The 110,156-nt window shown below is 69.4% G+C and carries 110 protein-coding genes, 2 tRNA genes, 1 other RNA gene, 2 pseudogenes and 1 riboswitch (1 of these 116 running past the window's edge); of the genes and pseudogenes, 50 read left to right on the top strand and 65 right to left on the bottom strand.

Annotation, left to right across the window (positions count from 1 at the left end; translation table 11 throughout):
* The 6 genes in view from ACT6XY_RS01235 to ACT6XY_RS01210 are tightly spaced (at most 22 nt apart) and all read left to right on the top strand, a layout consistent with a single transcriptional unit that may run on beyond the window.
* Positions 1-89, top strand: the end of a protein-coding gene (locus ACT6XY_RS01235; protein WP_444746522.1) for a branched-chain amino acid ABC transporter permease. Its footprint begins 883 nt before the window's first position; the window shows 89 of its 972 coding nt (coding positions 884-972); its start codon lies off the left edge, out of view; its stop codon occupies positions 87-89.
* Positions 86-841, top strand: a complete 756-nt coding sequence (locus tag ACT6XY_RS01230) for an ABC transporter ATP-binding protein (RefSeq protein ID WP_444746521.1) — start codon at positions 86-88, stop codon at positions 839-841. Before ACT6XY_RS01235 ends, ACT6XY_RS01230 begins: the two co-directional genes overlap by 4 nt.
* Complete coding sequence (locus tag ACT6XY_RS01225; RefSeq protein ID WP_444746520.1) at positions 838-1,356, top strand: MarR family winged helix-turn-helix transcriptional regulator; 519 nt, start codon at positions 838-840, stop codon at positions 1,354-1,356. Before ACT6XY_RS01230 ends, ACT6XY_RS01225 begins: the two co-directional genes overlap by 4 nt.
* A gap of 22 nt (positions 1,357-1,378) precedes the next feature.
* Positions 1,379-2,080 (top strand): ABC transporter ATP-binding protein, encoded by a 702-nt coding sequence (locus ACT6XY_RS01220; protein ID WP_444746519.1) that lies wholly within the window; start codon positions 1,379-1,381, stop codon positions 2,078-2,080.
* 12 nt (positions 2,081-2,092) lie between these two features.
* Entirely contained in the window at positions 2,093-3,175 is a 1,083-nt protein-coding gene (locus ACT6XY_RS01215; protein WP_444746518.1) for a D-TA family PLP-dependent enzyme, read from the top strand.
* 10 nt (positions 3,176-3,185) lie between these two features.
* The gene (locus ACT6XY_RS01210; RefSeq protein WP_444746517.1) at positions 3,186-3,647 is read left to right on the top strand and encodes a RidA family protein; all 462 of its coding nucleotides are present in this window, start codon (positions 3,186-3,188) and stop codon (positions 3,645-3,647) included.
* 298 nt (positions 3,648-3,945) lie between these two features.
* On the opposite strand, the gene ACT6XY_RS01205 is transcribed toward ACT6XY_RS01210, so the two are convergent.
* From ACT6XY_RS01205 to ACT6XY_RS01185, 5 genes are read right to left on the bottom strand one after another with little or no spacing between them, the layout of a single operon-like run.
* Positions 3,946-4,392: a RidA family protein gene (locus ACT6XY_RS01205; protein WP_444746516.1), complete on the bottom strand. Its 447-nt coding sequence runs from the start codon at positions 4,390-4,392 to the stop codon at positions 3,946-3,948.
* A 19-nt stretch (positions 4,393-4,411) separates the two neighbouring features.
* A complete protein-coding gene (locus ACT6XY_RS01200) occupies positions 4,412-6,094 on the bottom strand; it encodes an AMP-binding protein (protein ID WP_444746515.1) in 1,683 nt (560 codons plus the stop codon).
* A gap of 9 nt (positions 6,095-6,103) precedes the next feature.
* Positions 6,104-7,297 carry an acyl-CoA dehydrogenase family protein gene (locus ACT6XY_RS01195; protein WP_444746514.1) on the bottom strand — a complete coding sequence of 398 codons (1,194 nt, stop codon included), beginning with the start codon at positions 7,295-7,297 and terminating at the stop codon, positions 6,104-6,106.
* 1 nt (position 7,298) lies between these two features.
* Positions 7,299-8,141, bottom strand: coding sequence for an enoyl-CoA hydratase family protein (locus ACT6XY_RS01190; protein ID WP_444746513.1), 843 nt, complete (start codon positions 8,139-8,141; stop codon positions 7,299-7,301).
* Between the two features lie 11 nt (positions 8,142-8,152).
* Entirely contained in the window at positions 8,153-8,935 is a 783-nt protein-coding gene (locus tag ACT6XY_RS01185) for an SDR family NAD(P)-dependent oxidoreductase (protein WP_444746512.1), read from the bottom strand.
* A gap of 136 nt (positions 8,936-9,071) precedes the next feature.
* Here ACT6XY_RS01185 and ACT6XY_RS01180 point away from each other — a divergent pair, with 136 nt between their 5' ends.
* The gene (locus ACT6XY_RS01180) at positions 9,072-11,405 is read left to right on the top strand and encodes a bifunctional salicylyl-CoA 5-hydroxylase/oxidoreductase (RefSeq protein WP_444746511.1); all 2,334 of its coding nucleotides are present in this window, start codon (positions 9,072-9,074) and stop codon (positions 11,403-11,405) included.
* A gap of 27 nt (positions 11,406-11,432) precedes the next feature.
* Here ACT6XY_RS01180 and ACT6XY_RS01175 read toward each other — a convergent pair whose 3' ends face one another.
* The 7 genes from ACT6XY_RS01175 to ACT6XY_RS01145 form a co-directional block, all read right to left on the bottom strand.
* Positions 11,433-12,233 (bottom strand): SDR family NAD(P)-dependent oxidoreductase, encoded by an 801-nt coding sequence (locus ACT6XY_RS01175; RefSeq protein ID WP_444746510.1) that lies wholly within the window; start codon positions 12,231-12,233, stop codon positions 11,433-11,435.
* Positions 12,234-12,255: 22 nt separating this feature from the next.
* Complete coding sequence (locus tag ACT6XY_RS01170; RefSeq protein WP_444746509.1) at positions 12,256-13,572, bottom strand: nicotinate phosphoribosyltransferase; 1,317 nt, start codon at positions 13,570-13,572, stop codon at positions 12,256-12,258.
* Positions 13,573-13,881: 309 nt separating this feature from the next.
* The gene (locus ACT6XY_RS01165) at positions 13,882-15,504 is read right to left on the bottom strand and encodes an ABC transporter ATP-binding protein (protein WP_444746508.1); all 1,623 of its coding nucleotides are present in this window, start codon (positions 15,502-15,504) and stop codon (positions 13,882-13,884) included.
* A 2-nt stretch (positions 15,505-15,506) separates the two neighbouring features.
* A complete protein-coding gene (locus ACT6XY_RS01160; protein ID WP_444746507.1) occupies positions 15,507-16,337 on the bottom strand; it encodes an ABC transporter permease in 831 nt (276 codons plus the stop codon).
* A 3-nt stretch (positions 16,338-16,340) separates the two neighbouring features.
* Positions 16,341-17,318 (bottom strand): ABC transporter permease, encoded by a 978-nt coding sequence (locus ACT6XY_RS01155; protein ID WP_444746506.1) that lies wholly within the window; start codon positions 17,316-17,318, stop codon positions 16,341-16,343.
* Positions 17,319-17,543: 225 nt separating this feature from the next.
* Positions 17,544-19,145 (bottom strand): ABC transporter substrate-binding protein, encoded by a 1,602-nt coding sequence (locus tag ACT6XY_RS01150; RefSeq protein WP_444746505.1) that lies wholly within the window; start codon positions 19,143-19,145, stop codon positions 17,544-17,546.
* Between the two features lie 94 nt (positions 19,146-19,239).
* Complete coding sequence (locus ACT6XY_RS01145) at positions 19,240-20,088, bottom strand: VOC family protein (protein WP_444746504.1); 849 nt, start codon at positions 20,086-20,088, stop codon at positions 19,240-19,242.
* A 336-nt stretch (positions 20,089-20,424) separates the two neighbouring features.
* On the opposite strand from ACT6XY_RS01145, the gene ACT6XY_RS01140 reads away from it, so the two are divergent.
* Genes ACT6XY_RS01140 through ACT6XY_RS01130 form a run of 3 tightly spaced genes read left to right on the top strand, consistent with a single transcriptional unit; the run spans position 20,425 to position 22,588 of the window.
* Positions 20,425-21,753 carry an NAD(P)/FAD-dependent oxidoreductase gene (locus tag ACT6XY_RS01140; protein WP_444746503.1) on the top strand — a complete coding sequence of 443 codons (1,329 nt, stop codon included), beginning with the start codon at positions 20,425-20,427 and terminating at the stop codon, positions 21,751-21,753.
* Between the two features lie 3 nt (positions 21,754-21,756).
* Entirely contained in the window at positions 21,757-22,269 is a 513-nt protein-coding gene (locus ACT6XY_RS01135; RefSeq protein WP_444746502.1) for a cupin domain-containing protein, read from the top strand.
* A 4-nt stretch (positions 22,270-22,273) separates the two neighbouring features.
* On the top strand, positions 22,274-22,588 hold the full coding sequence (locus ACT6XY_RS01130; protein WP_444746501.1) for an NIPSNAP family protein: 315 nt from the start codon (positions 22,274-22,276) through the stop codon (positions 22,586-22,588).
* A 407-nt stretch (positions 22,589-22,995) separates the two neighbouring features.
* Here the strand turns inward: ACT6XY_RS01130 and ACT6XY_RS01125 are convergent, their stop codons facing one another.
* The 10 genes from ACT6XY_RS01125 to ACT6XY_RS01080 all read right to left on the bottom strand — a co-directional run bounded on the left by ACT6XY_RS01125 (position 22,996) and on the right by ACT6XY_RS01080 (position 34,430).
* Complete coding sequence (locus ACT6XY_RS01125) at positions 22,996-23,976, bottom strand: aldo/keto reductase (RefSeq protein WP_444746500.1); 981 nt, start codon at positions 23,974-23,976, stop codon at positions 22,996-22,998.
* Positions 23,977-24,063: 87 nt separating this feature from the next.
* Positions 24,064-25,341 carry a DUF3422 family protein gene (locus ACT6XY_RS01120; RefSeq protein WP_444746499.1) on the bottom strand — a complete coding sequence of 426 codons (1,278 nt, stop codon included), beginning with the start codon at positions 25,339-25,341 and terminating at the stop codon, positions 24,064-24,066.
* Positions 25,342-25,421: 80 nt separating this feature from the next.
* Complete coding sequence (locus ACT6XY_RS01115) at positions 25,422-27,053, bottom strand: alkaline phosphatase family protein (RefSeq protein ID WP_444746498.1); 1,632 nt, start codon at positions 27,051-27,053, stop codon at positions 25,422-25,424.
* A gap of 244 nt (positions 27,054-27,297) precedes the next feature.
* Entirely contained in the window at positions 27,298-28,254 is a 957-nt protein-coding gene (locus ACT6XY_RS01110) for a Bug family tripartite tricarboxylate transporter substrate binding protein (protein ID WP_444746497.1), read from the bottom strand.
* Between the two features lie 159 nt (positions 28,255-28,413).
* Entirely contained in the window at positions 28,414-30,060 is a 1,647-nt protein-coding gene (locus tag ACT6XY_RS01105; protein WP_444746496.1) for a thiamine pyrophosphate-dependent enzyme, read from the bottom strand.
* 28 nt (positions 30,061-30,088) lie between these two features.
* The gene (hemF, locus tag ACT6XY_RS01100; RefSeq protein WP_444746495.1) at positions 30,089-31,003 is read right to left on the bottom strand and encodes an oxygen-dependent coproporphyrinogen oxidase; all 915 of its coding nucleotides are present in this window, start codon (positions 31,001-31,003) and stop codon (positions 30,089-30,091) included.
* A gap of 42 nt (positions 31,004-31,045) precedes the next feature.
* Complete coding sequence (locus ACT6XY_RS01095) at positions 31,046-31,462, bottom strand: DUF3574 domain-containing protein (protein WP_444746494.1); 417 nt, start codon at positions 31,460-31,462, stop codon at positions 31,046-31,048.
* Between the two features lie 5 nt (positions 31,463-31,467).
* Positions 31,468-31,872 carry a response regulator gene (locus tag ACT6XY_RS01090; RefSeq protein WP_444746493.1) on the bottom strand — a complete coding sequence of 135 codons (405 nt, stop codon included), beginning with the start codon at positions 31,870-31,872 and terminating at the stop codon, positions 31,468-31,470.
* On the bottom strand, positions 31,835-34,051 hold the full coding sequence (locus ACT6XY_RS01085) for a sensor histidine kinase (protein ID WP_444746492.1): 2,217 nt from the start codon (positions 34,049-34,051) through the stop codon (positions 31,835-31,837). Before ACT6XY_RS01085 ends, ACT6XY_RS01090 begins: the two co-directional genes overlap by 38 nt.
* A 79-nt stretch (positions 34,052-34,130) precedes the next feature.
* Positions 34,131-34,430: an ArsR/SmtB family transcription factor gene (locus ACT6XY_RS01080; protein WP_444746535.1), complete on the bottom strand. Its 300-nt coding sequence runs from the start codon at positions 34,428-34,430 to the stop codon at positions 34,131-34,133.
* A gap of 326 nt (positions 34,431-34,756) precedes the next feature.
* Here ACT6XY_RS01080 and ACT6XY_RS01075 point away from each other — a divergent pair, with 326 nt between their 5' ends.
* On the top strand, positions 34,757-35,161 hold the full coding sequence (locus ACT6XY_RS01075; RefSeq protein WP_444746491.1) for a c-type cytochrome: 405 nt from the start codon (positions 34,757-34,759) through the stop codon (positions 35,159-35,161).
* Positions 35,162-35,186: 25 nt separating this feature from the next.
* On the opposite strand, the gene ACT6XY_RS01070 is transcribed toward ACT6XY_RS01075, so the two are convergent.
* Genes ACT6XY_RS01070 through ACT6XY_RS01060 form a run of 3 tightly spaced genes read right to left on the bottom strand, consistent with a single transcriptional unit; the run spans position 35,187 to position 37,433 of the window.
* Positions 35,187-36,212, bottom strand: a complete 1,026-nt coding sequence (locus ACT6XY_RS01070; RefSeq protein ID WP_444746534.1) for an amino acid ABC transporter substrate-binding protein — start codon at positions 36,210-36,212, stop codon at positions 35,187-35,189.
* 57 nt (positions 36,213-36,269) lie between these two features.
* Positions 36,270-36,890, bottom strand: coding sequence for a L,D-transpeptidase (locus tag ACT6XY_RS01065; protein WP_444746490.1), 621 nt, complete (start codon positions 36,888-36,890; stop codon positions 36,270-36,272).
* A gap of 30 nt (positions 36,891-36,920) precedes the next feature.
* Positions 36,921-37,433, bottom strand: a complete 513-nt coding sequence (locus tag ACT6XY_RS01060; RefSeq protein WP_444746489.1) for a hypothetical protein — start codon at positions 37,431-37,433, stop codon at positions 36,921-36,923.
* 366 nt (positions 37,434-37,799) lie between these two features.
* Here ACT6XY_RS01060 and ACT6XY_RS01055 point away from each other — a divergent pair, with 366 nt between their 5' ends.
* The 3 genes from ACT6XY_RS01055 to ACT6XY_RS01045 all read left to right on the top strand — a co-directional run bounded on the left by ACT6XY_RS01055 (position 37,800) and on the right by ACT6XY_RS01045 (position 39,267).
* A complete protein-coding gene (locus ACT6XY_RS01055; protein WP_444746488.1) occupies positions 37,800-38,225 on the top strand; it encodes a hypothetical protein in 426 nt (141 codons plus the stop codon).
* A 183-nt stretch (positions 38,226-38,408) separates the two neighbouring features.
* Positions 38,409-38,852: a response regulator gene (locus tag ACT6XY_RS01050; RefSeq protein WP_444746487.1), complete on the top strand. Its 444-nt coding sequence runs from the start codon at positions 38,409-38,411 to the stop codon at positions 38,850-38,852.
* A 64-nt stretch (positions 38,853-38,916) separates the two neighbouring features.
* Entirely contained in the window at positions 38,917-39,267 is a 351-nt protein-coding gene (locus tag ACT6XY_RS01045) for a hypothetical protein (protein ID WP_444746486.1), read from the top strand.
* A 7-nt stretch (positions 39,268-39,274) separates the two neighbouring features.
* Here the strand turns inward: ACT6XY_RS01045 and ACT6XY_RS01040 are convergent, their stop codons facing one another.
* On the bottom strand, positions 39,275-39,601 hold the full coding sequence (locus ACT6XY_RS01040) for a hypothetical protein (protein WP_444746485.1): 327 nt from the start codon (positions 39,599-39,601) through the stop codon (positions 39,275-39,277).
* Between the two features lie 332 nt (positions 39,602-39,933).
* Between ACT6XY_RS01040 and ACT6XY_RS01035 the strand changes: the two are divergent.
* Positions 39,934-40,305 (top strand): annotated as a pseudogene (locus ACT6XY_RS01035) (type II 3-dehydroquinate dehydratase); the annotation flags it as partial.
* On the opposite strand, the gene ACT6XY_RS01030 reads toward ACT6XY_RS01035, so the two are convergent.
* Positions 40,278-40,351, bottom strand: a tRNA-Gln gene (locus ACT6XY_RS01030). The pseudogene ACT6XY_RS01035 and the gene ACT6XY_RS01030 overlap by 28 nt on opposite strands.
* A 217-nt stretch (positions 40,352-40,568) precedes the next feature.
* On the opposite strand from ACT6XY_RS01030, the gene ACT6XY_RS01025 reads away from it, so the two are divergent.
* The 5 genes from ACT6XY_RS01025 (at position 40,569) to ACT6XY_RS01005 (ending at position 46,702) form a co-directional block, all read left to right on the top strand.
* Entirely contained in the window at positions 40,569-42,194 is a 1,626-nt protein-coding gene (locus ACT6XY_RS01025; RefSeq protein ID WP_444746484.1) for a long-chain-fatty-acid--CoA ligase, read from the top strand.
* 90 nt (positions 42,195-42,284) lie between these two features.
* On the top strand, positions 42,285-43,646 hold the full coding sequence (locus ACT6XY_RS01020) for a DUF898 family protein (protein WP_444746483.1): 1,362 nt from the start codon (positions 42,285-42,287) through the stop codon (positions 43,644-43,646).
* Positions 43,646-44,749 (top strand): M48 family metallopeptidase, encoded by a 1,104-nt coding sequence (locus ACT6XY_RS01015; protein WP_444746482.1) that lies wholly within the window; start codon positions 43,646-43,648, stop codon positions 44,747-44,749. Before ACT6XY_RS01020 ends, ACT6XY_RS01015 begins: the two co-directional genes overlap by 1 nt.
* A gap of 15 nt (positions 44,750-44,764) precedes the next feature.
* Positions 44,765-45,547 carry a DUF1499 domain-containing protein gene (locus tag ACT6XY_RS01010; RefSeq protein ID WP_444746481.1) on the top strand — a complete coding sequence of 261 codons (783 nt, stop codon included), beginning with the start codon at positions 44,765-44,767 and terminating at the stop codon, positions 45,545-45,547.
* Positions 45,548-45,556: 9 nt separating this feature from the next.
* A complete protein-coding gene (locus ACT6XY_RS01005) occupies positions 45,557-46,702 on the top strand; it encodes a M20 family metallopeptidase (RefSeq protein WP_444746533.1) in 1,146 nt (381 codons plus the stop codon).
* A gap of 265 nt (positions 46,703-46,967) precedes the next feature.
* On the opposite strand, the gene ACT6XY_RS01000 is transcribed toward ACT6XY_RS01005, so the two are convergent.
* The 3 genes from ACT6XY_RS01000 to ACT6XY_RS00990 form a co-directional block, all read right to left on the bottom strand.
* Positions 46,968-47,180, bottom strand: a complete 213-nt coding sequence (locus tag ACT6XY_RS01000; RefSeq protein WP_444746480.1) for a hypothetical protein — start codon at positions 47,178-47,180, stop codon at positions 46,968-46,970.
* A 78-nt stretch (positions 47,181-47,258) separates the two neighbouring features.
* Positions 47,259-47,579: a hypothetical protein gene (locus tag ACT6XY_RS00995; RefSeq protein WP_444746479.1), complete on the bottom strand. Its 321-nt coding sequence runs from the start codon at positions 47,577-47,579 to the stop codon at positions 47,259-47,261.
* A gap of 304 nt (positions 47,580-47,883) precedes the next feature.
* A tRNA-Pro gene (locus tag ACT6XY_RS00990) sits at positions 47,884-47,960 on the bottom strand.
* A gap of 122 nt (positions 47,961-48,082) precedes the next feature.
* Here ACT6XY_RS00990 and ACT6XY_RS00985 point away from each other — a divergent pair.
* Positions 48,083-48,925 carry a patatin-like phospholipase family protein gene (locus ACT6XY_RS00985; protein ID WP_444746478.1) on the top strand — a complete coding sequence of 281 codons (843 nt, stop codon included), beginning with the start codon at positions 48,083-48,085 and terminating at the stop codon, positions 48,923-48,925.
* Positions 48,926-48,931: 6 nt separating this feature from the next.
* Here ACT6XY_RS00985 and ACT6XY_RS00980 read toward each other — a convergent pair whose 3' ends face one another.
* Positions 48,932-49,636, bottom strand: a complete 705-nt coding sequence (locus tag ACT6XY_RS00980; protein WP_444746477.1) for an HAD family hydrolase — start codon at positions 49,634-49,636, stop codon at positions 48,932-48,934.
* A 130-nt stretch (positions 49,637-49,766) separates the two neighbouring features.
* On the opposite strand from ACT6XY_RS00980, the gene thrC reads away from it, so the two are divergent.
* A complete protein-coding gene (gene thrC, locus ACT6XY_RS00975; protein WP_444746476.1) occupies positions 49,767-51,179 on the top strand; it encodes a threonine synthase in 1,413 nt (470 codons plus the stop codon).
* A 4-nt stretch (positions 51,180-51,183) separates the two neighbouring features.
* On the opposite strand, the gene ACT6XY_RS00970 is transcribed toward thrC, so the two are convergent.
* From ACT6XY_RS00970 to nth, 7 genes are all read right to left on the bottom strand, one after another.
* Complete coding sequence (locus ACT6XY_RS00970; RefSeq protein ID WP_444746475.1) at positions 51,184-51,888, bottom strand: ABC transporter ATP-binding protein; 705 nt, start codon at positions 51,886-51,888, stop codon at positions 51,184-51,186.
* Positions 51,888-52,610, bottom strand: a complete 723-nt coding sequence (locus ACT6XY_RS00965) for an ABC transporter ATP-binding protein (protein ID WP_444746474.1) — start codon at positions 52,608-52,610, stop codon at positions 51,888-51,890. The genes ACT6XY_RS00970 and ACT6XY_RS00965 overlap by 1 nt, the downstream gene beginning before the upstream one ends.
* The gene (locus ACT6XY_RS00960; protein WP_444746473.1) at positions 52,607-53,623 is read right to left on the bottom strand and encodes a branched-chain amino acid ABC transporter permease; all 1,017 of its coding nucleotides are present in this window, start codon (positions 53,621-53,623) and stop codon (positions 52,607-52,609) included. Before ACT6XY_RS00960 ends, ACT6XY_RS00965 begins: the two co-directional genes overlap by 4 nt.
* Complete coding sequence (locus ACT6XY_RS00955; RefSeq protein ID WP_444746472.1) at positions 53,620-54,489, bottom strand: branched-chain amino acid ABC transporter permease; 870 nt, start codon at positions 54,487-54,489, stop codon at positions 53,620-53,622. The genes ACT6XY_RS00960 and ACT6XY_RS00955 overlap by 4 nt, the downstream gene beginning before the upstream one ends.
* Positions 54,490-54,588: 99 nt before the next feature.
* Entirely contained in the window at positions 54,589-54,828 is a 240-nt protein-coding gene (locus tag ACT6XY_RS00950) for a hypothetical protein (protein ID WP_444746471.1), read from the bottom strand.
* A gap of 23 nt (positions 54,829-54,851) precedes the next feature.
* Positions 54,852-56,081 carry an ABC transporter substrate-binding protein gene (locus tag ACT6XY_RS00945; RefSeq protein WP_444746470.1) on the bottom strand — a complete coding sequence of 410 codons (1,230 nt, stop codon included), beginning with the start codon at positions 56,079-56,081 and terminating at the stop codon, positions 54,852-54,854.
* Between the two features lie 115 nt (positions 56,082-56,196).
* Positions 56,197-57,003 (bottom strand): endonuclease III, encoded by an 807-nt coding sequence (nth, locus tag ACT6XY_RS00940; RefSeq protein WP_444746532.1) that lies wholly within the window; start codon positions 57,001-57,003, stop codon positions 56,197-56,199.
* Between the two features lie 13 nt (positions 57,004-57,016).
* On the opposite strand from nth, the gene ACT6XY_RS00935 reads away from it, so the two are divergent.
* From ACT6XY_RS00935 to ACT6XY_RS00920, 4 genes are all read left to right on the top strand, one after another.
* A complete protein-coding gene (locus ACT6XY_RS00935; RefSeq protein WP_444746469.1) occupies positions 57,017-57,523 on the top strand; it encodes a DUF2244 domain-containing protein in 507 nt (168 codons plus the stop codon).
* A gap of 19 nt (positions 57,524-57,542) precedes the next feature.
* Positions 57,543-58,007, top strand: a complete 465-nt coding sequence (locus tag ACT6XY_RS00930; RefSeq protein WP_444746468.1) for a YbaK/EbsC family protein — start codon at positions 57,543-57,545, stop codon at positions 58,005-58,007.
* 81 nt (positions 58,008-58,088) lie between these two features.
* Complete coding sequence (locus ACT6XY_RS00925) at positions 58,089-58,976, top strand: methylated-DNA--[protein]-cysteine S-methyltransferase (RefSeq protein ID WP_444746467.1); 888 nt, start codon at positions 58,089-58,091, stop codon at positions 58,974-58,976.
* 225 nt (positions 58,977-59,201) lie between these two features.
* The gene (locus ACT6XY_RS00920) at positions 59,202-60,527 is read left to right on the top strand and encodes an MATE family efflux transporter (RefSeq protein WP_444746466.1); all 1,326 of its coding nucleotides are present in this window, start codon (positions 59,202-59,204) and stop codon (positions 60,525-60,527) included.
* Here the strand turns inward: ACT6XY_RS00920 and ACT6XY_RS00915 are convergent.
* The gene (locus tag ACT6XY_RS00915) at positions 60,520-61,593 is read right to left on the bottom strand and encodes a quinone-dependent dihydroorotate dehydrogenase (RefSeq protein ID WP_444746531.1); all 1,074 of its coding nucleotides are present in this window, start codon (positions 61,591-61,593) and stop codon (positions 60,520-60,522) included. The two genes, ACT6XY_RS00920 and ACT6XY_RS00915, sit on opposite strands and share 8 nt — an antisense overlap.
* 152 nt (positions 61,594-61,745) lie before the next feature.
* Positions 61,746-62,972 (bottom strand): O-succinylhomoserine sulfhydrylase, encoded by a 1,227-nt coding sequence (locus ACT6XY_RS00910; protein WP_444746465.1) that lies wholly within the window; start codon positions 62,970-62,972, stop codon positions 61,746-61,748.
* Positions 62,973-63,055: 83 nt separating this feature from the next.
* Positions 63,056-63,134: riboswitch (SAM riboswitch) on the bottom strand.
* Positions 63,135-63,213: 79 nt separating this feature from the next.
* Here ACT6XY_RS00910 and ACT6XY_RS00905 point away from each other — a divergent pair.
* On the top strand, positions 63,214-64,308 hold the full coding sequence (locus tag ACT6XY_RS00905; RefSeq protein ID WP_444746464.1) for a 2'-deoxycytidine 5'-triphosphate deaminase: 1,095 nt from the start codon (positions 63,214-63,216) through the stop codon (positions 64,306-64,308).
* A gap of 195 nt (positions 64,309-64,503) precedes the next feature.
* Here the strand turns inward: ACT6XY_RS00905 and ACT6XY_RS00900 are convergent, their stop codons facing one another.
* Positions 64,504-65,679: a M20 aminoacylase family protein gene (locus tag ACT6XY_RS00900; protein ID WP_444746463.1), complete on the bottom strand. Its 1,176-nt coding sequence runs from the start codon at positions 65,677-65,679 to the stop codon at positions 64,504-64,506.
* Between the two features lie 97 nt (positions 65,680-65,776).
* Positions 65,777-66,694, bottom strand: a complete 918-nt coding sequence (locus tag ACT6XY_RS00895; RefSeq protein ID WP_444746462.1) for a LysR family transcriptional regulator — start codon at positions 66,692-66,694, stop codon at positions 65,777-65,779.
* Positions 66,695-66,812: 118 nt separating this feature from the next.
* Between ACT6XY_RS00895 and ACT6XY_RS00890 the strand changes: the two genes are divergently transcribed.
* From ACT6XY_RS00890 to ACT6XY_RS00880, 3 genes are read left to right on the top strand one after another with little or no spacing between them, the layout of a single operon-like run.
* Positions 66,813-67,367, top strand: coding sequence for a carboxymuconolactone decarboxylase family protein (locus ACT6XY_RS00890; protein ID WP_444746461.1), 555 nt, complete (start codon positions 66,813-66,815; stop codon positions 67,365-67,367).
* 58 nt (positions 67,368-67,425) lie between these two features.
* A complete protein-coding gene (locus ACT6XY_RS00885; protein WP_444746460.1) occupies positions 67,426-68,088 on the top strand; it encodes a peroxiredoxin-like family protein in 663 nt (220 codons plus the stop codon).
* Positions 68,089-68,124: 36 nt separating this feature from the next.
* Positions 68,125-69,078 carry a DMT family transporter gene (locus ACT6XY_RS00880; protein ID WP_444746459.1) on the top strand — a complete coding sequence of 318 codons (954 nt, stop codon included), beginning with the start codon at positions 68,125-68,127 and terminating at the stop codon, positions 69,076-69,078.
* Here ACT6XY_RS00880 and ACT6XY_RS00875 read toward each other — a convergent pair.
* Genes ACT6XY_RS00875 through trmB form a run of 3 tightly spaced genes read right to left on the bottom strand, consistent with a single transcriptional unit; the run spans position 69,075 to position 71,546 of the window.
* On the bottom strand, positions 69,075-69,848 hold the full coding sequence (locus tag ACT6XY_RS00875) for an ABC transporter ATP-binding protein (protein ID WP_444746458.1): 774 nt from the start codon (positions 69,846-69,848) through the stop codon (positions 69,075-69,077). The genes ACT6XY_RS00880 and ACT6XY_RS00875 overlap by 4 nt on opposite strands.
* Positions 69,845-70,822 carry a FecCD family ABC transporter permease gene (locus ACT6XY_RS00870; protein ID WP_444746457.1) on the bottom strand — a complete coding sequence of 326 codons (978 nt, stop codon included), beginning with the start codon at positions 70,820-70,822 and terminating at the stop codon, positions 69,845-69,847. The genes ACT6XY_RS00875 and ACT6XY_RS00870 overlap by 4 nt, the downstream gene beginning before the upstream one ends.
* A 16-nt stretch (positions 70,823-70,838) precedes the next feature.
* Entirely contained in the window at positions 70,839-71,546 is a 708-nt protein-coding gene (gene trmB / locus ACT6XY_RS00865) for a tRNA (guanosine(46)-N7)-methyltransferase TrmB (RefSeq protein ID WP_444746456.1), read from the bottom strand.
* Positions 71,547-71,761: 215 nt separating this feature from the next.
* Between trmB and ACT6XY_RS00860 the strand changes: the two genes are divergently transcribed.
* Complete coding sequence (locus tag ACT6XY_RS00860; RefSeq protein WP_444746455.1) at positions 71,762-72,307, top strand: hypothetical protein; 546 nt, start codon at positions 71,762-71,764, stop codon at positions 72,305-72,307.
* A gap of 63 nt (positions 72,308-72,370) precedes the next feature.
* Here ACT6XY_RS00860 and metK read toward each other — a convergent pair whose 3' ends face one another.
* The 7 genes from metK to miaB all read right to left on the bottom strand — a co-directional run bounded on the left by metK (position 72,371) and on the right by miaB (position 80,549).
* Entirely contained in the window at positions 72,371-73,636 is a 1,266-nt protein-coding gene (gene metK, locus ACT6XY_RS00855; RefSeq protein ID WP_444746454.1) for a methionine adenosyltransferase, read from the bottom strand.
* 258 nt (positions 73,637-73,894) lie between these two features.
* Entirely contained in the window at positions 73,895-74,314 is a 420-nt protein-coding gene (locus tag ACT6XY_RS00850) for a helix-turn-helix domain-containing protein (RefSeq protein WP_106747199.1), read from the bottom strand.
* A 217-nt stretch (positions 74,315-74,531) separates the two neighbouring features.
* Positions 74,532-76,145, bottom strand: a complete 1,614-nt coding sequence (gene lnt, locus ACT6XY_RS00845) for an apolipoprotein N-acyltransferase (RefSeq protein WP_444746453.1) — start codon at positions 76,143-76,145, stop codon at positions 74,532-74,534.
* 105 nt (positions 76,146-76,250) lie between these two features.
* A complete protein-coding gene (locus tag ACT6XY_RS00840) occupies positions 76,251-77,393 on the bottom strand; it encodes a hemolysin family protein (protein WP_444746452.1) in 1,143 nt (380 codons plus the stop codon).
* A gap of 130 nt (positions 77,394-77,523) precedes the next feature.
* On the bottom strand, positions 77,524-78,039 hold the full coding sequence (gene ybeY / locus ACT6XY_RS00835) for an rRNA maturation RNase YbeY (RefSeq protein ID WP_444746451.1): 516 nt from the start codon (positions 78,037-78,039) through the stop codon (positions 77,524-77,526).
* A complete protein-coding gene (locus ACT6XY_RS00830) occupies positions 78,036-79,070 on the bottom strand; it encodes a PhoH family protein (RefSeq protein WP_444746530.1) in 1,035 nt (344 codons plus the stop codon). Before ACT6XY_RS00830 ends, ybeY begins: the two co-directional genes overlap by 4 nt.
* 81 nt (positions 79,071-79,151) lie before the next feature.
* A complete protein-coding gene (miaB, locus tag ACT6XY_RS00825) occupies positions 79,152-80,549 on the bottom strand; it encodes a tRNA (N6-isopentenyl adenosine(37)-C2)-methylthiotransferase MiaB (protein ID WP_444746450.1) in 1,398 nt (465 codons plus the stop codon).
* A 330-nt stretch (positions 80,550-80,879) separates the two neighbouring features.
* Here miaB and ACT6XY_RS00820 point away from each other — a divergent pair, with 330 nt between their 5' ends.
* Together ACT6XY_RS00820 and ACT6XY_RS00815 are read left to right on the top strand one after the other, a co-directional pair.
* On the top strand, positions 80,880-82,577 hold the full coding sequence (locus ACT6XY_RS00820) for a methyl-accepting chemotaxis protein (protein ID WP_444746449.1): 1,698 nt from the start codon (positions 80,880-80,882) through the stop codon (positions 82,575-82,577).
* Between the two features lie 148 nt (positions 82,578-82,725).
* Positions 82,726-83,097 carry a DUF2147 domain-containing protein gene (locus tag ACT6XY_RS00815; protein ID WP_444746448.1) on the top strand — a complete coding sequence of 124 codons (372 nt, stop codon included), beginning with the start codon at positions 82,726-82,728 and terminating at the stop codon, positions 83,095-83,097.
* A gap of 324 nt (positions 83,098-83,421) precedes the next feature.
* Here ACT6XY_RS00815 and ACT6XY_RS00810 read toward each other — a convergent pair whose 3' ends face one another.
* On the bottom strand, positions 83,422-83,682 hold the full coding sequence (locus ACT6XY_RS00810; protein ID WP_444746447.1) for an exodeoxyribonuclease VII small subunit: 261 nt from the start codon (positions 83,680-83,682) through the stop codon (positions 83,422-83,424).
* A gap of 26 nt (positions 83,683-83,708) precedes the next feature.
* A complete protein-coding gene (locus ACT6XY_RS00805) occupies positions 83,709-84,638 on the bottom strand; it encodes a histone deacetylase family protein (RefSeq protein WP_444746446.1) in 930 nt (309 codons plus the stop codon).
* A gap of 219 nt (positions 84,639-84,857) precedes the next feature.
* Here ACT6XY_RS00805 and ACT6XY_RS00800 point away from each other — a divergent pair, with 219 nt between their 5' ends.
* The 3 genes from ACT6XY_RS00800 (at position 84,858) to ACT6XY_RS00790 (ending at position 87,678) form a co-directional block, all read left to right on the top strand.
* Positions 84,858-85,676 (top strand): DUF1194 domain-containing protein, encoded by an 819-nt coding sequence (locus tag ACT6XY_RS00800; RefSeq protein WP_444746445.1) that lies wholly within the window; start codon positions 84,858-84,860, stop codon positions 85,674-85,676.
* 93 nt (positions 85,677-85,769) lie between these two features.
* Positions 85,770-86,558, top strand: coding sequence for an SDR family oxidoreductase (locus tag ACT6XY_RS00795; RefSeq protein ID WP_444746444.1), 789 nt, complete (start codon positions 85,770-85,772; stop codon positions 86,556-86,558).
* 202 nt (positions 86,559-86,760) lie between these two features.
* A complete protein-coding gene (locus tag ACT6XY_RS00790; RefSeq protein WP_444746443.1) occupies positions 86,761-87,678 on the top strand; it encodes a pirin family protein in 918 nt (305 codons plus the stop codon).
* 4 nt (positions 87,679-87,682) lie between these two features.
* Here the strand turns inward: ACT6XY_RS00790 and ACT6XY_RS00785 are convergent, their stop codons facing one another.
* Complete coding sequence (locus ACT6XY_RS00785; RefSeq protein WP_444746442.1) at positions 87,683-88,042, bottom strand: carboxymuconolactone decarboxylase family protein; 360 nt, start codon at positions 88,040-88,042, stop codon at positions 87,683-87,685.
* A 198-nt stretch (positions 88,043-88,240) separates the two neighbouring features.
* On the opposite strand from ACT6XY_RS00785, the gene dxs reads away from it, so the two are divergent.
* From dxs to ACT6XY_RS00765, 4 genes are all read left to right on the top strand, one after another.
* A complete protein-coding gene (gene dxs, locus ACT6XY_RS00780; RefSeq protein ID WP_444746441.1) occupies positions 88,241-90,169 on the top strand; it encodes a 1-deoxy-D-xylulose-5-phosphate synthase in 1,929 nt (642 codons plus the stop codon).
* Positions 90,166-90,903: a TlyA family RNA methyltransferase gene (locus ACT6XY_RS00775; RefSeq protein ID WP_444746440.1), complete on the top strand. Its 738-nt coding sequence runs from the start codon at positions 90,166-90,168 to the stop codon at positions 90,901-90,903. Before dxs ends, ACT6XY_RS00775 begins: the two co-directional genes overlap by 4 nt.
* Positions 90,904-90,967: 64 nt before the next feature.
* On the top strand, positions 90,968-92,185 hold the full coding sequence (locus ACT6XY_RS00770) for a class I SAM-dependent RNA methyltransferase (protein ID WP_444746439.1): 1,218 nt from the start codon (positions 90,968-90,970) through the stop codon (positions 92,183-92,185).
* Between the two features lie 82 nt (positions 92,186-92,267).
* Positions 92,268-93,419: an AAA family ATPase gene (locus ACT6XY_RS00765; protein ID WP_444746438.1), complete on the top strand. Its 1,152-nt coding sequence runs from the start codon at positions 92,268-92,270 to the stop codon at positions 93,417-93,419.
* Positions 93,420-93,431: 12 nt separating this feature from the next.
* Here the strand turns inward: ACT6XY_RS00765 and ACT6XY_RS00760 are convergent, their stop codons facing one another.
* Complete coding sequence (locus ACT6XY_RS00760; protein ID WP_444746437.1) at positions 93,432-94,400, bottom strand: L-threonylcarbamoyladenylate synthase; 969 nt, start codon at positions 94,398-94,400, stop codon at positions 93,432-93,434.
* 376 nt (positions 94,401-94,776) lie between these two features.
* Here ACT6XY_RS00760 and ACT6XY_RS00755 point away from each other — a divergent pair, with 376 nt between their 5' ends.
* Both ACT6XY_RS00755 and ACT6XY_RS00750 read left to right on the top strand, forming a co-directional pair.
* A complete protein-coding gene (locus tag ACT6XY_RS00755; RefSeq protein WP_444746436.1) occupies positions 94,777-96,561 on the top strand; it encodes an acyl-CoA dehydrogenase in 1,785 nt (594 codons plus the stop codon).
* Between the two features lie 11 nt (positions 96,562-96,572).
* Positions 96,573-97,346: an enoyl-CoA hydratase-related protein gene (locus tag ACT6XY_RS00750; protein WP_444746435.1), complete on the top strand. Its 774-nt coding sequence runs from the start codon at positions 96,573-96,575 to the stop codon at positions 97,344-97,346.
* 94 nt (positions 97,347-97,440) lie between these two features.
* On the opposite strand, the gene ribB is transcribed toward ACT6XY_RS00750, so the two are convergent.
* The 3 genes from ribB to ACT6XY_RS00735 all read right to left on the bottom strand — a co-directional run bounded on the left by ribB (position 97,441) and on the right by ACT6XY_RS00735 (position 100,558).
* Positions 97,441-98,766 carry a 3,4-dihydroxy-2-butanone-4-phosphate synthase gene (gene ribB, locus ACT6XY_RS00745; RefSeq protein WP_444746434.1) on the bottom strand — a complete coding sequence of 442 codons (1,326 nt, stop codon included), beginning with the start codon at positions 98,764-98,766 and terminating at the stop codon, positions 97,441-97,443.
* Between the two features lie 134 nt (positions 98,767-98,900).
* Entirely contained in the window at positions 98,901-99,986 is a 1,086-nt protein-coding gene (gene aroC / locus ACT6XY_RS00740; RefSeq protein ID WP_444746433.1) for a chorismate synthase, read from the bottom strand.
* 50 nt (positions 99,987-100,036) lie between these two features.
* The gene (locus ACT6XY_RS00735; protein WP_444746432.1) at positions 100,037-100,558 is read right to left on the bottom strand and encodes an Lrp/AsnC family transcriptional regulator; all 522 of its coding nucleotides are present in this window, start codon (positions 100,556-100,558) and stop codon (positions 100,037-100,039) included.
* Positions 100,559-100,707: 149 nt separating this feature from the next.
* Here ACT6XY_RS00735 and ACT6XY_RS00730 point away from each other — a divergent pair, with 149 nt between their 5' ends.
* Together ACT6XY_RS00730 and ACT6XY_RS00725 are read left to right on the top strand one after the other, a co-directional pair.
* The gene (locus ACT6XY_RS00730) at positions 100,708-101,736 is read left to right on the top strand and encodes a 1-aminocyclopropane-1-carboxylate deaminase (RefSeq protein ID WP_444746431.1); all 1,029 of its coding nucleotides are present in this window, start codon (positions 100,708-100,710) and stop codon (positions 101,734-101,736) included.
* A 3-nt stretch (positions 101,737-101,739) separates the two neighbouring features.
* A complete protein-coding gene (locus ACT6XY_RS00725; protein WP_444746430.1) occupies positions 101,740-102,024 on the top strand; it encodes a hypothetical protein in 285 nt (94 codons plus the stop codon).
* Here ACT6XY_RS00725 and ACT6XY_RS00720 read toward each other — a convergent pair whose 3' ends face one another.
* The 3 genes from ACT6XY_RS00720 to ssrS form a co-directional block, all read right to left on the bottom strand.
* The gene (locus ACT6XY_RS00720) at positions 102,025-102,825 is read right to left on the bottom strand and encodes a TIGR00282 family metallophosphoesterase (protein WP_444746429.1); all 801 of its coding nucleotides are present in this window, start codon (positions 102,823-102,825) and stop codon (positions 102,025-102,027) included.
* The gene (locus ACT6XY_RS00715; RefSeq protein ID WP_444746428.1) at positions 102,825-103,394 is read right to left on the bottom strand and encodes a 5-formyltetrahydrofolate cyclo-ligase; all 570 of its coding nucleotides are present in this window, start codon (positions 103,392-103,394) and stop codon (positions 102,825-102,827) included. Before ACT6XY_RS00715 ends, ACT6XY_RS00720 begins: the two co-directional genes overlap by 1 nt.
* A gap of 99 nt (positions 103,395-103,493) precedes the next feature.
* Positions 103,494-103,648: non-coding RNA, 6S RNA (ssrS, locus tag ACT6XY_RS00710), on the bottom strand.
* Between the two features lie 157 nt (positions 103,649-103,805).
* On the opposite strand from ssrS, the gene ACT6XY_RS00705 reads away from it, so the two are divergent.
* A complete protein-coding gene (locus tag ACT6XY_RS00705; RefSeq protein WP_444746427.1) occupies positions 103,806-105,251 on the top strand; it encodes an FAD-binding oxidoreductase in 1,446 nt (481 codons plus the stop codon).
* A 33-nt stretch (positions 105,252-105,284) separates the two neighbouring features.
* Here ACT6XY_RS00705 and ACT6XY_RS00700 read toward each other — a convergent pair whose 3' ends face one another.
* The 3 genes from ACT6XY_RS00700 to ACT6XY_RS00690 all read right to left on the bottom strand — a co-directional run bounded on the left by ACT6XY_RS00700 (position 105,285) and on the right by ACT6XY_RS00690 (position 107,972).
* The gene (locus ACT6XY_RS00700; protein ID WP_444746426.1) at positions 105,285-106,757 is read right to left on the bottom strand and encodes a methyl-accepting chemotaxis protein; all 1,473 of its coding nucleotides are present in this window, start codon (positions 106,755-106,757) and stop codon (positions 105,285-105,287) included.
* Positions 106,758-106,772: 15 nt separating this feature from the next.
* Complete coding sequence (locus tag ACT6XY_RS00695; protein ID WP_444746425.1) at positions 106,773-107,096, bottom strand: hypothetical protein; 324 nt, start codon at positions 107,094-107,096, stop codon at positions 106,773-106,775.
* Positions 107,097-107,231: 135 nt separating this feature from the next.
* Complete coding sequence (locus ACT6XY_RS00690) at positions 107,232-107,972, bottom strand: SOS response-associated peptidase (protein WP_444746424.1); 741 nt, start codon at positions 107,970-107,972, stop codon at positions 107,232-107,234.
* Positions 107,973-108,082: 110 nt separating this feature from the next.
* Between ACT6XY_RS00690 and ACT6XY_RS00685 the strand changes: the two genes are divergently transcribed.
* The 5 genes and pseudogenes from ACT6XY_RS00685 to ACT6XY_RS00665 all read left to right on the top strand — a co-directional run.
* On the top strand, positions 108,083-108,592 hold the full coding sequence (locus ACT6XY_RS00685) for a hypothetical protein (protein ID WP_444746423.1): 510 nt from the start codon (positions 108,083-108,085) through the stop codon (positions 108,590-108,592).
* Positions 108,589-109,023: an NUDIX hydrolase gene (locus ACT6XY_RS00680; RefSeq protein ID WP_444746422.1), complete on the top strand. Its 435-nt coding sequence runs from the start codon at positions 108,589-108,591 to the stop codon at positions 109,021-109,023. Before ACT6XY_RS00685 ends, ACT6XY_RS00680 begins: the two co-directional genes overlap by 4 nt.
* Before the next feature lie 61 nt (positions 109,024-109,084).
* Complete coding sequence (locus tag ACT6XY_RS00675) at positions 109,085-109,498, top strand: TIGR02301 family protein (RefSeq protein ID WP_444746421.1); 414 nt, start codon at positions 109,085-109,087, stop codon at positions 109,496-109,498.
* A gap of 142 nt (positions 109,499-109,640) precedes the next feature.
* Positions 109,641-109,901: a hypothetical protein gene (locus tag ACT6XY_RS00670; RefSeq protein WP_106747169.1), complete on the top strand. Its 261-nt coding sequence runs from the start codon at positions 109,641-109,643 to the stop codon at positions 109,899-109,901.
* Positions 109,902-109,929: 28 nt separating this feature from the next.
* Positions 109,930-110,156: pseudogene (locus ACT6XY_RS00665) on the top strand (hypothetical protein); the annotation flags it as partial.

Raw genomic sequence — 110,156 nt, 5'->3', positions numbered from 1 at the left:
AGGTGATCTTCGGGCCCATGGTGATCCTCGTCGCCATCTTCGCCCGCGGCGGCGTCGTGAAGCTGCTGGAGCGGGGAGGCGGCAAATGACCGTGCCCATTCTCTCGCTCTCGAACCTGCACAAGAGCTACGGCGCGCTGAAGGTGACGGATGGCGTGACGCTGGACATCGCGCCGGGTGAACTGCACGCGATCATCGGCCCGAACGGGGCCGGCAAGACGACGCTGATCTCGGAGATCACCGGCGAGGTGGCGCTCGATGCCGGAACCGTCACCTTCGCCGGCGAGGACGTCACCGCCCTGCCCGTCCATGCGCGGGCACTGCGCGGCCTGACGCGCTCGTTCCAGATCACGCAGGTCCTGCCCGGCTTCACCGTGCTGGAGAACGTCGCGACGGCGGCACAGGCCCATGACGGCTCCTCGTTCCGCTTCTTCCGCTCCGCGAACGCCGAGCGGCGGCTCAACGACCCCGCGATGGCGGCGCTGGGGCAGGTGGGCCTCGCGCCCCGCGCCGGAACGCTCGCCGCGAGCCTCAGCCACGGCGAGAAGCGCCAGCTCGAGATCGCCATGGCGCTGGTGTCGGAGCCGAAGCTCCTCCTTCTCGACGAGCCCATGGCCGGCATGGGCCGCGAGGAGACCGAGGGCATGGTCGAGGTGCTGATGGCGCTGAAGGGGCGCTATCCCATGGTGCTGGTCGAGCACGACATGCACGCGGTGTTCCGTCTCGCCGACCGCATCTCGGTGCTCGTCTACGGCCGCGTCATCGCCTCCGGCAGCCCGGAGCAGGTGCGCGCCGACCCCGCCGTGCGCGAGGCCTATCTCGGCGAGGAGGAGTTCGCATGAGCGGCCCCGACCTCGCCATCGACGCCGAGACCCGCCTCGCGCACCAGTCGGGCGACACCCGTCCGGAGCTGCGGCTCTGGCTGCGCCTCCTCACCTGCACGACCATGATCGAGCGGGAGATCCGCCGGCGCCTCGCCGAGCGGTTCCAGATCACCCTGCCGCGCTTCGACCTCCTCGCCCAGCTCGACAAGTCGCCGGAGGGCATGACGCTCGGCGACATCTCCCGCCGCATGATGGTGACGAACGGCAACGTCACGGGCCTCGTCGCCCGCATCGCCGAGCAGGGCTATGTGGAGAAGCGCCGCGATGCCCTCGACGGGCGCGCGCAGCGCATCGTCATGACGGCCAGGGGCCACCAGGATTTCGCCCGCATGGCGCGGGAGCACGGCGCCTGGGTGCGCGAACTCCTCGCCGACGTCGACCCGACCGAGCGCGAGCTGCTGATGGGCCTCCTCGCCAAGACCAAGGCCTCCGTCGCCCGCGCCGCCGCGGCGCGGATGGAGGGCGGGGCATGACGACACAACCCCGGAACACCCCATGCTGACCGTCTCCAATCTCGAGGCCGGCTACGGCGACGTTCAGGTGCTGTTCGGCGTCTCGCTCTCGGTGGCGAACGGCGAGGTGGTGACGCTGCTCGGCCGCAACGGCATGGGCAAGACCACCACGATCAAGTCGATCTTCGGCCTCCTGAAGCCCGCCGCCGGCGCCATCGACGTGGACGGCGTGGGCCTCGCTGGGCACGCGCCCTTCAAGATCGCCCAGGCCGGGCTCGGCCTCGTGCCGGAGGGGCGGCAGATCTTCCCCAATCTCGACGTCGAGGAGAACCTCGTCGCCACCGCCGCCAACAGGGGCAAGCGTGAGCAGGCCTGGACGCTGGAGCGGGTCTATGAATTCTTCCCGCGGCTGAAGGAGCGGCGCCGCAACATGGGCAACCAGCTCTCGGGCGGCGAGCAGCAGATGCTCGCCATCGGCCGGGCGCTGATGACCAATCCGAAGCTCCTCGTGCTCGACGAGGCGACGGAAGGGCTCGCCCCCGTCATCCGGGCGGAGATCTGGGCCTGTCTCGCCCGCCTCAAGCAGGACGGCCAATCGATCCTGGTCATCGACAAGAACGTCGATGCTCTGGTCAAACTGGCGGACCGGCACCTGATCCTGGAGAAGGGCCGGATCGTCTGGGAAGGGACGAGCGGCGATTTCCTCGCCAGTCCCGACCTGAAGGATCGCTACCTGCACGTTTGATCGGACATGCCCATGGCCACCGCGCTCGCCGAAACCATCGCCCGCGAATACGGCACACCGGCCGTCGTCATCGACATGGACCGGGTGGAGGCGAACATTGCCCGCGTCCAGGCCCAGTGCGACGCCGCCGGCATCGCCAACCGCCCGCACATCAAGACCCACAAGAGCCCGGAACTGGCGAAGCTCCAGGTCGCCGCCGGCGCCAGGGGCATCACCTGCCAGAAGATCGGCGAGGCCGAGGTGATGGCCGCCGCCGGGCTCGACGACATCCTCATCAGCTACAATCTCCTCGGCGAGGAGAAGATGAACCGGCTCGGCCGGCTCCTCGAATCGACCACCGTCACGGTTGCCGCCGACAACGCCACGGTCATCGGCGACCTGCCGAAGGCCGCAGCCCTCGCCGGACGGCCGCTCGGCGTGGTCATCGAATGCGACACGGGGCGCAAGCGCGCCGGCGTCGAGACGCCGGGCGAGGCCATCGCGCTCGCCAAGCTGATCGCGGCCTCGCCGGGCCTCTCCTTCAAAGGCTTCATGATGTACCCGACCGAGGACGGCTGGCCGGAGGCGCAGAAGTTCCTCGACACGGCGCTGGCCGGCATCGGGCTCGAGGGTCTCGAGGCGGAGATCATCTCCACCGGCGGCTCGCCGAACATGAAGAATATCGGCAAGCTGAAGGGCGCGACCGAGCACCGTCCCGGCACCTACATCTACAACGACCGCATGCAGGTGGAGGTCGGCGTCGCTACCCTCGATGACTGCGCGCTCACCGTCTATTCCACCGTGGTGAGCCGCGCCGGCGCCGACCGGGGCATCCTCGACGCAGGCTCCAAGACGCTCACCGCCGATCCCGGCGGCGGGCTCGACGGCTACGGCCTCATCCTCGAGCACCCAGAAGCGCGCATCGCGAAATTCGCCGAGGAGCACGGCTTCCTCGACCTGTCGAAGTGCAACGAGCGACCGAAGGTGGGCGACATCGTGCGCATCGTGCCGAACCACGTCTGCGTGGTGGTCAACATGGTGGACGAGGTGGTGATGGTGCGCGGCGAGGAGATCGTCGGTATCCTGCCCGTCGCCGCCCGCGGCAAACTCAGGTGAGGAGACGGACATGAGCCCCGACGAGAAGCTCGCCCAGCTGGGCCTGACGCTGCCTCCGACGCCGACTCCGGCCGGCAATTACGTGCCGTTCAAGCGCGACGGCAACATCGCCTATCTCGCGGGCCAGGGGCCGCGGAAGGCCGACGGCTCGCTGCATACGGGCAAGGTCGGCGCCGACGTGACCGTTGAGACGGCCTATGAGCACGCCAAGCTCGTCGGCCTGCAGATCCTCGCCTCCGCCAAGGCGGCGGCCGGCGGCGACCTCTCCAGGGTCGAGTTCCTGAAAGTACTCGGCATGGTCAACGGCACGCCGGATTTCGGCGACCACCCCCGCGTCATCAACGGCTTCTCCGACCTGATGGTGGCGGTGCTCGGCGATCGCGGCCGCCACGCCCGCTCGGCGGTGGGCATGGGCTCGCTGCCCATGGGGATTACCGTGGAGATCGAGGCGGTGATCCGGATTCACGACTGAGGGGGGTGGAGACATCTCCCCGAACTGCCCGCAACGGCGGCGCAGGCGGCGAGCAGTGCCACACCCTTACCCTCCCTCTGCAAGGAGAGGGAGACCATGATGTCCCGTCTGCCTAGCGTCGATTGCCCAGGCCCAGCCGTCGAAAACCTGGCGCGACGCCATAGTACCCCTCCCCTTGCCAGAGGGGAGGGCAAGGGTGGGCCGATTTCATTGCCGAAGCCAGAGGCGTCGAAGCGCGCCCTCTCCGCGTCATGGCCGGGTCAAGCCCGGGCATGACGAAGAGGCAGAGCCCTTCGACCTACTCCACCACGACCGCCGTCGCCTCGATCTCGATCTTCGCCGCTTTTTCCACCAGCCTAACCACCTGCACCACGGCCATGGCCGGGTAGTGCTGGCCGAAGACGTCGCGATAGGCGCGGCCGAGGCCGCGGAGGTTCGCCTGGTATTCCTCAACGTCGGTCACGTACCAGGTGAGGCGGACGACGTGGTGCGGCTCTGCCCCGCCCTCGGCGAGGATCGCCCGGATGTTCTCGAAGCACTGGCGCGCCTGGTCGACGAACTCCGCCGGGAACACGCCCGCGACGTCCCAGCCGACGACCCCGCCGGTGACGACGAGCCGGCCCCTGGCGCTCATGCCGTTGGCATAGCCGCGCGGCACCGGCCAGCCCTGGGGGTTGAGGGTGACGGGCCGCCCGTCCTCCTCGGGCAGGCTCAGCGGCATGACGGGCTTGGCGGTCTGGCTCATGATCTCTCTCCGGCGCGCTTCATTCGGCGGCCTTGGTGGTCTCGGTGGCGGGTCCGGCGCCGGCCTCGCGGGCGGCGCGCTCGCGCAGGGCGAAGCGCTGCAGCTTGCCGGTCTCCGTGCGCGGCAGTTGCGGCACGAAGGCGATGTCGCGGGGATATTTGTAGGGCGCGATCTCGTCCTTCACGAAGGCCTGAAGCTCTACGACGAGAGCCGGCGTCACCGTCACGTCCGGCTTCGGCACGACATAGGCCTTGACGATCATGCCGCGCTCGGGATCGGGCTGCCCCACGACACCGGCCTCGGCGACGGCGGGATGGGCGAGGAGCGCGGCCTCCACCTCCGGGCCGGCGATGTTGTAGCCGGCGGAGACGATCATGTCGTCGTTGCGCGCCTGGTACCAGAAATAGCCGTCGGCATCGCAGACATAGGTGTCGCCGGTGACGTTCCAGCCGCCGACCACGTATTTGCGCTGGCGTTCGTCCGCGAGGTAGCGGCAGCCGGTGGGGCCGCGCACGGCGAGGCGGCCGGGCGTGCCGGGGGGCAGGTCCTCGCCGTCGGCGCCGATGACCTTGGCTTCATAGCCCGGCACCGGCTTGCCGGTGGCGCCGGGGCGGATCGCCTCCTCGGGGGCCGAGATGAAGATGTGCAGCATCTCCGTGGCGCCGATGCCGTCCATCAGCTTCAGGCCGGTGGCGGCCTCCCAGGCGTCGAAGGTCGCCTTGGGCAGGGCCTCACCAGCCGAGACGCATTTCCTGAGGGAGCGCCAGTCGTGGTCGCCGAGAAGCGGAATCATCGCGCGGTAGGCGGTGGGCGCGGTGAAGCAGATGGTCGGCCTGTAGGCGGCGATGGCCGGCAGCAGGTCGCCGGGCGAGGCCTTCTCCACCAGCACGGTGGAGGCGCCGACGCGGAAGGGGAAGAGCACCAGGCCACCGAGGCCGAAGGTGAAGGCGAGCGGCGGCGAGCCGATGAAGCGGTCGTCGGGCCCCGGCCTCAGCACGTTGCGGGAATAGGCATCGCAGATGGCGAGGAGGTCGCGGTGGAAATGCATGGTGCATTTCGGCTCGCCGGTCGTCCCCGAAGTGAAGCCGAAGAGGCAGACGTCGTCCCGCGCCGTGTCGACGGGGGCGAAGTCCGACGACGCGTCCGTGGCGAGCGCCTTGAGCTCCGGGAAGGTCACCACCCGCCTGAGGAAGCGCGATGAGGTGGCGGTCTTGGTCAGTTCGTCGGTCAGCCGGTCGTCGCAGAGGGCGAGCGCGATCTCCGCCCTGTCGACGATCTGGCCGAGCTCCTTGGCGCGCAAGAGCGGCATGGTCGCCACCACGATGCCGCCGGCCTTGATGACCGCGAGATAGGCAGCGACCATGGTCGGGTTGTTCGGCGCACGCAGCAGCACGCGGTTGCCGGGAACGAGGCCGAGGGGGCCTGTCAGAACGTTGGCGATGCGGTTGATCTCGGCGGCGAGGTCCGCATAGGTCCAGTGGATGCCGCCGGGCGCGAGGATGGCGGTGCGGCCGCCCCTGCCCTCGGCGACGTGGCGGTCGACGAATTCGGTGACGCAGTTGAGCCGATCCGGATAGACGAGCTCCGGGCGATCGAACAGGAAGGCCGGCTGCAGGTCCGGCGGCGGCAGGCCGCGCGCCGCGAAGGTGTCGACGTGGGCGGACGCCGTTCCCGGCCTGAGCTTCACCACCGATCCCGTCATCGGATGCTCCTATTCGGCTGCCGTCAGACGCACCGCGGCCTCGGCCTCGGCGAGATGGGCCCTGGCGATGACGATCTTCTGGACCTCGGTCGCCCCTTCGTAGATGCGCAGGGCGCGGATCTCCCGGTACAGTTCCTCCACCTTCTCGCCCTTCTTGACGCCGAGGCCGCCGAAGACCTGGATGGCGCGGTCGATGACCTTCTGGGCGTTCTCGGTGGCGACCATCTTGGCGATGGCTGCTTCCTTGGTGATGCGGGGCTTGCCCTGGTCCTTTGCCCAGGCGGCGCGGAAGACGAGGAGCGCCGCGGCCTCGAGCTCGGCGACGCTGTCGGCGAGCGAGGCCTGGGTGAGCTGCAGGTCGGCGAGCGGCGCGCCGAACATGATCCGCGACTTCGCCCGGCGCGTCGCCTCATCGAGGGCGCGATAGCCCATGCCGAGCGCAGCGGCCGCCACCGTCGGGCGGAAGATGTCGAGGTTCGCCATGGCCATGGCGAAGCCGCCGCCGGGCTTGCCGATCAGCGCATCGGCGGGCAGGCGGCAATCCTCGAAAAGCAGGGTGGCGAGCGGATGCGGCGCGATGACGTCGATGCGCTCGGCGATGGAGAGGCCGGGCGCGTCGGCCGGCACGATGAAGGCGGAGATGCCGCGGGCGCCGGGGGCCTCGCCCGTACGGGCGAAAACGACGTAGCGGTCGGCGATGCCGCCGTTGGAGATCCAGGTCTTGACGCCGTCGAGCCGCCAGCCGTCGTCAAGGCGCGTCGCGGTGGTGGACATGGCGGCGACGTCGGAGCCGGCATCGGGCTCCGACAGGGCGAAAGCGGCGATGGCCTTGCCGTCGCGCACTGGCGGACAGCACAGCGCCTTCTGTTCTGGCGTGCCGAAGAGCGAGACCACGCCGGTGCCGAGGCCCTGCATGGCGAAGGCGAAGTCGGCGAGGCCCTCGACATAGGCGAGCGTCGCCCGGGTGATGCAGAGGGTGCGCACGTCGAGCGCAGGTGTGAGGCCGCCCTGGTCGGCGGGCACGCAGGCCTTCAGCCAGCCGGCCTCGCCCATGGCTGCGACGAGGCGGCGGCAGGAGCCGTCCACGTCGTGGTGGTCGACGAGGCCGGGGACGGTGCGCTGCGCCCAGTCGCCGAGGCGCGCGGCGTAGTCGCGGTGGCGGTCCTCGAAGAAGGGCAGCGAGAGAAGGTCAGCGGGGAGCATTTCAATCCCCCTCGAAGACGGGCTTGGTCTTCGCCGCGAAGGCATCGAAGGCGCGGCGGAAGTCCTTGGTGTCCATGCAGATCGCCTGAGCCATGGCCTCGGCCTCGATCGCCTCGTCCACCGACATGGTCCATTCCATGTGCAGCATGCGCTTGGTGATGGAGTTCGCAAAGGTCGGGCCATCGGCGATCTCGCCGGCGAGCGCGGTGGCTTCCGCCAGCACCGCCTCGGGCGCGGCGAGGCGGTTGAAGAAGCCCCAGGCATGGCCCTCCTCACCGCCCATCATGCGGCCGGTATAGAGCAGCTCCGAGGCCCGCCCCTGGCCGATGAGGCGGGGCAGGATGGCGCAGGCGCCCATGTCGCAGCCCGCGAGGCCAACCTTGTTGAAGAGGAAGGCGACCTTGGTCTTCGCCGTGCCGACGCGCAGGTCGGACGCCATGGCGATGATGGCGCCGGCCCCGACGCAGATGCCGTCGATGGCGGAGATGATCGGCTGCGGGCAGGCGCGCATGGCCTTCACCAGTTCGCCGGTCATGCGGGTGAACTGGAGGAGGCCCGGCATGTCGCGGCCGGTGAGCGGCTCGATGATCTCGAAGACGTCGCCGCCGGCGCAGAAATTGCCGCCGGCGCCCGTCACCACCACCGCCTTGATCGAGGTGTCGAAGGCCAGCGCCCGGAAGAGGTCGCCGAGCTCGGCATAGCTCTCGAAGGTGAGCGGGTTCTTCTTCTCGGGGCGGTTCAGCGTGATGGTCGCGACCTTGCCCCTGACCTCCCAGAGGAAATGCGTCGCCTGCCAGTCGGCGAGGGCCTGGCGGTGCGGGATCCGGTGGGCGGGGGCTTGCATGGGCGTGTCCTTCAGATCTCTCCGCCCGCCACCGGCAGGGCGATGCCGGTCACGGCGGCGGCCGCATCCGAAACGAGCCAGAGGACGGCGGCAGCCACCTCTTCCGGCTTGATCAGGCGGCCGATGGGCATGGTCTTGGTGAGGTCGGCGAGCGCCGCCTCGGGGCTGCGGCCCGTCCTGGCGACGATGGTGTCGATCGAGCCGGCGACGAGGTCGGTCTCGGTGAAGCCGGGGCAGACGCAATTGACGGTGACGCCGGAGGTCGCAATCTCCCTGGCAAGCGCCCGCGTCAGGCCGACGACGCCGTGCTTCGCGGCGCAATAGGCGGAGACATAGGGATAGCCGGTAAGGCCGGCGGTGGAGGCGACCGAGACGATGCGGCCCCTGCCCCGCGCCACCATGTCCGGCAGGACGGCGTGGATGCCGTCGAAGACCGCGGTCAGGTTCAGCGCGATCATGCGATCGAACAGCGCGGCGTCCATGCGCCTCAGCGGCGCGGTCTCGGCATGGCCGGCATTGCTGACGAAGATATCGAGATCGCCGGCCTCGCGCAGCGCCGCGAGAAAGGCGGCACGGTCGGTGACGTCACAGGCAATGGCGCGGGTGGCGTGTCCGGCAGCGACAGCCTCGTCGAGGGGAGTGCGACTGCGGCCGAGCACGATGACCTCGGCCCCCTGCTCCGTCAGCGCCGCCGCGATGGCCCGGCCGATGCCGCGTCCACCCCCGGTGACGAGGGCGCGCTTGGCCCTCAGCGGCGTTGGCGCAGAGGAAAGGGCGGCGGGGTCCGTCGGCATCAAGGCCTCCTCCCCTGAATGTTTTAAGCTTCAAATATTTTCGGGCAAGTGGGTTTCTCCGCCTTGCCGGCGATTATTTTAAGCCTAAACTATTTTGCGTGACGGCGCCCGCGGGCGCCGCGACAGGGAGATGGCCATGCGCATCGCGGTGATCGGCGGCGGACCGGGCGGGCTCTATTTCGCCATCCTGATGAAGAAATGGCAGCCGGCGGCCGAGATCACCGTCTTCGAGCGTAACCGCCCGGACGACACGTTCGGCTTCGGCGTCGTCTTCTCCGACGCGACTCTCGACATTTTCGAGCGCTACGACCCGGAGAGCTATCGCGCCATCACCGAGAACTTCGCCTACTGGGACGACATCGAGGTCCGCTTCAAGGACACGGTCCACCGCATCGGCGGCAACGGCTTCTGCGGCTGTTCGCGCCAGACCCTCCTGATCCTCCTGCAGAACCGCGCCCGCCAGCTCGGCGTCGAGATGAAGTTCCAGGCCGAGGTGGAGCCGGACCTGTCAGCCTTTGCCGGCTATGACCTGATCGTCGCCGCCGACGGCATCAATTCGCGCATCCGCGAGGCGAACCGCGATCATTTCCAGCCCGAGGTGGACCTCCGTCCCAACCGCTTCACCTGGCTTGGCTCCACCCGCGAGCTCGACGCCTTCACCTTCTTCTTCCGCGAGACGGACCACGGCATCTTCATCGCCCACACCTACCAGTACGAGCCGGGCCGCTCGACATGGGTGATCGAGACCGACCCCGACACCTTCGCCCGCGCCGGCCTCGACCGCATGGACGAGGAGCAATCCGCCCGCTTCCTCGAGGGCGTCTTCGCCGAGGAGCTCGCCGGCCACCCGCTCATCACCAACCGCTCGCTGTGGCGGCAATTCCCGATGATCCGCTCGAAGCGCTGGGTGAAGGACAATGTGGTCCTCATGGGCGATGCCAAGGGCACGGCGCATTTCTCGATCGGCGCCGGCACCAAGCTCGCCATGGAGGATTCCATCGCGCTGTTCGACGCCTTCCGCGCCAAGGGCACGGTTGCCGAGGCGCTCGCGTCCTACGAGACCGACAGGCGCGAGGAGGTGGAGCGCACCCAGCACGCCGCCGACGTCTCGCTGGTGTGGTTCGAGCATGTCGAGCGCTTCTGGGACATGGACCCGCGTCAGTTCGCCTTCGGCCTGATGACGCGGTCCAAGGCCATCACCTACGAGAACCTCAGGCTGCGCGCGCCGGACTTTGTCGCCGAGACCGACCGGATGTTCGCTGAAGGTGTTCCGGGCGCGGACATCGTGAAGCCCCGTCCGCCGCTGTTCCAGCCGCTGACCCTGCGCGACATGACCGTGGCGAACCGCGCCGTCGTCTCGCCCATGTGCATGTATTCGGCCGTCGAGGGCATGCCGACCGACTGGCACGTCGTGCACTACGGCGCCCGCGCCATCGGCGGCGCCGGCCTCGTCTATACCGAGATGGTCTGTGTCGCGCCCGACGCCCGCATCACGCCGGGATGCGCGGGCCTGTGGTCCGACGCGCAGGAGGCGGCCTGGACGCGCATCGTCGGCTTCGCCCATGCCAATTCCCAGGCGAAGATCTGCCTCCAGCTCGGCCATGCCGGCCGCAAGGGCGCCTCGAAGCTGATGTGGGAGGGCATGGACCGGCCGCTGGCCGAAGGGGCCTGGCCGATCGTCTCCGCCTCCCCCCTGCCCTACTATCCCGACAGCCAGGTGCCGACGGAACTGGATGAGGCCGGCATGGCCCGCATCACAGCCGAGTTCGTCGCGGCGACGGAGCGGGGGTCACGCTGCGGCTTCGACATGCTGGAGCTGCACTGCGCCCACGGCTATCTCCTCGCCTCCTTCCTGTCGCCCCTCACCAACCAGCGCACGGACGCCTATGGCGGCAGCCTCGCAAACCGCCTGCGCTTCCCGCTCCGCGTGTTCGCGGCGATGCGCGCGGCATGGCCGGCGGAGAAGCCGATGTCGGTGCGCATCTCGGCGACCGACTGGGCCGAGGGCGGCATCACGGAGGCGGAGGCCATCGCCATCGCGCGTGCCTTCGCCGAGGCCGGCGTCGACCTCGTCGACGTCTCCACCGGACAGACCACGCCAAAGAGCCGGCCGGTCTATGGCCGCATGTTCCAGACGCCCTATTCCGACGCCATCCGCAACGCGGCCGATGTGAAGACGATGTGCGTCGGCAACATCACCTCCGCCGACCAGATGAACACGATCCTCGCCGCCGGCCGCGCCGATCTCGTGGCGCTGGGACGCCCGCATCTCGCGGACCCCTCCTTCATGCTGAAGGCGGCTGCCTGGTACGGCGTCGACATCCACCAGCCGCCGCAATACCTGCCGGGCAAGGACCAGGCGCTGCGCAACGCGGTGAAGGACCGGTCGGATTTCGAGGCGCTGAAGGTCGCGGCCAAGCCCAAGCGGCACGCCCGCGGGAGCTTCGCGCCGAAGGCCGCGGCGGAGTAGGCTCAGCCGAGATCGGCGAGGCCCCGCCTACCGCCCCGCCGCCGACAGGCCCCCGTCCACCGCGATCTCCGCCGCCGTCACGTAGCGCGCCTCGTCGGAGACGAGGAACAACACGGCCTGCGCCACGTCCCAGGCGTCGCCCATCTTGCCCGTCGGCACCTGGGCGTTGCGGGAGGCGATGAGGGCCGCAGCGTCGCCGCCGGCGACCTGCTTCGCCAGCCGCGTCTCGACAAGCGGCGTGTGCATCAGGCCGGGGATGACCGTGTTGCAGCGGATCGCCTTCTTCGCATAGGTCACGGCGATGGAGCGCGAGAAGCCGAGGATGCCGAGCTTGGTCGTCGTATAGGCAACATGGGGTCGGTCGGGCAGGATGCGCACGCCGGCGATCGACGACAGGTTGACGATGGCGCCGCCGCCCTGTCGTTCCATGACCGGGATGACGTGCTTGCAGCAGAGGAAGGCGGTCTTGAGATTGAGGTCGAGCTGGGCGTCCCAGACCTCCTCGCTCATCGAGACCGGATCGCCCGGCGCCGATCCCCCGACATTGTTGATCAGGATGTCGATGCGGCCGAAGCGGGCGAGGCAGTCGGCCACCGCCGCCTCGACCTCCGCCGCCTTCGTCATGTCGACGGCCGCCGCATGGGCGGTGCCGCCCTCGGCCGCGATCAGCCGCTGCGTCTCTTCGGCTGCGGCGAGGGTGATGTCGGTGCCGTAGACCGTCGCGCCCTGGCGGGCGAGCAGGACGGCCGTCGCCTTGCCGTTGCCCCAGCCCTCCCCCACCGAGCCCGCGCCGGAGATGAAGGCCACCTTGCCGGTGAGATCATGCATGGGGAGGGCTCCGGTTGGCGTGTCAGACGAGGACGGCGTGGGACTTCATGCCGATGGTGCCGAAAACCCGACGGTATCGCTCGATCTCGTCCTTGGGGCCGGTCGCCTTCAGGGGATTGTCGGAGAGCTTCACGGCGGGGCGGCCATTGGCCTCGATCACCTTGCAGACGACGGAGATCGGCGCGAGCGCGTCGGGGTCGCCGTTCGGCACGCAGCCCTTGAAGTCGTTGGTGAGATTGGTGCCCCAGCCGTAGCCGATGCGCACCTTGCCGGTGAAGCGGCGGGCCGTCTCCTCGATGGAATCGATGTCCATGCCGTCGGAAAGGATGACCAGCTTCTTGGCAGGGTCCCGGCCCTTGGCGCGCCACCAGGCGATGAGTTCCTCGGTGCCCTCGGTCGGATCCTTGGAATCGGGACGGGCGCCGGTCCAGTCGGCCACCCAGTCCGGCGCGTGGGCGAGGAAATGCGCCGTGCCGAAGCAGTCGGGCAGGATGATGCGCATGTTCTGGTCGTAGATGCGCGCCCAGTCCTCCAGCACCCGGTAGGGCGCCTTCAGCAGTTCCTCGTCGGTCCGCGCCAGGGCGCCGTAGACCATGGGCAGCTCGTGGGCGTTGGTGCCGATGGCCTCGAGGCCGAGGTCCATGGCGAGCTTCATGTTGGAGGTGCCGGTGAAGACGTCGGGGCCGAGGGCGTCGGCCATGGCCTCCATCATCCACTGTTGCCAGAGATAGCCGTGGCGGCGGCGGGTGCCGAAATCGGAGATCTTCAGCGTTCCGACCTCGTCGCGAAGGCGGCGCAGGCGCTTGATCTTCTCCCAGGCCTTGGCCTTGGCGTTGGCGTAGAGGATGTCGAGCTCGAGCTTGGACAGCGAGCGCATGGTGGCGCGGGCGCGCAGCTCGTTGATGATGGCGAGGGCCTGCACCTCCCACATGGTCGTCTCCGCCCACTTGCCGGCGAAGGTCAGCTCATACTGCCCGTCGCGCTTCTCGAGCTGGTACTCGGGCAGGCGGAAGTCCTTGAGGAAGGCGAGGTAATCGGGGCCGAAGATGCGCTCGCGGCCGTAGAAGGTGTTGCCGGCGAGCCAGATCAGCTCCTTCGGCTTGAAGCGGAGATCACGGGCGTGGTCGAGCTGCTCGCGCAGCTCGCGCTCGTCGATCACCTCGGCTAGGCGAATGGTGCGGGTGCGGTTGGTGAGCGCGAAAGTCGCCGTCACGTCCGGGTGGAAACGCCGGATGAGCTGCTGCATCGAGAACTTGTAATAGTCCGAATCCAGCAGCGACCGGATGATCGGGTCCAGTTTCCACGTGTGATTGTAGACCCGGGTGGCGATATCGACCATGGACGGCCCGCTCGTGGCGCTTCAGGGCTGCGGACCTTAGGAGCCCGGGCAGCCCTTGGAAAGTCGCCCGTCCGGCAGCGGCGTGCAAGGCTGCCGCGCGGTACGGGGCTGCGCCGGCTTGTCCTGGCTCGGCTTCCCTCTTGCCCCCCACCCCTGACCCCTCCCCGCCGCAAGCGGGGGGAGGGGACGCGCCCAACCTTGACCATTGATGCAGCGGATCGCGAGGAGACGTCCAGCTATTCCCCTCCCCCCGCTTGCGGCGGGAGGGGTCAGGGGTGGGGGGCTCTATGATCTGCGCCAAGTGAGCGCTCAGGCCAGCACCGCGTCCCGGTTGAGGCCGAACTCGCGCCCCGGGATCGAGGCGAGGAGGGACTGCGTGTAGGCATGCTGCGGGTTGCCGAAGACCTCGCCGATGGGGCCTGCCTCCACCACCTCGCCGCTCTTCATCACCGCCACGAGGTCGCAGACCTGGGCAGCGACGCGCAGGTCGTGGGTGATGAAGACAATGGAGAGGCCGAGCCGCTCGCGCAGGTCGGCAAGGAGGCGCAGCACCTGAGCCTGCACCGAAACGTCGAGGGCGGAGACCGCCTCGTCGGCAACCAGCACCTCGGGCTCCAGCGCGAGGGCGCGGGCAAGGCCGATGCGCTGGCGCTGTCCGCCGGAGAATTCGTGCGGATAGCGGTCTGTGGCGGCCGGGTCGAGCCCGACGAGGCCGAAGAGCTCCTTGGCCTTGGCCAGCGCCTGAGCGCGGTCCATGCCGTGGACGATGGGGCCCTGTGCCACGAGTTCGCCGGCCTTGCGGCGCGGATTGAGCGAGCCGAAGGGGTCCTGGAACACCATCTGGATGTGGCGCGTCTCCTGGCGCATCTCCTCGCGCCCGAGCTTGGCGAGGTCGCGGCCGTTCAGCACCAGCGAGCCGGTGTCGGGATCGATGAGGCGGATGATGCAGCGGGCGAGCGTCGATTTGCCGGACCCCGATTCACCCACGATGCCGAGCGTGCCGCCCCTTGGCAGGACCAGCGAGACGTCCTTCACCGCATGGGTGACGCGCACGCCGCGACCGAGGAAACCGCCGGTGCGGAAGGTCTTGGAGACGTGGGAAATGGTCAGGATCGGCTCGTCGGAGATCGGCCGCGGCGGCGGCGCCTTCAAAGGCGGTACGGCGGCGATGAGCTGCTTCGTATAGGCGTGCTGCGGACGGTTCAGCACCTCCGCCGCCGGTCCCTGCTCGACCACCAGGCCGTATTGCATCACGGCGACGCGGTCGGCGATCTCGGCGACGACGCCGAAATCGTGGGTGATGAACAGCACGGCCGTGCCCTTGCGCTTCTGCAGGTCCTTGATGAGGCTCAGGATCTGCGCCTGCGTCGTGACGTCGAGGGCGGTGGTCGGCTCGTCGGCGATGAGCACCTTGGGGTCGAGGGCGAGCGCCATGGCGATCATGGCGCGCTGGCGCTGGCCGCCGGAGAGCTCGTGCGGATAGGCCCTCGCCGCGAGCTTCGCATCGGGGATGCGCACCTCGGCGAGGAGGTCGAGAACCTTCGCCGCGATCTCCTGCTTCGACAGGCCGGTATGGATGTCGAACATCTCGCCGATCTGGTCGCCGATGGTGCGCAGCGGATTGAGCGCAGTCATCGGCTCCTGGAAGATCATGGCGATGCCGGAGCCGCGCACGGCGCGCATGTCGGCGTCCGACAGCTGCGTCAGGTCCTGGCCGCCGAACAGCACCTTGCCGCCATCGATGGTCACGCCGCCCGGCAGGAGGCGCATGATGGCGTTGGCCGTCATGGACTTGCCCGAGCCGCTCTCGCCGACGACGCAGAGGATCTCGTTGGCGGCAATGGCGAGCGAGACGTCCTTCATGGCGTGCGGACGGTCGGCGCCGGCGGGCAGGCGGACGCTCAGGGCCTCGAGGGTGAGGACGGGGGCCATGGTCACCGTCCCTTCAGGCGCGGGTTGAGGGCGTCATTCAGCCCCTGGCCCACCAGCGAGACGGCGAGCACGGTGACGAGGATGGCGATGCCGGGGATGGCCGAGACGTACCACTGGACGCGCAGCACGTCGCGGCCGAGGCCGATGAGGTTGCCCCAGGAGGCGACGTTCGGGTCGGAGAGGCGGAGGAAGGCGAGCGCGCTCTCCAAGAGGATGGAGACCGCCATGACGACGCTGGCATAGACGATCACCGGCGGCAGCGCGTTGGGCAGGATCTCGCCGAAGATGAGCTTGAGGTCCTTCAGGCCCAGCGTCCGCCCGGCCTGGACGAACTCGCGGTTGCGCAGCGACAGGAACTCGGCGCGGGTGAGCCGCGCGGGCGCCGGCCAGGAGACGATGCCGACGGCGACGATCACCGTGGTGATGGTGGAGCCGAAGACGGCGATGAGCACCAGCAGCAGAAGGAAGTTCGGCAGGGTCTGGAACGCCTCGGTGACGCGCATCAGCACATTGTCGACCCAGCCCCCGTAATAGCCGGAGACCGCCCCGATGACGATGCCGATGACCACGGCGATGACGGTAGCGACGCCGCCGATCAGCAGCGAGATGCGGGCGCCGTAGAAGATCTGGGCGGCGATGTCGCGCCCCGAATTGTCGGTGCCGAGGGGAAAGCGCGGGTTGGTGAAGGGCCAGACCAGCGGCCGGCCGGCGAGCGCCAGGGGATCGCGCGGGAAGAGCCAGCCGGCGCTGACCGCCATGGCGATGACCACCAGCAGCAGGACGAGGCCGATGACGGCGGGCGGAGAGCGGAAATAGGCGCGGACGATCTCCACGGATCAGGCTCCCGTGGTGATGCGCGGGTCGAGGCGCGCATAGACGAGGTCGACGATGAAGTTCACGGTGATGACCAGCAGCGCCGAGACGAAGATGATGCCGAGAAGCGTGTTGAGGTCGCGCTGGACGACGCTCTCATAGGCGAGGCGTCCGAGGCCCGGCAGCGAGAAGACGCTCTCCACCACCACCGAGCCGCCGAGCATGGTGCCGGCCTGCAGGCCGATCAGCGTCACCATGGGGAGGAGCGCGTTGCGCAGCACGTGGCGGGTGATGATGCGCGTCTCGTCGAGCCCCTTGGAACGGGCGGTGCGCACGAAGTCGAGGTTGAGCACCTCCAGCATGGAGGCGCGCATGATGCGCAGGTAGATGGCGAGGAAGATCAGCCCGAGCGTCAGCGTCGGCAGGACGAGGTGGCGGGCCGTGTCGAGCACCGCCCAGATGCCGGTGGCGGTTGAGGTGATGTCGGAGAGGCCGCCGGCCGGCAGCCACTGCAGATAGATGGAGAAGACGACGATCGCCATCAGCCCGAACCAGAAGGAGGGCGTGGCGTAGAAGATCAGGCCGACCGTGGAGATCAGCGTATCGGGCCATTTGTTGACGCCGCGGGCGGCGACGACGCCGAGGATCAGGCCGAAGAAGAAGGCGAAGGAGAGCGAGGCGGTCATCAGGAGGATGGTCGCCGGCAGGCGCTCGGCGATGACGGTCGCCACCGGCTTGCCGTAGATGGCGGAGAAGCCGAGATCGAAGCGCACGAGGCGCCACAGGTAGCTGCCGAGCTGGGCGGAGACGGAGAGGTCCAGCCCGTAGAATCGGCGCAGGTCTTCCGCCGTCTTGGCGTCGCCGCCACCCATCTGCGCCATCATGGCGTCGACCGTGTCGCCGGGCGCGAACTGCAGCAGCAGGAACACGCCGATCAGGATCAGGAACAGGGTCGGGATCGAGGCGGCGAGACGCCGCCCCGCAAGGCTCAGGACACGCATGGGATCAGGCCATTCGAAGCATCGGCGGACAATGGAAAGGACCAGGGGGAGCGGCTCCGCACGTCATCCCCGGCCGAGCGAAGCGAGGGGAAGGGGATCGAGGGGTTGCCGTGGCGCAACCCCTCCGTATCGGCCCCTACTCTCCTGGACCCCCTTCCCTCGCCTTTCAGGCTCGCCGGGGGTGACGTCCATTCCACATTCATCTCCGCTGCCGGCCGCGTGCCGTCACTCCGCCAACCAAAGATCGTGCCAGGACGAGGACCCCCAGCGCGGCGTGTTGGAGTGGTTACGCGCCTTCGCGGTGATGGTGGTGACGAAGATCTGCTCGATCGGCATCCACAGCGGCAGGGCGGCATTGGCCTTGGTGACGAAGTCGGCGTAGAGCGCCTTGCGCTTGACCGGATCGACCTCGGTGGCGGCGTCGTCGATGACCTTGTCGATGACGTCGTCCTTCCAGCCCCACTGGTTGGTCCAGGGCGCACCGGCCGGCTGGCCGGAGCGATACCAGACCGTCGTCGAGACGGCGGGATCGTTGCGGTACTGGTGCCAGCCGGAGGCGAGGTCGAAGGCATGGTCGGCATAGACGGACTTGAGGAAGCCGCCGCCGTCGTTGCGCACCACCTCGACGCGGATGCCGACCTCGCCGAGGGACTGCTGGATGAAGGTCGCCCAGAGCGAGATGTCCTCGCCCCACGGGGCGGGAAGCAGGCGCAGCGTCAGGCGCGTGCCGCCGGCGCCGGGCCTCAGGCCCGCCTCGTCGAGCAGCTTGATCGCCTTGGCCTTGTCGTAGGGGTACTGGGGCGTGTTGGCGCCCGGATAGAAATCGGTCGAGACCGAGGGGATCGGGCCGGTGCCAAGCTTGGCGAAGTCGCCGAGGAAGTTCTCGATGAAGAAGGGCACGTTGATGGCGTGGGCGATGGCCTGGCGGACCCGGATGTCCGCCAGCTCCTTGCGCCGGAAGTTGAATTCCAGCGTGTTGGTGCGGGCATTGCCCTCGTTGCCCTTGGTCGAGACGATGAAGCGCGGATCCTTGCCGAGGCGGGCCATGTCCGAGATCGTCAGGCCGGAGAAGGGCGAGTAGTGCAGCTGTCCCGCCTCCATCTGGGCGGCGGCGGCGGCGCGATCGGTGATGACGCGCCAGATGATGCGGTCGAGGTTCGCCGGGCCCTTCCAGTAGCCGTCATGGCGCTCGGCGATCACGTGCTGGCCGCGCTCGTAGGACACGAACTTGAACGGGCCGGTACCGATCGGGGCGAGGTTCACCGGGTTCTGGCGGATGTCGCCCTTCCCCTCGAAGAGATGGCGGGGCGAGATGTAGCCGAGGTCGGGCAGCGCACGCAGCAGCAGGTTCAGCGGCATGGGCCGCTCGTAGCGGAAGATCGCCGTGTGCGGGTCCGGCGTGTCGACGGCGGTGAGGAAGAGCTGCAGCGTCGAGCCGTAGTTGAGGATCTTCTTCCACATCTCCATGGCAGTGAACTGGACGTCCGCCGAGGTGAAGGGCTTGCCGTCGTGCCAGGTCACGCCCTGGCGCAGCTTGAAGGTGATCGTCTTGCCGTCGGGCGTGGACTCCCAGCTGGTCGCCAGCACACCGACCGGATTGCCGGCGGCATCGAGGTCGACCAGCGGCTCCATGATCTTGCCGGAGATGATGTAGACGCCCGTCGAGGCCTGCAGGCTGGGATTCAGCTGGCGCTGCTCGGCGCCGTAATGGACGACGAAGACGCCGCCCTTTCGGGGGGTCTGCTGGGCGAAGGCGCGGAAGGGATCGGCGACGCTGGCGGCGATCGCCGCCGAGGTCATCAGGGCTGCGCGACGGGTGAAGTTCATGGAGCTCTCCTAACGGCAGGCAAGACGTATTTGACGATGGGCGACTGCGGAATGGCCGTCAATCGCGGATCTGCTCAGAACCGCCTCGTGCCTCTCAATGGGGCACGAAGCTGACAATGACGCCATTGACGCGGTGGGCCGGCACGCTGACCGTCTCCTCGCCATGGGCGATGCCGCCGGAGGCCGCCTTCGCCTTGGCGAGGTCGTCGGTGGCGATGACGAGGGCGGCCGCGCCCTCGGAGGCTGCTCCCTCGCGCACCTCGGCGGGATAGAGCCCCGCGAAGGTCTTCGCGTCGTAGAAGCGGAATTCGGCGCGCTTGCCGCCGGAGGGCACGTGCCAGCCGTCGGGCGTCTGGGACGCCGGCTCGTCGATCAGCCCCGCCATCTTCTCGGCGGCGGCCTTCGGGTCGGCGGTGAGGATCTCGATGCGGGCGATGCGCTTGGCGCCGTTGGCGTGGGTCATGATCTCGGGGATCCAGACCGTCTCGCGGGTCAGGTGCTGGCAGGCGAAGATGCGCATGCCGCCGGGATTCTGGTCGAGCGGCCAGCGGAAGACGTTGAACTTGGCTTCGCCGGTGCCGCCGCCCGGCAGGTCGACCGGACGACCGAAATGGACCGGACCGAGCGGCTCGAGGCCGCGGGCCTTCAGCTCCGCAGCGCCCGCAGCGGCGTCATCGGTGGTGAAGGCGGTGCGCTCGATGCCCTCGCGCTTCGCCAGGAAATCGCGGGTCGGCTTGTTCTGGTCGGTCTCGGTGAGGACGCCGAGCAGCTCGAGGTAGTCGTCGGCGAACATGGTGGTGTAATTGCCGGTGCCGAGGTGCGGCGAATGGGTGCCGCGGGGGGACATGGTGAAGCCAATCCCTTCCCAGGCCTTCGCGGCCGCGTCGAGGTCGCGAACCGTGACCACGACATGGTCGGCGCCGAGAATGTGCTTGAGCGGCATGACAGCAGCCCTCCCTGATGATTGCGTGCGCACTTCAACCCAACGGGCCGGCTGAGGCAACGCGCCGAGGGTGGCAGATTTGCGGGGCTATGCTGCCCTGCACACATAGCTTCCGTAGCACAAAATTCCACTGCGAGGCAATTATTTATGCTTTGACAGTATGATTTTTCTGCCTAATGAGCCATCTGCAGTTTTATTTTACTCATCTCGCAGAGGTTGCGGGGTAGGATGCGCCGTTTCGCCGCCCGCCCGCGGGGCTCCGGCCGACAGCACTCTTGCCGCTGCCTGCCCAGCCCGCTTTCATGGATCATGCCACATTCCGCGGAGATTGCTTCCATGCCGTCCACATCATCGGCTCCCTGGCCGCCGTCGCTCTGGGCGGCGACCGCCCCTCCCGGTCCGGTCCTCTCACCGCTGACCGGGGCCGAGACGACGGACGTGGTGGTGATCGGCGCCGGATTCACCGGCCTTTCGACCGCCATCCACCTGCGCGAGATGGGCGTCGCCGTCACGGTGGTGGAGGCGGTGGAGCCGGGCTGGGGCGCCTCGGGCCGCAACAACGGCCAGGTCATCCCGACGCTCGCCGGCCACGATCCCTCGGGCATGACGGCCCGCCACGGCGAGGCCGGCGAACGGTTCAACGCGGTGCTGCGCGATGCCGCGCAATATCTCTTCGACACCGTTCGCAAGTACGACATCCCCGCCGAGGCCGAGCAGGCCGGCTGGGTGCAGCCCGTGCATTCGCCCGGCCGCTTCAAGATCGCCGAGAAGCGGGTCAAGGAATGGTCGGCCCTCGGCGCGCCGGTGGAACTGCTCGACCGCGAGGCCATGGCGCGGATGCTCGGCTCGGAAGCCTGGTACGGCGGGTTCTGGAACCCGACAGGCGGGCACATCAACCCGCTGGCGCTGGCCCGCGGCCTCGCCGAGGTGGCCTTGAGGCTCGGCGCCGTGATCCGCTCGCGCTCGCCGGTCCAGTCCTACGAGCGGGTGGGCGACGCCTGGGTGGTGAAGACCGAAAAGGGGTCGGTGACCGCGAAGGCACTGGTGCTCGCCACCAACGCCTATACGGGCGAGTTCAGCGACAGGCTCAATCCCGACATCGCGCGCGAGGTCATCCCGGTCCTCTCCTGGCAGATGGCGACGCGGCCGATCAGCGACAACGTGGCGAAGTCGATCATCCCCGACCGGCAGGCCATGTCGGACACCCATCGCGAGCTCTATTTCTGCCGCTGGGACGCGCGCAACCGTCTCGTCACCGGCGGTGCGGCCATGTTCCCCGGCGCCGGCGGCGACAATCTCAAGCCCTATCTCGCGGAGCGACTGAAGAAGCTCTGGCCGCAGATCGGCGACGTCGAGTTCGACTTCGTCTGGTCCGGCTATGTCGGCATGACGCCCGACAACCTGCTGAAGCCCCAGGTCGCCGGCTTCCCGCGGTTCCACAAGCTCGGCCCCAACGGCTATGCCTGGGCCGGCTGCAACGGCCGCGCCGTGGCGCTCTCCGTGTCGCTCGGCCGGGAGCTGGCGAAGATCACGCAAGGGGTGCCGGAGAGCGAGCTCGGCCTGCCCTTCTCCGAGCCGACGCCGCAGCCGCTGCAGCCGATCCTCCGGCGCATCGCCCCCTTCGCGCTGCCCCTCTACCGGCGGCTCGACGCCCAGGAGGTCTGAGCCATGAGCGAGCCCGTGCCCGGCGAGGTGAAGGTCTTCGGACCGGAAGAGAGCCCGTCCTACTGGCAGCCCGTGCCGGCCAACGGCTTCGTGCGCTGCATCCTCAACCCCAGGACGGTGAGAAGCGAGAACCGCTTCGCCATGGGGACGCAGACGGTGGCGCCAGGCTGCCATATCCGCGAGCACACCCATGACCGCCACGAGGAGGTGATCCACCTCACCGCGGGGCGCGGCTTCGCGCGCATCGACGGCGAGGACATTCCCATGGAGGCGGGCTCCACCGTGTTCATCGGCCGCGACCGCAAGCACGGCTTCGTCAATCCGGGGCCGGAGCCGATGACCTTCGTGTGGTTCCTGATGCCCGGCGGGCTGGAGGATTTCTTCGCCGCCATCGGCCGCGAGCGGGTGCCCGGACAGCCGGCGCCGGAGCCCTTCCCGCGGCCGGCCGACGTCGCCGAGATCGAGAAGCGCACCGTCTTCGGCTGGGCGGATGCCAGCCACAATCCGAAGGGATAGGGCCATGATCGTCGAGGAGCGCGACTACCGCATCAAGGCCGGCCATCTCGCCGAGTTTGTCGGTCTCTACGAGGAGCACGGGCTGCCGATCCAGCAGGAACTGCTCGGCACCTTCCACGGCTACTTCACCTCCGAGACGGCGGAGCTCAACCACGTGGTGGCCTGGTGGTCCTACGAGAGCCTCGACGACCGCCTCGTCCGCCGCGACCGGATGATGGCCGACCCGCGCTGGCAGAACTATCTGGCGCGGGTGAAGGGGCTGGTGGAGGTCCAGCACGTGCGCTTCCTGCGGCCGACGCGGTTCTCGCCGATCCGGTAGGGAGGCAGCCCGGTTCTCGGCCGGGCGGTGCCCTGCATCACGCCAGTGCGTCCTTCGAGGCTCGCCACGCTCACGCTTTGGCTCGCACCTCAGGATGAGGGAGGGAGTGCGCGGCATGACGCGGGCCTTGAAGGGGATCGCAGTGCCCTCTTGGCACCCTGCAGGACGCCACCCTCCTCATCCTGAGGTGCGAGCGCCCGGCGATGCATCAGCATCGACCGAGAGCGAGCCTCGAAGGACGCACTTCGGCGGTGCAATCGGACCGATGCCATCCCCGCACCGCCCTTCCCGCGTCATGCCCGGGCTCGTCCCGGGCATCCACGAATTCTCGGAGGGCGGTGTTCAAGTCGTGGATGCCCGGGACGAGCCCGGGCATGACGGATGGGTTGTTGCAGGAACCCTGCCCGCTACTTGAATCCCACCACCGCGTGCGGCACGTAGGCCGCCTCCAGCGTCGCGATCTCCTCCGCCGTCAGCTTCACCGCGAGCGCCGCCACCGCGTCGTCGAGGTGGCCCATCTTGCTGGCGCCGACGATGGGGGCGGTGATGCCGGGCTTGGCGAGCACCCAGGCGAGCGCCACCTGCGCCCGCGGGATGCCGCGGGCCTTCGCCACCTTCGCCACCGCCTCCACCACCTTGCGGTCGGCATCGGCCGTCGCGGCATAGAGCGTCTTGCCGAAATCGTCGGTCTCGGCGCGGGCGCTGCCCTCCTCCCAGTCGCGGGTGAGGCGGCCGCGGGCGAGCGGGCTCCAGGGGATGACGCCGATGCCCTCCTCGCGGCAGAGCGGCAGCATCTCGCGCTCCTCCTCGCGGTAGAGCAGGTTCACGTAGTTCTGCATCGTCGCGAAACGCGTCCAGCCGTTCGCCTCCGAGGTCTTCAGCATCTTCATGAAGCGCCAGGCGCTCATGGAGGAGGCGCCGATGTAGCGGGCCTTGCCGGCCTTCACGACGTCGTGGAGCGCTTCCAGCGTCTCCTCGATCGGCGTGTCGTAGTCGAAGCGGTGGATCTGGTAAAGGTCGACATAGTCGGTGCCGAGGCGGCGCAGCGAATGGTCGATCTCGGTCATGATCGCCTTGCGCGACAGGCCGGCGCCGTTCGGCCCCGGGCGCATGCGGTTGAAGACCTTGGTGGCGATGACGATGTCGTCGCGCTTGGCCATGTCCTTCAGCGCCTTGCCGACGATCTCCTCGCTGGAGCCGAGGGAATAGATGTTGGCCGTGTCGAAGAAATTGATGCCGAGGTCGAGCGCCTTCTTGATAAAGGGGCGGCTCTCGGTCTCGCCCATGGACCAGGGATGGGCGCCCATGTCGGGCGCGCCATAGGTCATGCAGCCGAGGCAGAGGCGGGAGACGTCGAGGCCGGTGCGGCCGAGCTTCACGGTGTCCATGGGGCTTATCCTCGGGAGGCGGGGTGCAAGCTCTAACCTGTCGCCCGCCCGCAGGAAACGGCGGCGGCGCAGGGGCCTGCCATGCCCTCAGTCATCGCGGTGGCGGGTGCGGATGCGCCGCACGACGAGGGCCATGACGATGACCACGAAGGGCAGGACGGCGGCGGTCGCCACCGACGGATCGAAAGGCAGGATCCCGGCATCCTTGCCGCCCTTGAACAGGTAGCCGAGCAGGCCGAGCACGTAATAGGAGACGGCGGCGATGGAGAGCCCCTCCACCGTCTGCTGCAGGCGCAACTGCAGCCGGCCGCGCTCGGACATGGTCTCCAAGAGCGTCCGGTTCTGCTGTTCGAGGGCGATGTCGACGCGGGTGCGCAGGAGGTTGGCGGCGCGGGTGAGCTTCTGCGACAGCTCGGCCTGACGATCCGAGGCGGTCTGGCAGGTGCGCATGGCGGGTGCGAAGCGGCGATCGAGGAAGGCTGCCCAGGTCGAGTGCCCCTCGACCGGCATCTCGCCGACGACCGCGAGCCGCGAACGCACCAGCGCCTCGTAGGCGCGGGTCGCACCGAAGCGGAAGCTCGACAGGGCCGCCTCCGCCTCCAGCTCGGCGGCCTGGGCCACCAGCGTGTCGAGCAGGGCGGCGTTGCTTTCGAGGCCGGTCGCCGTCTTCATGCGCTGGGCGACGGAGACCAGCTCGCGCTCGATGCGGCCGATGATCGGGCCCATGCGCTGCGCCTCGGGCAGGCCGAGCAGGGCGAAGCAGCGATAGGTCTCGACCTCGAGAAGCCGCTGCACCAGCGCGCCGGCCACGGCGGGGGTGAGCGCGTGGTCGATGACGAGGATGCGCGTGTAGCCGCGGGCGTCCTGGCGAAAGTCGGTGGCGATGGTGGCGGCGCCGTCCACCGCGCGGGAGACGCAGAGCGAGGCGGGGTCGAACAGGGCCTGCCAGTCGGCGGTGAGCGCGCTCTCGCGGACCAGGGCGAGGTCGATCGCGACCAGCAGGGGCCCGGGCGCTGCCACCGCGGCCCCGACGGGGGTCGGCTGCGGCAGCGGCCAGTGGAACGGATCCTCGCCGGGGGCCGGCACGTCCCAGCCATAGGTGGAGAACTCGCTGTGGCGCTCCCAGCGCAGGCGCGCGGTGGGGAAAACGGCGCGGTGGAAATTGGCGCCGTCGTCGGGCCGGGCCGCGCCCGTGACGTTGCACCAGGCGGCGATGGCGGCGCGTTCGGCCGGCGGCGCGAGGTCGGCGGTGGAGAAGGCGTGGAACAGGACGCGTCGCGGCGTCTCCACCAGCTGGAACGGCCGGGCATGCAGTTCGTCGAGGACCTGCCGTCGCAGCGGATGAGGTTCGAGATTCAGGCTCACGACGGACGGGTCCCCGGGGCATGGAGCCGGTATTGGAGCCCCGCCCGGCCGGCTTGGCAAGCGGCGGGGCGGGAGCTGCGTCACTCGATGCCGTAGGCCTTCTTCGCTTCCGCGACCTCCGCCTCGTCCCAGTAGCCGATGAGGATGCCGCCGCGCATCTGCCGCGCCGGGCCGTAGGTTTCAATGGTGGCATCGGGCATGGTGATGCGGTTGTGGTCGGTGAGCGCCCAGGAGAGGAGGTGCTCCTTGAGGCGCTCCCGCTCGGCGGCGAATTCCGGGTCGTCGCCGAGGTCGCGATATTCGTTCGGGTCCGTCGCGAGGTCCCAGAGCATGGGGCGAAAGCCCGGCGCGTGGACATATTTGAAGCGGCCGTCGAAGACCATGAAGAGCCGGCACTCGTCGGGCTTGCGGCCGAGGGTGCGGCGGGAATCCAGCATGGAATAGTCGTATTCGGAGATGGCGACCTGCCGCCAGGCGGGCGGCGTCTCGCCGCGCAGCAAAGGCTTCAGCGATCGGCCCTCCAGGATGTGGCGCGGCACGGTGCCGCCGAAATGCTCGATGAAGGTCGGTGCGAGGTCGATGGCCTCGACCAGCGCGTCGCAGACCGTGCCGCGGGCCGCCGCGGCCTCCGGCGAGGGATCGACGACGATGAGCGGCACCTTCACCGAGACCTCGTGGAAGAGGTCCTTCTCGCCGAGCCAGTGGTCGCCGAGATAGTCGCCGTGGTCGGCGGTGAAGACGATCATCGTCTTGTCGGTCAGGCCCTCGTCATCGAGGAATTTGAACAGCACGCCGAGCTGGTCGTCGATCTGCTTGATGAGGCCCATGTAGGCGGGGATGACGCGGCGGCGAACCTCCTCGCGGGAGAAGTTCCGCGACACCCGCATGTCCATGAAGGCGCCGTAGACCGGATGCGGGTTCTGCCGCTCGAGATCCGAGCGAATGGCCGGCTGGACGTGGTCCTCGGAGAACATGTCGTGATAGGGCGCCGGCGCGATATAGGGCCAGTGCGGCTTGATGTAGGAGAGGTGCAGGCACCACGGGCGCCCCTCGTCCTTCGCCTCGCGGATGAAGTCCATCGCCCGGCGCGTCATATAGGGCGTCTCGGAGTGCTCCTCCGGGACATTGGCTTCCTTGTCGGCATGGGCGAGGAGCCAGCCGTTCTGCTTCTCCCCGTCCGGCGAGAGGCCGGAATTGGCCCGGTCCTCCCAGGGGTTGCGCGCCGGGAAGCCGTGATCCTCCAGATATTTGTCATAGGCCGGCCGCGGCGCGCCGGGGCGCGAGGGATGCAGGCCATCGTCGCGCTCGTAGGGCTCGAAGCCGCATTGCGCCGCCTCCACCCCGATCACCGAACCTTTGGGGATGCCGAGGCGCTCCATGCCCTCATCGTCGGCAGTCATGTGGGTCTTGCCGACGAGGACGTTGCGCACCCCGAGGGCCTTCAGGTGCTGGCCGAGGGTCGGCTCGCCGATGCGCAGCGGGAAGTTGTTCCAGTTGGAGCCGTGGGATCGCATGTAGCGGCCGGTATAGGTGCTCATGCGCGAGGGGCCGCAGACCGGCGACTGCACGTAGGCGCGGGTGAAGCGGACGCCGCGGGCGGCGAGAGCGTCGATGTTCGGGGTCTTCAGGGTCGGATGCCCGTAGCAGCTGAGGTAATCGAACCTGAGCTGGTCGCACATGATGAAGAGGATGTTCTTGTCGGCGTGCGGCATGGGATGGCTCGGATCGGCGTGGGAGCGGAAAGTGCGACGGGATGGCAGTGCAGACAAGGTAGCGGGCGGGGGCATCGCTCCGCGGGTCCATGAACCGCCCCTTCCGTCATGGCGGGGCTTATCCCGGCCATCCACGACTTGAACACCGCACCAGCAAGGAATTCGTGGATGCCCGGGACAAGCCCGGGCATGACGGAGGGGGGTGGTGAACCGGTCAGGCCAGGCGGCGAGCCGACCTGCCCCTTCAGCCCGGCTTGAAACCCGAGGCCTTCACGGCCGGGGTCCAGGCCGCGTTGTCCTCACGCTGGATGCGGCCGAGCTCCTCCGGCGTCGAGCCGGTCGGCACCATGGCGAGGCGAAGCACCTTCTCCTTCACGGCTGCATCGCGCATCGCCGCCATGACGGCGCGGCTGACGCGCCCCACCATCTCGGGCGGCGAGCCGGCGCGGGTGAAGAGCCCGTACCAGGCACCGCCGGTGATGGGGATGCCGGCCTCGGTGAAGGTCGGCACGTCGGGCAGGAAGGGCGAGCGCTCGCGGCCGGAGACGGCGAGAATGCGGATGCGCCCGCCCTTTGCCAGTTCCGTGACGTCCGAGGTGGTGGTGATGACCATCGGCACCTGGCCGCCGACGAGGTCGGTCAGGGCCGGCGCCGAGCCGCGATAGGGCGCGTGCTGCAGCGGGATGCCGATCTTCTCGGCGAGCAGCGCGCCGAAGAAGTGCGGCAGGTTGCCGACGCCGGGCGAGCCATAGGTGCCGCGGCGGGGGTCCTGCTTCAGCCAGGCGACGAGTTCGGCCAGCGTCTTCGCCGGCGTGTCCGGATGGACGGCGAGGGCGAAGTCGAAGGTCGTGACGAGGCTGACCGGGGCCAGGTCCTTGAACGGGTCATAGGGCAGCTGCGGGAAGACGATGGGGTGGATGACCACCGGGGCGATCGGGGTCAGCAGCAGGGTGCGGCCGTCGGGCACGGCGTTGGTGACGGCCTGGGTGCCGATCTGGCCACCGGCGCCGGGGCGCGCCTCGACGATGGCCGTCTCATTCAGGGCGCGGCCGACCTCGTCGGCGACGATACGGGTGAGGGCGTCCCCCGCCCCGCCGGCGGCGAAGGGAAAGATGAAGCGCAGCGGGCCGGACTGGGCCTGCAGCGCGGGGGCCGCGAGGGGTGTCAGCGCCGCCCCCGCGATGAACTGCCTGCGATCCATGATGATCCCTCCCCTTTTTCCGCGTTGCGCCCATCACTGCACGAAGGCCGCACGGTATCAACGGCGCCTCACCGTGTCAATGAAATTTTTCCTATCGTAGGATCACGGTATCAGTGGGCGGCCCGGAGGTGGCCGCCTCGGCGCCGTGCAAGGCTCGGCTCAATAGGCCTTGACCGGATGGATGAAGGGCCAGGGGGACGCCTCCGATCCGCGCTGCAGCCTGACCTCGATCAGCGCCGGGGCGCCCCTGGCCAGCGCCGCGGCGAGGACCGGCCTCAGCGCCGCCGGGCTGTCGACGCTGGCCGTGTCGATGCCGAAGGCCCTGGCCAGTGCCGGAAAGTCCGGATTGACCAGGTCTGCGCCGATCAGCCGGTTGCCGTAGCGGGTTTCCTGGTCACGCCTGACATTGCCGTAGGCCTCGTTGTTGAAGACCACGGTGACCAGGCCGATGCCGTATTGCACGGCGGTGGCCAGCTCCTGCACGCCGAACATGAAGCCGCCGTCGCCGGTGATCGAGACGACCGGCTTGTCCGGGTGGGCGACCTTGACGCCCAGCGCCGTCTGGAAGCCATAGCCGAGCGTGCCCTGGAAGCCGGTCGAGACGTAGGTACGGGGGCGGTGCACGGGGTAGCCGAAATAGCTGGCGAAGCCGGCCTGGCAGAGCTCCTCCACCAGAAGGCCCTCGGCGGGCAGCACGGCACGGATGACGTCGAGATAGTCCATCTCGGGCTGGACGACGCGGATGGCGGCGGCAGCCCCGGCGCGGGCTTCCTCGATTGCGGCGCGGTTGTCGACGGGCCGGTGTCCGGCGAGTGCCTCCAGCAGCGCCGTCACGCCCTCGGCGCTGTCGGCGACGAGGCCGGCATCGGCCTCGAGGCGGGTCATCTCCCCGGGATCGATGTCGATGCGCACCAGCTTGCGGCCGCCGTCGAGGCGGGTCGTCAGTTGCATCATGTTGGCCCAGCGCATGGTGGGCATTTCGAGCCGCGTGCCGATGGCGACGACGAGGTCGCACCGCTCCCAGAGGCGGAAGGCGGCGTAGGAGGACAGGCCCCAAGGGCCCGCCTCATCGACGACGCCGCGGCCTCCGCGGAAGGCCGCCACCGGCGCGCCGATGCGCTCGGCGAGGAGGGCGATGGCCGCCGCGGCGTCCTGGGCGCCGGAACCGGTCATGATCACCGGGCAGCGGGCGGCACGGATGAGGTTGGCTGCGTGGGAGACCGCCAGAGCATCGGGCTTCGGCGGCGCATCCAGCACCGCCGCCACGGCTTCCGGCACGTCCTCGGCGCCTGCCATGACGTCCCAGGCCATTTCCAGCGCCACCGGGCCCGGCCGGCCGGACTGCGCCTGGCGGAAGGCTTCGGCGACGAGGGCCGGCGCATCCGCGGGCCGCTCGATGCGCTCCGCCCATTTCACCAGCGAGCGCAGCGTCCCGAGCTGGTCGGCGATCTCGTGCAGATGGCCGCGCCGCCGGCCGATGAAGGCGGATGGGATCTGCCCGGTGAGGCAGACCATCGGCGTGTTGCAGCCCCAGCCGGTGGCGATGGCGGCGGTGGTGTTGAGGAGACCCGGCCCGGGTACGACGGAATAGACGCCGGGGCGGCCGGTGGAGCGGCCATAGCCGAAGGCCATGTAGCCGCAGGCCTGCTCGTGCCTGGCACCCACCGTACGGATCCGGTCGGCGCTCTGGGCCAGCGCGTCGAAGAGCGGATACATCTGCGCCCCGGGCAGGCCGAAGACCGTGTCGACGCCGTTGGCGAGGAGGCCTGCGACGATGGCCTCGCCGCCGGTCAGGGAGCGCGTCACGTCAGGGCATCCCGCATTGAGACGAGGATCACGGCCATTTCACCACCGGCGGCAGGGACGACAGGATGCTCTCGACATTGCCGCCCGTCTTCAGGCCGAAGACGGTACCGCGGTCGTGCAGCAGGTTGAACTCGACGTAGCGGCCGCGGCGGACGAGCTGCTCCTCGCGGTCCGCCTCCGTCCAGGGCGTCGCGAAATTGCGGCGGACGAGGTCGGGATAGATCTCGGCGAAAGCGCGGCCGACGTCCTGGGTGAAGGCGAAGTCGGCGTCGCGGTCGCCGCTGTCGAGGTAGTCGAAGAAGATGCCGCCGATGCCGCGGGGCTCCTTGCGGTGCGGCAGGTAGAAATAGTCCTCGCACCAGGCCTTGTAGCGCTCGTAGTCGGCGACCTCGTGGCCCTCGCAGGCGCCCTGCATGGCGGCGTGGAAGGCCAGCGTGTCCGGGTCGGACTGGGTGCGGCGGCGGTCGAGGACGGGCGTCAGGTCGGCGCCGCCGCCGAACCACATGCGGCTGGTGGCGACGAGGCGGGTGTTCATGTGCACGGCCGGCACGTTCGGGTTCACCGGATGGGCGATGAGCGAGATGCCGGTGGCGAAGAAGCGCGGGTCCTCGGTGGCACCGGGAATCTGGCCGCGGAACTCGGGCGCGAACTCGCCGTAGACCGTCGAGCAGTGGACGCCGACCTTCTCGAAGACCCGGCCCGCCATCATGCTCATGACACCGCCGCCGCCGTCGGCGCCGGTGTGGTCGGTCCGCACCCAGGGCTTGCGCCGGAACCGGCCGGCGGGGGCAGACGAGCCGGGCAGTTCGTCCTCCAGCGCCTCGAAGCGGGCGCAGATGTCGTCGCGCAGCGCCTCGAACCAGCCGCGGGCCTTCACCTTGCGGTCAGAGAGGTCCTGCGGAAGGGGCGAGGGGTCGGGGCGCGGCGCGTTCTGTGTCTTCATGTCCATCCGATCTAGCTTTCTTGGGGCATGCCCGGCAACCGGTCAGAAGGCGACACAGGCGCGGCGCGTCACGACGCCCACCGATTCCTGCCGGAACTGGCGGCGGTAGGCGGCCGCGACCTCGGCGAGGCGCGGCAGGTCGCGCGTTTCGTCGCCGAGGACGATGGTGACCACCTTGCCCGGTTCACGCACGATCCGCCCGTCGGCATGGCGATACTGGCCGCGGCTGTCGGTGATGGTGAGGCCGGCGGGAAAGCGCGGGGTGATCTCGCGGTCGACGAAGCGGGCGAAGGCGCGCTCGCCGACACCCACGACATCGCCGATGTTGCGGCCGAACAGGAGCTCGGCGACCAGCCGCTCGCGGCCGCCCGGCGGGCAGGACGGGGCCGACGTCGTGACACAGCCGGCGACCGCCAGCCCGGCGCCGGCGAGGACGATCGCTCTGCCCGCTCGCTGCATCCTCGTCAAAGCCGCGCCGTTTCGTACCAGAACCGGTTGATGCTGTCGGCGAGGTCGCGGTAGCCGTCGGAGGAGCGGGGTTTCACGACATAGGCGTTGGCGTGCGCCCGGTAGCTGCGCCTGATGTCGTCCTCGCTCTCGGAGGAGGAGAAAATCAGGGTGGGAACGCCGCGCATGACCTCGTCGCGGCGGATGCGACCGAGCACGTCGTGGCCGTCCATGCCCGGCATGTTGAGATCGAGAAGGACGAGGTCGGGATTGAAGCGCGGGATCTCGGCGAGGGCCGCCTCGCCGCTGTCGGCGTGCCTGATCTCCAGCTCCTCCGCCGTGCCGGCGAAGGCGTTGCGGAGAAAGAACACCTCGTTCGGATCGTCATCGACGATCAGCAGCTTCCGTCCGGAATGGCGCATCGTCTCCTCCTGCCGACCGGTCCTTCTTGTCGCGCTGCCGGGGCACCGTGAACTGGAAGCGTGCCCCTTTCGGCCAGTCCTTGTCGAGCCAGATTTCGCCCCCGTGGCTCTCGACGATGCGGCGGCACAGCGCGAGGCCGAGGCCGAGGCCTGGATAGCGGCTCTCGTCCTTGTGCAGGCGGCGGAACATCTCGAAGATCCGGTCGGCGTAGAGCGGGTCGATGCCGATGCCGTTGTCCTCGATGCTGACCTCCCAGAAACGGCCGGCGGGGCGGGCGCGGATCTTCACGACCAGCGGCTCCTCGCCCCGATACTTCAGCGCGTTGCCGATCAGGTTCTGGAACAGGCGGACGAGCAGGTCGCTGTCGCCGTCGATCCGCGGCAGGTTGAACACCTTGATGGTGGCCGCGGCCTCGGCGATGTCCGCGTCGAGCAGGGCCATGGCCTCCCGCACCACGGCGGCGAGGTCGACATCCTCGCGCTTCACCTGCGCATAGGCGACCTGGGTATAGGCGATGAGGCTGCGGATGAGGCGCTGCATGCGCTCGACGCTCGCCATGATCCTGGCCGCATAGCCGGCGGCTTCGGGATCGCCGTCGCCGACCTTGAGCGTGAGCATGTCGGAGAACATGTTGATGTGCCGCAGCGGCGCCTGCAGGTCATGGGAGACGATCGCCGAGAACTGCCGCAGCGCCTCGTTGGTCTGGCGCAGCTTGGTCTCCTGCTCCTGCCGCTCGGTGTCGTCGCGCACCACGACGATGATGCAGGGCTCGTCGGCGCCGACCCCGCCGATGCGGCTGTAGGCCGCCTGGATCCAGACCCAGTGGCCCTCCTTGTGGCGCAGCCTGTGGATGCTGAAGCCGAGTTCGCGGCCCTCGCCGATCGCGCGGTTGACCGCCTCGACCCGCCGCCAGTCGTCGGGATGGACGACGTCTGCGGGCCGCACACCGAGCATCTCCTCGGCGCTGTAGCCGAGCAGCCGCTGCGCGGAGGGCGAGGCGTAGAAGATGCGCCCCTCGACGTTGCGCAGCAGGATCATGTCGCGGACGTTCTCGGCGAGGAGGCGGTAGCGTTCCTCGCTGGCACGCAGGGCGAGGCCTCGTTCCTCGACGCGCTGCTCGAGATCGCGATTGGCCCGGGCCAGGGCCGAGGCCTGCAGATGCAGCTTGACGGAGGCGCGGCCGAAGGCCTCGCCGACCCGGTTGACCTCGGCGACGCCCGTGCGCGGCACCACGGTGAGCTGGCCGCGCTCCATGGCGGCGGCCGCATCGGTCATGGCGGTACTGGCGAGAGCGAGCCGGCGGACGATGAGGCTGGCCAGGAGCGTCGCCATGCCGATCAGGCCGGCGGCGACAGCGAGAATCCAGATAAGCGAACTCCACAGCGACCGGTTGAGAGCCGCCACTTCCACGCCCAGCGCCAGAATCCAGCCGGAAACCGGGGATCGGCTGTAGAAGGCCGAGACCTCGACGCCCTCGACATTGACGCCACGCCAGACGCCACTGTTGCCTGTGAGGGATTTGAAGGCCGCCGAGGGGCGGCCGATCATTTCCGCGTGACGGGACGAGCGGGCGATGACGAGACCGGTGCGGTCGATCAGGGACGAGTAGTAGGGCACCGCGACCTGGAAATCGGTCATGATCCGGACGAAGACGTCGGGGCTGAACGTGGTCGAGACGACGAAGACCACCACATCGTTGCGAACCACCGGCAGGAAGATCGCCACTGCGTAGGTGCCGGTGCCACGGCTGACGAAGAGGTCGGAAAAGACCGGAGCGCGAAGGGAGACGGCATCGCCGATGGGATCGATCACCGGCCATTGTGGCAGGGGGCTGCCCGCCGGCGTCGCGGTGTCGACCAGCACCTGTCCGTCGACGCGGCGGAGGCGGATGTCGATGCCGAGGCTGGTGAACTCCCGGGCCTGTGCATCGAACCGGGCGAAGTCGCCCGCGTCGATCGCCGGCGAGGTGGCGAGCGCGCGCAGCACGGCGAGGCGTGAGGACAGCACCCGGTCGATCTCGGCCGCCACCGTCTCCGCCCTCTGGAGGGCGCCCGCCTCGAGCTGACGGTTCTCGGCCTCGGCGAAGCGCCAGGTGAGGAAGGCTGCGAGCAGGAGGAGCGGCACGGTCAGGGCCGCCGCAAAGGCGGCGAGGTAGATCGCGAGGGAGCGTTCCTTCACCGCGCCGTCCAACGTCGCCCCCGCCCGCCCGATTCGACAGGCCGCAGCATATCACCGCCCGCAGGCGGTTGCCGCCCGGTCAGGTGGGGCCGGTTTCGCCGCCGCCGCAGAAGATGTCGTAGACGACGCCGATGACGCGGCGGACGTCGTCGTTGGCGAGGCTGTAGTAGACGGTCTTGCCGTCACGACGCGTGGAGACGAAGCCCTCGAGGCGCAGCCGCGCGAGCTGCTGGGACACTGTCGGCTGCCTGAGGGCGAGGATGGCCTCGAGCTCGCCGACGGAGCGCTCCTTCTCGGACAGGAGGCAGAGCAGCAGAAGACGGCTCTCATGGGCCAGCGCCTTCAGGAACCGGCTGGCGTCACGCGCCTTCTCGGACATGCCGACGGTCGCGGCGGACAGGTCGGCCAATCCCGGCCCATCAATCGGTTGCGCCTTCGCCGGTGCCGCCGCCATACGTCCTCCTGCACGCCGTCGCCCACGCCGGCACCTGCACGCGGGCCGATCCCGCGGAAGTCGTGCGTCCTATACCAACTTACCGCCCCGACGTCATATCCGGGCGACGCCCCTCGCGAAGCGCCCCCTGAAATGGGGAAGCGCTGACCCAGATCAAGGCTCGGTCGCCCGGCGACGTCCATAGGCCGACTGCGACGTGGCTCACCCGGGCCCGCCGATCCATGCCACAGCCGGGCAAAGGTCGCTCTTCCATGCGGATTCCATTGATCATCGCCGCCCTGACGGCCATCGCAACCTCTCCGGCCGCTGCCCAGGCGGCCGGTGACGCCGCCGCCGGCGAGCGGGTCTTCGGCCAGTGCCGTGCCTGCCATCAGGTGGGCGAAACCGCCCGCAATCTCGTCGGCCCCCAGCTCAACGGCCTGTTCGGCCGGCGCGCAGGCTCGGTGCCCGGATACAACTACTCGCCGGCCTACAAGGCCCCCGCTGTGGCGGAGAAGACCTGGTCGCCGGAAAATTTCGCGACCTACATCCGCGATCCGCGCACCGTCACGCCCGGCACGCGCATGGTGTTTGCGGGGCTGCGCGACGAGGGGCAGATCGCCAACCTCGTCGCCTATCTCCAGCAGTTCGGAGCCGACGGGAAGAAAGCGCCCTGAAGGACGGGCGCTGGCACGTCGGACGTCAGCGCAGCGGCGGCGCGTAGAGGACGCCGCCCATGGACCAGAGCTGGTTCATGCCGCGGGGAATGGCCAGCCGCGAGCCGGCGCCAACGTTGCGCTCGTAGATCTCGGCGTAGTTGCCGACGGCGCGGACGGCGCGGATCGCGAAGGCGTTGTCGAGCCCGAGCTTCTGGCCGAGGTCCCCCTCGGCCCCGACGAAGCGCCGCACGTTCGGCTTGGCCGAGCGCAGGGCCTCCTCGGCGGTGGCGGTGGAGATGCCGAGCTCCTCGGCATTGACGAGGCCGTGCGCGACCCACTTGACGATGTTGAACCAGGCGACGTCGTCGGCGCGCACCACCGGGCCGAGCGGCTCCTTGGAGATGACGTCGGGCAGGATGACCGCCTCACCGGGCCTGGCGAGCTTCAGCCGCTCGGCGAACAGGGCCGACTGGTCGGTGGTCAGCACGTCGCAGCGCCCGGCCTCGAGCGCCGCCAGGGCCTCGGCCGAGGTCGGCAGCGTGTGCAGCGTCAGGCGCATGGAATTGGCGCGGAAGAAGTCGGCGACGTTGAGGGCGCTGGTGGTCCCCTCCTGGACACAGACCGGCACCCCGTCGAGCTCGAGCGCCGAGACGATGGCGGGCCGGCGCAGCACCATGAAACCCTGGCCGTCGTGGAAGGTGATGCCGGCGAAGAGCAGCTTGAGTCCGGCCTCCCGCTCCAGCGTCCAGGTGGAATTGCGCGAGAGGACGTCGATGCGGCCCGCGGCGAGGGCGTCGAAACGCTCGGTGGCGGAGAGCGGCACATAGGTGACCTTCGCGGGATCCCCCAGCACGGCGGCCGCGACCGCCTTGCAGAAGTCGACGTCGAACCCCGCCCAGGCGCCGTCCGCGCCGCGGTCGGAGAAGCCGGCAAGGCCCTGGCTGACGCCGCAGGCGAGGCTGCCCCGCTGCTTCACCGTGTCGAGCGTGGCGGCGGCCGCGGGAAGGGCCGCGGCGGCGAGCAGCGTCGCCCCCGCCATCCAGCGGCGGAGCAGGCGGCCGAGCGACATCGCGATCAGGGTGGTCATGCGGTCCCTCCCGGGAGCGGCGCCGGCGGATGGCGGCGGTCAGAGCGCGGCGGCATGGCGGATCACGACCTTCGAACCAACGGGCACGCGGGAATAGAGGTCGATGACGTCGCCGTTGGCGAGGCGGAAGCAGCCGGAGGAGACGGCATGGCCGATCGTCTCCGGCTGGTTGGTGCCGTGAATGCGGTAGACCGTCGATCCGAGGTAGAGCGCCCGGGCCCCCATGGGATTGCCCGGCCCGCCCGCCATGAAGCGCGGCAGATAGGGCTGGCGCTGGATCATCTCGGGCGGCGGCGTCCAGTCCGGCCACTCCGCCTTGCGCGAGATGCGCACGAGGCCCGACCAGGTGAAGCCCTCGCGCCCGACGCCGATCCCGTAGCGCAGCGCCCGGTTGTTGCCCAGCACGACGTAGAGGAAGCGCTCGGAGGTGTGGACGACGACGGTGCCGGCCGGCTCGTGGGTGCGGAAGAAGACGAGCTGGCGGGCGAAGGGTCCCTCGCGGATCACGACCTCCTCGGTGGACACCCGGCCGGGCTCGTCGCCGATGGACAGGGTTTCGCGCATCGCGGCCGGGGAGGCCGCCTGGCCGCTGGCGGCGGCGGGCATGAGGGCGACGAGGGCGGCGAGGAGGACGGCCGTTCGGGAGTAGCGCGCGATCATGGCGGGGTGTTCCGGGCTGGGCGCATGGGGTCAGCGGGCGGCGGTCGCGCCGCCGCCCGGGCAGCGCACGTAGACGAAGGTGCCGTAGCGCGCATGGACGTCGGGCGCGACGAAGCGCATCACGATGAGGTTCTCGGCGAGCGACAAGATCTGCCGGTCCTGGGGATGGCCGGGCGGAGCGTCGAAGCCGAGATAGACCTTGCCGTCGGCGCTGCCCTTCAGCGTCAGTTCGTAGAGCTTGGCGTCGTCGGCGACATGCATCATCACGCCGTCGGTCGGGCCCTTGGTGATGACGTAGGGAAGGCGGCAATGCTGCCGCGCCATGGTTTCGGTGCGCGGCCTGTCGCGGTCCTCGCGGAAGCTGGCGACGCCCCAGGAGCCGACCAGCGCGCTGACCGGGTAGGCCGCCGCGACGCGCGCAGGCTGGGGCGGCGCCTGTGTCACCGGCCCCGTCGGCGCGGAGGCGCAGCCTGCCAGGAGAAGGGCGGCTCCGGCCATCAGGACGGGCGCGACAGGGAGAGGCACGCGAGCAAAGGACAGCACCACTTTCCACTCCTGCTCGAACCCGACGGAAGCAGTGAAGAATGTTCTTTTACCGTTGGCAATGGCTGCCGGGCCCGGCCCGGAAAAAATCAGCCGCGGAGACCGGGCTCATCGCGGCAGCGGCGTGAACAGCACGCGGCGCTACACGCGGAGGGTGACGCACAGCTTAACGATGCTCGCGACTTTACCCGCAACGTCAGGTCTTTGGGGGCAAAAGCCGCGCCGAACAGCACATTTCCGCTCGCATCTCTCTGCGTAATCTGACATCGTTCGGCTGCCCATGCGGGCAGGTGCTCGCGCACCTCAGGCGCGACCGTCGTGCCGGCCCTGACGGAGGTCCGTCCGTCCAGGTAGTTGGAGTTCAATATGTCCCATTTGCGTAGCGGCCGCCTGGCCGCCACCCTCGCCGTGACGATGCTCGCGTCCGGTGCCTTCCTGAGCCTGCCCTCGACCTCCGCCCGGGCCGCCTCCCTCATCGACGTGGCGCCCATCTCCTCCACCGACGGCACCGTGTCGCCGGTCGAGATGCAGCGCCGTGGCGGCGGCTTCCGTGGTGGCGGCGGCGGGTTCCGCGGTCCGGTCCGTGGTGGCGGCCGTCCGGGCTTCCGCGGCGGACGTGGCGGCGGCAACGTGGGTGCTGCCATCGGCCTCGGCGCGGCGGCCCTGATCATCGGCGGCGCCGCTGCCGCTGCGGCGTCGCAGCGCGAGAGCGCCCGCGAGTGCTGGATCGAGCGCCGCTGGGTCGAAGGGCCGTATGGTCCGGAGCGTCGCCGCATTCGCGTCTGCGAGTAATATCCGGAACGACATCAAGGGCCGGCGGCGTCCGCAGGGACGTTGGCCGGCCCTTTGCCTTTTTTAGCGTGACGTGGCGGTGAATTGTTGCGCGCCGCGCATTTCGACGTAAGTTGCTCGCGTCGTTTGCGTCGCATCCCAGCAGATTCCTGCCACTCCCCCTGACTTCCGCCGGAGACTGACATGCGGCCGTTGACCCGCCTCATGATCATCGATGACGAGCTTCACGATATCGGCTTCATGCTGCAGTTCTTCGAGGAGCGCCTTCCCGATTGCGCCTTCGAGACCTTCGGCTCCGCCGAGGAAGCGCTGGCGCGGCTGCATTTCACCGAAGCGCGGGGCGACAATCCTCCCCTGCCCGACGACCCCGACATCATCATCCTCGACCTCAAGCTCGGGGCGATGGACGGCTTCGATTTCCTGAAGACCCTGCGGGGCGACGAGCATACCCGCCACATCCCCGTCGTCGTCATCTCGGGCACGGCTTCCCCCAAGGCGGTGGACCGGGCCTACGAGTTCGGCGCCAACGCCATGTTCAGCAAACCGGTCTCCCTCGACGGCTACCGGGCGATGATCGGCTCCATCGTCGACTACTGGCAGCGCACCGCCGGCCACGCCGCCGCGTGAGGCTTGTCAGCCGTCCCGGCTTCCGGGCAGAGGCGAGGACTCAAGACATCTTCCGGAGTGCATCATGATTCGTGCCACCTTCCTCGCCCTCCCCCTCGTCGTTCTGGCGGCCGGGGCACAGGCCCGCGACGCCGGCTGTCGCATCGAGCAGGCCGGCCGCGTGGTCTTCGACCGGACGTGTGACTTCGCTCCCGACGGGCGCGACGGCTCCTTCACGCTGTCGCCCCGCGGTGGTGGCCAGGGGGCGCTGTTCGGGCCGATCCTGATGGTGTCCGTCTCGGTGATCGAGCCTGGGTTGGCAGAGGTGCGTGGCCTGACGCGCGACGGGATCAATTCGCGCTGGGGCACGGCCCGCCGCTCGCAGCGGGACGGCGCCTGCTGGCAGGGCGACGATTTCCGCATCTGCGCCCGCTGAAGGCTGTTCAGTCCGCCGCGGTCGGCGCGCTGTCCTCGACCACCATGCCGAGTTCGCCTGCGACCGCCCGCATGATTTCCATCTGCTGGCCGGTCACCTCGCCCTTGAGCGCGGCGTCGAGGGTGATGTCCACCGCGTAAAGCGGCAGGTTGCCCTCGATCAGCGCCAGGACACGGTCCGACGCCGGATCGCCGGCGCGGGAAACCATGACCCGCTGGTGGGTTTCAACGGTGCAGACCCGTACGGCGGCCTGTCGATCGGCGCGTGCGTCGGGGGTGAGCGCGACGAGGGAGAGGAGCCCCGCAGCCGCGCCCAGACAAAGGTGTCTGATCATCGGTGTCGTTCCCAGCCTGACGGCTCCGCGATACTGACGCTGCGGGAGCCCGGAAGATGGCTGAAGAACGTGGAGACGGGCCGGAAGGTTCCGCCGGTTCCACATCTTGCCGCGTACGCGATCGCGTGTGGACGCGACCGTCCTGACCGGAGGCTCCACAGGACCGGTTGCACGATTCCGCCTTGCCGGCTTTTTGGGGCGGGCCAGGTCCGACCCGCGGGATCCAATGCCAGCCGCATCTCTGGACGTGCAGTCATCCGCTGGCGAGGTGGCGTATCGCCAGATCCGCGCCGACGTCCTGTTCGGCCGCCTGAAGCCCGGCCAACGCCCTCGGCGTCGCCCTCACCTTCTGCCAGCCTTACCACGAGGGTGTGCTGGTCGACGGGATCCAGGAGGCGCGCGAGACGGCCGATGCGCTGATCATCAACCCCGCCGCCTCTTCCTTCCGTTCGGTGGCTCTCGTCGATGCCGTGAAGGCGCTCGGCATGCCGTCATCGAGCTGCACGTCTCGAATGTCCACGCCAGCGACGAACTGCACCGCCACACGATCACCTCGAGGCCGCCACGGCGGTCATCTAGGGCCCGGTCCCCTGCGGCTATGTCGCGGCGCTGGAGGCCGCGGTGCACATGGCGCAGCGCGGGTGACGCGGCATCTCGCGACGGACGCGCGGCGCTGTGGCTGGGTCGCTAGGATTCGAACCTAGATAGCGGGTACCAAAAACCCGAGTCCTACCATTAGACGACGACCCAATGCCGTACCGCCCCCGCCGCCGCACGGGTCGGGGGCGAAGCAGGCGGGCGGACCATAGCGATGTGATCCGCCGCGTTCAACGGGGCCGGTGGCAGTCTCGCCGCCCTGCCGAACGGCCAAGACGCCGGCAGTGGACGGAGCGCGCCCTCCTGCACTAGGTTTCCGCGCGAATGAGGCCGGCGTTCGGGCCGGCCCGCCCATTGCCCGGAGGAAACCATGCTCGGTCTGATGCAGGACTGGCCGCTGCTGATCCCGAAGATCATCGACCACGCCGGGCTCTATCACGGCGGTCGCAAGGTGATCTCGCGGTCGATCGAGGGCCCCATCGTCGAGACGACCTATTCCGACATCCGGCGCAACGCGCTGCGCGTCGCCAAGCGGCTGGAGAAGGACGGGATCAAGCTCGGTGACCGGATCGGCACGGTCGCCTGGAACACCTGGCGGCACCTCGAGGTCTGGTACGGCATCACCGGCATCGGGGCGATCTACCACACGCTGAACCCGCGCCTCTTCCCCGAACAGATCGCCTGGATCGCCAACCATGCGGAAGACCGCATGATGCTGGTGGACCTGACCTTCGTGCCGCTGATGGAAAAGCTCGCCGACAAGCTGCCTTCGGTGGAGCGCTTCGTGGTGCTCACCGACGGCGCGCACATGCCGCAGACGAGCCTGAAGAACGCGGTCGCCTATGAGGACTGGCTGAACGAGGTCGACGACGACTTCGCCTGGAAGAGCTTCGACGAGAACACCGCCGCCGGCATGTGCTACACGTCCGGCACGACGGGCAACCCCAAGGGCGTCGTCTATTCGCATCGCTCCAACATCATCCACTCGCTGATGTGCAACGCGCCCGACATGCTCGGGCTGTCGTCGCGCGACGTGATGCTGCCAGTGGTGCCGATGTTCCACGCCAACGGCTGGTCCCTCGCCTTCACCGCGCCGATGGCCGGCACCTCGCTGGTCATGCCCGGGGCCAAGATGGACGGCGCCTCGATCGCCGAGCTCCTCACCACCTACAAGGTGACCCATTCCGCCGCGGTGCCGACGGTGTGGCTGATGCTGCTGCAGGAGCTGGAAAAGACCGGGCAGATGCTGCCCGACCTGACGAAGGTGATCATCGGCGGCTCGGCCTGCCCGCGCGCCGTGACCGAGAAGTTCCGTGACGTCTATGGCGCCGAGGTGATGCATGCCTGGGGCATGACGGAGATGAGCCCGATCGGCACGCTGTGCTCGCTGAAGCCCGAATATGCCGATCTCACGGGCGATGCCTGGCTCGACATCAAGGAGACGACGGGCCACCCGCCCTTCGGCGTCGAGATGAAGATCGTCGACGACGCGCGCACGGAACTGGCACGTGACGGCAAGGCCTTCGGCCGCCTGATGGTGCGCGGCCCGGCGGTCGCCGGCTCCTACTTCAAGGGCGAGGGCGGCGAGATCCTCGACGCCGACGGTTTCTTCGACACCGGCGACGTCGCCTCGATCGACCCCTATGGCTACATGCGCATCGTCGACCGCTCCAAGGACGTCATCAAGTCCGGCGGCGAGTGGATCTCCTCCATCGACCTGGAGAACCTCGCGGTCGGCCATCCCGACGTCGCCGAGGCCGCGGTCATCGGCGTCGTCCATCCGAAGTGGGACGAGCGGCCGCTGCTCATCGTGGTGCCGAAGGCGGGCCGGACGCCGACGCGCGAGGGCCTGCTCTCCTACATGGAGGGCAAGATCGCCAAGTGGTGGATGCCTGACGACGTGGTGGTGGTGCAGGAGATTCCGCACACGGCCACGGGCAAGATCCAGAAGACCACCCTGCGCGAGCAGTTCAAGGCCTACCGTTTCCCGGCCTGACCTCCGCGCAACCGGGAACCGGTTGCGGCGACGTGGCGCCGCAACGCGGGCGGCGCTACCATGCCGCGACGCCCGCCGCCGGAGACCGCGATGACCGATGCCGCCCCGCCCGGACCCTGGGGACCGCGTTCCGCCGCCGCGGCCATGGCCGCCGCCGAACAGGCTCAGCTGCAGAGCCGCCCGGTCGCCTCGGTGCCGCGCGTGGGAGCGGCGGCCGGGACGACGCCGGTCGCCTTCACCGGCCTCGCCGGGGAGCTCTTCGGCCTGCTGGTGAAAGGCTACCTGCTGCAGGTGGTCACCCTCGGCATCTACCGGTTCTGGTTCATCACCGACGTGCGCCGCTACTACTGGTCGCACAGTTTCGTCGGGCGGGAGGGCATCGCCTATACCGGCCGCGGCATGGAGCTCCTCAAGGGCTTCCTCATAGCCCTCGCCATCCTGGTGCCGATCCAGGCCGCCTCGTTCTTCGTGCTGCTGGGCCTGCCGCAGGCGGAGTTCGTCGTCTCGGCGGTGGTCTTCGTGCTCTACCTGCTGCTCGGCCAGTTCGCCGTCTATGCCGGCCGGCGCTACCGGCTGACGCGCACCTCGTTCCGGGGCCTCAGGCTGCGCATGACGGGATCGGCCTGGTCCTACGCCTTCAAGGCCTTCGGGCTGTGGCTCGTCGTCATCGTGACGCTCGGCCTCGCCTATCCCTGGGCGGCGACGATCATGGAGCGGCTGAAGATGCGCCAGACCTGGTACGGCGACGCCCAGGGTGACTTCGTCGGCACGGCTGGCGACCTGATGAAACGCGGCATCCTCATCTGGCTCCTCGCCTTCGGCCTGCCGGTGCTGATGATCGGATCGGTCCTGATGTCCATCCCGCCGCGGGTCTGGACCGAACTGTTCGCCGCCGTCGGCGACGGGATGGTCAGCCGGCAGTCCGCCACGGGCCTCGCCGTCGCGGCTCTGACGGGGGCCGGCATCGTCTCGATCATCATCCCGATCCTGCTCTTTCCCGCCTTCTCCGCCGTGGTCTATCGCTGGCGCATGAACGGCACACGGATCGGCGGCGCCGCGCTCGCCTCCTCCTTCACCATCGGCTCGTCCTACCGGGTCTACATCCTCGGCTCGGTCGCCATGCTCGGCATCGTCCTGCTCATGGCGGTCGTCGGCGCCGTCGTCTTCGGCGGCATCGCGGCGGCGATCTTCGTCGGCGGCAATCCCAGTCTCGATTCTCCCGTCACGGGGATCACCGGTGTCGCGGTCCTGGCGCTCGCCTACCTGTTCTTCATCGGCTCGCTGTGGATCGCCAAGCAGCTGCTGATCGACCTCAGGCTCCAGCGGGCGCGGCTCGCCTCCCTGAGCGTCCTCAACCTCGCGGCGCTCGACTCCGTGCGCGCCAACAATGTCGACGCCTCCGCCCTCGGCGACAGCCTGGGCGATGCGGTCGATTTCGGGTTCGGTGCCTGATGCCCAGCGTCCGCGCCACCTTTTACGACGGGATCGTCAGCCGCCGGCGGGACGTCGAGGTCTCGCTGCATCCGCAGGGACTCGCGATTTTCTCCGTCGAGGGCATGCTGCTCACCACCTGGCCCTATCCGGAGATCCGCCGCATCGAGGGCGCGCGTGGCCCGGGCCTCGCCGTCACGCGGATGGAGCCCGGCTCAACCGCCGAGCCGCGGCTGGAGATCGCGGATGCGGGCGTCGCGGCCGATCTCGCGGCGCGCGCGCCACTGACCCTCACCGGCGCCGCCGGCACGCGCAAGGAGCGGCGCTCGGTCGTGATCTGGGCGGTGGCCGCCGTCGTCTCGCTGCTCGCCCTCGCCTACTGGGGACTGCCTGCGATCGCCGGCCGCATCGCCCCGCTCGTCCCGGCAGGGGTGGAGGCCCGTCTCGGCGCCGCCATGGACCCGCAGATCCGCGCCGAGTTCGGCGGTCCGGCGGGCATGAAGACCTGCACCGCCCCGGCGGGCGTCGCCGCCCTCGCCGAACTCGTCGCGCGCTACGAGAAGCACGCCGACCTGCACCTGCCGCTGAGGGTGGTGGTGGTGGACAATCCGATGGTCAACGCCTTCGCCCTGCCAGGCGGCTACATCTACATCATGCGCGGGCTTATCCAGAAGGCGCGTGGCCCGGACGAGGTGGCGGGCGTGCTCGGGCACGAGATCGGCCACGTGAAGTTCCGCCACGGCCTGCAATCGGCGATCCAGAGCGGCGGCCTCGGTTTCCTGCTCGGCACCGTGTTCGGCGATTTCGCCGGCGGCACGGCGATCCTCCTCGCGTCCCGCGCGCTGCTCTCCAGTGCCTTCTCGCGCGATTCCGAGCGCCAGGCCGACGCTTTCGGCGTCGACCTGATGCTGAAGGGCGGCGGCAATCCGGAGGGCCTCGCTGGCTTCTTCGGCACGGCCGGCGGCGGCCCGCCGGGCGCCCTGAACTGGCTGACGAGCCATCCGGCCAGCGCCGAGCGCGAGGCCGCCATCAGGCGTCTGGCGCAAAACCGCCCGGTGCTGTCGCCGGCCCTGACGCCCGAGCAGTGGCAGGCGCTGCGCGCCATCTGCCAGACGACCGGCTGAGGCGGGCCGACATCCATGCGACGTGCCCCCCTCGTGGAACCGACCTCGCGCCTTGCCGTGTGGAGCCTGCGGCTGGCGCTCGCCGGCCTCGCCGTCATGCTTGTCGCCCTGGTGGCGGCGCGCTCCGACAGGCTCGACGGCCTCCAGGCCGTGGTGGCGCTCGCCATCGGCGTCGGCATTTCCGGCCTCGGCCTGCTGGCGGCCATGGTCGCGGGCGCGATCATCTGGGTCACGGGCTATCGCGGCGCCCGCCAGGCCGCCGCGGCGGCGCTTCTCGGGCTCGCGGCGACGGCCTATCCCGTCACGCTCCTGGCGATCGGCTCGCGGCTGCCGGCCATGGCGGACATCACCACCGATTTCGCCGACCCGCCGCGCTTCGCCATTGCGGCGATGGCGCGGCCGGAGACGGCCAATCCCGTCGCCTATGCGCCGCAACTCGCACCGATCCAGCGCCGCCTCTATCCCGAAATCCGCCCGATCGAGGTCGACCTGCCGGCCGAGAGCATCAACACCATCGTCTCGGACCTCGTCGAGGAGCGTCGCTGGACGGTGCTCGACCAGGTCGACTACCGCGGCCCGGAGCGGGAGGGCCGCGTCGAGATGGTGACACGGTCGCTGCTGCTCGGATTTCGCGACGACATCGTCATCCGCATTCGCTCCGTGAATGGCAGGTCCCGCATCGACATGCGCTCGGCGTCGCGCTACGGACGCCAGGATTTCGGCGTCAACGCCAGGCGGGTGATCGCCGCACTGGACGAGATGCGGACGGCGGCGCGGCGGGCCCAGCGCGAGCGATAGGTGACTGAGATGAGCATCAAGGCGGCAACCGTTCCCCTCCACGAGGACGAGGTGATCGAGGGGATCCGCCGCTGGGTGACCATCGAGAGCCCGACCTACGACGTCAGCGGGGTCGAGGCGGTGCTGGATGCGGTCGAGGAGGACTTCGCCGGCTTGCCGGTCACCATCGACCGGCGCGAGGGCACGGACGGCTATGGCGGCATCCTCAAGGTCTCGACCGCCGAGCCCTCCAACGAGAAGCCGATTCTCGTCCTGACCCACATGGACACGGTCCACCCCAAGGGGACGCTGACGGGGCGCCTGCCCTTCCGCCGCGACGGCGACAGGCTCTACGGGCCGGGCCTCTACGACATGAAGGGCGGCGCCTATCTCGCGGTCGCCGGATACAGGGCGCTGGTGCGCGCCGGCGTTCCCACCGCGCGGCCGGTGACCTTCCTCTTCACCCCCGACGAGGAGGTGGGCAGCCCCACCTCGCGCGCCATGATCGAGGAGGAGGCGGCGAGGTCAGCCTATGTGCTGGTGACCGAGCCCGCCCGCGACGGCGGCCGCATCGTGACCGCGCGCAAAGGCGTCGGGCGCTTCACCATCGCGACCCACGGCCGCCCCGCCCATGCCGGCGCCCGCCACATGGACGGCCGCAGCGCCATCCGCGAGATGGCGCATCAGATCCTGGCGATCGAGGGAATGACCGACTATGCGCGCGGCATCACCACCACGGTCGGCCTGATCAAGGGCGGCACCGCCGCCAACGTCACGCCGGAGACCTGCACGGCGGAGATCGACCTGCGCGTACCCGATCCGCAGGTGGGCGCGGAGATGGTCGCGCGCATCCGCGGCCTGAAGAGCGTCGATCCCGACGTGACGCTCGCCATCGAGGGGGGCATCAACAGGCCCGCCTATCCGAAGACCGCGATGATCGTGGACATGCTGGAGAGCGCGCAGAGGGTCGCCCATGCGGTCGGCTTCGACCTCGCAGACTGCCCGATGACGGGCGGGGGCTCGGACGGCAACTTCACGGCGGCGCTGGGCGTGCCGACCCTCGACGGTCTCGGCATCGACGGGGCCGGCGCCCATACGCTGGAGGAACACGGCCTCGTGTCGTCCATCGTGCCGCGCGCCCGGCTCCTCGCCGGTCTGATGGAAACCCTGAGGTAAGAAGGCCTGCGCTAAAGCTTGCACCCGAAGCCCTCAGGGAGCAGGCGTCGCATGGCCGAAATGTGTGGCAATTGCCGGAATTTCTTCGAGCCCCGCACGGGCGGCGTCTGCCGGGCGCACCCCCCGACTGCGCGAGACGACGGAACGGCGCGCTGGCCGTCCGTGTCCCGCAGCGACTGGTGCGGCGAGTATCGCGTCGCTCCGCCCCCGGTGAACCCGGGCATCAGGCGGCTGGTCTCTGCGTGATGCGTTTCTGCGCGATGGGTCAGGGGACGGTCGAGGACCACAGAGTCAGGTAGGCGCCGAGCAGGAATACGGCTGCCCCGAGGCTCGCGATCAGAACCCAGAGAACGGGCTTTCCCAAGGCACCGCTGCGCGCGGTATCGGAGTTGAGGACCTGCGAACCGGGCTTGTCCTCGCGGGGCGGCGGCTTCTGCCGGCGATCCGGCTCGACCAGCTTGGTATCGTCGTCGCCCATTGTGCTCTCCTCGTGACCTGGAGAAGCAACGCGGGTTGCAGCCGACGGGTTCCCCCTCGGCACGGGACGAGCAGCCCCTCAGGTGCTCGCTTCGCCACCATCACGCGCCAGCACGGGCTTGCTCGCCCGCATGCGGAACGTCTCCGCCTCCGCTTCCATGTAGGCCGCGTTGACGCCGAAGGTTCGGACCACCAGTTCCTTGACGCCGCGCACGAGGACGAGCTTGGTCTCCGGCTCCAACTCGCCCTCGTCGATCAGTTGCGCCGCGCGCCCGAGGCAGGCCGTCGCCTCGGCGAAGGCCCGCACCACCAGCGCACGGCTGACCACCTCCTGTGGCGGCCTCGCGTTGCGATCAAAGAGAGGCACGACAGTGGCAGTCGGGGGGAAGCTGCTGGCCATGTGGAAACCTCACGGTGGCTGATTGTTGCTCATGACGCTGGGGAAGCTGAGCGCAAACTAGGTGCGCCTTGGTAAACGCCATCCTAACGATGCCATCCGGTAGAATGAAATTCTAGCAGACAATCGTTAGCACTTTCAGACACTTAGGGCGTGTATCGCCTGGAATTGCACGGCGCGGTGGCAGGCTCCGAGGACGTCGGGCCGCACTCTTGCCTGATCGATCGGGTGCAGAAACGAAAAAGGGCGACCCGCGGGCCGCCCTCTTTCGTTCACGATGGCGCGAAAGTCCAAGAAGGGCTTCCGCTGGTCGGAGTGGCAGGATTTGAACCTGCGACCCCCACGTCCCGAACGTGGTGCGCTACCAGACTGCGCTACACTCCGCCTCGCGAACAGGCCGCGTGTATAGCGGCGCCTTCGGCCCTGCGCAACCCCATCCGTACCGCCTTTCGACGTGGCCCGCCGCCCGCTCGACGGGGGTGCAGGAGAGCCCCTAGAATGGAGCCATGAGCCGCCATTCCTTCGATGCCGTCGCCTTCGCCGGCGGCGGCAACCGCTGTTACTGGCAGGGGGGGTTCTGGGACGCCCTGAGCGCCGCCCGGCCGCAGTCCCCGCGCCTCGTCGTCGCCGTCTCGGCAGGCGCCTTCCAGGCCTGCTTCTCGATGATCGGCGCGGGCGATCGCGTGCGCCGGATCGTATTCGAGGCCTGCGAGACGATCGAGCGGGAGGTCGAATGGCGGCGCCTCCTCGGCGGGAAGTCACCCTTCGTCGTCGGCGGGCTCTATCGCGACCTCATCGCAGAGGTCTTCGGCGACATGGAGCTGGCGGCGCTGAAGGCGGCGCCCGACATCCACATCCAGGTGACCCATCCCCCCGCCTTCATGCCGGCACTCGTCGCGGCCTATGCGGCGATCGCGGCCTATCAGGTGGAGAAGGTGGTGACCGGGGCCGCGCATTCGCGCGCCGGCCGCCATCTCGGCCTCACCGCCAGCTGGATCTCGACCCACGCGCTGGAGAGCCGCGAGGACCTGGTGGACGCGCTGATGGGGACAGCGACGGTGCCGCCCTTCATGCCGGTGGGGCTGGTGAACGGCCGCCCGGCCCTCGACGGCGGCCTCGTCGACAACCCGCCGGTGGACCGCATCGCGGAGGTGGAGAAGGCCGGCGGGCGGACCCTGGTGCTGACCACCCGCGCCGGCAAGCCCATGCCGGAGGTCGCCAACCGCACGGTGGTGCGCCCGTCGGTTCCGATCGTCACCAGCCGGTTCGCGGTGACCGACGCAGCGGCGATCCGCGCGGCCTACGAGCTCGGCGTCAGGGACGGCGAGGCCTTCGCGCGAGGCCTCTAGGGCCGCTCAGCCGCGGGCGTCGAGCCAGCTCTCGATCTCCATGAAGGAGGGCAGCACCACGTCGGCATGGGTCTCGAAGGCATCGGGAACCAGCGGCCCGGTGGTGACGCCGACGGCGATGACGCCGGCAGCGCGGGCGGCGTGCATGTCGTGCAGGCTGTCGCCGATCATCGCGACTTCATGGGGCGCCATCTGCCAGGCGTCGAGGAAGGCCTGGATCTGGCCGGGCGCGGGCTTTCTGCCGTGGCCGGAATCCCAGCCGACGATGAAATCGAAATGGTGGTCGATGCCGAGGCGCGCGGTCTGGCTGCGGGCGCCGTTCTCCGAATCGTTGGTGACGACGCCGAGCACGAGGCCGCGGGCCTTGAGGGCGCCGATGGCCCCGGCGGGATCTCCGATCGGCGTGAGGCCGGCGAGGCCCTCCTCGACGAAGAGTTCGTCCATCTCGTCGGTGACGGCCGCCGAGAAGGGCACCCCGATGGCCTCGGCCCAGAGCGGTCCGTAGTCGGCGGACGAGCCGGCCACCAGCGGCGACGTCGGCCGGAAACGCAGGGCGACCTCGTCGAAATGGGAGACCTGCATCAGCCTCTCGATCTTGCCGCGATCGCCCTTGGCCATGCGGTCCATCACCCGATAGGCGGCCGGACCCCAGGTCTTGTCGAAGTCGACGAAGGTGCCGTCCTTGTCGAAAAGAATCGCGCGAATGGTCATGGGCCGCTCCTAGGCCCGTCATGTGACACGGAGGTCACAAACGGTCCAGACGCCGGCGGCGGGCTTGCCATGGCCGGCCTTGCGGCCTAATCCCGCCTCGACCGTTGATACAGGCCGTGGAGGCCTTGCCATGCGCTACATCTCGACCCGGGGCGATGCCCCCGTGCTGAACTTCCCCGATGCGCTCCTCGCCGGGCTCGCCCGCGACGGCGGCCTCTACGTGCCGGAGACCTGGCCGGCGCTCGCCGCCAGCGACATCGCGGCGCTCTCGGGCCAGCCCTATCCGGAGATCGCCAAGCGCGTGCTCGCTCCCTTCGTGGACGGCGCCATCGATACGACCGCGCTCGAGCGCATGATCGACGAGGCCTATGCCAGCTTCCGCCACCCCGCCGTGACGCCGCTGGTCCAGCTGTCGTCGTCGGAATGGGTGCTGGAGCTGTTCCACGGCCCGACCCTCGCCTTCAAGGACTGCGCCATGCAGCTCCTGGGGCGGCTGATGGACCACGTGCTGAAGGCGCGGGGCCAGCGCGCCACCATCGTCGGCGCCACCTCCGGCGACACGGGCGGGGCGGCGGTGGAGGCCTTCAAGGGCCTCGACCAGGTCGACGTGGTCATCCTCTTCCCCGAGGGCCGCGTGTCCGACGTGCAGCGGCGGATGATGACGACGGTGAATGCACCGAACGTCCACGCTGTGGCCATCGACGGCACGTTCGACGACTGCCAGGCCATCGTGAAGGGCCTGTTCAACAACCTCGCCTTCCGCGACCGGGTGCGCCTGTCGGGCGTCAATTCGATCAACTGGGCCCGCATCGTGGCGCAGGTCGTCTACTACTTCGTGGCCGGTGCCGCGCTCGGCGCGCCGCACCGCGCCGCCCGCTTCGTGGTGCCGACGGGCAATTTCGGCGACGTCTTCGCCGGCTATGTCGCCAAGCGCATGGGCCTTCCCATCTCGGAACTCGTCGTCGCCACCAACGTCAACGACATCATGGCGCGCACGCTCACCACCGGCCGCTACGAGGTGACGGGCGTGGTGCCGACCTCCTCGCCCTCCATGGACATTCAGGTCTCGTCCAATTTCGAGCGGCTGCTGTTCGACGCCCATGGGCGGGACGCGGGCGCCGTGCGGCGGCTGATGGCGGGCCTCGCCCAGTCGAAGAGCTTCACCATCGACGAGGCGCCGCTTGCCCGCATGCGGGCCGAGTTCGGGGCGGCACGGGCCGACGAGGCCGAGGTCTCCGCCATGATGAAGGGCACGCTGGCGGAGGCCGGCTATCTCCTCGATCCGCACACCGCCGTCGGCCTGGTGGCGGCGCGCAAGGTCGCGGCCGACCCGGCCGTGCCGACCGTCGTGCTCGCCACCGCCCATCCGGCGAAGTTCCCCGATGCGGTGGAGGCGGCGACCGGCACCCGGCCCGCCCTGCCGCTCTGGCTCGGCGACCTGATGACGCGCGAGGAGCGCATCACGCACCTGCCGAACGACCAGGCGGCGGTGGAGGCCCATGTGCTGGCCAAGACGCGGGCGGCGGTGGCCGGCGCGGCGTGAGGGATCACATCCCGAGATAGGCCTTCCTGACGCCGTCGTCGGCGAGGAGCGCCTCGCCCGTGCCCGACAGCGTCATCCGGCCATTCTCGAGCACGTAGCCGCGGCTGGCGAGCCGCAGGGACACGGCGACGTTCTGCTCGACGAGGACGCAGGTGAGGCCGCCCTCGGCGAGGTCGCGGATGGTGCGCAGCACATCCTGGACGACGGTGGGGGCGAGGCCGAGGGAGGGCTCGTCGAACATGACGAGTTCCGGCTCGCCCATCAGGCAGCGGCCGATGGCGACCATCTGCTGCTCGCCGCCCGACAGCGTGCCCGCGGCCTGGCCGGCGCGCTCCAGGAGCCTGGGGAACATGGCGTAGACACGCTCGAGGTTCCGCGCCTTGTGGCGGCGGGCCCGCGGGATCATGGCGCCCATGGCGAGGTTCTCGGCGACCGAGAGGGTCGGGAACACCTGGCGGCCCTCGGCCACCTGGCCGATGCCGAGATCGCAGACCTCGTGGCTCGGCAGCCCGGTGATGTCGCGGTCCTTGAAGCGGATGGTGCCGGCGGCCGGGCGGTGCATGCCGGCGATGGTGCGGATGAGCGAAGTCTTGCCGGCCCCGTTGGCGCCGACGATGGCGACGATGGAGCGCTCCGGCACCTCCAGCGAGACCTTGTCGAGCGCCTGGGCGTCGCCGTGGAAGACGTCGATGTCGTGGACGAGCAGCATTACAGAGCCTCCGCCCCGAGGTAGCTCTCCAGCACCTTCGGGTGGCGCGTCACCTCTTCCGGCGTGCCTTCGGCGATGGTGGCGCCGTGGTGGAGCACATGGATGCGGCCGGCGAGCGCCATGGTGGCACGCATGACGTGCTCGATGAGCAGGATGGTGACGCCGGAGCGGTTGATCTCGCGCAGGATGGCGACGATGCGGTCGACCTCCGTCGGCCGGAGGCCCGCCATCACCTCGTCGAGGAGCAACAGCCGCGGCTGGGTCGCCAGCGCCCGGGCGCATTCGAGGCGTTTGCGGTCGGGCAGGGTGAGGGACTTCGCCCTGGCTTCCCGCCGGTCCCACAGGTCGAGCTGGCGCAGCACCTCGCCGGCCTTGGCGCGGGCCGCATCCATGTCGGGCGCGCGCATCATGGCGCCGATGGTGGCGTTCTCCAGGACGGTGAGCTCGGGAAAGGGCCTGACGATCTGGAAGGTGCGGGCGAGACCACGGCGACAGAGCTCGTGCGGCGGCAGGCCGTCGGCGCGCTCGCCGGCGAAGGTGACGGAGCCGGCATCCGGCGCCATCGCGCCGGCGATGATGTTGAAGAGCGTGGTCTTGCCGGCGCCGTTGGGGCCGATGACGGCGAAGATCTCGCCTTCCTCGACCGAGAGGGAAACATTGTCGACGGCGGTGAGGCCGCGGAAGCGCTTGGTGACTCCGCGGACGTCGAGAAGCGTGGTCATTCGCGCCCCTCCGGAATGCCGAGCTTCTTCTTCAGCCAGGGCCAGACGCCGTTCGGCGCGTACCAGATGATGACCATCAGGGCGGCGCCGTAGAAGACGAGGTTGACGCCGGGAATGGCGCGGCCGGCGATCTTCTCGACGAGGGCGATGAGCGTCTGGCCGAGGGGGGTCAGGATGAAGGCGCCGAGGATGGGCCCGAACAGGGTGCCGAGGCCGCCGATGATGGGCGCCAGGATCATCTCGATGGAGCGGGCGATGTCGAAGGTCTGACTGGGGAAGAGGTTGTTCTGGTAGAAGGCGTAGACGACGCCGGCCACCGCGGTCATGGCGGCCGAGAGCACCACCGCCGCCATCTTGGCGCGGAAGACGTCGATGCCGAGAGCCCGGGCCGCCTCGGCGTCCTCGCGCACGGCCAGCCAGGCATGGCCGAGCTTCGAACGACGGAGCGCAGCGCAGACGAGGAAGGCCACGATCATCATGGCGAGGCCGACATAGTAGAACAGCATCGGTCCGCCGCGCAGGTTCACGGGGCTCGCCGTGGCTGAGACGGGAATGAAGAAGCCGGCGGCCCCGCCGACGAAGGACCAGTTGTCGAAGCCGATGCGTGCGACCTCGGCGAAGGCGATGGTCAAAAGGGCGAAATAGACGCCCTCGATGCCGAAGCGGAAGCCGAGCCAGCCGATAACCGCGCCGAAGGCCATGGCGACCACCATGGCGGGAACGATGGCGATGGCCGGCGAGATGCCGAACTTCACCCAGAGCAGCGCGCCGATATAACCGCCGAGGCCGACATAGAGCGCATGGCCGAGGGAGAGCTGGCCGCAGAAGCCCATCATGATGTTCCAGGCCTGGCCGACGGTGGCGAACCAGAAGATCAGGAAGAAGACCGACAGCAGGTAGCGGTCGAGCATGACGGGCGCGACCAGCAGAACGGCGACGAGGGCGGCGAGGAGCAGGAGGGCGCGCCGCGGCGCCTCCTCGGCGAGCCGCGCAAGGGGTGCGAAGGGGTTCATGCCCGCCTCCCGAGAAGGCCCTGGGGCCGCAGCGCGAGGACGAGGACGAGCAGGCCGAAGGAGGCCATGGTCTTCATCGAGGGGGCGATGAGGACGGAGGCCATGGCCTCGGCGATGCCGATGAGCAGGCCGCCGACGATGGCGCCGGTCATGGAGCCCATGCCGCCGATGATGACGATGGTGAAGGCGAGCAGCGTGAAGGCCGGCGCGATCATCGGGGTGGCGTCGGTCAGCGTCACCATCAGTGCGCCGGCGGCGCCGACACAGGCGAGGCCGAGACCGAAGGTGAGCGCGTAGAGCTTCTTCACGTCGAGGCCGACCACGGCGGCGCCGACGAGATTGTCGGCACAGGCGCGGATGGCGACGCCCGTGTCGGTGAAACGGAAGAAGGCGAAGAGGAGGGAGGCCACCGCGAGAGCGGCGATGGCGGCATAGACGCGGACCTTGTCGACGATGATGGCGCCGATCTCCCAGCTGTCGAACGAGTAGGAGAGATTGGCGCTGCGGGCATCCGGCCCGAAGATCATCAGCGTGCCGTTGACCATGATGATGGCGAGGCCCACCAGCAGGATGAACTGCTCATGCTCCGGGCGTGAGACGAAGGGGTTGATGAGCGTGCGCTGCAGGCCGTAGCCGATGACGAAGAAGGCCAGGGCAATGGGCAGCATCGACAGGAAGGGATCGATCCCGAACGAGCGGAACAGCACGAAGGCGGCATACATCGCCACCACGGCGAACTCGCCATGGGCGAAATTGACGACGCGGACGACGCCGAAGATCACCGACAGGCCGAGCGCCATCAGGCCGTAGACGAGGCCCGTCAGGACGCCCTGGACGAGTACGTTTGCGTAGAGCGACCAGAACATGTGCGGCGGGGGTTCCGAACCGAGTGAATGGCGGCAGTTAACCCGTCGTCGCCGCCGGGGCAACAGGTGTGCAGGCATGGCGGCGACGCTGCCCCATGCTCAGCGATCGGTTTCGATCACGTCGCCCTTCAGCCAGTCCGAGCAGACCACGCCCGCGACAGCGGTGCCGCGTTCATCCCGCGCCTGAAACCGGGTCGCATCCTTGCCCAGGCCGCAACGAAACCAGGCCATGCCGAGGATACGCACCTCGGTATGGCCCGTGTCGTTCAACTTGCGGCGGGCGCGGTCCTCGTTCGAGCAGCCCGCGAGCAGGAGACCGCAGCCGAGGACCGCGATCATCTGCCGCAATTGGCTGGAGCGACTCAGCTCCGGCCCTGCCAGGCCGGCAGCGGGAGGACCGGCTCGGCGAGCGCCACGTCCTTCGGCAGGACGACGGTGGGCACCCGCTTGAGGTTCTGCACGAGGGCCGAGCCGATGTTGGGATTCTGGCCCTTGGCATCGAAGGTGATCGGCCCGCCGATCATCACGTGCTCGGGGATGCTGGTGGCCTTCACCGCCTCCATCAGCTGCGGGCCGTTGGTGGTGCCGGCCCGCTTGAAGGCGTCGGCGGCGATCAGCAGGCCCTCGAAGGCGAAGCCGGCATTGAAACTGTCCACTGCGAAACGGTTGTTGGGGTTCGCCTTGGCGAAAGCCTTCTCGAAGGCCTGCGTCATGTTCGACTTGGGGTTCGCCCAGGGCAGGCCGAACAGGACGAAATCGGCCAGCGGGCCGAGCGCCTGGTAGAATTCCTCGTCGTAGAAGCCGGGCGAACCGGGCGAGATGATCGCCTTCGGCTGGAAGCGCTGGCGCACCATGTCGCGCACCATCTTGATGGCGTCGGAAGCGCGGGTGACGCACATGACGAGGTCGGGGTTGAGGGAGCGGATCTTGGTGACCTCGACCGAAAGATCCTGGGCGCGGGGGTCGTAGGCGATCTTCTCGACGAGCTCGATCGGCAGGCCGACGCGCGGCCAGATGGCGTCCATGGCGTTGCGCTGGGCGGTGCCGAAGGTGTCGTTGGCGTGCAGGAACACCGCCTTCTCGAACTTGATCGACTTGGCGTCCATCACGTCCTTGATGAGGCGCAGGCCGTTGGTGACGAGCTGGCCGCCGGTCTGGAAGTTGCGGACGAGGAACTTGTAGCCCTGCTCGGTGATCTGCGGGGCGGCGGCGACGTTGACCACGAAGGGCACCTGGCGCTGCTCCGTCACCTGGGCGATGGCGAGGGTGTGGCCGGAATCGAAGGCGCCGGTGAGCACGTGGCAGCCGTCGTTGATGGCGCGCTCGGCCTGGGTGCGGGCGACGTCGGCGTTCGACTCGGTGTCGATGTGGACGATCTCGACGTTGTAGCCGAGCTCCTTCAGGAGCTCCGGCGCCGCGAGCACGCCGCGATGCATGGACTGGCCGGCCTGGGCGAAGAAGCCGGAGCGCGGCAGCAGCGAGCCGATCTTCAGCGTCTGGCCCTGCGCCCTGACCACGGCCGGGGACAGGAGGGTGGCGGCGGCAGCGCCCGCCATGACGGTGCGTCGGGTGAAACGGGTCTTTTCGGTCATGTTGTCCTCCCACGGTCCGCGGCCGGGCCGCGAGATGGCGGCGATCTTAGCCAAAAGCCGCCGGAGGGGAAGGCGGGCGCGACGCATGGTCCCTCCCCCCGAAAGAAGCGGCGCGTCAGGCCGGCGTCTTGTGCTCGAAGCGGCAGATGTCGGCGATGAGGCATCGCGGGCAGTCGGGCTTCGCCGCCTTGCAGACGTAGCGCCCGTGCAGGATCAGCCAGTGGTGGGCATGGAGCCTGTAGGCGTCCGGCACGACCTTCTCGAGGCCAAGTTCGACGGCGAGCGGCGTCTTGCCGACGGCGAGGCCGGTGCGGTTGGCGACGCGGAAGAGATGGGTGTCGACCGCGATGGTGGGCATGCCGAAGGCCATGTTGAGGACGACGTTGGCCGTCTTGCGGCCGACACCGGGGAGCTTCTCGAGCGCCTCGCGGTCGGCGGGAACCTCGCCGCCATGCTCGGCGATGAGCCGCTGCGACAGCGCGATGACGTTCTTCGCCTTGGTGCGGAAGAGCCCGATGGTCTTGATGTAGCCGATCAGCGCCTCCTCGCCGAGGGCGACCATCTTTTCCGGCGTGTCGGCGACCTTGAACAAGGATCGCGTCGCCTTGTTGACCCCGACGTCGGTCGCCTGGGCCGAGAGCGCCACCGCGACGAGCAGCGTGTAGGCGTTGACGCTCTCGAGTTCACCCTTCGGCTCGGGCGTAACCTCGTGGAAGCGGAAGAAGATCGCCTCGATCTCAGCCGGCGTCAGCCGGTCGCGCTTGCGCCGCTTGGCTGCGGCTTTCGCCGCCGCGACATTGGCGATGGCCTTGGCGGGGCGCTTCGGCGGCGCCTTCGCCACGCGGGTGCGGTTTGACTTGAGGGGAGTGGTCGGAGCGCGCATGGAGGTCGTATAGTCGCAGGTGATGAGCAGCGGCAACATAGACACGGCCACGGTGACCGACGGCGCGGAGGACGCGCCGCTCTTCGCCGCCCTCCTGACCCCGCACCGGTCGATGGGCTGGCCCGGCTTCATCGCCGTCATGACGGCGGTGGGGGCGGTCAATCTCGTCGGCGCGGTCATCTTCACATCCATCGGCGCCTGGCCCGTCCTGCCCTTCCTGGGGCTGGACGTGCTCGTCATCTTCCTCGCCTTCCGCGCCAACTACCGCCACGCGCGCGCCTTCGAGGAGGTCATCGTCACGCCGACCGAGATCAGGATCCGCAAGGTGACCTGGCACGGCCATGCGCGCGAATGGCGGTTCAATCCGGCCTGGACCCGGCTGCACCAGATGCGTGACGAGGAGGACGGGCAGGTGCTCGGTCTGACCCTCGACGAGGGCCGCCGCCGGCTGGACATCGCCACCTTCCTGCCGCCCGTGGAGCGCGAGGGCTTCGGCAAGGCGCTGACGGTGGCGCTGGCGGAGGCCCGGCGGGGCCCGGTGCGCACCCATTTCGACTGAGACGACGGGACGGGGACACATGGCAGGATCGGTGGATCGCGTCAGGGCGGCGCTGCGGGATGCCGGGCACGACGACACCATCGTCGCCTTCCCCGCCAGCACGCGCACGGCGGCGGAAGCGGCGGCGGCGGTGGGGTGCGCGGTGGCGCAGATCGTCAAGTCGCTGGTGTTTCGCGCCGGCGAGCGGCCGATCCTGGTGATCGCCTCCGGCGCCAACCGGGTCGACACGGCGAAGGTTTCTGGGCTGGTCGGCATGGCGGTGGAGCGGCCGGATGCGGGCTGGGTGCGGCAGGTGACGGGCTTCGCCATCGGCGGCGTCGCCCCGGTCGGCCACGTGACCCCGCCGCTGGTGCTGATCGACGCGGACCTCGCCGCCCTCGACCCGATCTGGGCGGCGGCGGGTTCGCCCAACGCGGTGTTCCGCACGCGCTTTTCCGACCTCCTGGCGCTCAGCGGGGGGACGGTCGCCGCCATCGCCGAATAGCGCGCGACCACTGAGGAATCGGGTGGCCGCAGGCGAGGCCATGGCCCACAGTCGCGCCAGTTCGCCACCGGAGCCGTCCCCATGCTCAACGTCGTCCAGCTCGAACAGCACGGCCGCCCGATCCGCCTCAGCGAGGCCGCCGACGACTACGAGGTCGTCCGCCGGACCCTCGCCTTCATCACCGACCACTGGCGCCGCCAGCCCTCGGTGGAGGAGATGGCCGGTCATGTGGGCCTGTCCCCGGGCCACCTGCACCACCTGTTCCGCCGCTGGGCCGGCCTGACGCCCAAGGACTTCCTGCAGGCGATCACGCTGGACGCGGCGCGCGCCCTGCTGCGTGACGAAGCGAGCGTCCTCGATACCGCCTATGAGGTCGGCTATTCCGGCCCGGGGCGACTGCATGACCTCTTCGTCACCCACGAGGCCCTGTCGCCGGGCGAATTCAAGACCGGCGCGGCGGGCGTCACCATGCGCTACGGCTTCCACCCCTCGCCCTTCGGCCTCGCCATCGTGGTGGCGACCGACCGGGGCCTCGCCGGCCTCGGCTTCTGCGAGCCCGGCGGCGAGCCCTCGGCGCTGGCCGACATGCAGGGGCGCTGGCCGAAAGCCACCTTCGTCGAGGATGCGGCGGCGACCGCCCCGCTGGCGCACCGGGTGTTCGATCCCGCCGCCTGGACGGGTGAGCAACCCCTGCGCGTCTGCCTCATCGGCACCGATTTCGAGGTGAGGGTCTGGGAGACGCTCCTGCGCATCCCCATGGGCAAGGCGACGACCTATTCCACCATCGCGAACCACATCGGCCGGCCGACCGCGGCGCGGGCGGTGGGCGCGGCGGTGGGCAAGAACCCCATTTCCTTCGTCGTGCCCTGCCACCGCGTGCTCGGGCGCTCCGGGGCGCTGACAGGCTATCACTGGGGCCTGACGCGCAAGCAGGCCATGCTCGGCTGGGAGGCCGGGCATACGGGGTGAGGCGTGGCCGCGGGGATATTCTGCCTCAGAAGAGGCTCTCCCTCTCCGTCATGGCCGGGCTTGTCCCGGCCATCCACGACTTGAACACGACCGTTGCTGAATGAAGTCATGGATGCCCGGGCCAAGCCCGGGCATGACGAAAAGGGCGGTGCCCATCCGCACGCCCCATGCCTCCCCTGCCCGCCCGCCGCTGGATTTCCCGCGGCACCCGGCTAGAAGGGCGGCGTGACCAGCGCCCTCCCCGCCTCGCCTGTCGTGACCCACCGCCGCGTGCTCGCCATCGCGGTGCCGATGATCTTCGCCCATGTGACGACGCCGCTGCTCGGCATCGTCAGCGCCACCGCCATCGGGCGGCTCGGCGATCCGACGGCGCTGGCCGCCGTCGCCCTCGGCGCGGTGGTCATCGACGTCCTGTTCTGGGCCTTCGCCTTCCTGCGGATGGGCACGATCGGGCTCACCGCCCAGGCCGTCGGGCGCGCCGACGACGTGGAACGACGCGCCGTCATCGCCCGCGCCCTCATCCTCGCCGTGGCGCTCGGGGCGGCGCTGATCGTCCTGCAGAAGCCGCTGCTGTTCCTGTTCTTCACCGCCATGGGCGCATCGCCGGCGGTCACCGCCGCCGCCGACACCTATGTCTCGGTCCGCCTGTGGTCGGCGCCGGCGGTCTTCGTCAATTTCGCCGTGCTCGGCTGGCTCATCGGCCAGGCGCGGACCGTCACCGGCCTCGTCCTGCAGATCGTCATCAACGTCGCCAACATGGCGCTGACGGTCGTCTTCGTTTCCGTCCTCGGCCTCGGCATCACGGGAGCCGCGACCGCCAATGCGCTGGCCGAATATGGCGGGGCCGCCGTCGGCCTCGTGGTGGTCATGGCCTCGCTCGGCTGGCGCTTCGCCGTGCCCTGGCGGATCGTCCTCGACCGGGCGCGGATCCTGCGCACCATCGCCATCAATCGCGACATCATGATCCGCACCGCGGCGCTCGTCGGGTCCTTCGCCTTCTTCACCCGGCAGGGCGCGGTCGGCGGCGACACGGTGCTCGCCGCCAACGCCATCCTGATGAACTTCGTCGGCGTGGTCGCCTTCTTCCTCGACGGTTTCGCCACCTCCGCCGAGCAGCTCGGCGGCCAGGCCGTGGGGGCCCGGGACGAGAAGGCCTTCCGCCGCGCCGTCTGGCTGTCGAGCCTGTGGGCCATCGTCTTCGGCACGCTCGCCTCCATCGCCTTCTTCACCGGCGGAGCGCAGGCCATCGACCTCGTCTCGACCTCGGAGGCCGTCAGGGCGGAGGCGCGGCGCTTCCTGCCCTACATGGCGCTGACGCCCTTTACCGGCGTCATGGCCTTCCTGCTCGACGGTGTCTTCATCGGCGCGACCTGGAGCGTCGCCATGCGCAACTGCATGCTGGCGGCGGCCGCGACCTTCGTCGCCGCGTGGTGGCTGCTCTCCCCCTACGGCAATGACGGATTGTGGATCGCCTATCTCGTCATGCAGGCGGTGCGCGGCCTCTATCTCGGCCTCGCCATGCCCGGCCTGATGCGCGCCACCTTCAGGTGAGGCGCCAGTCGGCGTTGCCCGTGCCGACGAGATCCGCGACCGAAGCCACCCGCTCGCGCATCATCCGGTGCACGAGCCCCTGCTTGATCTCGCCGACCAGGCCGAAACCTTTGAACACCAGGCCCGAATAGAGCTGCACCAGCGTCGCGCCGGCGGCGATCTTGGCATAGGCGTCCTCGGCGGAGGCGACGCCGCCGACGCCGACCAGCGGGAACTGGCCTTCGACCCGCCGCCAGGCCTCCGCCAGCATGGCGGTGGAGCGGGCGAAGAGCGGCCGGCCCGACAGGCCGCCGGTCTCCTTCGCCGTCGCCTGGTCCTTCAGGCTCGCCGGGCGGTCGATCGTCGTGTTGGAGACAATCATGCCGTCGATACCGCGGCGGCGGCTCACCGCCACCATGTCGTCGAGCCCCTCCAGCGACAGGTCCGGCGCGATCTTGACCAGGATGGGCTTGCCGGGAGCGGCGGCGTCACGGGCTTCGACGCAGCGCGCCAGCACCTCGTCGAGGAAGCTCGCCTGCTGCAGGTCGCGCAGGCCCGGCGTGTTGGGCGAGGAGACGTTGACGGAGAGATAGGAGACGTGGGGCGCCAGCTTCTCCACCAGCAGGCCGTAGTCGGCGACGCGGTCGACGGAGTCCTTGTTAGGGCCGATGTTGACGCCGACGATGCCGCCGCGGCGCGACCGCTCCGCGAGGCGACGGGCGATCACATCGACGCCGTCGGAATTGAGGCCGTAGCGGTTGATGATCGCCTCGTCCGGGACGAGGCGGAAGGCGCGGGGCTTCGGATTGCCGGGCTGCGGCTTCGGCGTGACGCCGCCGACCTCGACGAAGCCGAAGCCGAGGCGCAGCGCCGCGTCAGGCACCTCCGCGTGCTTGTCGAAACCGGCGGCGAGGCCGACCGGGTTCGGGAAGCTCAGGCCGAAGGCGGAGACTGCGAGGCGCGGATCATCCGCACCGCAGTTGGGCAGCGGCAGGGTCTTCAGAGCCGCAATGGCGAGGTTGTGGCCCGTCTCTGGATCGGTGGCGAGGAGGACCGGGCGGGCGAGGCGCGAGGCGAGGGAGAGCAGGGACATGAGCGCGTTCTGGCACCGCGCGGCGAGGCCGGCAAGGGTGTTCCGTCTCATTCGCAGCGTCGTTCAGGATCTCCACCCCTGACCCCTCCCCTCCCCCCGCTTGCGGAGGGGAGGGGTCAGGGGTGGGGGGGCAGAGGACCTGAAGATCAGATCCGCACGATCTTGGCGTCCACCGGCCATTCCAGCGTCTTCAACGCCTGGGCGAGGTCCTCGATCAGGTCGTCCGGGTCCTCGAGGCCGACCGAGAGGCGCAGCAGCCCGTCGGTGATGCCCATTTCCAGCTTCTCGGCCGGCGTGAAACGGTCATGGGTGGTCGTCGGCGGATGAGTGATGAGGCTCTTGGAATCGCCGAGATTGTTGGAGATCTTGATGATGTTCAGCGCGTTGGCGACGCGGAAGGCGCCGGCCTTGCCGCCCTCGACCTCGAAGGCGATCAGCGTCGAGCCGCCGCGCATCTGGCGCTGGGCGATCTCGTATTGCGGATGGTCCTTGCGGCCGGGATAGAGAACCCTGGTGATGCCCGGCAGTTCGGCGAGGGCATCGGCGATCTTCGCCGCGCTGGTCGTCTGGCGCTCGACGCGCAGCGGCAGGGTCTCCAGGCTCTTCAGCACCACCCAGGCGTTGAACGGGCTCATGGCCGGGCCGGTCTGGCGCAGGTACTGGTAGACGTTGTCCTGGATGAACTGCTTCGAGCCGAGGATGACGCCGCCGAGGCAGCGGCCCTGCCCGTCGATGTGCTTGGTGGTGGAATAGACCACGCAGTCCGCGCCGAGCTCCAGCGGGCTCTGCATCATCGGCGTGGCGAAGACGTTGTCGACGGTGACCTTGATGCCGCTCTTCTTGGCGATCGCGACGATGGCGGCGATGTCATAGACCTCGAGCGTCGGGTTGGTCGGGCTCTCGAGGAAGAAAACCTTCGTGTTCGGCCGGACCGCCGCTTCCCACTGGGCGAGGTCGGCGCCGTCGACCAGGGTCGACTGGACGCCGAAGCGCGGCAGCAGAGTCTCGATGATGTAGCGGCAGGAGCCGAACAGCGCCTTGCAGGCGACCACATGGTCGCCGGCCGAGAGCTGGCCGAACATGGCCGCATTCACCGCCGCCATGCCCGTGGCGGTGGCCTTGGCGGCCTCAGCGCCTTCAAGCAGGGCGATGCGGTCCTCGAACATCTGGACCGTCGGGTTGGAGAAGCGGGCGTAGATGAAGCCGGCATCCGTGCCCTTGAAGCGGGCCTCGGCCTGCTCGGCACTGTCGTAGACATGGCCCTGGGTGAGGAAGAGGGCTTCCGACGTCTCGCCGAATTCGGAGCGGAGCGTGCCGCCGTGGACGAGGCGGGTGGCGGGCCGCACGCGGGAGGGGTCAAAGGGCTTCTTCATCGCATCGCTCCTCGTGGCGCGGCGGCGGGACACTTGTCCCCCGAAAAAACAGAACCCGACCTGGCAAAAGCCGAGGCCGGGTTGATCCCGTGCGCCCGGCCTTTTAGCGAATTGTTTAGCGTGGTTCGCAAGCCGGCCGGCCAAATCTCCACGTCGTGGCGAGCGTGGTAGGGCGGCGGCGCGCAGGCGTCAAGAGGTTTGTTCGTTTTGACGAACGTTTCGTTCGTCGGAGTTGGGGCGCATGCTGGACGGAACGATTCAGGGCATTCTGCCGGCGCAGGCGATCGAGGAACTGGTGGCGCGCGGCGCCATCCGTATCGCGCGGGCGCTCGACACCGACCAGGTGCAGCCGGCCTCCCTCGACCTGCGCCTCGGCACCCGCGCCTACCGTATTCGCGCGAGCTTCCTGCCCGGCCCCAACACGATCGTCGCCGACCGGCTGCAGTCCGTCGCGCTGCACGAGATCGACCTCACCCGCGGCGCCGTGCTGGAGACAGGCTGCGTCTATCTGGTCGAGCTGATGGAGGGGCTGGCGCTCCGCGGCGGCATTTCCGCCACCGCCAATCCGAAGAGCTCGACCGGCCGTCTCGACGTCTTCACCCGCGTCATCCTCGACCGCGCCCAGGCCTTCGACACGATCCCGGCCGACTACGAGGGGCCGCTCTATCTCGAGGTCTCGCCGCAGACCTTCCCGATCCTCGTGCGCGCGGGCTCGCGCCTGTCGCAGATCCGCTTCCGCCGCGGCCGCGCCGACCTGACGCTCGACGAGGTCAACGTCCTGCAGGAGACCGAACGGCTGGTGGATACCGGCACGCCGGTGGTCGGGCCGGTCGGCATCGCGGTGACGATCGACCTTCTCGGCGAGGCCTGGGGCGGGCTTCTCGGCTACCGCGCCAAGCGCCATTCCAGCGTCATCGACGTCGACAAGAAGGCCGCCCACGACGTGCTCGACTTCTGGGAGCCGATCCAGGAGCGCGGCAAGGGCGAGATGATCCTCGACCCCGACGAGTTCTACATCCTCGCCTCGAAGGAGGCGGTGGTCGTGCCGCCGGACTATGCGGCGGAGATGCTGCCCTTCGACCCGCTGGTCGGCGAATTCCGCGCGCACTATGCCGGCTTCTTCGACCCCGGCTTCGGGCATGCCGCGGCGGGGGGCAAGGGCGCCCGCGCTGTGCTGGAGGTGCGCTCGCGCGAGGTGCCCTTCATCCTCGAACACGGGCAGATCGTGGCGCGGCTCGTCTACGAGCGCATGACCGAGCGGCCGAAGAGCCTCTACGGACAGATGGGCTCGAACTACCAGGCGCAGGGCCTGAAGCTGTCGAAGCATTTCCGGTAAGTCACCGCGCCTCAAGGCCCCTCACCCTTGCCCTCTCCCCGCAGGCGGGTAGAGGGCGACTTCGGCCGCGAGTGCGTCGCGTCGGCCGGGCCAGGCCCGACCCATCGATAAAAGGCGGCACGCTGGTAAAGCCTCTCCCCGCGTGCGGGGAGAGGGCAAGGGTGAGGGCCAGTCAGCACCCAGAGGCCCGCGCCCTCACACCCCCGACAGCTGCTGCTCCACCAGCCGCGCGAAGCAGCTCGCGCCGATCGGCAGCAGCTCGTCGTTGAAGTCGTAGTGCCCGTTGTGGACCGGCACGGCCTTGTGGGTGTCGGTTACCTGCCCCAGCAGCATGAAGGCGCCGGGCGCCTTCTCCAGATAGTAGGCGAAGTCCTCGCCGGCGGTGAGCGAGGGCAGGTCGGTCTTGATGAGGTCGTCGCCTACCACGTCGCGGGCCGCCGCCTCGAAGGCGGAGGCCTCCTCGGCCGTGTTGATGGTCGGCGGATAGGAGCGCTTGTAGTCGAGGATCAGTTCGACCCCGTGGGCGGCGCAGAGGCCCTGCACCGTCTGGTGGAAGAGCTCGTCCATGGCCTTGCGGGTTGCAGGCTTCAGCGTGCGGATGGTGCCGGACATGGTCACCGTCTCGGGGATGACGATCTGCGAGGTGCCGGCGTGGAACATGCCGATGGAAAGCACCACCGTGTCGTGCGGATCCATGCGGCGGCTGACGAGGTTCTGCAGCGCGCCATAGATCTGCACCGCGCAGGGGAGCGGGTCGAGCCCGCGATGCGGCTGGGCGGCGTGGCTGGAGCGGCCCTTGACGGTGATGGTGAAGTAGTCGACGGCGGCAAGCACCGTACCGGGGCGGATGGCGGCGGTGCCCAGCGGCAGGTCCCAGGCATTGTGGATGCCGTAGACCTGGTCGCAGGGGAATTTCTCGAAGAGCCCGTCGCGCAGCATCTCCGCCGCGCCCGTGAGTCCCTCCTCGGCCGGCTGGAAGATGAGGTGGACCGTGCCGGAGAAGTTGCGCGTTTCGGCGAGATAGCGCGCGGCGCCGAGCAGCATGGTGGTGTGGCCGTCATGGCCGCAGGCATGCATGCGGTTCTCGTAGGTGCTCCTGTAGGGCAGATGGTCGTTGAACTCCGGCATGGGCAGCGCGTCCATGTCGGCACGCAGGCCGATCTTGCGGTTGCCCGGCCTGCCATGGATGACGCCCATGATGCCGGTCTTGCCGAAGCCGCGATGCACCTCAATGCCCCAGGACTCCAGCTTCTCGGCGACGATGCCGGAGGTGCGGACCTCCTCGAAGCCGATCTCCGGATGGGCGTGGAAATCGCGGCGCCATTCCGTCATTTCGGGGTGGAATTCGGCAATGCGATCGATGACGGCCATGGCATGGGTCCCGGGTGGCGAATGGAGCCGAGAAGGCTAGCCCGCGCGGGCGGGAAGGCAATCCCCGGGGTGCAGCGCAGCCCTGCGGGGCGGCGGGTCAGGCCTCCCCCGTGCGCAGGCAGGGATCGGCGTCGAACTCGGCGGCGAAGAAGTCGAGCGCCACCCTCACCTTGCCGGGCAGGTAGCGCCGCGAGGGATAGATGCCGCTGATCGGCTGGGAGGGCAGCGCGAAATCCTGCAACAGCGCCACCAGCCGGCCGTCCTCGATCTCACCGTCGACGAAGTGCCAGCTCGGCACGTAGCCGATCCCCAGCCCTTCGAGGACGCAGGCACGCACCGCCTCCGTGTTGTTGACGTGGACGGGACCCGCGACCGGCACGGACAGCGGCCCCTCGGGGATCGCGAAGCCCCAGGTCGCCCCGGTGAGCAGCCGGTCGTAGACGATGCAGTCGTGATCGGCGAGATCGCGCGGGTGGGCAGGCACCCCGCGGGCCGCGACATAGGAGGGCGCGGCGACGACGACACGCCGCGAGGTGCCGAGGCGCCGTGCGACGAGGCCGCTGTCGCGCCCCTCGCCGACGCGGATCGCGAGGTCGATGCCCTCCTCGACGAGGTCGGAGAAGCCGTCGTTCATGATCAGCGCGATGTCGATGTCGGGATAGCGGGCGCGGAAGCGTGGCAGGCGCGGAATGACATGCAGCCTGCCGAAGACGCCGGCGCAGGCGAGCCTGAGCAGGCCCGAAGGCTTGCCGCGGCGGCGGCCGACGGCGCTTTCCGCCTCGGCGGCGGCCTCCAGCGTCCTGAGCGCATGGTCGTAGAACAGCCGGCCGTCGTCGGTGAGCGTCAGGGCGCGGGTCGTGCGCTGGAACAGAAGACAGCCCAGGTGGTCCTCGAGCTGGGCGATCTGGCGCGAGACGGTCGGCTGCGAGCTGTTCATCTCCCGGGCGACGGCGGTGAACGATCCCGCCTCGACGGTGCGCGCGAAGGTTCGGAACAGCGCGAGGATGTCGGACATTCATCCATCATGCGGATGAATGTTCTGCGATCAAGCCCCGTTATCGGAGGAACACAAATACCGCAGTCTCCTGCCCGTAGGACGGACCTCCGTCACGCGCCCTTACAGGAGACCTCCCATGACGATGTTCCCCGTTCCCTCCCGCAACGACGTCAGCGCGCAGAACCAGGCGATCTTCGACCAGCTCAAGGGCAAGCTCGGCATGGTGCCGAACCTCTATGCGACGCTCGCCCATTCCGAACATGCGCTCGCCAGCTATCTCGCCTTCCAGAATGCGAAGTCCTCGCTCAACGCCAAGGCGCGTGAGGTCGTCAACCTCGTCGTCAGCCAGGTCAACGACTGCTCCTACTGCCTCGCGGCACACACGGTGATCGGCGGGATGGTCGGCTTCACGCCCGAACAGATCCTGGAGGTCCGCAGCGGCCGCGCCTCCTTCGACGCCAGGCTGGACGCACTGGCGCGGCTCGTCGGCGACATCGCCCTCCGGCGCGGCCATGCCGACCCGGCCCTCGTCGATGCCTTCCTCGTCGCCGGCTGGACGCGCGAGAACCTGGTCGATGCCATCGTCGTCATCGGCGACAAGACCGTCACCCACTACCTGCACGGGACGACCCGGGTGCCGGTGGACTTCCCGGCCGCTCCCCCCCTGCCGCAGGCCATGGCCGCCGCCTGAGTCCACAGCCGGCGGCGCGCCGGAGCGTTTTCGACCTGAATTCCCGGGAGACCTCATCATGACCCTTCAGACCCAACTCGATGGCTTCCGCTCCGGCTGGGAAGGCCGCGTCGGGCCGGCTACCGCCGATCTCGTTGCCGGCGACATCGAGGCCCTGCGCGCCACCGGCATCCTCGACCGCGTGGCGAAGCCGGGCGACGGCTGGCCGCAGGCCGAGGGCCTCGTCGACCAGCACGCCCGTCCCTTCGATCTCGTGGGCCTCGCCGCGGCACGACCTGTCGTCGCGACCTTCTACAGGGGCGGCTGGTGCCCCTATTGCAACCTGGAACTGCGCGCGTATCAGGCGATCCTCGGTGACATCAGGGCGGCGGGAGCAGAGCTCGTCGCCGTGTCGCCGGAACTGCCGGACCATTCACTGTCGACGGCCGAGAAGAACGACCTCTCCTTCACCGTCCTCTCCGACGTGGGCGGTGCGCTCGCCACGGCGCTCGGCATCCGCTTCCCGCTCTCCGATGCGGTTCGTCCGTTTTACGAGAAGGCCGGCCATGCCCTGCCCGAGCGCAACGGCGACGGGGCCTGGACGCTGCCGCTGCCGGCAACCTTCATCATCGACCGCGGCGGCGTGATCGGCGCGGCCTTCGTGGAGGTCGACTATCGCCGCCGGCCCGATCCGGCCGCCGTTCTGGCCGCGCTGCAGGACCGCACCGCGGCGGCCGCCTGAGCCGTTCCCCTTCACGCCTTGCCACCGGACAATCCAATGACACTCCTCATGCAGCAGACGCCGCCCTCCGTCGGCCGTATCCGCGGCGCCTTCGGGGGCATCACGCCCGAGTGGCGGGGCCTTGCGCTGGGCGCCTCCGCCGCCCTGATCTGGGGGCTCTACCTGGCGCTGGCGCGCCAGGGGGTGAGCGCCGGCCTGTCGCCCGTCGACATCGCCGCCTTCCGCTATGTAACGGCCGGTCTCGTCATGCTGCCCTGGCTGTGGGTCGGCTGGCGGCAGGTGCGCGACATCGGCCTCTGGCGCTCGCTGGTGCTGACCGCGCTCGCCGGGCCGCCCTTCATCCTGTTCGGGGTCGGCGGCTATCTCTATGCGCCGCTCGCCCACGGCGCGGTCATTCAGCCGGCGGTGGTGACCGTGCTGAGCATGGTGCTCACTGCGCTCGTCCTCGGGGAGCGGCCGACGCCTGCCCGGATCGTCGGCGTGACCGTCATCATCGCCGGCATCGTCGTCATCGCCGGGCCGGGATTGCTCGCGGGCGGCTCGATCGCTCCCCTTGGGGACGCGATGTTCGCAACGGCGGGAGCGCTCTGGGCGGTGTTCACGCTGCAGTCGCGGCGCTGGCAGGTGCCGCCCGTCGCCGGAACGGCGGCGGTATCGATCCTGGCGGGGGCCGTGATGGCGCCGGTCGCTCTCCTCACCCAGGGCCTCGACCATTACGTGGCGCTGCCGGCCTCGACGCTCGCCGCCCAGATCCTCGTCCAGGGTGTGCTGACCGGCGTCGTCTCGGTGATCGCCTATACGAGCGCCGTCCGCCTCATCGGCCCGGCGCGGGCGGCGATCTTCCCGGCGCTGGTGCCCGCCTCGGCCATCCTCGTGGGTGTCCCGGTCACTGGCGAGTGGCCAACCGCGCTGCAGATCACCGGCCTCGTCACCGTGTCGGCAGGCCTGCTAATCGCCATCGGCGTGCTCCGCCTGCGCCAGCCCCGCTAGCGGCGCGGCCCGAGCGGGATCGGCACGCGGCGGCCGTCGACGGTCGCATGGGCGAAGGCGAGGCCGAAGACCTCGCCGAGCACCCCGTCCGACAGCGCCTCGTCAGGCGGGCCGATCGCCTTCAGACGGCCGTCGTGCAGCACGGCGACCTGATCGGCGAAGCGGGCGGCGAGCGCGAGGTCGTGCAGGACGGCGACGACGATCCGGCCCTCGGCCGCCACCTGCCGCAACAGGCCGAGCACGGCGAGCTGGTGGGCGGGGTCGAGAGCGGCGGTCGGCTCGTCCGCGAGGAGGAGTTGCGCTTCGGTGGCGAGCACGCGGGCAAGCATGACCCGGGCCCGCTCGCCGCCCGAGAGTTCGGTGACGAGGCGCGCCGCAAAGCCGGCGAGGCCGAGGCGGTCGAGGGCCGCATCCACGGCCCTGCTATCCTCGGCCGTGGCGCCGGAGAAGGGATCGCCGTGGGGCAGCCGGCCGAGAAGGACGGCGTCTCGCACCCCGAGGGCCCATGCGAATTCCGAGCGCTGCGGCAGGTAGGCAATGCGACGGGCCCGGATGACGGGAGAACCAACCCTCAGGTCCTCGCCGCCGAGGGCGATGGCGCCGGTGCAGGGCGCCAGGCCGGCCACGGCGCGCAGGAGGCTGGTCTTGCCGGCACCGTTGGGGCCGACCACTGTGAGGAGCGTGCCGGCGGGCACGGCGAGCGACACCTCGCGCAGCACCGGACGGCCGCCGAGCGTGACCGAGAGCCGGTCGAGGACGAGGCCGCTCATGCCTCCTCCTCCGCGCGGCGCGTGCGGAGGATGCGCCAGAGGAAGAAGGGCACGCCGACGAGGGCCGTGACGACGCCGGTCTTGATCTCGGTGGTGGCGGGGACGAGGCGCACCAGCGTGTCCGCGGCGGTCAGCAGGGCCGCACCGGCGAGGGCCGCGGGCAGGAGGATGCGAGCGGGATCGGAACCGACCGCGCGGCGCACCAGATGCGGCGCGACGAGCCCCACGAAGCCGATGGCGCCCGTCACCGAGACGGCGGCGCCGACGCCCAGCGCCAGCCCGCCAGCGACAACGAGGCGGCTGCGGGCGACGTTCGCGCCGAGGCTCGCCGCCACCTCCTCGCCGAGGGTGAGAGCGCGGTAGGCTCGCGCCTGCGAGGCGAGCAGCAGGGCGCCGAGCGCCATGAAGGGTCCGGCGAGGGCGAGGTGGATCACCGAGCGGTCCTCCAGCGAGCCGAGCAGCCAGAAGGCGATCTCGAGCGCGGCGAAGGGGTTCGGCGCGAGGTTGAGGACGAGCGCGGTGGCCGCGCCGAAAAAGGCGTTGAGGGCGAGGCCGGCGAGCAGCAGCACGGTGATGCCGGCCCGCCGTCCGGCGACGAGGAAGAGTAGCGCGACCGAGACGAAGGCGCCCGCCATGCCGGCGAGCGGCAGCGCCAGCGAGAGCGCCGAAGCGCCGCCGAAGGCGAGGACGATGGCGGAGGCGAAGGCCGCAGCCGAGGGCGCACCGAACAGCGTCGGCTCGGCGAGCGGATTGCGAACGAGGCCCTGCAGCGCCGCGCCGGCGAGGCCGAGGGTGGCACCGATGGAGAGCGCGAGGGCCGTGCGCGGCAGGCGGATGTCGCCGACGATGATCGCGGACGTGCTGTCGCCGCCGGTAATGCCCGCGAGAACCTCGCCGGGCGGCAGCCAGACGGGACCCGCCATCAACGAGAGGCCGGCCAGCAGGATGCACAGAATGGCCAGCGCCGCCGTCACGTCGTCTCCCGGGCGGTCAGTTGCGCCGGAACGTCAGATAGCATGGCGTCCGGCCCTCGCGCAGCGCCTTGGCCTCGTAGCGGGTCGACTGCCAGTTTGGCCAGGGCGTCTTCCAGTCGGCAGAGGAGCGGGCGGCAAAGGTGAAATCGGGCGAGCGCATCAGCCGCTCCAGCGTCCAGGCGGCGTAATGGTCGATGTCGGTCGCGAAGCGGAACTCAGCCCCGGGTTTCAGCACGCGGGCGAAGGCGCGGACCGTCTCGTCGGAGACGAAGCGGCGCTTGTGGTGGCGCGTCTTCGGCCAGGGATCGGGGTAAAGCAGGTAGACGATGTCGAGCGAGGCGTCAGGGATCCAGGGCAGGAGGAGCCCGGCATCCTCGGTGTGCAGGCGGACGTTGTCGATTTCCTGGCGCTCGACCTCGGCCAGCATCTTCGCCATGCCATTGATGAAGGGTTCGACGCCGACGAAGCCGAGGCGGGGATGGGCCGTCGCCTCGCGCACGAGATGCTCGCCGCCGCCAAAACCGATCTCGAGCACGTAGCCGTCGAGCGGCCGGGGGAAGAGGCCGGCGAGGTCGCAGGGCCGCGAGGGGTCGACCCGCAGGCGGGGGAGCAGGGTCTCGAACAGATCGGCCTGGTGCGGGCGCAGGGTCTTGCCCTTGCGCCGCCCGAAGAAGGAGCCCTGCCCCGCGAGGCGCTTGTCGTCGGTCATGGTCTCTTCGGTCATGGTCGGATTTGAGGTTTCGCCCCGCACAGGAGAGGTGCGCCCCTCGAGGTCGCTTCGAAGGACGCACTTCATCGGGGCAAGGCGCGGCCTTTGCAAGGCCCCCGCGGACACAGTGGCGGAAGCGATTGCAGCGTTCGATGCTGCGATGCAGCATCGGGAGGCAACACGGGCATCGGATGGTGGAGCCACGATCCACCCCGCACGGGCCCCGCACCATGACCCGCACCATCGCCGCCGCACTCGCGCTTCTGGCTTTCGCCGCGCCGGCCAAGGCCGACCCGCTCACCGACCTCGTCCGCACGAGCGAGGGCGCCTGCTTCTCCCACCGGTTCTCGCCTGCCGAGCTCGCCGCCCGTCCGGACCAGACGGTGAGGTCGCTGACGCTTGCCGTCACCCGGGCGGTGCCGCTCAAACCCGGCGATCCCGTTGTGGCGGAGATCACGGTGGTGCTGACCCGCCGCGACCAGCCGGGTATCTTCGCCTACCGCGCCACCTGCGTCGATCCGCTGCCGAACGGCGCCGCCTGTATCGGCTCCCTGTCGCCCGGCAGCGCGGAGGAAGCAGGCGACACCACCGTCACGCTCGGCGAAGGTGCGCGCAGCGTCCGCCTGTCGGCCACCTCCAGCCTCAAGGTGATCCCGCTCGGCGAAGCCGTGCCGCGGGTGGTCGTGCTGCCCTTCGGCCCGGCCGACGGCGATCTCGACCTCGCCGCGGCGCCCATGCGCACCTGCGCCATGATGGACGGCGCTGCGCCGGACTGAGGCCCCGAACGCAGAAAGGGGGCCCGGAGGCCCCCTTCCCTATTCCTTTCGGAGCGCGTCGCCTCAGGCGGCGACGGCGTCCTTCAGCTTGGCGACGAGGTCGGTCTTCTCCCAGGAGAAGCCGCCGTCGCGCGAGGCCTTGCGGCCGAAGTGGCCGTAGGCGGAGGTGCGGGCATAGATGGCCTTGTTGAGGCCGAGATGCTCGCGGATGCCGCGCGGCGAAAGGTCCATGACCTCGCCCAGGGCCTTCTCCACCTTCGCCTCGTCGACGCCGGCCTTCGCCGTGCCGTGCAGGTCGACGTAGATCGACAGCGGCTTTGCGACGCCGATGGCGTAGGACAGCTGGATGGTGCAGCGGTCGGCGAGCTTGGCGGCGACCACGTTCTTGGCGAGGTAGCGCGCGGCATAGGCGGCCGAGCGGTCGACCTTGGTCGGGTCCTTGCCGGAGAAGGCGCCGCCGCCGTGCGGAGCCGCTCCGCCGTAGGTGTCGACGATGATCTTGCGGCCGGTGAGGCCGGCGTCGCCGTCCGGGCCGCCGATGACGAACTTGCCGGTGGGGTTGATCCACCATTTGCAGTCCTTGGCGATCTCCAGGCCGTCGAGGGTCTCGCGGATCACCGGCTCGACAATCTTCTGCACGTCCTTGGAGGTCAGCTTCTCGTCGAGATGCTGGGTCGACAGCACGATCTGGGTGACCGCGGCCGGCTTGCCGTTCTCGTAGCGGATGGTGACCTGGCTCTTGGCGTCGGGGCCGAGCTTGCCGCAGCCCTTCTCGCCGGACTTGCGGTACTTGGTCAGGTTCTCGAGGATCTTGTGCGCGTAGTAGATCGGCGCGGGCATGAGCTCGGGCGTCTCGCGGCAGGCATAGCCGAACATGATGCCCTGGTCGCCGGCGCCCACGTCCTTGTTGCCGGCCTCGTCGACGCCCTGGGCGATGTCGGCGGACTGCGGGTGGAGGAGAACGTCGATCTTCGCCTTCTTCCAGTGGAAGCCGTCCTGCTCGTAGCCGATCGCCTTGATCGCCTTGCGGGCAGCCGACTTGAACTTGGACGGGTTGACGACCGGGTTGCCGTGGGCGTCCTTCAGGACCTTGCCGTCCTTGTCCTTCTTCAGCAGCGAATCCGGCACGCGGACCTCGCCGGCGATGACGACGCGGTTGGTGGTGGCGAGCGTCTCGCAGGCGATGCGCACGGAGGAGGCGGGCACGCCGGCCTTGGCGGCTTCCTTGAAGATCAGGTCGACGATCTCGTCGGAGATCCGGTCGCAGACCTTGTCCGGATGGCCTTCAGACACGGATTCCGAGGTGAAGAGATAGGAACTGCGGGACACGAAACGTCCTCCAGGAGCAAGAGCCCACGGGTATCGCGGGGTGGGGCGCCGTCGTATCGGTGGCACCGTGAACCGGATTTGAACAACCACACGGCAGAAAGAACCGCGCAGCAGCCGGCGACGCGCGCATCGCCCGGCGCCCAAGCCGGGCGAGGTTCTGGCAACAGCTTGTTCGACGGTCAAGTCCGAATATGGCAAAAAGGCCGGTTCGTTCGCAAAAAAGAACGACCGTGCCTTTTTCCAGCGTAGAGGCCGTCGTCAGACGGCCTCTTCCTCGTCACCCGCGAAGGCGCTGACGAGATCGACGATCTTGCGGCGGACCTTGGGGTTCTTGATGCGGATGAACGCCCGGTTCAACGCCAGGCCCTCGCTCGTGGACAGGAAGTCCGAGACGTAGGAGGCCGCGGCGACGTCGGAGAAGCCGCCTTCCGGGGCCGGTTCCCCCGAGGGAGCGCCCTCGAAGAAGAAGGAGACGGGCACCGAGAGAATGGCGCCGATCTGCTGCAGGCGACTGGCGCCGATCCTGTTGGTGCCCTTCTCGTATTTCTGCACCTGCTGGAACGTCAGTCCGAGGCGTTCGCCGAGTTTTTCCTGACTCATGCCGAGCATCATGCGGCGCATGCGGACGCGGCTTCCGACGTGCTTGTCGATCGGGTTCGGGGACTTCTTAACAACCATCAAAGACTCTCCGTGCCTCCGCACGCCTTGGAGTAACCCACCCCGACAAGCCCCCCGGCTTGCGTGACCGACCAAGCGGCCGATCATCGCGGAGATGACCATACCACCCCCGTCGCGCCGCACCAAATACCGGGCGCGGTGGTAGGACTGCATCCTACAATTTGCTTATGGCTAATTGTGCAGATCGTTACAAGTAAATTGACGACTGCCCTTTGGGTCAGGTGGACCCGACAACGCTCCGGCGTGTTTTACGGAGCAGGATCAACACTATCCCCAGCCCCGCGACAGCGAGCGGCACGTGGCCTGCCCGTGCGAAGACCGTCGCCGGCAGGGCCCTGGGCAGGTCGGCGTCCAGCACGTCACGGGCGCCGAGCGGCAGGGAGCGCAGGGTCCGGCCGAGCGGATCGACGACGGCAGAAATACCACTGTTTGCGGCGCGGACAACCGGCAATCCTTCCTCGATCGCCCGCACCGCCGTCTGGTGCATGTGCTGGAAGGGTCCGGGCGTGTAGCCGAACCAGGCGTCGTTGGTGAGGTTGAGCAGCCATTGCGGCCTGACGTCCGGAGCCGTCACGGCGCCGGGGAAGATGACCTCGTAGCAGATGAGGATGCCGACGGGCGGGGCGCCCGGCACGAGCAGGCTGCGCCTGCGGTCGCCGGCCGAAAAGCCGCCGCGCTGGCGGGTAATGGCCTCGAGACCGAGCGCCTCCAGACGGTCGTGGAGCGGCAGGTACTCGCCGAAGGGAACGAGGTGCACCTTGTCGTAGGTCTGGTTGATGACCCCTTCGTGGTCGATCACATAGGCGGAGTTGAAGACGCGGGGGTCGCGCCGGCCGGGCAGCGGCTCGTCGGGGCGGGCCGCGCCGGTGATCAGCGTCACGCCGGGCGGCACCAGATCGGCGATCTTCGACAGGGCTTCCCGGTCCCAGATGAGGAAGAAGGGAAAGGCCGATTCGGGCCAGATCACGTGGGTGACGTCCCGAATGCCGGAGCGCTCGGGCGAGGTCGGCTTGTCGGAGAGTTCGGCGTAGCGGGCGAGGATCTCGTCGCGCGCCTCCGGACGGAAGCGCTGGTCCTGGGGAATGGCGGGCTGGACGATACGGAGCTTCACGCCAGGCACGAAGGCGACTTCGGTGGTCGAGACCCGCCAGCCGCCGAACAGCGCGAGGCACATGAGCGCGAGAACGGCGCCGGTCGGCACGGCGAAGCGGACGGTCGGTCCCGCCTCCTCGTCGCCGAGCACGGTGGGACTGGCGAAGACGAGGACCGCCACCAGCGTCAGGCCGTAGACGCCGACGACGGCGGCGCCCTGGGCCAGCCAGACGTACTGGGTCAGGGCATAACCGTAGAGGTTCCAGGGAAAACCGGTGAGCACGGTGCCGCGCAGGAACTCGGCGACGGTGAGGCCGAAGCCGAGGGCGAGGATGCGGCGGGCGCCGGGCCGCCAGAGCAGCCGCGCCACGAAGGCGCCGAAGGCGGTGAAGAGCGCGAGGCCCGCCGGCAGCAGGGTCACCGCGGCCGGCAGCAGCCAGGCGAAACGGTCTGCCTCGACGAGGAAGGCCGCACCGACCCACCAGAGGCCAGCGAGGTGATAGCCGAAGCCGAACCACCAGCCCGTGCGGGCGGCGGCGAGCAAGGTCCGCCAACCGCCGCCGGCGGCGGATGCGCCGTCGAGCAGCCACACCAGAACGGGAAAGCTGACGGCGAGGACGGGGAACACGCCGAAGGGGGGCATGGCGAAGGCGGCCAGCGCGCCGGCACCGAAGGCCAGGCCCGTCCTCTTCCATCCCCAGGCGAGGATGACCCCGCGCGCCAGACCGCCCACCGTCACGGTGCGGCGTCCGCAGGGCGTCCGGGCGAATCGCACAAAGCTCCGCTCATGGCAGCCCGTGTCCGACAGGCCGGCGGCAGGGTCAAGCGGTCATCGGTCGCGCGATCACCGGTCAGGTCCTGCGGCTCCGCTCGATGGAGTGACGGGGCGGGCGGCCTGTTCGGCCGGTGCGGGCAGCACCTGCGCCGGGGCCGGCTCGGCACCGGGCGACGGAGGGACGACGGGAGCTGCGGGCGGGGTCGAGGCGACAGCGGCCACGGCGGACTGCTCCTCCTCGTCCTTGCGCCGGCCACGGACGGGCGGACGGCTGATGAGGCCGCGGCCGCGGGTGATCTTGACGCGCTTCACGCGGCGCGGATCGGCGTCGACGATCTCGAACTCGAGCTCGCCCGGCCCCGGCACCAGTTCGCCGCGGACCGGCACGTGGCCGGCGACGACGGTCAGGTAGCCACCGATGGTGTCGACGTCCTCGGTCATCTCCTCGCCGGGGTCGAAGTCGGGCCCCAGCACCTGGCGCACCTCGTCGAGCGTCGCCCGGGCATCGGCGATGTAGGCGCCGTCGGCGAGCTGGGCGATGGTCTTGCCGTCGTCGACGTCGTGTTCGTCCTCGATGTCGCCGACGATGCTCTCGACGACGTCCTCCATGGCGATGAGGCCGTCGGTGCCGCCGTATTCGTCGACGACGAGGGCGAGCTGAATGCGGGTCGCCTGCATGCGCGCCAGGAGGTCGATGGCGGGCATCGATGGGGGCACGAAGAGGATGGGGCGGATCAGCCGCGTCGCAGAGAGCGACACCTTCAGGTCGACGGCGCCGAGATCGAGGCCGGGCACGACCTTCGCCGGCTTGTCGGCGGGGGCATCGGCCTCGCGCGCCGAATCGGCGGCCTTCGAGCGGCGCTTGCGCGTCGCCTTCTTCGCCTCGGCGAAGAGGTGTTTCACCAGGTCCTTGATGTGGACCATGCCGACGGGATCGTCGAGCGTGTCGTCGAAGACCACGAGGCGTGTATGGCCGGCATCCTCGAAGGACTGCATCAGGTCGGCCAGCGAGACGTCCTTCTGCACGGCCATGATGTCGGCGCGCGGCTGGGCGAGATCGTTCACCCGGCTCTCGCGCAGGTCGAGGATGTTGCGCAGCATGGAGCGCTCTTCCGGCGAGAAGCCGGCGGCGGCTGGAGCGTTCTCCTCCAGCACGTCCTCGAGGTTCTGGCGGGCGGAGGTGGCGGCCCTCAGGCGGAGCTTGGCCAGCAACCGGTCGACCCAGCGGTCGTTCCTGTCTGCGGCGCGGTCGGACCCCGCTCTCGGCGCATCCGCCGGCTGTGCGCTCGCGGGGGTCGGGGTGGAAGCGGCCTCGGCCGCGGTGGTTCGGTATCGACTGTCGCTAGGGTCGGGCATGGGTTCCGTCGGGCATCATCCGCCCGGTCGCGTGGGGATCGCTGATTCCGAGGCCGGCGAGGATGGAGGTCTCGATCGACTCCATCGCCACGGCATCCGGCTCGGTCTCGTGATCATAGCCTAAAAGATGCAGGAGGCCGTGGATCGTCAAGTGGGTCAGGTGATCGGCGGGTGCAAGCCCCTCCTCCTGCGCCTCGGCTATGAGGGTCTCGTAGGCGACGATGACGTCGCCGAGCAGTGGACCGTGGGCTGCCGGGAAGGACAGGACGTTGGTGGGCTTGTCCTTGGCCCGATACTCGCGGTTCAGCCGCTGCACCATGGCATCGTCCGCGAGCGCCACGGACAGCTCGGCATCGGAGGGAATCGCCACGTCGGCGCGCGCAGCCACCGCGCGGACCGCCCGGCGAACGACGTCTTCCGCGTCGGCGAGGCCGTCCCAGAGGTCGGAGAGGACCGCGATCTCCGTCTGGATCCCGGCCCCGTCGCCTGCACGTGCGGTCATGGCTGGCGCATGCGCCGCGGCTGGTGCGGAGCGGCATGCTCGCCGGCCCGGGTCGCCGCCTCGTAGGCGCGCACGATGCGGCCGACGAGCTCGTGGCGCACCACGTCGTCCTCGGTGAAGTAGCTCTGGGCGATACCCTCGACGTTCTCGAGAAGGTCGAGCGCTTCCGAGAGGCCCGACTTCATGCCCGGCGGCAGGTCGACCTGGCTGGGATCGCCTGTGATGATCATGCGCGAGTTCTCGCCCAGGCGGGTGAGGAACATCTTCATCTGCATGGACGTGGTGTTCTGCGCCTCGTCGAGGATGACGACGGCGTTGGTCAGCGTGCGGCCGCGCATGAAGGCGAGCGGGGCGATCTCGATCATGCCGGACTGCATGCCGCGCTCGACCCGGGGGGCATCCATCAGGTCGTAGAGCGCGTCGTAGATCGGCCGCAGATAGGGATCGACCTTCTCCTTGAGATCGCCGGGCAAGAAGCCGAGCCGCTCGCCGGCCTCCACCGCCGGGCGGGTGAGGATCAGCCGGTCGACCAGCCCCTTGTCGAGCAGGGCCACGGCCTGCGCCACCGCGAGCCAGGTCTTGCCGGTGCCGGCGGGGCCGATGCCGAAGACGAGCTCGTTGCGCTTGAGGGCACGGATATAGGCGTCCTGCGCAGGCGTCCGTGCCCGCACGGTGCGCTTGCGGGTGACGATCTCCTCGTGGCCAAGGCGCGGCGCCCCGTCCGGCTCGAACAGCGAGCCCTGGGAGGTTGTCATGCGGATGGCGCCGTCGACGTCGCCGAGGGTGACGTCGTGGCCGCTCTTCAGGCGCGCGTAGAGGTTCTCCAGCACGATCTTGCCCTGCTCGCAGGGATCGGCGGGACCCACGAGGTTGACGAGATTGCCGCGGGCGGTGGCACGGATGCCGAGGCGCTTCTCGAGGAAGGCGAGGTTCTGGTCGTACTGGCCGAACAGGCGGCTCGCGAGACGGTTGTCGTCGAAGGAGAGGGTGATCTCGGCCTCTGCCGTATCATCGGCCGCAAGCCAGGGAATGTTGCGTCCGCTATCCGGGCCGAAGCCGCCCCCGCTGGAATTTTTCAACCGCGCCGTCCTCTTGTCCTGGGTCGAGACCACTCATTCAGCCGCATGCACTGCGCTCATATGGTCGTCCGCGGCGAGAACGCCATCCAGGGAGTTTGTCTTGGCTCCCGTGATTCGCACAGGGACGATGCTGCCGATCACAGACGACGGTCCGATGACCTGGACCGGCGACAGATAGGGCGAGCGTCCGACCACCTGGCCCGGCTTGCGGCCGGCCTTCTCGAAGAGCACGTCGACGGTCTGCCCGACGAGGCTCTCCTGGAAGGCATGCTGCTGGGCGGTGACGAGCGCCTGCAAGGCATGAAGCCGCGTGGTCTTCAAAGGTTCCTCCAGGTGCCCGTCCATCTCGGCGCCGGGGGTCCCGGGCCGCGCGGAATAGGCGAAGGTATAGGCGGCGGCGAAGCCGACCCGGCGGACCAGATCCATGGTGTCCTCGAAATCGGCGTCCGTCTCGCCGGGAAAGCCGACGATGAAATCCGAGGAGAGCGCAATGTCCGGCCGCGCGGCGCGGATGCGGTCGACCAGGCGGAGATAGTCGTCGCGCGTGTGCTTGCGGTTCATGCGCTTGAGCACCGCCGAGGATCCCGACTGCACCGGCAGGTGGAGATAGGGCATGAGGGCGGGGAGGTCGCCATGGGCCTCGACGAGATCGTCCGTCATCTCGCGCGGGTGGCTCGTCGTGTAGCGCAGTCGCGCGATGCCCGGCACTTCGGCGAGCCGATAGAGCAGCCGGGCGAGCGTCCATTCCGATCCGTCCGGACCGGCGCCATGATAGGCGTTGACGTTCTGGCCTAGCAGCGTCACCTCGCGCACGCCCGCGGCCGCCAGCTTCTCCACCTCCGCCAGCACCTCGGCGACCGGCCGAGAGACCTCCGCGCCGCGGGTGTAGGGCACGACGCAGAACGTGCAGAACTTGTCGCAGCCCTCCTGCACCGTGACAAAGGCGGTGAGGCCGCGCGAGCGGGTCTTGGCCTCGGGCGTGGCGGGAAGCGCCTTGAACTTGTCCTCGACGGGGAACTCGGTGTCGACCACACCGGGGCTGACGCCGGCACGGGCGACGAGGTCCGGCAGGCGGTGATAGCTCTGCGGCCCGACGACGAGGTCGACGACCTTGGCGCGCCGGACGATCTCCTCGCCCTCGGCCTGGGCGACGCAGCCGGCGACGCCGACCATCACCTTGCGACCAGCCGCCCTCGCCTCGTCCTTGATGATCCGGATGCGGCCGAGTTCGGAATAGACCTTCTCGGCGGCGCGCTCGCGGATGTGGCAGGTGTTCAGGAGGATGAGGTCCGCCTCCTCCGGGGTTGCCACCTCGCGATACCCCTCAGCGCCCATGACGTCGGCCATGCGCTGGCTGTCATAGACGTTCATCTGGCAGCCGTAGGACTTGACGTAGACGGCCTTCGGCGCGGGATTGTCGGGTTGGCTCATCAGGGGCTCCGGAGGGCGGAGCTATAGCGGGTTCGCGGCGGGGCGTTAAGGGGCCCGACCCGAGACCCCTCCGCCCGCCTGCGGGGCAGCACCCCGATGGAAACCCGGCGCCCGGCGTCCCACCGATACGCGACTGTATCGGACTGCGATGCGCTTGAGGATGAGGTTTTCAACCGACAGGCGCAGCGTCCGCCCGCCGATCCCCCGACGATGGAACAGCTGGCAGATCAGAAACAATTTTTTGCAGAATCGTCGCAAATCCCCTCCTTACGTAAGGTAATCTGTTAAGGCTGGAAGCGCCCTATCCGCGTGTTCTCATGAACTGAGTGGATGGCCGCCATGCTCGACCTGCTGCGCAACACGCGTATCGCCCCCAAGATTTTCGCGGCCCTCGGGCTCCTCCTCGCCACCGCGATCACCGTCGCCCTGACGGCGCTGTGGAGCTATGGAACGTTGAGCGTGGCGGAAAAGGAAGTGGCGGCGTCGGGCCTCAGGGTGCAGCAGGCGGGCCGCGCCACGGCGAACCTGCTCTCCTATGCGCGGGCCGTCGAGTTCCTGCCGCTGGACCTGCCCGCGGAGCAGCGGACCACCTTCGAGAAGTCAGCCGTCGACGAACTCGCGCGGTTCCGCCGGCGGTTGGACCAGCTCGAGGCGGGATCCCGCGTCGCCGCGGGCCGAGCCGACGTCGCCCGAATGCGCGAACTCATCGCCGACTACGAGAAGCGTTCGCAGCCGATCTTCACGATGTCCCGGGCCGGCCAGTTCGACGATGCCGGTAAGCTCGCCTTCGACCTCGCCGTCGTGATCGCCGACGTCCGGGCCGTCATCCGCGGCCTCGAGGACCGCGCCATCGCCCGCCAGCAGGAGGCGATGAAGGCGGTGGATGCCGCCCTGTCGCAGGGAACCTGGACCATGGTGCTGGTGCTGGTCGTCGGCGCCCTCGTGAGCCTCGGCCTCGCCGGCTGGATCGTCATCGGCTTCATCACCCGGCCGCTCTCGGCGATGACCGCGGCCATGGGCCGCGTCGCGGCCGGGGACGTCACGGTTGCCGTGCCGGCGCTCGGCCGACGCGACGAGGTGGGCAAGCTCGCCGACGCCTTGGAGACCTTCAAGGCCAATCTCATCGAGACCCGCCGCCTCGCCGCGGAACAGGACGGCGAGCGCGCCGCCAAGGAGCGTCGCGCCACCGTGGTCGCCGCCGCCGTCACCGATTTCGAGAGATCGGTCAGCGAGGTCGTGTCCACCGTCACGGGGGCCTCCGCCGAACTCGAGGCTGCCGCGACCACCCTGACGGGAACCGCGGAAGAGACGCAGGCCAAGTCCGGCATGGTGGCGGCCACCTCGGAACAGGCATCGGGCAACGTCCAGGCGGTTGCCGCAGCCACCGACGAGATGAGCTCGTCGATCAGCGAGATCGCCCGTCAGGTGCAGCATTCGACCGAGAAAGCCCGCAGCGCGGTGGCCGAGGCCAAGGCCACCGACGCGAAGGTCGCCGAACTCCTCGACGCCGCCGGCCGCATCGGCGACGTGGTGAAGCTGATCACGGCCGTCGCCGAACAGACGAACCTTCTGGCACTCAACGCCACCATCGAGGCGGCCCGCGCCGGAGAGGCCGGCAGGGGCTTCGCCGTCGTCGCCTCCGAGGTGAAGGCCCTGGCCGGCCAGACCGCGAAGGCGACGGAGGCCATCGGCACGCAGATCGCCGCCATGCAGATGGCGACCCGCGAGGCCGCGAGCTCTATCCAGTCCATCGGCACGACCATCGTCGAGGTGGCCGAGATCGCCACCGCCATCGCTGCGGCAGTGGAGGAACAGGGCGCGGCCACCCAGGAGATTTCGCGCAACGTGCAGGAAGCGGCGAGAGGCACCGGCGAGGTCGCCCAGTCGATCGTCGAGGTGAACCAGGGCGCCGTCGAGACGGGCTCGGCCTCGGCTCAGGTGCTGGCCGCCTCGCAGGAGCTGTCCATGCAGGGCAGCCGCCTGAAGACCCAGGTCGACACCTTCCTCGCCGCCGTCCGGGCGGCGTGATGACGCGAGCGGGACGGCGGCACGTCGTCCCACCCCCGCGACACCGCTTGACCCGCTCTGCTTTTGCCGACTTTTTTGCAGTGCGGCGGGAACCAATCAGTCCTTTCCGCCGTACCCAGCATGTCATGACCATCGGCGGAGATGATCTATGCGGTTTCTGTCCCTTCTCGCAGCGTCAGGCCTGATCCTCACGGCTACGGCTGCTGGCGCCAATACGATCGACGGCACCTGGATGCGCGGCGACGGCAATGCGCGCGTCCGCATCGCCCCCTGCGGCGACAAGGTCTGCGCCACCAACGTGTGGATCGGCGATACGAGCAGCGGCGAAGAGGTGGGTGACCGCCTCATCATGACGCTCGCGCCCGAGGCGGGCGGCCGGCTCGCCGGCACCGCCTACGACCCCAAGCGCCAGCGCAGCTACAACATCATCATCACCTCGAACGGCCAGCAGATGAGCACCAAAGGCTGCATCCTCGGCCGGGTTCTGTGCCGCGAGGTAACCTGGACTGCGGCGCGCTGAGTGGCAGCGCCCTTGGTTGGTCTGCGGCGCAGCGCTTTCCTTGCTTAGGAAGCGCTCCGTTACGATCTGTTCCGGCTCCGTCGGCGCATGAGTGTCCAAGCCCAACCAATGCCGGGGAGGGCAGTCAGGAGTCCGGCAGCGGCTAGCCGCCATCCGGCCTTCGCATGGTACGCTGCCGCGTCCGCTCCGGGCGTAGCGCTCAACCATGCGGCCTGCAGCGCCCACCAGGCACAGACGACCGCCAAGACCAGACTCACAGTCGTTAGCGAGATTGCAGCAAGCCTCATACCCTCGCCCTGACGAGATGGATCGATCTGACCCCCGTCAGCCCGGATCCAGCGGCGTCGTCCCCGTCGGCGTACCGTCGGCGGCGAGCGTGATCTTCTGCACGCGCGCCTCGGCGTCGCGCAGCAGCGCCTCGCAGCGCTTCTTCAGGGCCTCGCCGCGCTCGTAGATGGCGATGGATTCCTCCAGCTCCACCTTGCCGCCCTCCAGCTTCTGGACGATCTGCTCCAGTTCGCCGATGGCCTTCTCGAAGGAGAGGGCCGCGACATCGGCATGGGGGGCGGCGCTCGTGTCGCTCATGGGGCACTCCGGGGAATCGGCCTGGGTCAGCCGCGCATCAATGCCATGACATGGGCGCCGACGGAACGGCCGAGGCCCTCGAGGTCGTAGCCCCCCTCCAGTACAGAGACCACGCGGCCCGAGCACGTCTCGTCCGCGACCTCCATCATCCGCTTGGTCGCCCAGGCGAAATCGGCCTCGGTGAGGTTGATGTTGGCGAGCGGGTCGCGCTCGTGGGCGTCGAAGCCGGCGGAGATCAGCACGAGATCGGGACGGAAACCGCGCATGCGCGGCAGGATCACCGTGTCGAAGGCCTCGCGGAAGGCGTCACCGCCGTCGCCGGCGCGCAGCGGGGCGTTGACGATCTGGTTGTGCGCGCCGGTCTCGTTCAGCGCCCCAGTGCCGGGATAGAGCGGCATCTCGTGCGTCGAGAGATACATGACCGAGGGATCGGACCAGAAGATGTCCTGGGTTCCGTTGCCGTGGTGGACGTCGAAATCCATGATGGCGACGCGGGTGGCGCCATATCGCGCCTGGGCGTGGCGGGCGGCGACGGCGACGTTGTTGAACAGGCAGAAGCCCATGGCGGTGGCCGTCTCGGCATGGTGGCCGGGCGGCCGCGTCGCCACGAAGGCATTGCTGACCTTTCCCGTCATCACCTCGTCCACCGCGAAGATGGCGCCGCCGGCCGAGCGCAGCGCCGCCTCGTACGAGCCGGGCGAGAGGGTCGTGTCGCCGTCGACATGGACCAGGCCGACGAAGGGCGTGGCGTTCTGCAGCTTCTCGACGAATTCGGGCGGATGAACCCGCACGATGGCCTCGACGGAGGCCTCCGGCGCCTCGTCGCGGGCGAGGTCGGCGAAGCGCTCGTGCTCCAGCACGTGGGTGATCATGCGCAGCCGGTCGGGACGCTCGGGATGGCCGAACGGCGTCTGGTGCTCGAGGCATTTGGCATGGGAGATGACGAGTGTGGTCACAGCGGCCGGCCCTTCCATGCACTGTCACGGGACGCGCGGGCCTCGCCGCCGCCCTCCGTGCCATGAATAAAGCATGGGACGGCGGGTGCAACCGGCGCCCCCCACGCAAACGTGATGGCAGGGGCGAAGATCCCTGCGGACACCTGTCGAAACATGCTTTCCCCCCTCGCGGCGCCTGTGTCAGGCTGATGACGCTCGGCCTCTTGCTCGGGGTTTTTCATGATCCGTGCATTGATCCTCGTCGTGTCCCTCGCCCTCGGATGGGCCACCACCGCTCACGCCCAAAGCCGGTCTGCGGCGAGCGAGGTCGACGTGCAGATCGTGCTGGCGGTCGACATCTCCTATTCGATGGACCCCGAGGAGCAGCGCCTGCAGCGCGAGGGCTACATCAAGGCCATCACCTCGCCCGAGGTGATCGACGCCATCCGCAAGGGGCTCGTCGGCAAGATCGCGGTGAGCTATCTCGAATGGGCGGGCCACCACGAGCGGCAGGTGGTCATCGACTGGCGGATCATCGACGGCCCGGAGAGCGCCCGGGCCTTCGCGGCGGAACTGGAATCCAAGCCCTATCGCCGCGCCTTCCGCACCTCGATCTCCGGCGCCATCCAGGCGAGCGTCGACCTCCTGGAGAAGAGCGGCCTGAGGTCGATGCGCCGCGTCATCGACGTCTCCGGGGACGGGTCGAACAACAACGGCCCGCATGTGGAGATCGCCCGCGACGACGCCCTCGCCAAGGGCATCGTCATCAACGGCCTGCCGATCGTCATTCCCCGACAGAACAGCCGCTATGTCGACATCCCCAATCTCGACGCCTACTACCAGGACTGCGTGGTCGGCGGGCCCGGCTCCTTCATGATCCCCATCACGGCGCCGGATGAGTTCGTCACCGCGACGCGCCGCAAGCTGATCCTGGAGGTTGCCGGCATCACGCCGGTCTGGCCGGCGCCCTACGGGCCGCAGGTGATCCCGGCGCAGTCCCAGAAGGTCGACTGCCTCGTCGGTGAGCGCATCTGGCGGGAGCGCTGGGAGCGTAACTGAGCCGCCTCCACGCTGGGCTGTCCCGCGAGGCGTCCTCTTGCATCGGCGCGCGCTTCGGGTTTGTCTGCGCGCCCGTTTCCCAAGGAGGATGACATGGATTTCGGCCTGTCCGACAAGAAGGCACTCGTTCTGGCCTCGAGCCGCGGCCTCGGCCTCGGCATCGCCGAAGCTCTCGCCGCCGAGGGTTGCACCGTGATGCTGGTCGGCCGCACCGCGGACCGGATCAAGGCGAATGCCGAGGCGATCACCGCCCGGGGCAAGGGCAAGGCCTATGGCGTCGCCGCCGATCTCGGTGCCGAAGGCGCCGTGGAGGAGATCGTGGCGCTCGCCGAGAAGACGCTCGGCCAGATCGACATCCTCGTGAACAACACCGGCGGCCCGCCCGCCAAGCCGGCGACGGAAGTTGCTCCCGACGAGTGGGCCAAGCTGTTCAAGGTGATGGTGGAGCCGGTCTTCCAGATCACCGCGAAGGTCCTGCCGGGCATGCGCGCCCGCAAGTGGGGCCGCATCCTCACGGTCGCCTCCTCCGGCGTCGAGAACCCGATCCCGAACCTCGCCCTGTCGAACGCCCTGCGCTCGACCATCGTCGGCTGGTCGAAGACCCTGTCGACCGAGGTCGCCAAGGACAACGTTACGGTCAACATGATCCTGCCGGGCCGCATCGCCACCGACCGTATCAAGGAGCTGGACGAGGCCAACTCCAAGCGCTCGGGCAAGTCCATGGACGAGATCCAGGCCGCCTCGATCGCCACAATCCCGGCCGGGCGCCTCGGCACGGCGGCCGAGTTCGGCGCCACTGCCGCCTTCCTCTGCTCGGAGCAGGCCGCCTACATCACCGGCTCGAAGATCCGGGTCGACGGCGGCGCGACGAAGAACGTCTGAGGACGGAGGGCGGCGCAGCACACTGCGCCGCCTTCAACCTTTCCCTGGCGGGCTCGCCGTCGCGGGATGTGGCGCAGGGCTGGCAAGCAAGACAACGCCCGGCTTGCACCTCTGCAAACTCTGATCGCGAACCCGGTGGTCGCTCCGCACGGCATCCTCGGCTAACCTCCGGGCATCCTTCTCCAGCCCCGAGGAGCCCGGCATGTCCTTCGCCCCGACCCCCGATCCGACCCCCGGCGACAAGCTCGCCTGCGATGCCATCGACATGGTCATCGTGCCGCGCACCCACGACATCGGCGGGTTCACGGTGCGGCGCGCCCTGCCCTTCGCCAAGCGGCGCATGGTCGGCCCCTTCATCTTCTTCGATCACATGGGTCCCGCCGAGTTCAAGGACGGCGGCGGCATCGACGTGCGCCCGCATCCCCATATCGGCCTGTCGACGGTGACCTATCTCTTCGAGGGCGAGATCCAGCACCGCGACTCCCTCGGCACCTACCTGCCGGTGCGGCCGGGCGAGGTGAACCTGATGACCGCCGGGCGCGGCATCGTCCATTCCGAGCGCACCGACCCCGCCAGGAAGGCGAGCGGCCACAAGCTGCACGGCATCCAGAGCTGGGTCGCGCTGCCGAAGAGCCACGAGGAGACGACCCCCGGCTTCGAACACGTCGAGCAGCAGGAGCTGCCCGTCATCACCGGCGACGGCAAGACCATCCGCGTCGTGATGGGCTCGCTCTACGGCGCGACCTCGCCGGTGACGCAGAACTGGCCGACCATCTACGGCGACATCGCGCTGGAGGCCGGCGCGAAGCTCCCCGTCGACGCGGACACGGAGGAGCGCTGCCTCTATGTCGTCTCCGGCGAGATCGACCTGCAGGGCGACATCTTCCGGGAGGGCCAGTTGCTGGTGCTGCGCCCGGGCGACCGCATCAGCCTCTCGGCGGTGACGCCGGCGCGGCTGATCCTGTGCGGCGGGGCGACGATGGACGGCCCCCGCCTCATCTGGTGGAACTTCGTCTCCTCCTCCAAGGAGCGGCTGGAGCAGGCCAAGGAGGACTGGAAGCAGAAGCGCTTCGACACCGTGCCGGGCGACGAGGAGGAGTTCATTCCGCTTCCGGAATGACCCCTCAGGCGGGCGGCTGTGCCTTCGCCTCGAACTGCAGGAAGGCCGTGTAGGCGTCAGCCGCGTACATGAGCGAGGGGCCGCCGCCCATCTGGATGGCGACGCCGAGGACCTCGGCCACCTCCTGGCGGGTGGCGCCGAGCTTGACCAGCGCCTCGGCGTGATAGCCGAGGCAGCCGTCGCAGCGCGCCGCGACGCCGAGCGCCAGGGCGATGAACTCCTTGGTCTTCTTCGGCACCGCGCCGTCCTTCATGGCGGCCTGGGTCAGCGTCGAGAAGCCGGCCATGGTCTCGCCGGCCTCCTTGCGCAGGTCGCGCAGCCCCGCCGAGAGAGCCCGCGTGATCTCGGGATAGTCCTTGCTCATCAGTCGTGCCCCCGCATGACATTCACAATCCTGCATCTATGAAACGTCGGGGCCCGGCGCAACGCCCCGGGGCGCAAGACACGGCTGCGCCAATCGGCCGCCCTACCTCCGCTGCATTGCGCCGCCATGTCCGGTGGTGTACCCCTCGACGCCCTTGAGAACCGCATTGATCCGTCCCGCCACATGCCGGTGACACGAGTGACAGACCGCCCAGCCACGCCCCTGCTCGACACGATCCTCGTCCCTGCCGATCTCCGCAAGCTGTCCGAACATCAGGTCAAGCAGGTCGCCGAGGAGCTGCGCGCCGAGACCATTTCGGCCGTGTCGGTCACCGGCGGGCACCTCGGCGCCGGCCTCGGCGTGATCGAGCTGACCACGGCCCTCCACTACGTCTTCGACACGCCGGCCGACCGCATCATCTGGGACGTCGGCCACCAGGCCTATCCGCACAAGATCCTCACCGGACGCCGCGACCGCATCCGCACCCTGCGCCAGGGCGGCGGCCTGTCAGGCTTCACGCGGCGGTCCGAGAGCGAATACGACCCGTTCGGCGCCGCCCATTCCTCCACGTCCATCTCGGCCGGTCTCGGCATGGCGGTGGCCCGCGACCTGTCGGGGAAGACCAACGCCGTCATCGCGGTCATCGGCGACGGCGCCATGTCGGCGGGCATGGCCTACGAGGCGATGAACAATGCCGGCGCCCGGCACGAGCGGCTGATCGTCATCCTCAACGACAACGACATGTCCATCGCCCCGCCGGTGGGCGCCATGTCGGCCTATCTCGCGCGTCTCGCCTCGGGGAAGACCTATCTGAAGCTGCGCGACATCGGCAAGCAGCTGACCAAGCGCCTCGGCCGCACCATCGACCGCACCGTCACCCGCGCGGTGGAGCACGCCCGCGGCTTCGTCACCGGCGGCACGCTGTTCGAGGAGCTCGGTTTCTACTATGTGGGCCCGATCGACGGGCACAACCTCGACCACCTGCTCCCGGTTCTGAAGAACGTCCGCGACGCCGACCTCGGCCCGATCCTCGTCCATGTCGTCACCCAGAAGGGCAAGGGCTACGGCCCCGCCGAGGAGACCGAGGACAAGCTGCACGCGGTGGCGAAGTTCGACGTGGTCACCGGCGCCCAGGTGAAGGCCAAGGCCAATGCGCCGAGCTACACCAAGGTGTTCGGCGAGAGCCTGGTGAAGGAGGCGGCGAAGGATGACCGGATCGTCGCCATCACGGCAGCCATGCCGTCGGGAACCGGCGTCGACATCTTCGAGAAGGCCTATCCCGCCCGCACCTTCGACGTGGGCATTGCCGAGCAGCACGCCGTCACCTTCGCGGCGGGGCTCGCGAGCGAGGGCTACCGGCCGTTCTGCGCCATCTATTCGACCTTCCTGCAGCGCGCCTACGACCAGGTGGTGCACGACGTCGCCATCCAGAACCTTCCCGTCCGCTTCCCCATCGACCGGGCCGGCCTGGTCGGCGCCGACGGGGCGACCCATGCCGGCTCCTTCGACGTCGCCTTCCTCGGCTGCCTGCCGAACATGACGATCATGGCGGCGGCCGACGAGGCCGAGCTGGTGCACATGGTGGCGACCGCAGCGGCGCATGATGCCGGCCCCATCGCCTTCCGCTATCCGCGCGGCGAGGGCGTCGGCGTGGAACTGCCGACGGAAGGCGTGCCGCTTGCCATCGGCAAGGGCCGCATCGTCCGCGAGGGCTCGCGGGTCGCGCTGCTCTCGCTCGGCACCCGCCTCGCCGAATGCCTCAAGGCGGCCGAAGACCTCGGCGCGCTCGGCCTGTCGACGACGGTCGCGGATGCCCGCTTCGCCAAGCCGCTGGACATCGATCTCGTCACCCGTCTCGCCCGCGAGCACGAGGTGCTGATCACCGTGGAGGAAGGCTCCGTCGGCGGTTTCGGCTCCTTCGTCCTCCACGCGCTGGCCGACCGCGGCCTGCTCGACGGCGCCTGCCGCGTGCGCTCCATGGTGCTGCCGGACGTCTATCTCGACCACGACAAGCCGGAGGCGCTCTATGCGCGCTGCGGTCTCGACGCGCGCGGCATCGTCGCCAAGGTCTTCGAGGCCCTCGGGCGCGAGGCGGTGCAGTCCGGAACCGGGGCGCTGAGGGCTTGAGCCCGCGGCGGCTGCGGGCCGACCTCCTGCTGGTGGAGCGCGGCCTCTTCGACAGCCGCGCGAAAGCCCAGGCGGCCATCGCGGCCGGCCTCGTCACCGCCGACGGCCGCCCGGTGCGCAAGGCCTCTGAAGAGATCCCATCCACCGCCGCCATCACCGCAGAAGCGCCGCATCCCTGGGTGTCGCGCGGCGGGGTGAAGCTCGCCGGGGCGCTGGAGGCCTTCGCCGTCCGGCCCGGCGGGAGAATTTGTCTCGATGTCGGCTCTTCCACCGGCGGGTTCAGCCACGTGCTGCTGACCGAGGGCGCCGCGCAGGTGATCGCGATCGATACCGGTCGCGGCCAGTTCCATCACAGCCTTGCCGGTGATCCACGGATTGCGCTGCTGGAGGCGACCGACATCCGCAAGCTGACGCCGGCGGACCTCCCGGCCGTGCCGGACCTCGCCGTCATCGACGTCAGTTTCATCTCGCTCAGGCTGGTCCTGCCCGCGGTGACCACCCTCCTCGCTCGGGAGGCGGAGATGATCGCCCTGGTGAAGCCTCAGTTCGAGGTCGGCCGCGGCCATGTCGGCAAGAACGGCATCGTCACCGACGCCGCGGCGCGCGACGGGGCGGTCGCCGGCATCCGTGCGGAAGCCGAACGCCTGGCCTGGCGGATCCGCGGTCTCGTCGACAGCCCCATCGCCGGCGGCGACGGGAACCGCGAGTTTCTGATACACGGGGTGCGGCCTTAGCCGGACATCAGCGGCGCATCCACCGGGTGCGACCTTCGTGCCGGGAGGCAACGATCGGAAATCCATGACAACCCGCCTCACCATCTCCCATGTCGGCCATCGCGGCGACGGCGTCACCGAGGGCCGCTTCGTGCCCTTCACGCTGCCCGGCGAGGTGGTGGAGGTGGAGGGCAACGAGGAACGCGTCGCCCCCTCCCGGATCGTCACGCCGAGCCCGGACCGGGTGGCGCCGCCCTGCCCGCATTTCGGCACCTGCGGGGGCTGCGCCCTGCAGCACTGGGCGGATGCGCCCTATCTCGCCTGGAAACGCCAGTCGATCATCGCCACCCTCGCCCAGCACGGGCTGCAGCCGGAGGTGGCGCCGACCATCGACGCCCGCGGGACCGGCCGGCGACGCGTCACGTTCCACGCCCGCCGCGGCGCGGGGACCCGGCTCGAGGTCGGCTTCACCGCCGCCCGCAGCCACGCCATCGTCGCCATCGACGCCTGCCCTCTGCTGGCGCCCTCGCTGGACAAGGCGCTGCCGGCGGCGCGGCTGGTGGCGCGCGCGCTGGAGGGCGTGGGCAAGCCCATCGACATACAGGTCACTGCAACGGTCCAGGGCCTCGACATGGAGCTGCGCGGGCCCGGCAAGCTCGGCGAGAAGGACCGGCTGCGGCTGATGGAGGCGGCCAACGCGACCGGCCTCGCGCGCCTCACCAACCACGGCGACCTTCTCATGCAGCGCGAGCCGCCCAGCATCATGGTCGACGGCCACCGCGTGCCGCTGCCGCCAGGCGCCTTCCTGCAGGCGACGGAGGCGGGCGAGGAGGCTCTCGCCGGGCTGGTGATGGCCGGCGTCGGCAAGGCGAAGGCGGTTGCCGATCTCTTCTGCGGCGTCGGCCCCTTCGCCCTCAGGCTGGCGCGCCAGACCAAGGTCCGGGCGGTGGATTCCGACGCCGGTGCCGTCGCCTCTCTCGCCCAGGCCGTGCGCATGGCCTCCGGGCTGAAGCCGATCCAGGCGGAGACGCGCGACCTCTTCCGCCGGCCGCTGCTCGTCGCCGACCTCAAGGGGCTGGACGCGGTGGTTTTCGACCCGCCCCGCGCCGGGGCGGAGGCGCAGGCCGCCTTCCTCGCCAAGGCCGACATCGGCCGCATCGTCGCGGTGTCGTGCAACCCATCGACCTTCGCCCGCGACGCCTGCCTCCTCGCCGCCGGTGGCTGGAAGCTCGGCGCGGTGACGCCGGTCGACCAGTTCACATGGTCGGCGCATGTGGAGCTGGTGGCGACGTTCACGCGATAACCACAGCGGCCCGGGCACCTCGACAGGCAGGCCGGGGTTGTTACGATCGCCGCGTTTCCAAGCGATTTTCGTGACGATTGCCATGATCTCCCACCTCGCCGTCGCCGGCTACCGGTCACTCCGCGACATCGTCATCGAACTCGGGGCCCTGACCGTCGTGACCGGGGCCAACGGCGCCGGCAAGTCGAGCCTCTACCGCTCCCTGCGCCTTCTCGCCGATACGGCCCAGGGGCGCGTGGTGCAGTCTCTCGCCGCCGAAGGGGGGCTCTCCTCGACGCTCTGGGCAGGCCCCGAGAGCTTCTCCCGGGAGGTCAAGGCGGGGATCCACCCCGTTCAGGGCACGCGCCGCTCACAGCCCATCAGCCTGCGGCTGGGGTTTGCCGGTGACGACTACGGCTATGCCATCGACCTCGGGCTGCCGCTCGTATCCGACAGGACGCTGTTCGGTCGCGACCCGCAGATCAAGACTGAGAGCCTGTGGACCGGCCCCAGGCTCACCCGCAATAGCCTGTTCGCCGAACGCCGTGGACCGCTGGTGCGCATTCGCGACGACGCGGGCCAGTGGCGGGACGTCTGGAGGACGCTGGAACCCTTCGACAGCATGATGACCCACGCCGCCGATCCGCGCGACGCGGTGGAGCTCCTGACACTGCGCGAGCGCATGCGCTCCTGGCGCTTCTACGACCACCTGCGCACGGATCGGGAGGCCCCGGCGCGCCGACCGCAGGTCGGCACCTATACGCCGGTTCTGGCGAGCGACGGCGCCGATCTCGCGGCCGCGCTGCAGACCATTCGCGAGATCGGCAGCCCCGACGACCTCGCCGCCACGATCGAGGATGCCTTCCCGGGAACCCGGCTCGAAATCAGCGCGCCCGACGGCTATTTCGAGGTCGAGCTTCGCCAGCATGGCCTCCTGCGCCCGCTGAAGGCGGCGGAATTCTCGGACGGCACGCTGCGCTATCTCCTGCTCGCGGCGGCCCTTCTGTCGCCGCGACCGCCCGAGCTCATGATCCTGAACGAACCGGAGACGAGCCTCCATCCGGACCTGCTGCCACCGCTTGCGCGGCTCATCGCGAAAGCGGCGACCAGTACCCAGGTCATCGTCGTCTCGCATGCGGGCGCACTGGTCGAGGCGCTCGGTCGGCATGCGGTGCGGGTCAACCTCGAGAAGGATTTCGGCGAGACGCGGACACCCGACCTGGATCCGCCCGCCTGGAGCTGGCCGGCCCGCTGACGGAAGACGACGCTACGCGTCCCGCGGCGCGGCGGCGCGGGCGAGCCGATCGCGGATGGCTTCGCCGAGGCCCTCTGGCGGGATTGGCATGACGGCGATGCGCCGCACACCGGAGGCGTCGAGCAGGCGCAGGTGGCCGAAGAGATTGGCCGCCGCCTCCGCGAGATCGCCCGCGACCGACAGGTTGAGGACGTTGGCCGCGCCGGGTGGGACGTCGGGCCCAAAGGCGAGCAGCGCCTCGCCGGGCTCGGCGGCCGTCGCGTCGAGCCGCATGGCCGCCTCCGGCGCGTAGTGGGAGGCGAGCATGCCCGGCGCAATGGTCGCCTCGCCGGTGGCGGCAGCGAGGGGCCGGCCGATCACCGCCTCGATGGCGTCACGCGGAACGCCACCCGGCCGCAACAGCACAGGCGGGCTGCCGAGGCAGGCGACGATGGTCGATTCCACACCCACGTCGGTCGGTCCCCCGTCCACCACGGCGTCGATGCGCCCGTCGAGGTCGGCGAGGACATGGGCGGCTGTGGTCGGGCTGACATGGCCGGAGCGGTTGGCGGAGGGCGCGGCAACCGGGCGGCCGGCGGCGGCGAGCAGCGCCTGCGCCACCGGGTGGCTCGGCACGCGCAGGCCCACTGTCTCAAGGCCGGCGCGGGCGAGGTCGGAGACGTGTCCGCCCGGGGCGGCGGGCACGACCAGCGTCAGCGGTCCGGGCCAGAAGGCGCGGGCGAGAGCGGTCGCATGGGCGTCGAAGCGACCGAAGCGGAGCGCCGCCTCGATCGTCGCCACGTGGGCGATCAGCGGGTTGAAGCTCGGCCGGCCCTTGGCCGCGTAGATGGCGGCGACCGCACGCCCGTCGGTGGCGTCGGCGCCGAGGCCGTAGACCGTCTCGGTGGGGAATGCGACGAGGCGGCCCGCGCGCAGCAGGCGGCCGGCTTCGGCGATGCCGGCGGCGTCTGCGTCGAGGCGAAGGGTGGTGACGGTCGTCATGGGCGGCGCTTAGCACGGCGGGCGGGGAAACTCACCATTTCGGCCGAGGAGCTCTGCATCAGCCAAGTGGGTCCTTCGAGGCTCGCTGTCGCTCGCACCTCAGGATGAGGTTGGTGGGAGACCTGCATCAGCCGGACAACGCGCGACAGTCGAGCGATTGCGGCGGCCGATGCCCGCACCGCGCTCGTCATCCTGAGGTGCGAGCCCCCGGCGATGCCACAGCATCGTCCGGCGGCGAGCCTCGAAGGACGCACTTGGCTGATGCAGCCCGTTTGACGGGAACAATGCATCGCGCCTCTCCCCCCGATCCGCCAACCGGCGTCCTTGCCGCTGGGCCGGGTCAGACCTAGAACCTAGTCCGACCGGAGGATATCGCATGACCTATCGCGCACCCGTCGAGGACATGATCGCCACCATGAAGCACGCCGCCGGGCTGGAACAGGCGCTGGCGGGCGGCCTCTACGGTGACCTCGGCCTCGACGACGTCTCGGCCATCCTCGAAGAGGCCGGCAAGTTCGCCAGCGAGCGCATCGCGCCGTTGAACAAGGTGGGCGACCGTCACGGCACGCCCTTCAAGGACGGCGTGGTGACCATGCCGCCGGGCTGGAAGGACGTCTACACCGACTGGGCCGCCGCCGGCTGGAACGGGCTCATGGCCGACGACGCCTATGGCGGGCAGGGCCTGCCCTGCGTCATCAACTCGGCCTGCATCGAGATGTGGAACGCCGCCTCCGGCGCCTTCGGCCTCGGCCCGCTGCTGACCCAGGGCGCCATCGAGGCGATCACCGCCCACGCTTCCGAGGAGTTGAAGGCGAAGTACCTGCCGAAGATGGTCTCCGGCGAATGGACCGGCACCATGAACCTCACCGAGCCCTCGGCGGGTTCTGACCTGTCGGGCCTGCGGACCCGCGCCGAGCGCGCCGGCGACGGCACCTACCGGATCACCGGCCAGAAGATCTACATCACCTATGGCGAGCACGATCTGACGGAGAACATCATTCATCTGGTTCTGGCGCGCCTTCCCGACGCGCCGGCTGGCACCAAGGGCATCTCGCTCTTCCTCGTGCCGAAGTTCCTGGTTCGCGAGGATGGCTCCATCGGCGAAAGAAACGACGTGCGCTGCCATTCCATCGAGCACAAGCTCGGCGTCCACGGCTCGCCGACCTGCACCATGGTCTATGGCGATGCCGGCGGGGCCATCGGCTGGCTGGTGGGCGAAGAGAACCGCGGCCTGATGGCCATGTTCACGATGATGAACAACGCCCGTCTCGCGGTCGCGCTGCAGGGCGTCTCCATTGCCGAGCGGGCGACGCAGCAGGCAATCGCCTATGCGATGGAGCGCCGCCAGGGCAAGGCGCCGGGGGCGAAGGGCGAGGGCATCAGCGCGATCATCGAACACCCGGACGTCAAGCGCATGCTGGCAACGATGCGCGCCTCGACGCGGGCGGCGCGGGCCATCTGCTACATGCTGGCGGCGGAGATCGACCGGGCCCATCTCGCCGCCGACGAGGCCGAGCGCAAGGCCGGCAACGCCCGCGCCTCGCTGCTCACCCCCATCGCCAAGGCCTATGCCACCGACATCGGCAACGAGGTGGCCTCGCTCGGCGTGCAGGTCCACGGCGGCATGGGCTTCGTCGAGGAGACGGGGGCTGCCCAGCACATGCGCGACGCCCGTATCTACGCCATCTACGAGGGCACCAACGGCATCCAGGCCATCGACCTCGTCACCCGTAAGATCGGCATCGACGGCGGCGCGCTGGTGGCGGCGGAGATCGGCCGCATGCGCGGCATCGTCGCCGAGGTGGCGGGGTCCAACGCCGAGGGCTTCGGCCAGACCGCAGCGCGGCTGCGCGAGGCGGTGGACGCGCTGGAAGGCTCGACGCGCCACCTGCTCGCGGCGCTCGCCTCCGACCCTGCCGACGCGCAGGCCGGCGCGACCCCCTATGCGCGGCTGTTCGGCCTGGCACTGGGCGGCACCTCGCTCGCCGAGAAGGCGCTGAGGCTGCGGGCCAACGGCGCCTCCGAGGCCGCGCGTGCCGAGGCCCTGGGCCTCGCCCGCTTCTTCGCCGAGAACCTCGCCACCGCGGCGCCGGGCCTCGGCGCCTCCATCGTCTCGGGCGGCCAGTCCGTCACCGATCTCGACATTCCGCTCGCGAGCTGAGGACCATCGCCATGGACGGCATCACCCCGCAGGCCGGCACCGACCACGTGACGATCACCCGTCACGACAAGGGCGTGGTGCTGGTGCGCATGAACCGGTTCGACAAGAAGAACGCGCTGACCGGCGCCATGTACGACACGATGCGCGGCGTCATAGAGAATGCGGCAGCCGAGGGCACGCGCGCCGTCGTCTTCGCCGGCGGCCCGGGCGTCTTCACCTCCGGCAACGACATCGCCGACTTCATGCAGCGCTCGGCGGGCGGGGCTTCCGCCGGGTCGCCGGCGGGCGACTTCATCCGGGCGCTGGCGACCGTCGAGGTTCCGATGATCGCCGCGGTGGACGGCCTCGCCATCGGCATCGGCACCACCATGGTGCTGCACATGGACCTCGCCTATGCGAGCCCCGCGGCGATGTTCCGCATGCCCTTCGTCGATCTCGGACTGGTGCCGGAGGCGGCCTCCTCGCTGCTGCTGCCGCGGCTCGCCGGCATGAAGAAGGCGACGGAATATCTGATGCTGGCCGAGCCCTTCGGCGCGAATGAGGCCGCGGAGATGGGCCTCGTCAACGCGGTGGTCTCCTCGGAGGAGATCGAGGCGAAGGCGATGGCGATGGCGACGAAGCTCGCCTCGAAGCCGCCCATCGCGCTCGCGCATTCGCGCCGGCTGATGCGCAAGGGCGCGGAGGAGATCCGCGCCCGCATGGAGGAGGAAGGCGCACTCTTCGCCGAGCTCCTCAAGGGCGACGAGGCGAAGCAGGCCTTCATGGCCTTCATGACGCGGAAGTAGGGAACGCGGCGGCCATCGCCGCCTCACCCATCGCGCCACACCGTCATGCCGGGCTCGTCCCGGGCATCACGACGTTCCGAGGGTTTGCCGCGCCCTACCCCTCCAGCATCTCCGTCGAGACGATCTCGATGCCGAAGCCGCCGAGCCCGACATAGTGGCGGGTTTTCGACGCGAGCAACCGGATGCGGTTGGCCCCGAGGTCGCGCAGGATCTGGGCGCCGAGGCCGATCTCCCGCCACTGGTCGTCGCGCAGCTTGGCCGAGCCGTGGCTCTCGTGGATGTCGGGCGCGGGGGCGGTGGCGGCGAGCGACTGCGCCGGCACGCCGGCCGTGCCGTCGCGCAGGTAGATGAGCACGCCGCCCTTCTGGGCGAGCGTCTTCATCGCCGCATCGGTGGAGCGGTTCTTGCCGAAGACGTCGCGCAGCACGGTCTCGCGATGCAGGCGCACGAGGGTGGCGCCGGCCTCGTCGATCTCGCCGAAGACGAGGGCGAGATGCTCCACCCGGTCGTAGGGCGTGCGGTAGGCGATGCCGCGGGCGGGACCATAGGGCGTCTCGATGGGGAACTCGCCGGCGCGCTCCACCAGCCGGTCGCGGGCCTGGCGGTACTTGATGAGGTCGGCGACCGAGACCATCAGCAGCCCGTTCTTCTCGGCGAAGGCGGTGACCTGAGGGCCACGCGTGACGGTGCCGTCGTCGTTGACCAGTTCGCAGATGACGCCGATGGGCGGGAGCCCCGCGAGCTTGCAGAGATCCACCGCCGCTTCCGTATGGCCGGAGCGCATGAGCACCCCGCCCTCCTTGGCGATGAGCGGGAAGATGTGGCCGGGGCGGACGAAGTCGACGGCTCCGACATTGGGGTTGGCCAGCGCCCGTACGGTGGCGGTGCGGTCATCGGCGGAAATGCCGGTGGTGGTGCCGTGCTTGTAGTCGACCGAAACGGTGAAGGCCGTGCCGTGCGGGCTGTCGTTGGACGAGACCATGGGGTCGAGGCGCAGGCGCTGCGCCTCCTGCAGGGTCAGCGGCGTGCAGACGATGCCCGAGGTGTGGCGCACGATGAAGGCCATCTGCTCGGGCGTGCAGAGGGAGGCGGCGACGATGAGATCGCCCTCGTTCTCGCGGTCGTCGTCGTCGGTCACCACGACGATCTGCCCCTTGGCGAAGGCGTCGAGGGCGGCCTTCACGCGTTCGGCGGCTTCGAGCATGGTTCTCTCCTCGTCTCGCGGCCCCTTCAGGCCGATGAAATCATTGGGCGTGACGGCACCCGCGGTGAGCTCGGCGATGCGCTGGGCCGTCTCGCGCGACATCCACGGCGCGTCGCCGTTGCACAGCGCGGTGATGGTGGCCGGCGAGACGCCGAGCTGGCGGGCGAAGGCCAGGCGCGTCATGCCGGCACGGGCAAGCCAGGTGTCGAGCTTCATGGGGGAAAGATGGGCGGCAGCATGATTTCAGTCAAACTGAAATTCTGCCGATACAGCCGTGCAATTCGGCAACACTGAATCAGCGGCTTATTTCGCAGGCGTATCTGAAGCCGCGCGCTGCCTTGCGCCGACGCTCACCCGTTCTGGCCGCGGTTCCTCAGATAGTGATCGGCGATGACGCAGGCGACCATGGCCTCGCCCACGGGCACCGCGCGGATGCCGACGCAGGGGTCGTGGCGGCCCTTGGTGAGGATGTCGGTCTCGCCGCCCGTCTTGTCGACGGTCAGGCGCGGCGTGAGGATGGAGGAGGTCGGCTTCACGGCGAAGCGGGCGACCACCGCCTGCCCCGTCGAAATGCCGCCGAGGATGCCGCCGGCGTGGTTCGACAGGAACAGCGGGGCGCCGTCGTTGCCCATGCGGATCTCGTCGGCGTTCTCCTCGCCCGTGAGCGCGGCTGAGGCGAAGCCCGAGCCGATCTCGACACCCTTCACCGCATTGATGCCCATGAGAGCGCTGGCGATCTCGGCGTCCAGCTTGCCGTAGATCGGCGCGCCGAGGCCGGCGGGCACGCCTTCCGCGACGATCTCGATGACCGCGCCGATGGAGGAGCCGGCCTTGCGGATGCCGTCGAGATAGGTCTCGTAGAAGGCGGCCTTGTCGGCGTCGGGACAAAAGAACGGGTTGGCGCCGACCGTCTCCCAGTCCCACTTCTCACGGTCGACGGCGTGCGGTCCCATCTGGACGAGAGCGCCACGCACGGTGAGACCCGGCACGACCTTGCGGGCGATGGCGCCGGCGGCGACGCGGGCCGCCGTCTCGCGCGCGGAGGAGCGCCCGCCGCCGCGATAGTCACGGATGCCGTATTTCGCCTCGTAGGTGAAGTCGGCGTGACCGGGACGGAACTTGTCCTTGATGTCGGAATAGTCCTTCGAGCGCTGGTCGGTGTTCTCGATCATCAGCGCGATGGGCGTGCCGGTCGTCAACTGCACGCCGTCGTCGTCGATCATCACGCCGGAGAGGATCTTCACCGCGTCCGGCTCGCGGCGTTGGGTGGTGAAGCGCGAGGTGCCGGGGCGGCGGCGGTCGAGATGGGCCTGAATGTCCTCAGCGGTCAGCGGGATGCGGGGCGGACAGCCGTCTACGACGCAACCGAGCGCCACGCCGTGGCTCTCGCCGAAGGTGGTGACGCGGAACAGGTGGCCGAAGGTGTTGTGCGACATGGCCTGCGGATTACAGGGGCGCGCGGCGCTCGGCAAGCCGACCCGCCGACTCACTCCTCCAGATAGATCCCCGTGTCGAACTTGATGCGCTGGAGATTGAAGCTCGAGCGGAAGCGCTTGATGTTGTGCTCCTGGGCGAGGACCTGCCGGACGAAATCGTTGTAATGGTCCATGTCGCGGCACAGGACGATGAGCATGTAGTCCGTCTCGCCGGTGACGAAGTAGCACTGCTGCACTTCCGGCTGGGTCGAAATGTGCCGCTCGAAGGAGCGCAGCACGTCCTCGCGCTGACGGTCGAGTTCGACCGAGACGAAGGCGATGAGGGTCGAGCCGACGCGGGCCGGATCGACGAGGGCCACCTCGCGGGCAATGTAGCCCTCCTCCTTCAGGCGCCGGACGCGGCGAGAGGTCGGCGCCGGCGACAGGCCGACCTGTTCGGCGAGGTCCTGGTTCGGAATGGCGGCGTCGCGCTGCAGCCGGTTGAGGATCTTGCGGTCGATGCGGTCCAGCGGCTCCGGCGGCGGCGCGGCAACTTGCGACTTCGGATTGCGTGAGGCTTGAGGCTTCTTCATCTGGATTGCGCTTCCGGGGGATTTTGGCGCAACAGACGATGCAATTCTTGTGCAACTTCGCAACCCCGGGCGACCCCGGATGGCTCACCATCATGGCCCATCGGACGGCTGCCGGTGGCCGCCTCCGCCCACGCTCCGGAGACGCCGCCATGGCCACTGCGCTGAAACTCGACCGCTACCCCCGCCACAAGCTGACCTTCGGGCCCTCGCCGCTCGAGAAGCTGGACCGCCTCTCCGCCCATCTCGGCGGCGGAGTAGAGCTCTGGGCCAAGCGCGAGGACTGCAACAGCGGCCTCGCCTTCGGTGGCAACAAGCTGCGCAAGCTCGAATATCTCATTCCCGAGGCGATCCAGCAGAATTGCGACACGCTGGTCACCATCGGCGGCGTGCAGTCGAACCACACCCGCCAGGTAGCGGCCGTCGCCGCCAAGCTCGGCATGAAGTGCCGCCTGGTGCAGGAGAGCTGGGTGAACTGGAACGACGCCGTCTACGACCGCGTCGGCAACATCCTGATGAGCCGCATCCTCGGCGCCCATGTGGAACTGGTCGACGAGGGCTTCGGCATCGAGTTCAAGGAGAGCTGGGAAAACGCGCTGGAGGATGTGAAGGCCAAGGGCGGAAAGCCCTACGCCATTCCCGCGGGTGCCTCCGACCACAAGCTCGGCGGTCTCGGCTTCGTCGGCTTCGCGGAGGAAGTCCGCGCCCAGGAGGCCGAGCTCGGCTTCGCCTTCGACTACATCGTCGTCTGCTCGGTCACCGGCTCCACCCAGGCCGGCATGGTGGTGGGTTTCGCGGCCGACGGCCGCGCCGACCGCGTCATCGGCATCGACGCCTCGGCGACGCCGAAGGAGACGCGGGCGCAGATCATGCGCATCGCCGAGCGCACCGCCGACCTCGTCGGCCTCGGCCGCGCCATCACCGACGCCGACATCGTGCTGAACGAGGACTATGCCTATCCCGAATACGGCCTCGCCTCGCCCGAGACGGTGGAGGCCATCCGCCTCTCCGCGCGGCTCGAGGGCATGCTGACGGACCCGGTCTACGAGGGAAAATCCATGCAGGGTATGATCGACCTGGTGAAGAAGGGTTTCTTCCCCAGGGGATCGCGGGTGCTCTACGCCCATCTCGGCGGCGTGCCGGCGATCAACGGCTACAGCTACCTCTTCCGGAACGGCTGAGCCATGGCGGGGCCGGCGCTTCTCCTGGAGGTGCCGCCCGCGGCGGCCGAGGTCCAGGCCGCCCTGATGCAGCGCCTCGCCGCGATGGCGCTGGGCGGAGCGGCGACGCTGCTTGCCCGCGGGGTCGACGGCGGGGGCCGCCACGTGACGGTGGTCGCCTTTTCCGGCGACGCCGCGCGGGGCGGGTTCCTCGACATCTGCTCAGACCTCCGGGGGGTGGGGCTCGTCGCCCGCCCGCTCGCTCTCGAGGCGGGCGGCGGAACCGGAGGCGAGCCGCTGTTCCCCTGATCAGGTCGGCGCCAGCACGCCGCCGACCCGCAGCGGAGTGACGGCGGTCGCGAGGCCGTCGGCGCCGATGTCGACGATGATTCCGGAGAGCGTGGCGGGCCCGCCCGCCGGCTCGAACTTGCCGCCCGGCGTCTTCTCGCGCATGCGGCGCAACGGCTCGGCCTTGTCCATGCCGATGACTCCGTCATAGTCGCCGCACATGCCGACGTCGGTCTGGAAGGCCGTGCCGCGGGAGAGCACGCGGTGATCGGCGGTGGGCACGTGGGTGTGGGTGCCGACGACGAGGGAGACCCGGCCGTCGAGGACATGACCCATCACCTGTTTCTCGCTGGTGGCCTCGGCATGGATGTCGACGACGATGGCGTCCGCCACGCGGCCGAGGGGGGCTGCCTCCACCTCGCGTTCCACCGCGGCGAAGGGATCGTCCATGGCGTCCATGAAGACGCGGCCCATGACGTTCACCACCAGCACCTGCGCGCCGTTCTTGGCCTCGACCAGCGCTGCGCCGCGGCCGGGCGTGCCGGCGGGATAGTTCACCGGCCTGACGAGGCGCGGCGCACGGTCGATGAAGACGAGGGCCTCGCGCTGGTCCCAGGAATGGTTGCCGAGAGTGACGCAGTCGGCGCCCGCATCCAGCAGTTCCTCGTAGATCGCCTCGGTGATGCCGAAGCCGTGGGCGGCGTTCTCGCCGTTGATCACGACGCAGTCGAGCTTCAGATCGGCGATGAGCCCGGGCAGCTTTTCGGTGACGGCGGTGCGGCCGGCCTTGCCGACGACGTCGCCGAGGAAGAGGAGGCGCATCAGAAGGTCCTGAAACCGGTTTCGGTGAGGAGGTAATCCAGCCTCCGGTCATGGGGCTCGTGCGGCACGGCGTCAACCTCCTGGCAGGAGAAGGCGATGCCGATGGCGATGCGGCGGGCCTGCGCGTCGAGGCGGGCGAGAGCCATGTCGTAATGGCCCTTGCCGTAGCCGATGCGGTTGCCGCGCACATCGAAGGCGGCGAGCGGGGTCAGCAGGATATCGGGCTGGACCTCGGCGGCTTCGGGTCCCGGCCCATAGGTGCCGAAGCCCATGGGCACGAGGTCGGCACCGCGGATCAGCTCGCGGAAGATCATCGGGCCCTTCCGGTCCGGGAAGGCGGGCAGCGCCAGGCGCGCGCCGGCCCGGCGCAGGCGGTCCATCAGCGGGCGGACGTCGATTTCGGACTGGATGGGGAGAAAGCCGGAGACGACCTTGCCGGCGACGGGAATGAGATCGAGGGGGAAGGTCTCGGCGAGGGCCAGCGCCGCCTCGATGCGGAGGGCGAGGTCGAGGGCATCGCGGCGGGCGAGCGCGGCCTCGCGCAGGTCGGCCTTGGTCGGCTGGGTCATGGGGGAGGATTAGCGGAGGCGGGAAGCCGCGTCACTACGGATGCGCTGCACTTGCCCGGTGACGGCGGTGTTCCGCCAGGGACCGCAAAAAGGAAGAGAAGTGGAGCCACTCTGCCGTTGGACAAGCGATCCCGGGAACCTACCTAAGTAGGTGGGTGCCGTGTACCCAAGACCAGGGTCGAGGACAGGGACAGCTCCCATGAGATCGATAAGGCCCCGGGGAATTTGTGTCCTGACGAACGTCGCAGCTCCGTTCCGACAGATAGGTCGTATTCTCCCCCGGCGGAAGACCCTCAGGCCCCTTCGCCGCGAATTCACCACCGCCATCCGCTCGGACCCGTTGACGCTCGCGTCCGTGCGGCGCCAATAGGCGGCCCCGAGACTCCGAGACCCGCCGCCGGAACGCCCGCCATGCCGCTGCCGAAAGCCGTCACCGCCCTCGCCCCGCCCATGCCGGCCTCGCTGATCGAGCGCTTCGCGGCCATCGTCGGCCCGCGCTATGCCATCACCGATCCCGGCGATCAGGCGCCCTATCTGCGCGACGACCGCAGCCTCTACCACGGGCGCACCTCCCTGGTGGTGCGGCCGGGATCGACCGAGGAGGTGGCGGCCGTCATGGCGCTCGCCCACGAGACCGGCACGCCGGTGGTGCCGCAGGGCGGCGCGACGGGCCTCGTCGGCGGCCACGTGCCGCACGAGACCGGCGCCGAGATCGTGCTGTCGCTGAACCGCATGACCCAGGTGCGCGCCGTCGATCCCGCCGGCAACACGATGACGGTGGATGCCGGCGTGACGCTGCAGCAGGCGCAGGACGCGGCGAGCGAGGTCGGCCGGCTCTTCCCCCTCAATATCGGCTCCAAGGGCTCCTGCACGATCGGCGGCAATCTCTCGACCAATGCCGGCGGCACCCAGGCGGTCGCCTACGGCATGGCGCGCGACCTCGTGCTCGGGCTCGAGGTGGTGCTGGCCGACGGCCGCATCTGGCACGGCCTGAGGACCCTGAAGAAGGACAATACGGGCTACGACCTCAAGCACCTGTTCATGGGGGCGGAAGGCACGCTCGGCATCATCACCGCGGCAGTGCTGAAGCTCTATCCGGCGCCGCGCTCCATCGAGGCGGCCTGGGTGGCAGTGCCCTCGCCGGAGGCGGGCCTCGCCCTGCTCAACGCCGCGCAGGAGCGCGCCGGGCCCTCGGTCACCGGCTTCGAGCTGATGCCGCGCAACCTCTTCGAGTTCGTGCTCCGGCATCTCGCCGGCGCCCGCGATCCGCTGGCGGACGCATCACCCTGGTACTGCCTGATGGAGCTCTCCACCGCCTCGGCGGCAGGCCTGCGGGAGACGCTGGAGGAGATCCTCGCCGCAGGCTTCGAGGAGGGTATCGTCACCGACGCCGCCCTCGCCGACACGATCGACCAGCGCAACGCCTTCTGGCGGCTGCGCGAGGGCATGAGCGAGGTGCAGAAGATGGAGGGCGGCTCGATCAAGCACGACGTCTCGGTGCCGGTCGCGGCCGTGCCGGCCTTCATCGCAAAGGCGGTTGCAGCCTGCTACGCTTACATGCCGGATTGCCGCCCGGTACCCTTCGGGCATCTCGGCGACGGCAACATCCACTTCAACGTCAGCCAGCCCGTCGGCATGGACAAGGCCACGTTCCTCGACCACTGGGACGAGGTGCAGACCATCGTCCACGACATCGTCGGCGAATTCGGCGGCTCGATCTCCGCCGAGCACGGCATCGGCCGCATGAAGCGCGACCTGCTGCCGGGCGTGAAGGACCCGGTCGCCATGGACATCATGCGGCAGGTCAAGGCGGTGCTCGACCCCCGCGGCATCCTCAACCCCGGCAAGGTTCTCTAAGAGACCTGCGGGGGCGGGGGGGCCCTCCCCGCCTCAGGCCGCGACCTTGCCGAGAAAGTCCTCGACGGCGGTGCCGAGGCTCGTCGCGGACTGCTCGACCTTCGTCGTCGTCGCGCCCATCGAGGTGGACGAGGCGACGCTGGCGGCGGCCCTCGCGGCGATGTCGCCGATTGCCGCCTCGATCCGGGAGGTCAGGTCGCGCATCTCGCCGATGCTGCGGTTGATCTCCTGCACGGCGGCGGATTGCTCCTCGATGCCCGCGGCGAGCGCCGAGGCGTTCTGGTCGATCTGGCCCATGCGGCTGGAAATCCCCTCGATCGCGCCGACCGCACCCTTGGTCAGCTGCTGGACGGCGTTGATCTGCTGGGCGATTTCCTCCGTCGCCTTCGACGTCTGGACGGCGAGCGACTTCACCTCCGAGGCGACGACCGCAAAGCCCCTGCCAGCCTCGCCGGCCCGCGCCGCCTCGATGGTGGCATTGAGGGCGAGAAGGTTCGTCTGCTCGGCGATGGACTGGATCAGCGCCACGACGGTCCCGATCTTCTCGGCGGCGCCGGACAGTTCGGAGATGCTGTCGTTGGCCTGCGTCGCCTCGCCGGACAGTTCGCGCACCACGGCCGCCGTCTCACCGACCTTCTGGGCGAGCTCGCCGACCGAGGCGCTGAGCTGGTCGGTGGCGCTGGCGACGGCTCCGATATTGGACACGGCGGCCTGTGAGGAATGGGCGGCGCGCTCGGTCATCTGCACCGTTCCGTGGGCCGCCTCTCGCGCCGTCGAGGTCGCATCGCCCAGAGCGACCATGCCGCTGCGCACGCCAGCGAGCACCCCCGCGACATGTCCCTTGAACTCGCCGATAGCCGCCTCCAGGCGGGCCTGGCTGTCCGACTGGGCCGCCGTCAGCGTCCGCTCCCTGGCGGCGGCGGCTTCCATCCGCTCGGTGGCGCGGTTGGCATCCGCGACGGCGGTGTCGGAGACGGCGAAGGCCGTCGCGAGGCGGTCGCAGAGCCAGGCGAGGGCCACAGCCTGGGCGACGAGGATCACCGCGTGGATGACGACGCGACCGAAATCCCCGCCCTCGGGAAAGACGGCCATCGGGTAGATCATGTTGAGGCCGAGATGGTGGACCGCGACCACCGCGGTGTAGGCTGCGACCGATCGCCAGCAGCACCACAGGGCGGCCACCGCCAGGCCGGCGAAGAAGGCCATGTGCATGTCGATCTGGTAGACCGAACGCTCCAGCGCAAAGGTCAGGAAGGCGACGAGCGCCGCGGCCGAGACCGACGAGCCGACGCGCGCCGTCAGGTCGCTGCGGCCCTTGCCGATCGCCAGCAGGCCGAGGGCTGCGACGGCGAGGGTCCCGGCGATGGTGACGGCCATGCCGCCTGCGCCGCGCATCAGCGCCACGGCGACCACCACCACGGCGAGGGCCGAAACGACGCACAGCATGACGATGGCGACCGTTTCGCGCAGACGGTCGAGGGTGGAGGTGGGCGAGGCGAGGCTCATGGCGAGAGCTCCCATTCAAAGCGACATGAAGGGTGACAGGCAGGCGGCGGCCATCGCGGCGTCGACCACGAGCAGCGCACCGGCGCCGTAGAGTCGCGCCACGAAGTCGGGGGCCGCCGAGGAAGCGATGACGACACGGTTGCTGCGACCAGCGGACCGCAGCTCGCCCTCCGACCGTGCGGCGATGGCGGCGGCGCCGCCGTTCTCCGCCGACCAGGCGAAAACGGCCACGGGCTGCCCGGCGCGCGGCATCGCAGCTGCGACGACGGGTAGGGCCAGACAGGTGAGGACGATCACCGGGAGGAGCAGGCGCGCGCGCGATGCCGAACGCGGAGGCATGACAGATCCGTGGGCGCCCCGGCCGTACGGGATAGTCCGGCGCGGGTTCACTGAAACTGACTGTTGTTTGTTAGCTTTTCCTTAAGCCTGGCAGCCCCTCGCCTGCGTCAGAATGGCTGGCCCCTGCTTCGCTGCTCAGTCGAAGAGACTCCCCTGCCCGCCCTTCGGATCGGCCTTCCGGCGGCGCGGTTCGGCCGGCGGGGCCGGCGTCGCCTGGCCGGCGGGCTCCTGGAGCTCAGGGCCGTCATTGGCGACGCGGTTGACCGCGGAGGAGATGGGCACGAGTTCCAGTTCCGTCTGGACCGGCGGTTCGATCAGGGCCGCGGCCCGCTCGGGCGTCGTCTCGGGCGCCAGCCACTCGTTCCAGTTGGCGGGGTCGAGGATCACCGGCGTGCGGTGATGGATCGCGGCGACCGGCGCCGGCGCCTCGGCAGTCAGCATGGCCACGGTGTCGACCTCCGAGCCGTCCGGCGAGATCCATGTCTCCCACAGCGCCGGGAAGGCGAAGAGCCCCCCGTCGGGCCGGCGGATCATGTAGGGCATCTTCACCTTGCCCTCCCGGTGCCACTCGTAGAAGGCGTCCGCCGGCATCAGCGCGCGCCGACGGGTGAAGGCGGCGCGGAACGAAGGCTTTTCGCGCGCGGTCTCGCTGCGCACGTTGATGACCAGGGGGAACTCCTTCGGGTCCTTCACCCAGCCGGGAATGAAGCCCCATCGCATGAGCACGAATCGCCTACGGCCCTGATCGATGGTGACGACGGGCACGGGCTGGGTCGGCGCGATGTTGTAGCGCGGCGGGAAATTCGGCCGCTCCTCATAGCCGAAGGCGGCCTGCATCACCTCGGGAATGGTCTTGATGGCGTATCGCCCGCACATTTCGATCCTCGCCTGCCCTTGCGTCCCGGAAACTGGCTTGCATCGATTTAAGCCTTCTTTCACCGCGGACGTGGCTACCTGTCATGTAAAGTTGGGGACGACCACATTCCATGCTCGACGCCGTTCGTCAGGAAACCAGAATAGAGCTGACGCCGGAGCGCCTGCGCGCCGCCAATATTCATCCGGAAACCCGGCTGGCGACGGACTACCTCAACCACTTCAACGAAGTCATCATGCTCCTCGAACTGGTGCCGTCCATGCCCGACTGCGTGGACGACGTGCTGGCCTGGCAGCCTGCCTCCTACGAGCAGCATTTCATCCGCTCGCATTACCGCGACAAGGACCTGGTGCTTGCGGCTTTCGCCGAGGCGCCCGTCGGCTCGCGCCGGCGCTTCCTGGCGCTGGTCGAGGAGATGGACACGGTGATGCTCGACACCATTGCCCAGCTCAAAGCCCATGCCGGCACGCCGGTGGCGGGCTACATCGCGGAGGAAGCCTCCGACCGGCTGAAGCACCTCGCCGCCCGCACCTCCGGCATCATGAACGCGGTCATCCATGACGACGACGAAGGCGAAGGCGCCTCGGCGCAGGACGCTATCGACGCGCTGATGACGCGGTGAGCGACCGCTCCTATCCCGCCCGTCCCATCCTCGCCGTCTCGACGGCGGTGATTCGCGACGGCCGCGTGCTGGTGGCCCAGCGCGCCAACGCTCCCGGCGCGGGCCTGTTCAGCCTGCCCGGCGGCCTCGTCGAGATCGGCGAGACGCTGGCCGAGGCGGCGGCGCGCGAGCTGATGGAGGAGGTCGCGGTCATCGCCGAGCCCGTCGGCCTGTGCGGGGCGCGCGACATCATCCTGCGCGACGCCGCGGACCGGGTGGAGCGCCATTTCGTCGTGCTCTCCTTCGCCGCCCGCTGGACGTCCGGCGAGGGCACGGTCTCTCCCGAGGCCGCCGCCATCCGCTGGATTCGCCCCGAGGAGGCGCCGACCCTGCCGACCACGGAGGGACTGGCGGGCGTCCTTGCCGCAGCCCTCGCCCTCGTTCCCGCCTGAGCGTCAACCACCCGGACAGCTTTCCGTTGCGGCCCCCGGCCGGCTCGCTCATATCTGCGCCATGGCGAAGCTGGTCCAGACCCTTGCGCTCCTGACGATCCTGCTGCCGGCAGCCGCCGCGGCGCAGGCGCCGCAGGCTGCCGTGACGGCTCCCGTGCCGCCGGCCGCCCTGCGCGCGCCCTACGAACCGCAGCTCATCCGCCTCTCCGAGATCATCGGCGCCCTGCACTACCTGCGCACGCTGTGCGAGGGGCCGGAAGGCGGCGCCTGGCGGCGCGAGATGCAGGCCCTGCTCGACGCGGAGGCGGCGGGCGGGGAGCGCAGGGAGCGCCTCGTCCAGGCCTTCAACCGCGGCTATGGCGGCTTCGAGCAGACCCACCGCACCTGTGCGCCGGCCGCCCGGCTGGCGACGCGGCGCTATGTGACCGAGGCGCGGCGGCTCGTCGCCGAGATCACCAGCCGCTACGGCAACTGACGCCCTGTGTCATTCGGGGAACGTCTCGAATTTCTTCACCACCGTTAACCTTCCGGTCAGAAACGGGTGTCCTGGCGGGCTGAGCATGCTACGGTCTCCCCATAGGACAGGACCGATCAACGGTTCCGCAGTGGACGCGACGATGCATTTTTCCCCAGAGACGACCTTCCGGTCGGCCGAGGCCGAAGACCAGCGCCATGCGGCGATGGGCTACGTCTCCGAAGCCTTTGCGGAGGCCCGGCTCGACGGGCTGGACGTCGACTGCATCGCGCAGGCCGCCATCTTCGCCTCGTTCGTCGAAATGGTCGCAACCTACGGCGAGGAGGCGACGGCCACCTTCGCCCAGCGGCTCGCCGAGCGGGTCAGGGGCGGAGAGTTCACCGTAGACCGGTCGGCCCACTGATTCGGACCGCCACCGCCGGGGACGCCTCGTGGAACCGCGCAAGCTGGCCATTCTCGCAGCACTGATCTCCACCCTGGTTCTCGGGGTGTCCGTCGCGCAGATCATGCCGCGCGAGGCGCCGCGGACGCCGGAGCCCGTCGTCTCCGCCGGCACACCGCTTCGCACGACGATCCGGGACGTGACGGCCCAGGCGGCCGAGCCGCCCCCTCCCGTCATCCCGCCCGTCGCCCAGGCACCCGCAGCGACGCCCGTTCC

Source organism: Phreatobacter sp. (genome assembly GCF_052440005.1).
Classification (GTDB): domain Bacteria; phylum Pseudomonadota; class Alphaproteobacteria; order Rhizobiales; family Phreatobacteraceae; genus Phreatobacter.
The sequence above is the reverse complement of the archived record's forward strand: the minus strand, read 5'-3'. Positions and strand labels throughout refer to the sequence as shown.

Coding starts and splice junctions, on each gene's coding strand:
- ACT6XY_RS01230 (WP_444746521.1), top strand. CDS start 86: ATGACCGTGCCCATTCTCTCGCTCTCGAACCTGCACAAGAGCTACGGC.
- ACT6XY_RS01225 (WP_444746520.1), top strand. CDS start 838: ATGAGCGGCCCCGACCTCGCCATCGACGCCGAGACCCGCCTCGCGCAC.
- ACT6XY_RS01220 (WP_444746519.1), top strand. CDS start 1,379: ATGCTGACCGTCTCCAATCTCGAGGCCGGCTACGGCGACGTTCAGGTG.
- ACT6XY_RS01215 (WP_444746518.1), top strand. CDS start 2,093: ATGGCCACCGCGCTCGCCGAAACCATCGCCCGCGAATACGGCACACCG.
- ACT6XY_RS01210 (WP_444746517.1), top strand. CDS start 3,186: ATGAGCCCCGACGAGAAGCTCGCCCAGCTGGGCCTGACGCTGCCTCCG.
- ACT6XY_RS01205 (WP_444746516.1), bottom strand. CDS start 4,392: ATGAGCCAGACCGCCAAGCCCGTCATGCCGCTGAGCCTGCCCGAGGAG.
- ACT6XY_RS01200 (WP_444746515.1), bottom strand. CDS start 6,094: ATGACGGGATCGGTGGTGAAGCTCAGGCCGGGAACGGCGTCCGCCCAC.
- ACT6XY_RS01195 (WP_444746514.1), bottom strand. CDS start 7,297: ATGCTCCCCGCTGACCTTCTCTCGCTGCCCTTCTTCGAGGACCGCCAC.
- ACT6XY_RS01190 (WP_444746513.1), bottom strand. CDS start 8,141: ATGCAAGCCCCCGCCCACCGGATCCCGCACCGCCAGGCCCTCGCCGAC.
- ACT6XY_RS01185 (WP_444746512.1), bottom strand. CDS start 8,935: ATGCCGACGGACCCCGCCGCCCTTTCCTCTGCGCCAACGCCGCTGAGG.
- ACT6XY_RS01180 (WP_444746511.1), top strand. CDS start 9,072: ATGCGCATCGCGGTGATCGGCGGCGGACCGGGCGGGCTCTATTTCGCC.
- ACT6XY_RS01175 (WP_444746510.1), bottom strand. CDS start 12,233: ATGCATGATCTCACCGGCAAGGTGGCCTTCATCTCCGGCGCGGGCTCG.
- ACT6XY_RS01170 (WP_444746509.1), bottom strand. CDS start 13,572: ATGGTCGATATCGCCACCCGGGTCTACAATCACACGTGGAAACTGGAC.
- ACT6XY_RS01165 (WP_444746508.1), bottom strand. CDS start 15,504: ATGGCCCCCGTCCTCACCCTCGAGGCCCTGAGCGTCCGCCTGCCCGCC.
- ACT6XY_RS01155 (WP_444746506.1), bottom strand. CDS start 17,318: ATGCGTGTCCTGAGCCTTGCGGGGCGGCGTCTCGCCGCCTCGATCCCG.
- ACT6XY_RS01150 (WP_444746505.1), bottom strand. CDS start 19,145: ATGAACTTCACCCGTCGCGCAGCCCTGATGACCTCGGCGGCGATCGCC.
- ACT6XY_RS01145 (WP_444746504.1), bottom strand. CDS start 20,088: ATGCCGCTCAAGCACATTCTCGGCGCCGACCATGTCGTGGTCACGGTT.
- ACT6XY_RS01140 (WP_444746503.1), top strand. CDS start 20,425: ATGCCGTCCACATCATCGGCTCCCTGGCCGCCGTCGCTCTGGGCGGCG.
- ACT6XY_RS01135 (WP_444746502.1), top strand. CDS start 21,757: ATGAGCGAGCCCGTGCCCGGCGAGGTGAAGGTCTTCGGACCGGAAGAG.
- ACT6XY_RS01130 (WP_444746501.1), top strand. CDS start 22,274: ATGATCGTCGAGGAGCGCGACTACCGCATCAAGGCCGGCCATCTCGCC.
- ACT6XY_RS01125 (WP_444746500.1), bottom strand. CDS start 23,976: ATGGACACCGTGAAGCTCGGCCGCACCGGCCTCGACGTCTCCCGCCTC.
- ACT6XY_RS01115 (WP_444746498.1), bottom strand. CDS start 27,053: ATGCCGCACGCCGACAAGAACATCCTCTTCATCATGTGCGACCAGCTC.
- ACT6XY_RS01110 (WP_444746497.1), bottom strand. CDS start 28,254: ATGGATCGCAGGCAGTTCATCGCGGGGGCGGCGCTGACACCCCTCGCG.
- hemF (WP_444746495.1), bottom strand. CDS start 31,003: ATGAAGACACAGAACGCGCCGCGCCCCGACCCCTCGCCCCTTCCGCAG.
- ACT6XY_RS01095 (WP_444746494.1), bottom strand. CDS start 31,462: ATGCAGCGAGCGGGCAGAGCGATCGTCCTCGCCGGCGCCGGGCTGGCG.
- ACT6XY_RS01090 (WP_444746493.1), bottom strand. CDS start 31,872: ATGCGCCATTCCGGACGGAAGCTGCTGATCGTCGATGACGATCCGAAC.
- ACT6XY_RS01080 (WP_444746535.1), bottom strand. CDS start 34,430: ATGTCCGAGAAGGCGCGTGACGCCAGCCGGTTCCTGAAGGCGCTGGCC.
- ACT6XY_RS01075 (WP_444746491.1), top strand. CDS start 34,757: ATGCGGATTCCATTGATCATCGCCGCCCTGACGGCCATCGCAACCTCT.
- ACT6XY_RS01070 (WP_444746534.1), bottom strand. CDS start 36,212: ATGTCGCTCGGCCGCCTGCTCCGCCGCTGGATGGCGGGGGCGACGCTG.
- ACT6XY_RS01065 (WP_444746490.1), bottom strand. CDS start 36,890: ATGATCGCGCGCTACTCCCGAACGGCCGTCCTCCTCGCCGCCCTCGTC.
- ACT6XY_RS01055 (WP_444746488.1), top strand. CDS start 37,800: ATGTCCCATTTGCGTAGCGGCCGCCTGGCCGCCACCCTCGCCGTGACG.
- ACT6XY_RS01050 (WP_444746487.1), top strand. CDS start 38,409: ATGCGGCCGTTGACCCGCCTCATGATCATCGATGACGAGCTTCACGAT.
- ACT6XY_RS01045 (WP_444746486.1), top strand. CDS start 38,917: ATGATTCGTGCCACCTTCCTCGCCCTCCCCCTCGTCGTTCTGGCGGCC.
- ACT6XY_RS01040 (WP_444746485.1), bottom strand. CDS start 39,601: ATGATCAGACACCTTTGTCTGGGCGCGGCTGCGGGGCTCCTCTCCCTC.
- ACT6XY_RS01025 (WP_444746484.1), top strand. CDS start 40,569: ATGCTCGGTCTGATGCAGGACTGGCCGCTGCTGATCCCGAAGATCATC.
- ACT6XY_RS01020 (WP_444746483.1), top strand. CDS start 42,285: ATGACCGATGCCGCCCCGCCCGGACCCTGGGGACCGCGTTCCGCCGCC.
- ACT6XY_RS01015 (WP_444746482.1), top strand. CDS start 43,646: ATGCCCAGCGTCCGCGCCACCTTTTACGACGGGATCGTCAGCCGCCGG.
- ACT6XY_RS01010 (WP_444746481.1), top strand. CDS start 44,765: ATGCGACGTGCCCCCCTCGTGGAACCGACCTCGCGCCTTGCCGTGTGG.
- ACT6XY_RS01005 (WP_444746533.1), top strand. CDS start 45,557: ATGAGCATCAAGGCGGCAACCGTTCCCCTCCACGAGGACGAGGTGATC.
- ACT6XY_RS01000 (WP_444746480.1), bottom strand. CDS start 47,180: ATGGGCGACGACGATACCAAGCTGGTCGAGCCGGATCGCCGGCAGAAG.
- ACT6XY_RS00995 (WP_444746479.1), bottom strand. CDS start 47,579: ATGGCCAGCAGCTTCCCCCCGACTGCCACTGTCGTGCCTCTCTTTGAT.
- ACT6XY_RS00985 (WP_444746478.1), top strand. CDS start 48,083: ATGAGCCGCCATTCCTTCGATGCCGTCGCCTTCGCCGGCGGCGGCAAC.
- ACT6XY_RS00980 (WP_444746477.1), bottom strand. CDS start 49,636: ATGACCATTCGCGCGATTCTTTTCGACAAGGACGGCACCTTCGTCGAC.
- thrC (WP_444746476.1), top strand. CDS start 49,767: ATGCGCTACATCTCGACCCGGGGCGATGCCCCCGTGCTGAACTTCCCC.
- ACT6XY_RS00970 (WP_444746475.1), bottom strand. CDS start 51,888: ATGCTGCTCGTCCACGACATCGACGTCTTCCACGGCGACGCCCAGGCG.
- ACT6XY_RS00965 (WP_444746474.1), bottom strand. CDS start 52,610: ATGACCACGCTTCTCGACGTCCGCGGAGTCACCAAGCGCTTCCGCGGC.
- ACT6XY_RS00960 (WP_444746473.1), bottom strand. CDS start 53,623: ATGAACCCCTTCGCACCCCTTGCGCGGCTCGCCGAGGAGGCGCCGCGG.
- ACT6XY_RS00955 (WP_444746472.1), bottom strand. CDS start 54,489: ATGTTCTGGTCGCTCTACGCAAACGTACTCGTCCAGGGCGTCCTGACG.
- ACT6XY_RS00950 (WP_444746471.1), bottom strand. CDS start 54,828: ATGATCGCGGTCCTCGGCTGCGGTCTCCTGCTCGCGGGCTGCTCGAAC.
- ACT6XY_RS00945 (WP_444746470.1), bottom strand. CDS start 56,081: ATGACCGAAAAGACCCGTTTCACCCGACGCACCGTCATGGCGGGCGCT.
- nth (WP_444746532.1), bottom strand. CDS start 57,003: ATGTTGCCGCTGCTCATCACCTGCGACTATACGACCTCCATGCGCGCT.
- ACT6XY_RS00930 (WP_444746468.1), top strand. CDS start 57,543: ATGGCAGGATCGGTGGATCGCGTCAGGGCGGCGCTGCGGGATGCCGGG.
- ACT6XY_RS00925 (WP_444746467.1), top strand. CDS start 58,089: ATGCTCAACGTCGTCCAGCTCGAACAGCACGGCCGCCCGATCCGCCTC.
- ACT6XY_RS00910 (WP_444746465.1), bottom strand. CDS start 62,972: ATGAAGAAGCCCTTTGACCCCTCCCGCGTGCGGCCCGCCACCCGCCTC.
- ACT6XY_RS00905 (WP_444746464.1), top strand. CDS start 63,214: ATGCTGGACGGAACGATTCAGGGCATTCTGCCGGCGCAGGCGATCGAG.
- ACT6XY_RS00900 (WP_444746463.1), bottom strand. CDS start 65,679: ATGGCCGTCATCGATCGCATTGCCGAATTCCACCCCGAAATGACGGAA.
- ACT6XY_RS00895 (WP_444746462.1), bottom strand. CDS start 66,694: ATGTCCGACATCCTCGCGCTGTTCCGAACCTTCGCGCGCACCGTCGAG.
- ACT6XY_RS00890 (WP_444746461.1), top strand. CDS start 66,813: ATGACGATGTTCCCCGTTCCCTCCCGCAACGACGTCAGCGCGCAGAAC.
- ACT6XY_RS00885 (WP_444746460.1), top strand. CDS start 67,426: ATGACCCTTCAGACCCAACTCGATGGCTTCCGCTCCGGCTGGGAAGGC.
- ACT6XY_RS00880 (WP_444746459.1), top strand. CDS start 68,125: ATGACACTCCTCATGCAGCAGACGCCGCCCTCCGTCGGCCGTATCCGC.
- ACT6XY_RS00875 (WP_444746458.1), bottom strand. CDS start 69,848: ATGAGCGGCCTCGTCCTCGACCGGCTCTCGGTCACGCTCGGCGGCCGT.
- trmB (WP_444746456.1), bottom strand. CDS start 71,546: ATGACCGAAGAGACCATGACCGACGACAAGCGCCTCGCGGGGCAGGGC.
- ACT6XY_RS00860 (WP_444746455.1), top strand. CDS start 71,762: ATGACCCGCACCATCGCCGCCGCACTCGCGCTTCTGGCTTTCGCCGCG.
- ACT6XY_RS00850 (WP_106747199.1), bottom strand. CDS start 74,314: ATGGTTGTTAAGAAGTCCCCGAACCCGATCGACAAGCACGTCGGAAGC.
- ybeY (WP_444746451.1), bottom strand. CDS start 78,039: ATGACCGCACGTGCAGGCGACGGGGCCGGGATCCAGACGGAGATCGCG.
- miaB (WP_444746450.1), bottom strand. CDS start 80,549: ATGAGCCAACCCGACAATCCCGCGCCGAAGGCCGTCTACGTCAAGTCC.
- ACT6XY_RS00820 (WP_444746449.1), top strand. CDS start 80,880: ATGGCCGCCATGCTCGACCTGCTGCGCAACACGCGTATCGCCCCCAAG.
- ACT6XY_RS00815 (WP_444746448.1), top strand. CDS start 82,726: ATGCGGTTTCTGTCCCTTCTCGCAGCGTCAGGCCTGATCCTCACGGCT.
- ACT6XY_RS00810 (WP_444746447.1), bottom strand. CDS start 83,682: ATGAGCGACACGAGCGCCGCCCCCCATGCCGATGTCGCGGCCCTCTCC.
- ACT6XY_RS00800 (WP_444746445.1), top strand. CDS start 84,858: ATGATCCGTGCATTGATCCTCGTCGTGTCCCTCGCCCTCGGATGGGCC.
- ACT6XY_RS00795 (WP_444746444.1), top strand. CDS start 85,770: ATGGATTTCGGCCTGTCCGACAAGAAGGCACTCGTTCTGGCCTCGAGC.
- ACT6XY_RS00790 (WP_444746443.1), top strand. CDS start 86,761: ATGTCCTTCGCCCCGACCCCCGATCCGACCCCCGGCGACAAGCTCGCC.
- ACT6XY_RS00785 (WP_444746442.1), bottom strand. CDS start 88,042: ATGAGCAAGGACTATCCCGAGATCACGCGGGCTCTCTCGGCGGGGCTG.
- ACT6XY_RS00770 (WP_444746439.1), top strand. CDS start 90,968: ATGACAACCCGCCTCACCATCTCCCATGTCGGCCATCGCGGCGACGGC.
- ACT6XY_RS00765 (WP_444746438.1), top strand. CDS start 92,268: ATGATCTCCCACCTCGCCGTCGCCGGCTACCGGTCACTCCGCGACATC.
- ACT6XY_RS00760 (WP_444746437.1), bottom strand. CDS start 94,400: ATGACGACCGTCACCACCCTTCGCCTCGACGCAGACGCCGCCGGCATC.
- ACT6XY_RS00755 (WP_444746436.1), top strand. CDS start 94,777: ATGACCTATCGCGCACCCGTCGAGGACATGATCGCCACCATGAAGCAC.
- ACT6XY_RS00750 (WP_444746435.1), top strand. CDS start 96,573: ATGGACGGCATCACCCCGCAGGCCGGCACCGACCACGTGACGATCACC.
- ribB (WP_444746434.1), bottom strand. CDS start 98,766: ATGAAGCTCGACACCTGGCTTGCCCGTGCCGGCATGACGCGCCTGGCC.
- aroC (WP_444746433.1), bottom strand. CDS start 99,986: ATGTCGCACAACACCTTCGGCCACCTGTTCCGCGTCACCACCTTCGGC.
- ACT6XY_RS00735 (WP_444746432.1), bottom strand. CDS start 100,558: ATGAAGAAGCCTCAAGCCTCACGCAATCCGAAGTCGCAAGTTGCCGCG.
- ACT6XY_RS00730 (WP_444746431.1), top strand. CDS start 100,708: ATGGCCACTGCGCTGAAACTCGACCGCTACCCCCGCCACAAGCTGACC.
- ACT6XY_RS00725 (WP_444746430.1), top strand. CDS start 101,740: ATGGCGGGGCCGGCGCTTCTCCTGGAGGTGCCGCCCGCGGCGGCCGAG.
- ACT6XY_RS00720 (WP_444746429.1), bottom strand. CDS start 102,825: ATGCGCCTCCTCTTCCTCGGCGACGTCGTCGGCAAGGCCGGCCGCACC.
- ACT6XY_RS00715 (WP_444746428.1), bottom strand. CDS start 103,394: ATGACCCAGCCGACCAAGGCCGACCTGCGCGAGGCCGCGCTCGCCCGC.
- ACT6XY_RS00705 (WP_444746427.1), top strand. CDS start 103,806: ATGCCGCTGCCGAAAGCCGTCACCGCCCTCGCCCCGCCCATGCCGGCC.
- ACT6XY_RS00700 (WP_444746426.1), bottom strand. CDS start 106,757: ATGAGCCTCGCCTCGCCCACCTCCACCCTCGACCGTCTGCGCGAAACG.
- ACT6XY_RS00695 (WP_444746425.1), bottom strand. CDS start 107,096: ATGCCTCCGCGTTCGGCATCGCGCGCGCGCCTGCTCCTCCCGGTGATC.
- ACT6XY_RS00690 (WP_444746424.1), bottom strand. CDS start 107,972: ATGTGCGGGCGATACGCCATCAAGACCATTCCCGAGGTGATGCAGGCC.
- ACT6XY_RS00685 (WP_444746423.1), top strand. CDS start 108,083: ATGCTCGACGCCGTTCGTCAGGAAACCAGAATAGAGCTGACGCCGGAG.
- ACT6XY_RS00675 (WP_444746421.1), top strand. CDS start 109,085: ATGGCGAAGCTGGTCCAGACCCTTGCGCTCCTGACGATCCTGCTGCCG.
- ACT6XY_RS00670 (WP_106747169.1), top strand. CDS start 109,641: ATGCATTTTTCCCCAGAGACGACCTTCCGGTCGGCCGAGGCCGAAGAC.